Origin of the sequence: Limnobacter alexandrii (assembly GCF_005871185.1) — a bacterium.
GTDB classification, from domain to species: domain Bacteria; phylum Pseudomonadota; class Gammaproteobacteria; order Burkholderiales; family Burkholderiaceae_B; genus Limnobacter; species Limnobacter alexandrii.
The window spans coordinates 230,686-346,028 of record NZ_SWKN01000007.1; the positions used below are offsets into that span (position 1 = coordinate 230,686).

Annotated in this window: 92 protein-coding genes and 5 tRNA genes (1 of these 97 running past the window's edge); 32 read left to right on the top strand and 65 right to left on the bottom strand. The window is 52.6% G+C overall.

The genetic code is table 11. From position 1 onward, the window contains the following. Both glpK and FCS97_RS08460 read right to left on the bottom strand, forming a co-directional pair. A protein-coding gene (glpK, locus tag FCS97_RS08455) for a glycerol kinase GlpK (protein ID WP_138518015.1) crosses the window boundary here: on the bottom strand, positions 1–1,475 show its 5' portion. 16 nt of this gene lie to the left of the window's left edge; the window shows 1,475 of its 1,491 coding nt (coding positions 1–1,475); its start codon is at positions 1,473–1,475; the stop codon falls past the left edge of the window. 22 nt (positions 1,476–1,497) lie between these two features. Beyond that, on the bottom strand, positions 1,498–1,947 hold the full coding sequence (locus tag FCS97_RS08460) for a gamma-glutamylcyclotransferase family protein (protein WP_138518016.1): 450 nt from the start codon (positions 1,945–1,947) through the stop codon (positions 1,498–1,500). 55 nt (positions 1,948–2,002) lie between these two features. Here FCS97_RS08460 and FCS97_RS08465 point away from each other — a divergent pair, with 55 nt between their 5' ends. After that, a complete protein-coding gene (locus FCS97_RS08465) occupies positions 2,003–2,776 on the top strand; it encodes an SDR family oxidoreductase (RefSeq protein ID WP_138518017.1) in 774 nt (257 codons plus the stop codon). A gap of 12 nt (positions 2,777–2,788) precedes the next feature. On the opposite strand, the gene FCS97_RS08470 is transcribed toward FCS97_RS08465, so the two are convergent. Together FCS97_RS08470 and FCS97_RS08475 are read right to left on the bottom strand one after the other, a co-directional pair. Then, positions 2,789–3,613, bottom strand: coding sequence for an SDR family NAD(P)-dependent oxidoreductase (locus FCS97_RS08470; RefSeq protein WP_138518018.1), 825 nt, complete (start codon positions 3,611–3,613; stop codon positions 2,789–2,791). Continuing rightward, positions 3,610–5,136: a flavin-containing monooxygenase gene (locus FCS97_RS08475; RefSeq protein WP_138518019.1), complete on the bottom strand. Its 1,527-nt coding sequence runs from the start codon at positions 5,134–5,136 to the stop codon at positions 3,610–3,612. The genes FCS97_RS08470 and FCS97_RS08475 overlap by 4 nt, the downstream gene beginning before the upstream one ends. Positions 5,137–5,315: 179 nt before the next feature. On the opposite strand from FCS97_RS08475, the gene FCS97_RS08480 reads away from it, so the two are divergent. Both FCS97_RS08480 and FCS97_RS08485 read left to right on the top strand, forming a co-directional pair. Then, positions 5,316–6,626 carry a FecR family protein gene (locus tag FCS97_RS08480; RefSeq protein WP_138518020.1) on the top strand — a complete coding sequence of 437 codons (1,311 nt, stop codon included), beginning with the start codon at positions 5,316–5,318 and terminating at the stop codon, positions 6,624–6,626. 85 nt (positions 6,627–6,711) lie between these two features. Next, positions 6,712–8,601, top strand: a complete 1,890-nt coding sequence (locus FCS97_RS08485) for a choice-of-anchor I family protein (protein ID WP_138518021.1) — start codon at positions 6,712–6,714, stop codon at positions 8,599–8,601. A gap of 86 nt (positions 8,602–8,687) precedes the next feature. Here FCS97_RS08485 and FCS97_RS08490 read toward each other — a convergent pair whose 3' ends face one another. Together FCS97_RS08490 and FCS97_RS08495 are read right to left on the bottom strand one after the other, a co-directional pair. Continuing rightward, the gene (locus FCS97_RS08490) at positions 8,688–10,172 is read right to left on the bottom strand and encodes a hypothetical protein (protein ID WP_138518022.1); all 1,485 of its coding nucleotides are present in this window, start codon (positions 10,170–10,172) and stop codon (positions 8,688–8,690) included. 180 nt (positions 10,173–10,352) lie between these two features. Then, positions 10,353–10,442, bottom strand: a tRNA-Ser gene (locus FCS97_RS08495). A 68-nt stretch (positions 10,443–10,510) separates the two neighbouring features. On the opposite strand from FCS97_RS08495, the gene FCS97_RS08500 reads away from it, so the two are divergent. From FCS97_RS08500 to FCS97_RS08530, 7 genes are all read left to right on the top strand, one after another. Next, the gene (locus tag FCS97_RS08500; protein WP_138518023.1) at positions 10,511–10,924 is read left to right on the top strand and encodes a hypothetical protein; all 414 of its coding nucleotides are present in this window, start codon (positions 10,511–10,513) and stop codon (positions 10,922–10,924) included. 338 nt (positions 10,925–11,262) lie between these two features. Then, positions 11,263–12,582 carry a CmpA/NrtA family ABC transporter substrate-binding protein gene (locus FCS97_RS08505; RefSeq protein WP_138518024.1) on the top strand — a complete coding sequence of 440 codons (1,320 nt, stop codon included), beginning with the start codon at positions 11,263–11,265 and terminating at the stop codon, positions 12,580–12,582. Then, positions 12,579–13,445, top strand: a complete 867-nt coding sequence (gene ntrB, locus FCS97_RS08510; protein WP_138518025.1) for a nitrate ABC transporter permease — start codon at positions 12,579–12,581, stop codon at positions 13,443–13,445. The genes FCS97_RS08505 and ntrB overlap by 4 nt, the downstream gene beginning before the upstream one ends. 23 nt (positions 13,446–13,468) lie before the next feature. After that, positions 13,469–14,320: an ABC transporter ATP-binding protein gene (locus FCS97_RS08515; RefSeq protein WP_138518026.1), complete on the top strand. Its 852-nt coding sequence runs from the start codon at positions 13,469–13,471 to the stop codon at positions 14,318–14,320. Positions 14,321–14,505: 185 nt separating this feature from the next. Beyond that, entirely contained in the window at positions 14,506–15,627 is a 1,122-nt protein-coding gene (locus tag FCS97_RS08520; RefSeq protein WP_138518027.1) for a TRAP transporter substrate-binding protein, read from the top strand. A 75-nt stretch (positions 15,628–15,702) separates the two neighbouring features. Beyond that, positions 15,703–16,272: a TRAP transporter small permease subunit gene (locus FCS97_RS08525; RefSeq protein ID WP_138518028.1), complete on the top strand. Its 570-nt coding sequence runs from the start codon at positions 15,703–15,705 to the stop codon at positions 16,270–16,272. Positions 16,273–16,283: 11 nt separating this feature from the next. Then, positions 16,284–18,155, top strand: coding sequence for a TRAP transporter large permease (locus FCS97_RS08530; RefSeq protein WP_138518029.1), 1,872 nt, complete (start codon positions 16,284–16,286; stop codon positions 18,153–18,155). A 297-nt stretch (positions 18,156–18,452) separates the two neighbouring features. Here the strand turns inward: FCS97_RS08530 and FCS97_RS08535 are convergent. The 6 genes from FCS97_RS08535 to purL form a co-directional block, all read right to left on the bottom strand. Then, positions 18,453–18,542 (bottom strand) — tRNA-Ser (locus FCS97_RS08535). A 69-nt stretch (positions 18,543–18,611) separates the two neighbouring features. Then, positions 18,612–19,958: a DUF3422 family protein gene (locus FCS97_RS08540; RefSeq protein ID WP_138518030.1), complete on the bottom strand. Its 1,347-nt coding sequence runs from the start codon at positions 19,956–19,958 to the stop codon at positions 18,612–18,614. A gap of 21 nt (positions 19,959–19,979) precedes the next feature. After that, on the bottom strand, positions 19,980–20,549 hold the full coding sequence (gene pgsA, locus FCS97_RS08545) for a CDP-diacylglycerol--glycerol-3-phosphate 3-phosphatidyltransferase (protein ID WP_138518031.1): 570 nt from the start codon (positions 20,547–20,549) through the stop codon (positions 19,980–19,982). An 85-nt stretch (positions 20,550–20,634) separates the two neighbouring features. Further along, positions 20,635–22,620: an excinuclease ABC subunit UvrC gene (uvrC, locus tag FCS97_RS08550; RefSeq protein ID WP_138518032.1), complete on the bottom strand. Its 1,986-nt coding sequence runs from the start codon at positions 22,618–22,620 to the stop codon at positions 20,635–20,637. Between the two features lie 10 nt (positions 22,621–22,630). Further along, complete coding sequence (locus FCS97_RS08555) at positions 22,631–23,308, bottom strand: uracil-DNA glycosylase (protein WP_138518033.1); 678 nt, start codon at positions 23,306–23,308, stop codon at positions 22,631–22,633. Further along, entirely contained in the window at positions 23,309–27,364 is a 4,056-nt protein-coding gene (gene purL / locus FCS97_RS08560; protein ID WP_138518034.1) for a phosphoribosylformylglycinamidine synthase, read from the bottom strand. Positions 27,365–27,468: 104 nt separating this feature from the next. Here purL and FCS97_RS08565 point away from each other — a divergent pair, with 104 nt between their 5' ends. Further along, positions 27,469–29,136 carry an NAD(P)H-hydrate dehydratase gene (locus FCS97_RS08565; RefSeq protein WP_138518035.1) on the top strand — a complete coding sequence of 556 codons (1,668 nt, stop codon included), beginning with the start codon at positions 27,469–27,471 and terminating at the stop codon, positions 29,134–29,136. Here FCS97_RS08565 and FCS97_RS08570 read toward each other — a convergent pair. Further along, a complete protein-coding gene (locus FCS97_RS08570) occupies positions 29,095–29,775 on the bottom strand; it encodes an ABC transporter ATP-binding protein (RefSeq protein ID WP_138518036.1) in 681 nt (226 codons plus the stop codon). The genes FCS97_RS08565 and FCS97_RS08570 overlap by 42 nt on opposite strands. Between FCS97_RS08570 and FCS97_RS08575 the strand changes: the two genes are divergently transcribed. Beyond that, positions 29,774–30,427, top strand: coding sequence for an arylesterase (locus FCS97_RS08575; protein ID WP_138518037.1), 654 nt, complete (start codon positions 29,774–29,776; stop codon positions 30,425–30,427). The genes FCS97_RS08570 and FCS97_RS08575 overlap by 2 nt on opposite strands. A gap of 118 nt (positions 30,428–30,545) precedes the next feature. Here FCS97_RS08575 and FCS97_RS08580 read toward each other — a convergent pair whose 3' ends face one another. From FCS97_RS08580 to FCS97_RS08620, 9 genes are all read right to left on the bottom strand, one after another. Further along, positions 30,546–32,450, bottom strand: coding sequence for a SurA N-terminal domain-containing protein (locus FCS97_RS08580; protein WP_138518038.1), 1,905 nt, complete (start codon positions 32,448–32,450; stop codon positions 30,546–30,548). Between the two features lie 144 nt (positions 32,451–32,594). Beyond that, positions 32,595–32,671 (bottom strand) — tRNA-Asp (locus tag FCS97_RS08585). Positions 32,672–32,696: 25 nt separating this feature from the next. After that, positions 32,697–32,772 (bottom strand) — tRNA-Val (locus FCS97_RS08590). Positions 32,773–32,879: 107 nt separating this feature from the next. After that, a complete protein-coding gene (locus FCS97_RS08595; protein WP_105029303.1) occupies positions 32,880–33,152 on the bottom strand; it encodes an HU family DNA-binding protein in 273 nt (90 codons plus the stop codon). A 214-nt stretch (positions 33,153–33,366) separates the two neighbouring features. Further along, a complete protein-coding gene (lon, locus tag FCS97_RS08600) occupies positions 33,367–35,775 on the bottom strand; it encodes an endopeptidase La (protein WP_138518039.1) in 2,409 nt (802 codons plus the stop codon). Positions 35,776–35,937: 162 nt separating this feature from the next. Then, positions 35,938–37,209: an ATP-dependent Clp protease ATP-binding subunit ClpX gene (clpX, locus tag FCS97_RS08605; RefSeq protein ID WP_138518040.1), complete on the bottom strand. Its 1,272-nt coding sequence runs from the start codon at positions 37,207–37,209 to the stop codon at positions 35,938–35,940. A gap of 64 nt (positions 37,210–37,273) precedes the next feature. After that, positions 37,274–37,921: an ATP-dependent Clp endopeptidase proteolytic subunit ClpP gene (clpP, locus tag FCS97_RS08610; protein ID WP_138518041.1), complete on the bottom strand. Its 648-nt coding sequence runs from the start codon at positions 37,919–37,921 to the stop codon at positions 37,274–37,276. Between the two features lie 21 nt (positions 37,922–37,942). Further along, the gene (gene tig / locus FCS97_RS08615; protein ID WP_138518042.1) at positions 37,943–39,247 is read right to left on the bottom strand and encodes a trigger factor; all 1,305 of its coding nucleotides are present in this window, start codon (positions 39,245–39,247) and stop codon (positions 37,943–37,945) included. A 166-nt stretch (positions 39,248–39,413) separates the two neighbouring features. Continuing rightward, a tRNA-Leu gene (locus FCS97_RS08620) sits at positions 39,414–39,498 on the bottom strand. Between the two features lie 87 nt (positions 39,499–39,585). On the opposite strand from FCS97_RS08620, the gene FCS97_RS08625 reads away from it, so the two are divergent. Further along, positions 39,586–40,431, top strand: coding sequence for a squalene/phytoene synthase family protein (locus FCS97_RS08625; RefSeq protein WP_138518043.1), 846 nt, complete (start codon positions 39,586–39,588; stop codon positions 40,429–40,431). Between the two features lie 14 nt (positions 40,432–40,445). On the opposite strand, the gene FCS97_RS08630 is transcribed toward FCS97_RS08625, so the two are convergent. From FCS97_RS08630 to alr, 4 genes are all read right to left on the bottom strand, one after another. Beyond that, complete coding sequence (locus tag FCS97_RS08630) at positions 40,446–43,523, bottom strand: efflux RND transporter permease subunit (protein WP_138518044.1); 3,078 nt, start codon at positions 43,521–43,523, stop codon at positions 40,446–40,448. After that, the gene (locus FCS97_RS08635; protein WP_138518045.1) at positions 43,520–44,620 is read right to left on the bottom strand and encodes an efflux RND transporter periplasmic adaptor subunit; all 1,101 of its coding nucleotides are present in this window, start codon (positions 44,618–44,620) and stop codon (positions 43,520–43,522) included. Before FCS97_RS08635 ends, FCS97_RS08630 begins: the two co-directional genes overlap by 4 nt. Before the next feature lie 74 nt (positions 44,621–44,694). Continuing rightward, a complete protein-coding gene (radA, locus tag FCS97_RS08640; RefSeq protein WP_138518046.1) occupies positions 44,695–46,077 on the bottom strand; it encodes a DNA repair protein RadA in 1,383 nt (460 codons plus the stop codon). 21 nt (positions 46,078–46,098) lie between these two features. After that, positions 46,099–47,196, bottom strand: a complete 1,098-nt coding sequence (gene alr / locus FCS97_RS08645; protein ID WP_138518047.1) for an alanine racemase — start codon at positions 47,194–47,196, stop codon at positions 46,099–46,101. A 159-nt stretch (positions 47,197–47,355) separates the two neighbouring features. On the opposite strand from alr, the gene lplT reads away from it, so the two are divergent. After that, complete coding sequence (gene lplT, locus FCS97_RS08650; protein ID WP_138518048.1) at positions 47,356–48,633, top strand: lysophospholipid transporter LplT; 1,278 nt, start codon at positions 47,356–47,358, stop codon at positions 48,631–48,633. Positions 48,634–48,641: 8 nt separating this feature from the next. Here the strand turns inward: lplT and FCS97_RS08655 are convergent, their stop codons facing one another. The 5 genes from FCS97_RS08655 to ispD are packed head-to-tail and all read right to left on the bottom strand — an operon-like array spanning position 48,642 to position 51,717. Then, the gene (locus FCS97_RS08655) at positions 48,642–49,349 is read right to left on the bottom strand and encodes a uracil-DNA glycosylase (RefSeq protein WP_138518049.1); all 708 of its coding nucleotides are present in this window, start codon (positions 49,347–49,349) and stop codon (positions 48,642–48,644) included. After that, complete coding sequence (gene rimI / locus FCS97_RS08660) at positions 49,349–49,807, bottom strand: ribosomal protein S18-alanine N-acetyltransferase (RefSeq protein ID WP_138518050.1); 459 nt, start codon at positions 49,805–49,807, stop codon at positions 49,349–49,351. The genes FCS97_RS08655 and rimI overlap by 1 nt, the downstream gene beginning before the upstream one ends. Then, a complete protein-coding gene (gene tsaB / locus FCS97_RS08665) occupies positions 49,794–50,495 on the bottom strand; it encodes a tRNA (adenosine(37)-N6)-threonylcarbamoyltransferase complex dimerization subunit type 1 TsaB (protein ID WP_138518051.1) in 702 nt (233 codons plus the stop codon). Before tsaB ends, rimI begins: the two co-directional genes overlap by 14 nt. After that, positions 50,495–50,989 (bottom strand): 2-C-methyl-D-erythritol 2,4-cyclodiphosphate synthase, encoded by a 495-nt coding sequence (gene ispF / locus FCS97_RS08670; protein WP_138518052.1) that lies wholly within the window; start codon positions 50,987–50,989, stop codon positions 50,495–50,497. The genes tsaB and ispF overlap by 1 nt, the downstream gene beginning before the upstream one ends. Beyond that, positions 50,986–51,717: a 2-C-methyl-D-erythritol 4-phosphate cytidylyltransferase gene (gene ispD, locus FCS97_RS08675; protein ID WP_138518053.1), complete on the bottom strand. Its 732-nt coding sequence runs from the start codon at positions 51,715–51,717 to the stop codon at positions 50,986–50,988. The genes ispF and ispD overlap by 4 nt, the downstream gene beginning before the upstream one ends. Positions 51,718–51,842: 125 nt before the next feature. Here ispD and mfd point away from each other — a divergent pair, with 125 nt between their 5' ends. Genes mfd through serB form a run of 3 tightly spaced genes read left to right on the top strand, consistent with a single transcriptional unit; the run spans position 51,843 to position 57,221 of the window. After that, a complete protein-coding gene (gene mfd / locus FCS97_RS08680; RefSeq protein ID WP_138518226.1) occupies positions 51,843–55,307 on the top strand; it encodes a transcription-repair coupling factor in 3,465 nt (1,154 codons plus the stop codon). Between the two features lie 4 nt (positions 55,308–55,311). Beyond that, positions 55,312–56,352 (top strand): tetratricopeptide repeat protein, encoded by a 1,041-nt coding sequence (locus FCS97_RS08685; RefSeq protein ID WP_138518054.1) that lies wholly within the window; start codon positions 55,312–55,314, stop codon positions 56,350–56,352. Continuing rightward, positions 56,349–57,221, top strand: coding sequence for a phosphoserine phosphatase SerB (gene serB, locus FCS97_RS08690; RefSeq protein WP_138518055.1), 873 nt, complete (start codon positions 56,349–56,351; stop codon positions 57,219–57,221). The genes FCS97_RS08685 and serB overlap by 4 nt, the downstream gene beginning before the upstream one ends. 60 nt (positions 57,222–57,281) lie before the next feature. On the opposite strand, the gene bktB is transcribed toward serB, so the two are convergent. The 8 genes from bktB to FCS97_RS08735 form a co-directional block, all read right to left on the bottom strand. Then, the gene (gene bktB, locus FCS97_RS08695; RefSeq protein WP_138518056.1) at positions 57,282–58,463 is read right to left on the bottom strand and encodes a beta-ketothiolase BktB; all 1,182 of its coding nucleotides are present in this window, start codon (positions 58,461–58,463) and stop codon (positions 57,282–57,284) included. Positions 58,464–58,509: 46 nt separating this feature from the next. Beyond that, complete coding sequence (gene rimO / locus FCS97_RS08700) at positions 58,510–59,871, bottom strand: 30S ribosomal protein S12 methylthiotransferase RimO (protein ID WP_138518057.1); 1,362 nt, start codon at positions 59,869–59,871, stop codon at positions 58,510–58,512. A 9-nt stretch (positions 59,872–59,880) separates the two neighbouring features. After that, positions 59,881–60,480, bottom strand: a complete 600-nt coding sequence (phaR, locus tag FCS97_RS08705; RefSeq protein ID WP_171035236.1) for a polyhydroxyalkanoate synthesis repressor PhaR — start codon at positions 60,478–60,480, stop codon at positions 59,881–59,883. A gap of 206 nt (positions 60,481–60,686) precedes the next feature. Further along, positions 60,687–61,430 carry an acetoacetyl-CoA reductase gene (phbB, locus tag FCS97_RS08710; RefSeq protein WP_008248461.1) on the bottom strand — a complete coding sequence of 248 codons (744 nt, stop codon included), beginning with the start codon at positions 61,428–61,430 and terminating at the stop codon, positions 60,687–60,689. A 45-nt stretch (positions 61,431–61,475) separates the two neighbouring features. After that, on the bottom strand, positions 61,476–62,654 hold the full coding sequence (locus tag FCS97_RS08715) for an acetyl-CoA C-acetyltransferase (RefSeq protein WP_138518059.1): 1,179 nt from the start codon (positions 62,652–62,654) through the stop codon (positions 61,476–61,478). 20 nt (positions 62,655–62,674) lie between these two features. After that, a complete protein-coding gene (locus tag FCS97_RS08720; protein WP_246066194.1) occupies positions 62,675–64,513 on the bottom strand; it encodes a PHA/PHB synthase family protein in 1,839 nt (612 codons plus the stop codon). A gap of 328 nt (positions 64,514–64,841) precedes the next feature. After that, complete coding sequence (gene pgeF / locus FCS97_RS08730) at positions 64,842–65,687, bottom strand: peptidoglycan editing factor PgeF (protein ID WP_212746462.1); 846 nt, start codon at positions 65,685–65,687, stop codon at positions 64,842–64,844. Beyond that, positions 65,656–66,822 (bottom strand): RluA family pseudouridine synthase, encoded by a 1,167-nt coding sequence (locus FCS97_RS08735; RefSeq protein WP_138518061.1) that lies wholly within the window; start codon positions 66,820–66,822, stop codon positions 65,656–65,658. The genes pgeF and FCS97_RS08735 overlap by 32 nt, the downstream gene beginning before the upstream one ends. A 115-nt stretch (positions 66,823–66,937) precedes the next feature. On the opposite strand from FCS97_RS08735, the gene FCS97_RS08740 reads away from it, so the two are divergent. Beyond that, positions 66,938–67,786: an outer membrane protein assembly factor BamD gene (locus FCS97_RS08740; RefSeq protein WP_138518062.1), complete on the top strand. Its 849-nt coding sequence runs from the start codon at positions 66,938–66,940 to the stop codon at positions 67,784–67,786. 63 nt (positions 67,787–67,849) lie between these two features. On the opposite strand, the gene yoaA is transcribed toward FCS97_RS08740, so the two are convergent. The 3 genes from yoaA to FCS97_RS08755 all read right to left on the bottom strand — a co-directional run bounded on the left by yoaA (position 67,850) and on the right by FCS97_RS08755 (position 70,558). Further along, on the bottom strand, positions 67,850–69,814 hold the full coding sequence (yoaA, locus tag FCS97_RS08745; protein ID WP_138518063.1) for a DNA repair helicase YoaA: 1,965 nt from the start codon (positions 69,812–69,814) through the stop codon (positions 67,850–67,852). Between the two features lie 30 nt (positions 69,815–69,844). Continuing rightward, positions 69,845–70,060 carry a YdcH family protein gene (locus FCS97_RS08750; RefSeq protein ID WP_008248474.1) on the bottom strand — a complete coding sequence of 72 codons (216 nt, stop codon included), beginning with the start codon at positions 70,058–70,060 and terminating at the stop codon, positions 69,845–69,847. 99 nt (positions 70,061–70,159) lie between these two features. Next, positions 70,160–70,558, bottom strand: coding sequence for a hypothetical protein (locus tag FCS97_RS08755; RefSeq protein ID WP_138518064.1), 399 nt, complete (start codon positions 70,556–70,558; stop codon positions 70,160–70,162). Between the two features lie 12 nt (positions 70,559–70,570). Between FCS97_RS08755 and FCS97_RS08760 the strand changes: the two genes are divergently transcribed. Continuing rightward, positions 70,571–72,934, top strand: a complete 2,364-nt coding sequence (locus tag FCS97_RS08760) for a Tex family protein (RefSeq protein ID WP_138518065.1) — start codon at positions 70,571–70,573, stop codon at positions 72,932–72,934. Positions 72,935–72,940: 6 nt separating this feature from the next. On the opposite strand, the gene zapE is transcribed toward FCS97_RS08760, so the two are convergent. The 11 genes from zapE to FCS97_RS08815 all read right to left on the bottom strand — a co-directional run bounded on the left by zapE (position 72,941) and on the right by FCS97_RS08815 (position 86,006). Continuing rightward, complete coding sequence (gene zapE, locus FCS97_RS08765; protein ID WP_138518066.1) at positions 72,941–74,032, bottom strand: cell division protein ZapE; 1,092 nt, start codon at positions 74,030–74,032, stop codon at positions 72,941–72,943. Between the two features lie 84 nt (positions 74,033–74,116). Beyond that, positions 74,117–75,553 carry a dihydrolipoyl dehydrogenase gene (gene lpdA, locus FCS97_RS08770; protein ID WP_138518067.1) on the bottom strand — a complete coding sequence of 479 codons (1,437 nt, stop codon included), beginning with the start codon at positions 75,551–75,553 and terminating at the stop codon, positions 74,117–74,119. A gap of 11 nt (positions 75,554–75,564) precedes the next feature. Then, positions 75,565–76,851: a 2-oxoglutarate dehydrogenase complex dihydrolipoyllysine-residue succinyltransferase gene (gene odhB / locus FCS97_RS08775; RefSeq protein WP_138518068.1), complete on the bottom strand. Its 1,287-nt coding sequence runs from the start codon at positions 76,849–76,851 to the stop codon at positions 75,565–75,567. A gap of 68 nt (positions 76,852–76,919) precedes the next feature. Then, positions 76,920–79,778, bottom strand: a complete 2,859-nt coding sequence (locus FCS97_RS08780; RefSeq protein WP_138518069.1) for a 2-oxoglutarate dehydrogenase E1 component — start codon at positions 79,776–79,778, stop codon at positions 76,920–76,922. 307 nt (positions 79,779–80,085) lie between these two features. Next, positions 80,086–81,393, bottom strand: coding sequence for a citrate synthase (locus tag FCS97_RS08785; protein WP_138518070.1), 1,308 nt, complete (start codon positions 81,391–81,393; stop codon positions 80,086–80,088). A gap of 26 nt (positions 81,394–81,419) precedes the next feature. Beyond that, entirely contained in the window at positions 81,420–81,692 is a 273-nt protein-coding gene (locus FCS97_RS08790) for an FAD assembly factor SdhE (protein WP_138518071.1), read from the bottom strand. A 72-nt stretch (positions 81,693–81,764) separates the two neighbouring features. After that, positions 81,765–82,481 carry a succinate dehydrogenase iron-sulfur subunit gene (locus tag FCS97_RS08795; RefSeq protein WP_105029332.1) on the bottom strand — a complete coding sequence of 239 codons (717 nt, stop codon included), beginning with the start codon at positions 82,479–82,481 and terminating at the stop codon, positions 81,765–81,767. 22 nt (positions 82,482–82,503) lie between these two features. Further along, positions 82,504–84,285, bottom strand: coding sequence for a succinate dehydrogenase flavoprotein subunit (sdhA, locus tag FCS97_RS08800; protein ID WP_138518072.1), 1,782 nt, complete (start codon positions 84,283–84,285; stop codon positions 82,504–82,506). A 2-nt stretch (positions 84,286–84,287) separates the two neighbouring features. Continuing rightward, on the bottom strand, positions 84,288–84,668 hold the full coding sequence (sdhD, locus tag FCS97_RS08805; protein WP_168427069.1) for a succinate dehydrogenase, hydrophobic membrane anchor protein: 381 nt from the start codon (positions 84,666–84,668) through the stop codon (positions 84,288–84,290). Then, a complete protein-coding gene (gene sdhC / locus FCS97_RS08810) occupies positions 84,668–85,081 on the bottom strand; it encodes a succinate dehydrogenase, cytochrome b556 subunit (RefSeq protein ID WP_138518073.1) in 414 nt (137 codons plus the stop codon). The genes sdhD and sdhC overlap by 1 nt, the downstream gene beginning before the upstream one ends. A gap of 196 nt (positions 85,082–85,277) precedes the next feature. Next, entirely contained in the window at positions 85,278–86,006 is a 729-nt protein-coding gene (locus FCS97_RS08815; RefSeq protein ID WP_246066196.1) for a GntR family transcriptional regulator, read from the bottom strand. Positions 86,007–86,166: 160 nt separating this feature from the next. Here FCS97_RS08815 and FCS97_RS08820 point away from each other — a divergent pair, with 160 nt between their 5' ends. Further along, the gene (locus tag FCS97_RS08820; RefSeq protein ID WP_138518074.1) at positions 86,167–87,153 is read left to right on the top strand and encodes a malate dehydrogenase; all 987 of its coding nucleotides are present in this window, start codon (positions 86,167–86,169) and stop codon (positions 87,151–87,153) included. A 74-nt stretch (positions 87,154–87,227) separates the two neighbouring features. Then, positions 87,228–88,205, top strand: a complete 978-nt coding sequence (locus FCS97_RS08825; RefSeq protein WP_138518075.1) for an HpcH/HpaI aldolase/citrate lyase family protein — start codon at positions 87,228–87,230, stop codon at positions 88,203–88,205. Here FCS97_RS08825 and FCS97_RS08830 read toward each other — a convergent pair. The 3 genes from FCS97_RS08830 to FCS97_RS16540 are packed head-to-tail and all read right to left on the bottom strand — an operon-like array spanning position 88,202 to position 89,211. Continuing rightward, positions 88,202–88,741 carry a DUF924 family protein gene (locus FCS97_RS08830; protein ID WP_171035255.1) on the bottom strand — a complete coding sequence of 180 codons (540 nt, stop codon included), beginning with the start codon at positions 88,739–88,741 and terminating at the stop codon, positions 88,202–88,204. The two genes, FCS97_RS08825 and FCS97_RS08830, sit on opposite strands and share 4 nt — an antisense overlap. Before the next feature lie 14 nt (positions 88,742–88,755). Next, positions 88,756–89,040 (bottom strand): DUF1330 domain-containing protein, encoded by a 285-nt coding sequence (locus FCS97_RS08835; RefSeq protein ID WP_138518077.1) that lies wholly within the window; start codon positions 89,038–89,040, stop codon positions 88,756–88,758. Positions 89,041–89,055: 15 nt separating this feature from the next. Then, the gene (locus FCS97_RS16540; RefSeq protein ID WP_171035237.1) at positions 89,056–89,211 is read right to left on the bottom strand and encodes a hypothetical protein; all 156 of its coding nucleotides are present in this window, start codon (positions 89,209–89,211) and stop codon (positions 89,056–89,058) included. Between the two features lie 159 nt (positions 89,212–89,370). Between FCS97_RS16540 and FCS97_RS08840 the strand changes: the two genes are divergently transcribed. Together FCS97_RS08840 and rlmF are read left to right on the top strand one after the other, a co-directional pair. Further along, entirely contained in the window at positions 89,371–91,383 is a 2,013-nt protein-coding gene (locus FCS97_RS08840) for an AsmA family protein (RefSeq protein ID WP_138518078.1), read from the top strand. Beyond that, a complete protein-coding gene (gene rlmF, locus FCS97_RS08845) occupies positions 91,380–92,288 on the top strand; it encodes a 23S rRNA (adenine(1618)-N(6))-methyltransferase RlmF (RefSeq protein WP_171035238.1) in 909 nt (302 codons plus the stop codon). The genes FCS97_RS08840 and rlmF overlap by 4 nt, the downstream gene beginning before the upstream one ends. Before the next feature lie 3 nt (positions 92,289–92,291). Here rlmF and FCS97_RS08850 read toward each other — a convergent pair whose 3' ends face one another. The 5 genes from FCS97_RS08850 to prpR form a co-directional block, all read right to left on the bottom strand. Next, positions 92,292–92,513, bottom strand: coding sequence for a hypothetical protein (locus tag FCS97_RS08850; protein WP_138518080.1), 222 nt, complete (start codon positions 92,511–92,513; stop codon positions 92,292–92,294). Positions 92,514–92,581: 68 nt separating this feature from the next. Continuing rightward, the gene (locus FCS97_RS08855) at positions 92,582–93,064 is read right to left on the bottom strand and encodes an ABZJ_00895 family protein (protein WP_212746463.1); all 483 of its coding nucleotides are present in this window, start codon (positions 93,062–93,064) and stop codon (positions 92,582–92,584) included. Positions 93,065–93,178: 114 nt separating this feature from the next. Continuing rightward, positions 93,179–93,337: a YqaE/Pmp3 family membrane protein gene (locus tag FCS97_RS08860; protein WP_105029341.1), complete on the bottom strand. Its 159-nt coding sequence runs from the start codon at positions 93,335–93,337 to the stop codon at positions 93,179–93,181. 98 nt (positions 93,338–93,435) lie between these two features. After that, a complete protein-coding gene (gene arfB, locus FCS97_RS08865) occupies positions 93,436–93,843 on the bottom strand; it encodes an alternative ribosome rescue aminoacyl-tRNA hydrolase ArfB (protein WP_138518082.1) in 408 nt (135 codons plus the stop codon). A 4-nt stretch (positions 93,844–93,847) separates the two neighbouring features. Next, positions 93,848–95,443, bottom strand: a complete 1,596-nt coding sequence (prpR, locus tag FCS97_RS08870) for a propionate catabolism operon regulatory protein PrpR (RefSeq protein WP_138518083.1) — start codon at positions 95,441–95,443, stop codon at positions 93,848–93,850. Between the two features lie 195 nt (positions 95,444–95,638). On the opposite strand from prpR, the gene prpB reads away from it, so the two are divergent. Genes prpB through prpF form a run of 4 tightly spaced genes read left to right on the top strand, consistent with a single transcriptional unit; the run spans position 95,639 to position 101,581 of the window. Continuing rightward, positions 95,639–96,520, top strand: coding sequence for a methylisocitrate lyase (gene prpB / locus FCS97_RS08875; RefSeq protein ID WP_138518084.1), 882 nt, complete (start codon positions 95,639–95,641; stop codon positions 96,518–96,520). A gap of 59 nt (positions 96,521–96,579) precedes the next feature. Beyond that, positions 96,580–97,740, top strand: a complete 1,161-nt coding sequence (gene prpC, locus FCS97_RS08880; RefSeq protein ID WP_138518085.1) for a bifunctional 2-methylcitrate synthase/citrate synthase — start codon at positions 96,580–96,582, stop codon at positions 97,738–97,740. 14 nt (positions 97,741–97,754) lie between these two features. Continuing rightward, complete coding sequence (acnD, locus tag FCS97_RS08885; protein ID WP_138518086.1) at positions 97,755–100,373, top strand: Fe/S-dependent 2-methylisocitrate dehydratase AcnD; 2,619 nt, start codon at positions 97,755–97,757, stop codon at positions 100,371–100,373. Then, a complete protein-coding gene (gene prpF / locus FCS97_RS08890; protein ID WP_138518087.1) occupies positions 100,370–101,581 on the top strand; it encodes a 2-methylaconitate cis-trans isomerase PrpF in 1,212 nt (403 codons plus the stop codon). Before acnD ends, prpF begins: the two co-directional genes overlap by 4 nt. Here the strand turns inward: prpF and FCS97_RS08895 are convergent. Then, positions 101,578–103,083, bottom strand: coding sequence for an amidase (locus FCS97_RS08895; protein ID WP_171035239.1), 1,506 nt, complete (start codon positions 103,081–103,083; stop codon positions 101,578–101,580). The genes prpF and FCS97_RS08895 overlap by 4 nt on opposite strands. A 134-nt stretch (positions 103,084–103,217) precedes the next feature. Between FCS97_RS08895 and FCS97_RS08900 the strand changes: the two genes are divergently transcribed. Then, the gene (locus tag FCS97_RS08900) at positions 103,218–103,640 is read left to right on the top strand and encodes a hypothetical protein (RefSeq protein ID WP_138518089.1); all 423 of its coding nucleotides are present in this window, start codon (positions 103,218–103,220) and stop codon (positions 103,638–103,640) included. Positions 103,641–103,686: 46 nt separating this feature from the next. Here FCS97_RS08900 and acnB read toward each other — a convergent pair whose 3' ends face one another. Together acnB and FCS97_RS08910 are read right to left on the bottom strand one after the other, a co-directional pair. Continuing rightward, positions 103,687–106,269 carry a bifunctional aconitate hydratase 2/2-methylisocitrate dehydratase gene (acnB, locus tag FCS97_RS08905; protein WP_138518090.1) on the bottom strand — a complete coding sequence of 861 codons (2,583 nt, stop codon included), beginning with the start codon at positions 106,267–106,269 and terminating at the stop codon, positions 103,687–103,689. 183 nt (positions 106,270–106,452) lie between these two features. Beyond that, positions 106,453–107,457 carry a helix-turn-helix domain-containing protein gene (locus FCS97_RS08910; protein ID WP_138518091.1) on the bottom strand — a complete coding sequence of 335 codons (1,005 nt, stop codon included), beginning with the start codon at positions 107,455–107,457 and terminating at the stop codon, positions 106,453–106,455. Positions 107,458–107,547: 90 nt separating this feature from the next. Between FCS97_RS08910 and FCS97_RS08915 the strand changes: the two genes are divergently transcribed. The 4 genes from FCS97_RS08915 (at position 107,548) to acnA (ending at position 113,594) form a co-directional block, all read left to right on the top strand. After that, on the top strand, positions 107,548–108,519 hold the full coding sequence (locus tag FCS97_RS08915; RefSeq protein ID WP_138518092.1) for an alpha/beta fold hydrolase: 972 nt from the start codon (positions 107,548–107,550) through the stop codon (positions 108,517–108,519). 108 nt (positions 108,520–108,627) lie between these two features. Continuing rightward, a complete protein-coding gene (locus tag FCS97_RS08920; protein ID WP_138518093.1) occupies positions 108,628–109,557 on the top strand; it encodes a sterol desaturase family protein in 930 nt (309 codons plus the stop codon). Between the two features lie 46 nt (positions 109,558–109,603). Next, entirely contained in the window at positions 109,604–110,845 is a 1,242-nt protein-coding gene (locus tag FCS97_RS08925) for a DUF2863 family protein (protein ID WP_171035240.1), read from the top strand. Between the two features lie 25 nt (positions 110,846–110,870). Beyond that, positions 110,871–113,594 (top strand): aconitate hydratase AcnA, encoded by a 2,724-nt coding sequence (gene acnA, locus FCS97_RS08930; protein ID WP_138518095.1) that lies wholly within the window; start codon positions 110,871–110,873, stop codon positions 113,592–113,594. A 13-nt stretch (positions 113,595–113,607) separates the two neighbouring features. Here the strand turns inward: acnA and FCS97_RS08935 are convergent, their stop codons facing one another. Continuing rightward, entirely contained in the window at positions 113,608–115,230 is a 1,623-nt protein-coding gene (locus FCS97_RS08935) for an ABC transporter permease (protein ID WP_138518096.1), read from the bottom strand. Positions 115,231–115,343: the final 113 nt, after the last annotated feature.

Genomic DNA, 115,343 nt, shown 5'->3' on the forward strand with positions numbered 1-115,343 from the left:
CCTTTGGAACGTTCTACTGCGCGGTGCCAGCGATCAAGCAATGCACCGCGTTCATCAATACTCATTTTGGGATCGAACCGCGCATCCACCTGCCAGTTGGCCAGCAGGCTTTCCTCGGTGTCAAACACACCCACTGCCAGGCCTGCAAGGTATGCAGCGCCCAATGCAGTGGTTTCAGTCACGGTAGGGCGCACCACGGGTACACCCAATAAATCAGCCTGAATCTGCATCAACAAATCATTGTTGGATGCGCCGCCATCTACCCTTAATTCACTCAGCGGCTTGGCACCATCCCGCTGCATGGCCTGCACCAAATCGACTGTTTGCAGTGCGATGCTTTCCAACGCTGCACGTGCAATGTGAGCCTTGCTGCTGCCCCGCGTCATGCCCACCAAAGTGCCCCTTGCATAGGGGTCCCAATGTGGTGCACCCAGGCCCGCAAATGCTGGCACCAAACACACACCATCGGTGCTTGGCACGCTGGCCGCCAATGCCTGTACATCGGCAGACTTTTCAATAATGCCCAAACCATCGCGCAACCACTGCACCACTGCCCCGCCCATGAATACACTGCCCTCCAGCATGTAACTGGTTTTGCCCTTGACTTGCCAACCCACGGTGGTCAATAAACGGTTGTGGCTTTCAACCACTTCACGGCCTGTATTCATCAACATGAAGCAACCAGTGCCGTAAGTGTTTTTTGCTTCACCAGGTTTGAACGCAGTTTGCCCAAAGGTTGCTGCCTGCTGATCACCGGCAACACCCGCAATCGGAATGGCTGCGCCCAGCACCGCTGGATCACACTGCGCAATTTCGCCGCTTGATTCGCACACCTGCGGCAACATGCTGGGTGGAACATCAAACAACTGGAGTAATTCGGAATCCCACTTCAGTGATTCGATGTTCAGCAACATGCTGCGCGATGCATTGCTGACATCGCTTGCATGCACTGCACCACCAGTCAGGTTCCAGATCAACCAACTGTCGACTGTGCCAAAAGCAAGTTCACCTGCTTCAGCTTGGGCACGTGCACCTTCCACATTGTTCAAGACCCAGTTCACTTTCGTGGCTGAAAAATAGGAATCCAGTTCAAGCCCCGTGCTGCGGCGAATCAAGGCAGCTTTGCCCTGTTCACGCAACTTGTCGCAATACGCAGCCGTGCGGCGGTCTTGCCAAACTATGGCGTTGTACACGGGTTTTCCGGTTTTTCGATTCCACACCACTGTGGTTTCACGTTGATTCGTTATACCAATACCAGAAATATCTGAAGGCTTTAAGCCCGCTTTTTTAATCGCGCTGCGCGCACAAGTCAGCTGTGTGTTCCAAATATCTTCAGGCCTGTGCTCGACCCAACCCGCCTTAGGAAAAATTTGCTCGAACTCTTGCTGAGAACTGGCAACCACTTGCGCCTGCGCATTGAATACAATGGCGCGCGAGCTGGTGGTGCCTTGGTCCAGTGCCAAGATAAAACCCATGCGGTCGTCTCCTTTCTTGTTGTTACTTTCTTTGCCCAGTGCTGTTCCAGTTGCCCACATGTTTGTTCAAAAAGGCCTGCATTCCTTCGGCCTCAAAACGGCTTACACTCCACAACTCATCGGTCAACACGTCGCTGTTCAACCAAATGTAGGTCTCGGCGTTCAAGGTTTCACCACTGGTATTCAGCAGCACTTCAATTTCACGACGTTCGTATTCAGGCCCCTCGAATGCGTCCAGTTTCTTTACATCGTCCGGCAGCACATTCAGCCACACCAGGCCCTGCACTTGCGCAGTAGGGTTTGCCACCATGGCCGGGTAGGTTTCGCCGGGCACCGCATGGCGTTGATAACCCTTGGCAATTGCATTTAGGCACGGGTAAACACCCTTCACCACCTGCCCCCACACTGGCAAATACATGAGTGATCCGTACACAAAAACATGTTTACCGTCTTGCTCAAATTTCGAGCCCATGCGATGTTACCTTCTCAGATGAAAAACAATTAGAAAATGCCTGCAAGGAGACGATATGAAAACAACAACTGATTTGTTCAATTTACAAGATAAGGTAGCTTTGGTCACGGGTGCAACCCGCGGAATTGGCTTGGCATGCGCGGAATTGCTGGCCAGCAAAGGGGCCACTGTGATTATTTCAAGCAGAAAACAAGAGGCATGTGAGCAAATTGCTGCGCAATTTCAAGCAGATGGCCTTAAAGCAGTGCCCATGGCCTGCCATTTGGGCGAGATGGAACAAATTGAGGCGCTGTACCAACAAATTGAAGCCAAGTTCGGAAAGCTGGATATTCTGGTGAACAACGGCGCAACCAACCCACACTTTGGGCCAATCTACGACACCGATTTGGCTGCCTTTCAAAAAACCTGCGATGTGAACATTCGTGGCTACTTTTACATGAGCAGCCATGGCTGTAAATTGATGGCCAAGAACGGCGGCGGCAGCATTATCAATGTGGCCTCAGTCAATGGCGTGATCCCCGGCTTGTACCAAGGTATTTATTCAATTACCAAGGCCGCTGTTATTTCCATGACCAAAGCCTTTGCCAAAGAATGCGCGCCGATGAAGGTGCGTGTGAATGCACTGCTGCCCGGTGCAACCGACACCAAATTTGCTTCAGCACTGGTGCACAACGATGCGATTCGCAGTGCCTTGCTGCAGCATGTGCCCATGAACCGCGTTGCGCAACCCAGTGAAATGGCGGGCACAGTGCTTTATTTGGCTTCCGAGGCTTCCAGCTACACCACCGGCGCATGCATCAATGTGGATGGTGGCTACCTGGTGGTGTAAATATGACAGGGTTTACTTGATTTGTATGCCCTTGTAATCTTCAGCATTCAGCGTGCGCCCCATTTGTTGCCAAAGAATGTGGCGCATGCGCTTGAATGGCACCAGGCGTGAACCCAACCACACGCGCGCGGCATTGTTGCCGTACACAATGCGTGGTTCGTTTTTCTTGATGCACTTCAACACGTACTCGCAAATTTCGTCGGGCGGCGTGGTCAGGAATTTCTTGGCAAACTTTTCATGCTCAGGCTTGCTGGCAATGTTGGTATTGATACCACCAGGGTGTACCAAATGCACTTGCACTTTGCTGTTGGAAAGCTCCACCATCAGCGACTCAGTAAAGCCGCGCACTGCAAACTTGCTGGCGCAGTAATCTGAATTGCTGGGCGTGCCCACCAAACCAAAAATACTCGACACATTGACCACGGCGCCTTCACCGTTGGCCAGCAGTTGCGGCAAGAATGCACGGGTGCCATGCACCACACCCCAGAAATTAATACCCATGACGCGCTCATAACTGTCATCGCTCAAGGCCCAGACTGGTCGCCCTTCTCCACTGACACCGGCATTGTTAATAATCACATGCGCATTGCCCAAAGCGGCTTTCACTGCCTGGGCAAAAGCGTACACCCCTGCCTTGTCGGACACATCCAGTTTCTCGGCATACACCTGCACACTGGCGGCTTGCATCACCAGTTTCTCGGTTTCTTTCAAACCTTTTTCGTCGTAGTCGCACAAAGCCACTTTGCTGCCAAGTTTGGCAAACATCAGTGCGTAGGAGCGCCCCATGCCTGACCCAGCACCGGTGATCACCACGACTTTGTCTTTGAAATTTTTCATGCGGCTGCCCCTTCTGTGAGCAATTCAGATTCATCGGATTGTGCAGGCTTGTGTTGCGCCAATGGTGCTTGCAACACATGGTCGTTCATCTTGAAATTCCTGGCCATGCGCAGGTAGGTGTAACTAAAGCCAGGAAACATGGCCACCACATGGCCGCTTTTGCTTTTGTACCAGCTGGTGCAACCACCGCGTTTCCACACGGTTTTTTCCATTTCGCTGTGAATGTGGGTGGTGTAGCGTTCTTCGGCTTGGGGCTTCACTTCAATTGCAGCAGCTTTTTTCGCTTTCACTTCAGCAATTGCACGCATGATGTAGTGCATCTGCGCTTCAATCACGAAAATCGCAGAGGTGTGCCCAATACCCGTGTTGGGACCAGTCACGATAAACAGGTTGGGAAACCGGGGCACAGTGGTACCCAGGTAAGCGCGCGGAAATTCATTCCACACATCAGCCAGTTTGGTGCCGTTTGTTCCAACAACGGGATAAGAGATCACACCATCCGTGGCGTCATAGCCTGTGGAATACACAATGCAATCCAGATCAATCTGCTCACCGCTTTGCGTCTTGATGCCTGTTTCATTAATCTCGGCGATGCCGTCGGTTCTGTCGTGCAGGCTCACATTGGGGCGGCAATACGCAGGGTAAAGCGTGTTGCTCAAAATAATACGCTTGCAACCAATCGTGAAATCGGGCGTTACCTTCTTGCGCAGCTCAGGGTCTTTGATCTGCTTTTTGATGTGATGCAAAGCCTCGCGCTGGGCAATGTTCTTCAATGCAAAGTCAGAATACTTGAATGCAATCACCCGGCTTTCCAGTCCCCAATAGATGGCAGCTCGGGCCAGTTTGCGAATGGGCTCCACTTTCAGCAAGGCACGTTGCCAAGGCTTGAACACCCGGTCTGGGCGCGGCAGCACCCAGTGGGGCGAACGCTGAAATACATGCAAATGCCCTACTTCAGGCGCAATGGCGGGGATCACCTGTGCTGCGCTAGCTCCGCTGCCGATAATGGCTACACGCTTGCCTGTGTGGTCGTATTGCTGGTCCCAGGCATTGGTATGAAAGGTTTTTCCCTTGAAGGTGTCGCGTCCTTTGAAGTTTGGAATCACCGGCGTACTCAAAGGGCCAGAGGCATTGATCACAAACTGCGCCTTGATCACATCGCCTGTTTGCAAATGCACATGCCAGCGTTGTTCATTCTCGTGCCATTCGGTGCGCTGCACATTGCTGTTGGTGCGGGTTTTCTCGCGCAGGCCGTGCTTGGTGATCACATGCTCGGTGTACTGCTGAAGCTCGGCACCCTCGGCAAACATTTGACTCCAGTCGTAAGGTTCACTCTCGATGGAATACAACAGCGATTGAACATCCACAGCAGCGCCGGGATAAGAGTTCTGACACCAGGTGCCGCCCATGAAATCGCGGCGCTCCAGCATGATGAAATCTTCAATGCCACGCTTTTTCAAATTGATGGCTGCGCACTGGCCACCAAAGCCACTGCCAATAATTACAACTGTGTATTCACTCATGCCAAAGCCTTTTCGGAAAGTTTTTGCTTCCGTGAATGTATATCTGACAACAATCATTGTCAATTATAAATTCACCAATAGAGGGTAGAACCCTCCCCCTAATTGGAGGATTAAAAAACTGGCGCACTTGCAAAATTGATGGGTATTAAATACCAATCAAACAATTTAGGAGCAAATCCATGGCCGCACCCCAAGCATTAATCAAAGACCTCGAAGGCGAGGTTAACGTGAGCCGCAACGGTGAAGTGGTGGCCGTGAAAGCTGGCGACTTTCTCCTGCCCGGTGACGAGGTAGTGACCGGTGCCAACGGACGCCTGGCACTCGAATTTCCAGGAACTGACGGACAAATTCCGGCAGCGGGCGTGATGACGGCCAACGGCAAACTCACCTTGGGCGAACAACCCGGTGCCAACGGTCAGCAGCAAATTGTGGTACTTGAAGACGGTGAATGTTTTGAGTTCACCACCGAACTTGCCGAGAACTCAGCCGCCGCCGAGGGTGGCGCAGTGGCTGGTTTGTTTGGCGCTGGCCTGCTGGGTGCAGGCAGTGGCGGCCTGGCCGGCGCGGGTGCTGTGGCGGCAGGCGCATTTCTGGCGGGTGGTTCAGGCGACTCGGGCGGCAGCGATACTTCCAGCGGCGGCAGCAACATTAATAATGCCGGTGTGGGTGCTGGCGAATTTTCTTCTCAAGACAGCCCACAAAGCCTTGAAGAATTTGCCTCTGAAAACCTGACACAAGAAAACCTGCAAGACAGTATTCTTCAGCCAATTCAAGATGCTGTACAAAACAGCCAGAACAACCCTGAATCCACACCAGACAACATTGCTGTTGCGGTAGAACAAACTGGCCTAGGCGTGCTCGAGAACGTGCACGACGCTTTGGTAGCCACCACAGGTGAAGGCACACCACAGGCTGACCTCGTACAACAATTGGTCGATGGGGTGAATGAAACACCACTGGGCGAACCACTCAGCCCGATCACCACGCCACTGAGCGAGGCAGTCAACACCGACCTTGGACTGGATACCTTAATTTCTGCCTTGCCCAATGTAGACCCAACAGATGGTGGCTTGGTGACCAGCGTGGTTGATTTGGCTGATGGCATTACCCAACCCATTAGCGAACAGGTGGAACCTTATGACCAACTGCTTCAAGGCTTGCGGGACGTGGCTGTAGAAATTGACAATGTGCTGGATGGAGTATTGAGCCAGGTAACTACCGAGGTTCCAAACCTGGAAGGCTTGGGCGATGGCACACCAGCCCTGCCCGCGGAAGTGGAAGGTGGCCTGGCCGATTTGGTCGACGGTATTCTGGGGGGTGCAGACACCTTGCAGTCTGCGCTTGAAGGCGCGGGTGGCTCTGGTTTACCGGAAATTCCCGAAGGCGATTTACTGGGCACACTCAGCAGTGGCATTTCTTCCGGTGCAGATGCACTGGGTGGCGAACTGGGCGGCTTGCCTGGCTTGCCAACCGATGGCTTGCCCAGCTAATACGCATCACACTTTATATTTGTCATCAAGATTTCATCTTTGAACAATAGGCTCGATCGTTTTACAGCGATACGAGCCTATTTTCATGAACAAGACCAAAATTCAACTGTTCGCACTCAGTGCGATTGCAGCAGCTACATTGGCTGCATGTGGTGGCGACAACAACACAACGCCCGCCGTCAGTGCCAGCGAAACCACCAGCATAGCCAGACTGAGCACCTACAACTCCGGGGTGTATGACGCATCTGCCGCTGAGATTCCCGCCTATGACCCAATCAGCCAACGTTTGTTCGTGGTGAACGCCCAAGCTGGCGCAATCGATGTGCTCGATTTGAGTGACCCGGAAAACCCCGTACTTGAACAAACGCTGACCACAAATGCCTTGCGTGCCGGTTCTGTTGTCAACAGCGTTGCGGTTGCCAATGGCATTCTTGCCGTGGCGGTTGAGGACGCAACAAAAACCAACCCAGGCTTGGCAGCTTTCTACAGCACCGAAACCCTGGCCTTGCTTGGCTCCGTTGCGGTTGGCGCACAGCCAGACATGATTGTGTTTACACCCGATGGCACCAAGGCCTTGACTGCCAATGAAGGCGAACCCAGTGACAACTATCAAATTGACCCCGATGGCAGCGTAAGCATCATCGACTTGAGTACACCATCGATGCCAGTGGCCACAACGGCCAGTTTTGCAGGCTTTGACGCAGCTACATTGCGTGCCGCTGGCGTCAGGATTTACGGCCCGACAAACACTGCTGGCGGCAGTGTTCTCGAGGGAGCAAGTGCAGCCCAAGACATCGAGCCAGAGTACATCACCATTTCTCAGGACAACACCACCGCCTTTGTGACCCTTCAGGAAAACAATGCCATTGCAAAAATTGACATTGCCTCTGCCACGGTTACCGACATTCTGCCCTTGGGCGAAAAAGACCACGGCATCGCAGGCAATGAATTTGATGCCTCGGATGAGGAAGACGGCGCAATCAATATTCGCACCTGGCCCGGCGTGCGTGGCTTGTACCTGCCTGATGCAATCGCCAGTTACACGGTAGGCGGCAATACCTTTTTGGTAACCGCCAATGAAGGCGATGCCCGCGCTTGGGGCGAGGACAATGACGCCTATTTTGCCGGTGATTCAACCCTGGGCTTTGTTGAAGAATTCAGAGTGAAGCACTTGGTCAATGCCAATGGCTGGGCTGGTCGATTGAATGATGATCTGCCACCCCAACTCAATTCACTGGCGCAAGGTGGTTTGCTCAATCCATTGGTGTTTGGCTATTGTGGTGCCACTGCAAGCAGCCCGGGCGCATGCCGCGCTGATGACATGTTGGGCCGATTGAACATCACATGGACCATGGGTTATCAAAAAGACGTCAACGGCAATCCTGTCCTCTACGACGCAGCCACTGGCTTGGTCTCGCCCACAGGCACACGGATCATGTACGACAAGCTGTATTCCTACGGCGGCCGCTCCTTCTCCATTTTTGATTCAAACGGTGCCTTGGTATTCGATTCAGGCTCAGAGTTTGAAAGGTTCTTTGCCAGCGACGATTGCATGGTGGGAAGTGCCCGCAACATTCCATGCAAAGACTTCTTCAATTCCGGCCACGATGAAGGCAACGCCTTGGACAGCCGCAGTGATGCGAAAGGCCCCGAGCCGGAGGGCATTGCAGTAGGCACGGTGGGCACCAAAACCTACGCCTTTATTGGTCTGGAACGTTTTGGTGGTGTGTTGATTTATGACATTACCAACCCCAATTCTCCGTTTCGCGTGGATTATCTGAATACTCGTGAAATTTGGGACATGGAACCCGAAGATGCCACCACGCCAGCCGAACTCGCTGCATTCGGCGATCTGGGCCCGGAAGGCCTGGTGTTTATAGCGGCGACCGATTCCCCAACAGGTGAAGATCTTTTGGTGGTGAGCAGTGAAGTGAGTGGAACAACTACCACCTATTCGCTGAACTTGCCTCGTTAAAACAAATAATCGATTGACCCATGCATAAAAAAATCCCGGTATCGACTACCGGGATTTTTACGTCACACGCAAGAAATTAAAGCGTGTTATTGAGCACTACTTATTTGCTCAGACTGTTCGAAATCACCCACACGTTCGCTCAGCGAAAGCACACGATAAATGTCAACAATCTCACCACCAAGGTCAAGCGTGCGCATTGTGTCGTTTCTCGCGGCCTCTCCAATCTCCAGCTGAGGACCTGTTTCAAACTCGGGTACGTCAGGATTTTTGCTGACACTGTCCAACTGAATTGCATCGAAGGAAAGCGTGGTACCAGAGACGCTGTAGTCCACAACCACGATTCCGTTTTGCTCATCATCATCGCCACTTGCAGCCAGGTCAGTGGTGACAATCATCAAACGGCTATTGCTCAGAAAATAATAAAATATCGAAGCCACATTCTCGCCAAATTGAACGCTGCCGTTGGCTGCCGGTTCTCCCACAGTGGGCTGAACACTGGTGCTGATTCCCGAACCATCATCAGAATCTGGCGGTAAAATTTCATACCAGCTACCAATCAGCGAATCTTTTTGATTATTGAATCGCTGGAAGGTCGCCACAATTTGTGTGCCCTCATCATCAATATTCAGCACCAGTTGGGCACCACTTAATTCAATCGTGGTTCCAAACAATGCACCATCAGGATCGGTAGATGAATCGTTGGGGCCATCACTTCGCAACCTGCGCGGCAAGCTGGTCAGTTCAAACGAATCGGAGTTGGCGTCAAAGTTCAGAGTACCCACACCCACCGTTGAAAAAGAATCACCGAGGTCATATTCAGCAAACACAAAAGAATTGATGGGTCCCGAGCCAGTCGCTGATGAATTGCCAGCATCAAAACTGATTAACACATCAAAACTGCCGGAAGGATTGATCGTGGTACCCTCTTCCTGAACACTCACCAGGCGCCAATTGCCTTGAAGTTCATTGCGATAAAAACGCAATTGCGCTTCTGTTTCATTCACCGGGTCGGGATTGTCCATACCTTCATCTCGCACACCCTCGCTTGAATCCAGCGCGGTTTGGAACTCGGTTTGGAACATGGCAGGCTCGGCGTTCAAATTGGCAGCAAGCGCCTCTACGTTACCCAGGGTTGCGCCTTCCCGAATCTCAATTGCACCGTTCTCAGTATCGCCATCATTGTCGAGTGTTTGAAAAAATGTGGTCAGGTTAAGCAATACGTTTTGGCGCGCTTGTACCGCGTTCATTGCATCAGCAGGAACCAGTGCTTCAGCAATAACCTGCGGTGTAACCCGGGCACCGGCGGGAACATCGATTTCCAGACCTGCAATGTTGAATGTGATGGTGTCGCCCTCTGTAAATTCATACAGACCACCGTTCATAGTGGTGCCCGCAAGCCCGCTTGGGGCCCCGGTATATGAAACACCATCAATGGGAGAGTTGGAAAGTTGCCCCGTTCCTGTCGGTGCAGTGGATGATCCAGCCGGGCTTCCGTCTCCACCGCCACCGCCGCAACCCACAATCAAAGCAGCGCTACATGTAGTTAATAAAAATAACTTTTTAATTCCCATGAATCCTCCTAGATACTCGTAATTATTCAAACTGACTTTTAAGTGCATTATTTTTAATTTAATTATTGAATTAATATACTACGAAAGAATCATTAGCGGAGAGATATATTTGAACGCATCAGGCGCTTCGCAATACCGCAGTGCAAAAACAAAAAGCCCCTTACGGGGCTTTTTGTTTTTTGGCGGAGAAGGAGGGATTCGAACCCTCGAAGAGGTTGCCCCCTTACCTGATTTCGAGTCAGGCCGATTCAGCCGCTCTCGCACTTCTCCATGGGGCGCAAGTATATAGCATTCATGCAGAACACAAAAACACTCAGAACAACAAACGGAGACAACTTTTGAACAGCACAGCAAACAATCGGCTTATTTTCCTGGGCTTTATCGCCGCCGGCTTTACCAACCTTTTCGGCATGCTAGCGGCCAGCGAATTCTTCAGTAACTCGGCTTTTCATGAATTATCGCCCGAAGTCTTTTCTCCCTTTGGCACTTTCATGGTCATGGTTTGGGGCTTGGCTTATCTGGCTGTGGCCAAACAAGCGCATCAACTGCCCGCAATCTGTTTTGTATTCGCCTTTGAAAAAGCAATCTATGTGTATACCTGGGTGATCTGGATCAGCAGTAAATCCGACATGCTGCCCATCATTCAAGAAGAAACTCCCCTGCTCGCCTTGTTTTACTCAAGCTACGGCCTTATCGATTTGGCCTATGCGCTCTTTTTTGCATGGGTAGGAATTCGCGCACTTCAAAAATAAGTCCCAGCAAGGCACATCAAACTGGTGCATGCACCACATCCATCAAAACCGGCGCACTGATTTATTTGGTGCGCCGCACCAAACTCGCTTCATGCACCAAAATTAGCGCGAAATCTCGCACTGATTTCAACCAATTTCACATCTGCGCACTTCTTTTTTGCATGGCACACATTCTGCTAAGTGTGTAGTAAGACCTATGCCAACGAGGGACTGGGTCAGATGATTTTATGCAATGAAGTAAAGAAGTACCGGACAACGGCGTCCATCCCAATCTTGCTGGGCAGGTTTGGTGGTGTGCGCCGTTTTTTCTTGGTTTGATTTTTTCAAGGACGCACATGATGAGCAACAAACCTACTGACAAAAAAACTGAACTGTCGGAAACACGCCGTACTTTTATCAAGCAGTCAGCCGCAGTGTGGGGCTCTACCCTGCTGGCCGGTTTCGGCGCCCCATCCATCGTAATGGCCCAGTCCTCCAAAATTGAAACCACCAAAGCCAAACTGGGTTTCATCGCATTGACTGATGCGGCACCTTTGTTTGTCGGTATTGAAAAGGGCTTCTTCAAAAAGCACGGCATGCCCGATGTCGAAGTGCTCAAACAATCATCCTGGGGCACCACACGAGACAACCTGGTACTCGGCTCTGCAAATGGGGGTATCGACGGAGCGCACATCCTGACCCCCATGCCCTACCTGATCAGCACTGGCGCAATGACTGCCAACAACATTCCCACCCCGATGTACATTCTTGCCCGTTTGAACCTGGGCGGCCAGTGTATTTCCGTCGGCGAGGAATACAAGGCCTTGAAAGTAGGCACTGACACACGGGAGTTCAAGAAAGCCCTGATGGCCAAGAAAGGGGGCGGCAAAGCAGTGAGCGCGGCCATGACCTTCCCTGGTGGAACGCACGACTTGTGGATTCGTTACTGGATGGCAGCGGGCGGTATCGACCCGAACAACGATCTGTCTACCATTGTGGTGCCACCTGCACAAATGGTGGCCAACATGAAAGTGGGCAGCATGGACACCTTCTGCGTGTGTGAGCCCTGGAACAAGCAATTAATCAGCCAGAAGATTGGCTACACCGCGCTGACTACAAGTGAGTTGTGGCAAAACCATCCAGAGAAGGCCTTGGGCATGCGCAAAGACTGGGTGGATGCAAACCCCAACGCAGCCAAAGCCTTGGTGATGGCCGTGATGGAAGCACAAATGTTCTGCGAAGACCCGGCCAATCGCGAAGAAGTGGCACGCATCTGTTCACAGCGCCGCTGGATCAACGCCCCCATGACCGACATTGTGGATCGCATGAAAGGCGACTTCGATTACGGCACAGGCCGCGTCGTCACCAACAGCCCACAGCAAATGCGTTACTGGAAAGACCAGGCATCGTATCCCTTCCAAAGCCACGACCTGTGGTTCCTTACCGAAAACCAGCGTTGGGGCTATCTGCCTACAAAGCTGGACACCAACAGTCTGATCAAGCAGGTGAACCGCGAAGACATTTGGCGCCAGGCCGCAGCCACTTTGAAAATCGACAAGTCTGCCATTCCTGCTGGCACATCGCGTGGTGTAGAGAAAATGTTTGACGGCAAAGTGTTCGATCCAAAGAACCCGAAAGCCTACCTCGACAGCTTGACCATTAAGGCGATGAAATCATGATGACCACTGACTCTCTTGAACGTTTGCAAACCACGCGCAAGGTGAAAAGCAAGCCCTTCATTGAAACAGCCGCTTTCAAACAAATCAAAGAAAGCTTGGGCAAGCTGGTTCCGCCTGTCGTGGTCATAACCATCTTGTTGCTGATTTGGGAAATCCTTTGCAGCACTGAAGGTGCCCGTCTGCCTGCGCCCAGCAAGGTGATCACCGACACGTGGGAATTGATCATCAACCCGTTGTACGACAATGGTGGCAATGATGTGGGCATGGCCTGGCAAATTCTGGCCAGCCTTGAACGTGTGGCCATCGGCTACAGCCTTGCCGTGATTGTGGGTGTTGCGCTGGGTGTGTTGGTGGGCCAATCCACCTGGGCCTTGCGCGGCCTTGATCCACTGTTTCAAGTGTTGCGCACCGTACCGCCGCTGGCTTGGTTGCCTTTGTCACTGGCGGGCTTTCAGGATGGGAATCCATCCGCAATCTTCGTGATTTTCATCACAGCCATCTGGCCCATCATCATCAACACCTCGGTTGGTATCCGCAACATTCCCGAAGACTACCGCAACGTGTCGCGTGTTATTCAACACAACGGCATTGAGTACTTCTGGAAAATCATGTTACCCGCCGCTGCCCCCTACATTTTCTCAGGGCTTCGCATTGGTGTGGGTCTGAGCTGGCTGGCCATTGTTGCGGCGGAAATGTTGATTGGTGGAGTGGGCATCGGCTTCTTTATCTGGGACGCCTGGAACAGCTCGCTCATCAGCGACATTGTTCTTGCGCTGGTCTATGTCGGCATTGTCGGTTTCATTCTTGACCGCTGCGTGGCCTGGGTGGGCAACAAAATTACACGCGGTACTTCCGCAGGCTAATCAGGAACACAAGGAGTAACAAAATGAGCGATCGTTTCTTAAGCATTTCTCAAGTTCAAATGAAGTTTGAACGCAATGGCATCGTGAACCCTGTGTTGAAAGACATCAACCTGGAAGTGAACCGGGGTGAATATATTTCACTGATTGGTCACTCGGGTTGTGGAAAGTCGACAGTGCTGAACATCATTGCTGGTTTGTTGACCGCCAGTGAAGGCGTAGTGATTGTCGACAACAAGGAAGTGAATGCTCCGGGTCCTGACCGCGCGCTGGTGTTTCAAAACCACTCCCTCCTGCCTTGGTTGACTGTTTACCAGAACGTTGAAATTGCCGTTGAAAAAATATTCAAAGGCAAAAAAAGCAAGGCCGAGCAGCGCGAATGGATTTTGCACAACCTCGACATGGTGAACATGAGCCATGCGCTTGATCGCTTGCCCTCGGAAATATCAGGCGGCATGAAACAACGCGTGGGCATTGCCCGTGCACTGGCCATGGAACCCAAGGTGTTGTTGCTCGATGAACCCTTCGGTGCTCTGGATGCACTCACACGTGCCCACCTGCAAGACGAGGTCATGCGTATTCAAACCGAGTTGAAGAATACCGTGGTGATGATCACCCACGATGTAGACGAAGCCGTGTTGTTGTCCGATCGCATCGTCATGATGACCAACGGCCCATCTGCCACCATTGGTCAAATTCTCGACATCGACCTGCCCCGCCCTCGCGACCGTTTGGCCCTGGCTGACGACCCCACTTACAACCACTATCGTCACGAAGTACTCAGTTTCCTGCATGAGAAACAGCGAAAGGTTGAGGCAATCGACAAACATCGGCAGATCAAAACAAAAACTGAATCAAAGGTCAGCGCAAACGCCTGATCTGAAATTCAACCCATCAAAAACCGCCACAAACCATAGTGGCGGTTTTTTTTCGTCCCTAGGGAAAGTACCGATGGGTAAGGGTTTGCTCCTATTTAGTTCGATTTGGTACGCCATCACAATGCAGGTTCGAAAAGTAAAACCAAAAACAACGGTCGAAAGCTAAATCAATTTAAGGAGGCAAAATGACTGACTCAGTGAACAACCAAAAGCGCCGCGATTTTATCAAAGGCACATCAGTGGCTGCAGTAGGTGCAGGCGCCATGGCGTTCCCCATGATCTCCACTGCTCAAACAGTGAACATGCGCTTCCAGAGCACATGGCCCCAGAAAGACATTTTCCACGAGTATGCAGTTGACTTTGCCGACAAGGTCAACAGCATGACTGGTGGTCGCCTGAAAATTGAAGTGCTGCCAGCTGGTTCAGTGGTAAAAGCTTTCGACTTGCTGGATGCTGTAAGCAAGGGCACGTTGGACGGTGGCCACGGCGTTATTGCCTACTGGTACGGTAAAAATGCGGCGGTTGCACTTTGGGGTTCAGGCCCATCTTTCGGCATGGACGCAAACATGCTGCTGGCCTGGCACAAGTACGGTGGCGGCAAGGAATTGCTGGACGAAATTTACGGCGACCTGAAAATGGACGTGGTTTCTTTCATGTCTGGCCCAATGCCAACTCAGCCTTTGGGCTGGTTCAAGAAGCCAGTGACAAAAGCCGAAGACCTGAAAGGCCTGAAGTTCCGTACCGTTGGCTTGTCTGTAGACATGTTCACGAAGATGGGTGTTGCTGTTAACGCGCTGCCCGGTGGCGAAATCGTTCCTGCGATGGACCGTGGCCTGCTGGACGCCGCTGAATTCAACAACGCATCTTCAGACCGCCTGTTGGGCTTCCCAGACGTGTCCAAGGTGTGCATGTTGCAATCGTTCCACCAGTCTTCTGAACAGTTTGAAATCATGTTCAACAAGACCAAGTACAACAAGCTGCCAGCCGAAATCAAAGCCATTATCGCAAACGCTGCCGAGGCTGCATCTGCTGACATGAGCTGGAAAGCAGTGGATCGCTACTCCAAAGACTACATGGAAATGCAGAGCAAAGATGGCGTCAAGTTCTTCAAGACACCAGACAGCATCTTGAAGGCACAGTTGAAAGCATGGGATGAAGTGACCAAAGAAAAGTCTGCTGCAAACCCCATGTTCAAGAAAGTGTTTGAATCGCAGCGTGCATTTGCTGCACGTGCAGCCAAGTGGCAAGCCGACACATCCGTCGACTTCAAAATGGCCCAAGCGTTTTACGCACAACAAAAGAAGTAATTTAGTCCACAGCGAAAAGCCAGCACCTGCACAACGGGTGTTGGCTTTTTTTTAACCGAACCCGAGGTTCACCCCATGTTAGCTTTCCTTCATTTGGTCGACAAAATTTCCACCAAGGTTGGGCATCTCTTTGCCTGGACTATCGTACTGTTGACTGGAATTATCGTGTTCGAAGTATTCACGCGATACGCCCTGAACAGCCCCAATCCTTGGGTGTTCGATGCGTCTTACATTCTTTACGGCATCCTGTTCATGATGGCAGGTGCTTACACGCTGGCCACCAACGGCCATGTACGTGGCGACATTCTCTATGGCTTTCTTGAGCCCAGAACACAAGCCATTCTTGACCTGATTCTGTATTTCGTTTTCTTCTTCCCCGGCATCATCGCATTGACCTACGCAGGGTACACATTCGCTGACGAGGCCTGGGCGATCAAGGAAATGTCGTCCATCACCGCAGATGGTCCCCCAATTTACCCATTCAAGGCATTCATTCCGCTGGCAGCTGTTTTCTTGCTGCTTCAGGGCGTAGTCGAAGTGATTCGCTGCGTCATGTGCATCAAGGATGGAGCATGGCCCAAGCGTGAGGACGATGTGCAAGAAGTCGATGTAGAGAAGCTCAAAGCAACTCTAAGCAAGAAATAACAGGATCAATCATGAAAAAAGAACTATATTTTGGTGTCGCCATTATGGCAATGATCCTGATCGGGGTTGCCATTTCCATGCCCGCGCCATCGGAAATGACCAATGGCCATTTGGGCTTGCTGATGCTGTCCCTTATCGTTGTGGCCATTATGCTCGGCTTCCCAACAGCCTTTACCTTGATGGGCATGGGCGTAATATTCACATATTTTGCCTATGATCAAGACATACAGAAAACGCTCGACTTGATGGTGCAGTCGACCTACAAGGTGATGACCAACGATGTGCTCATCTCAGTTCCCTTGTTTGTGTTCATGGGCTACCTGGTTGAACGTGCAAACCTGATCGAGAAACTTTTTAAATCCCTCCACTTGGCCATGGCTCGCCTTCCCGGCGCCTTGGGCGTTGCAACACTGGTCACTTGCGCAATCTTCGCAACGGCGACAGGTATTGTGGGTGCGGTGGTTACGCTGATGGGCTTGCTGGCCATGCCCAGCATGTTGAAAGCGGGCTACGACACCAAAATGGCCGCCGGTGCCATCACCGCCGGTGGTTGCCTGGGTATTTTGATTCCACCTTCAGTGCTGTTGATCGTCTACGGTGCCACAGCCGGTGTTTCAGTAGTACAGTTGTACGCAGGCGCATTTTTCCCCGGCATTATGTTGGCAAGCTTGTATGTTGCCTACATCATCATTCGTGCAAAACTGAACCCGAAAAGTGCACCTCCCTTGTCTGAAGAAGACCGCAAAGTGCCGCTTAGCCCTGTTCTGGATTCGCTCAAGCGTACCTATGGCAGCAGCCGCGCAGTATCGGCCTTGGTCAACGGTATGAAAGGCCGTCGTGAAGGCAACCTGACCACTGGGCAAGTAGCCAATCAGTTCTTCGTGGCCATGTTGCCCGCAATTTTCGCAGCGTTCATTCTAGGTTTGGTGTATTCCTCCCTGACGGCACCCAAGGAAGCTGCATTTGACACATCTGGCCTGGTCAGTTTTGGGTCTGAGTATCAGGGATCCAGCAGCAGTAATTATGACTTCGGCTTCGATGAACCTGCTGGCGCTGAAACCACGGAAGCAGCCCCCGCGTTGGAAGAACCCACGGAACCCGCCGCCGCTGCAGAAGAACCCGAGTCCACTCCTGCACCCCTGAACTTCTGGATTTCTCTGTTAGTGGTGGTTGGAGTACTTTTGTATTACTACTCCCGCCTCAGCTTCGAACGCCTTGAAGTATTCAAGATGTTGCTGACCTCCTTCTTCCCGCTTGCAATTCTGATTTTGGCGGTGTTGGGCAGTATCGTATTTGGCTTTGCAACGCCGTCCGAGGCCGCCGCTGTTGGTGCATTCGGTGGTTTGTTACTGGCGGCCGGGTATCGTCAACTCAGCTTCCCGGTGTTGCGTGAATCTGCCTTCCTTACCTCCAAAACAACCGCCATGGTGTGTTGGTTGTTTGTGGGCTCATCCATTTTTTCAGCGGCATTTGCGCTGCTGGGTGGTCAGGAATTGGTTGAAAACTGGGTGTTGTCTTTGGGCCTCACGCCAATCCAGTTTTTGCTGTTGTCCCAAGTCATCATTTTCCTGCTGGGCTGGCCTCTGGAATGGACAGAAATCATCGTGATTTTCATGCCGATTTTCATTCCACTGCTGCCCTACTTTGACATTGACCCATTGTTTTTTGGCTTGCTGGTCGCCATGAACCTGCAAACGGCTTTCCTGTCACCCCCGGTGGCCATGGCAGCGTTCTACCTGAAAGGCGTATCGCCACCCGGAGTCACGCTGAACCAGATCTTCTTGGGCATGATTCCCTTCATGTTCATTCAGATCTTCGCGATGTTCGTGCTGTATGTGTTCCCACAAATCGGTATGTGGTTGCCTGGCGTGCTTTACAGATAAGCAATGCGTTGTTGACTCGTCTGAATGCAAAAAACCGCCCACGAGGCGGTTTTTTGTTTTCATCATTCGTTCGTTCGAATCTACTCACAGGTCGCAAAAACAAAAAACCCGCCACAAGGGCGGGTTTTGATGTTTTTGGCGGAAGCTGTGAGATTGTTATCGCACCTTGCGGTGCTCCCTCGTTTCGTTCCCATTCGGGAACTCCACCGAACTATTATTTTTACGATCCGTTCGTTCGAATCTACTCACAGGTCGCAAAAACAAAAAACCCGCCACAAGGGCGGGTTTTGATGTTTTTGGCGGAAGCTGTGAGATTCGAACTCACGGAGGGCTCGCACCCTCGCCGGTTTTCAAGACCGGTGCATTCAACCGCTCTGCCAAGCTTCCGAGCCCACAATTATAACCACAAACCCTTTGGTTTGGAAACCTTTCGGATCAATATTTCCCTAATATTCCTCAGCCTTTCAAGCCCATGCGCTTTTTCATGGCCTGCATGCTGACATAAGCCAGCACCGCAATCGTGGGTATGGCCACAGCAATGGCCAAATCGGGAGAAACTGGCACACCCATGGTCTTTAAACCCTTGGCCAAATAACCCACCAGGCTCGCACCATAGTAGGAAATCGCGACAATCGACAGGCCTTCCACAGTTTCCTGCAAACGCAACTGCACCTTGGCACGCTTGTCCATGCTGGTCAGCAACCGCTGGTTCTGGCTTTCCCGCTCAATCTCCACGCGCGTACGCAGCAGCTGGGTCACACGTGAAATACGGGCCGCCAACTCATCTTGCCTGCGGGCAGTCCAGGTGCAGGTTTTCATGGCAGGGCCCAAACGGCGATCCATGAATTCACCAAAAGTTTGCATGCCCACCATGGGAATTTCTTTCAACTCGGCAATCCGCTTTTTCACCAAATCGGTGTACGCCTCAGCCGCGGTAAACCGCACCCGGTTTTCAGCGCTCAACTGCTCCACACGTGCCGCCAAATCAGTCAACTGGCTCAACAACTTTCTGTCCAGCTCAACATCTTCTGAGGTTACTTCGGCCAGGTCTTCGGTTTTGCTGGTTTCAGCCATTTCCGTGGCCAGCTTCACCAAGCGATCCTCATAGGAGGACAGCTTCGGCAATGTGGCGCGCGCCACTGGAAAACTCAGCAACGCCATCATGCGGTAGGTTTCCATCTCGATGGTGCGCTGAACCACCCTACCCAGCTGTCGTGAGCCCATTTTCAAATTACAAATCAGAATACGGGTAGCACCGCGATCAGCAATTCGAAGGTCGGAAAACACCTGTCCTGCCCCATTCGCAATCATGCCGCCAATCAAGGTGTTCCCATCAAAATAGCCTGCAACACTGCGAGGTTCGCGGGGACTTTCTGTTTTTTGAACGAACAATTCAATGGCCACCAACATGATGCCGGGCAAGGCTGCCATCCAGCTGGGGGGTAATCTGCGGGTCACTGGGCGATCAAACACAATCGCATGGTCAGCCCGCTCAAAGAACGTCAGGGTAATGAATTCATTGTGGCGCTCCAGGCGCAAACGCAAGGCCGATTCGCCACCGCACAGGCTCAGGCTGACCTGGGGTGCGGCCAATTCCTCATCCGAAACTGGTTTGCATCCACAGTAGTCGACCAAGGCCTGCAACTGCCCCACAATCGCGGGCGTCACTTCACCTTGCACCAGCAAAGCAATGTGAAACACCCTTTCCTGCGGCCACAAGGCCTCGGTGGGGCGAGAATGGACTTCATCATTGAGTGCTTGCCGCAATGGATATGGCTGGGGCAGCAGGTTGCTTTTGTTCATGGCGAAAGGTTCTTGAAGCGATCAGCTTCGATTGCGAAGTTCAGGCCAGGCTTTCATCAAGTAATAGCACATGGACCACACAGTCAACACAGCCGCCACATAAATACCCAAAGTGCCCAACAACTGGAAATTGATGCCCATCCAGGTTTCATTGACCAACAACATGGGGATGGCCACCATTTGCGCAATGGTTTTGAATTTGCCAAGCCAGTTCACGGCCACGCTGTTGCGGGCCCCAATACTGGCCATCCATTCCCGCAGGGCGGAAATTGTAATTTCACGTCCGATAATAATCAGTGCGATAAATGGGCCGATGCGCCCAAGGTCGACCAAGACAATCAGGGCTGCCCCCACCATCAGCTTGTCGGCAACCGGATCAAGAAACGCACCAAACGCCGAGGTTTGGTTCCAGCGGCGGGCCAGGTAACCGTCTACAAAATCGGTAATGGCTGCGAATACAAAAACCCAGGCGCCCACCCAGTTTTGCATGGTGATGGACATGACTGTTTCGGGCAGAAAATAAATGCCGACAACCAGTGGAATCAAAATAATCCGGACCCAGGTCAGGATCATGGGCAGGTTCATTGGCATATCTGTTTTTCTTTTGTTAAGGTGAAAATACACTCTCTAGAGGTACAGAATATATCAGCGTGAACGCCCATTGAGGCACACCTGTTCAATGCAAACGCCGATATATTTCTTCAGCCAGTGTTTTCGAGATCCCATCGACGGTTTGTAGATCCTCAACGCTGGCCGCCTTCACACCACGCAAACCGCCAAAACGGGTCAGCAACTTTTGCTTGCGGCGTGCGCCAATGCCTTCAATTTCATCCAGCTCGGAAGCCTGACGCGCCTTGGCCCGCTTGGCCCGCATGCCTGTAATCGCAAACCGGTGGGCTTCGTCTCGAATTTGCGCAATCAGCATGAGCGCAGGGTGACCAGGGCCCAACTCAAGGCTTGGCCTACCGTCGGGAAACACCAAAGTTTCCAGGCCCACTTTGCGGTTCTCGCCCTTTTTCACGCCCACAATCAGGCTGATGTCCAGTCCAAGCTGCTCAAACACTTGCCGGGCCACTTCAATTTGCCCTTTGCCCCCGTCAATCAGCACCACATGCGGCATCACAATTGGGGTCTTGCCCTCGCGCTGATATCGACGTGTTACCGCTTGGCGCATGGCTGCGTAATCATCGCCTGGTGTAATGCCTTCAATGTTGTAGCGACGGTATTCGCGACTTTGCATGTCGTGGTTGTGAAACACCACACACGAGGCCTGCGTGGCCTCTCCTGCGGTGTGCGAAATGTCAAAACACTCCACGCGCAAAGTGGCCAGCAAATCAATGTCCTCGGGTGCTGCGTCCATGGCAGCTTCAGTGCCTGGTGGCAACACGGAATCGCTGGCTGTGTCACCCTGTGGTTTGAGGGTGCCCCCCAACATGCTGCTCGCCTCGCCTGCCTGCAAAGCTTCCTCCAGCCGCGTTTCAAGGCCCAATGTTTCAACCAGTGCACGGGTTCGGAACTGGGCTGACCCCTGCTCTGCAATTCGCCTCGCAATCGCGATTTCTGCATTGTCCACAGCCATGTCCAACCACTTGCGTCGCTCGCTTTGCGGCTGGCGGATCAGGTTAATTTTCTTGCCTGCTTGCTGGCTGAGTGCCATCAGCAATTCGGGGGCATCCAGATCCTGATTCACAATCAACAGGTTTGGAATCGGCCTGTCCACATAGGCTTGGCTCAAAAACGCCTCCAGCACCTCGGGGCCAATGTCCTCGCTGGCCTGTGCCACACTGGGAAACATGGGTTTGTCGCCCAAATGCCGGCCGCCCCGCACCATGGCGAGGTTTACACACACTGCACCGCCTTTGATCACCACAGCAATAATGTCTGCATCGTCATCACCACCCGTGGTGTCTACAGACTGCTTTTGCAACACACGGCTTAGCGCACCCAACTGATTGCGGTACATGGCCGCTTTCTCAAACTCCAGCAAGCCACTGGCTTCCAGCATTTTCTCTTCCAGATTGGCCAACACTGATTTGTGGTCGCCCCGCAAAAAACGCGAGGCTGCTTCCACATCTTTTGCGTAATCCTCAGGGCTGATCCAGTTCACACAAGGTGCACTGCACCGCTGAATCTGGGCCTGTAAACAAGGGCGTGAACGATGGGAAAAAACAGTGTCCTCACAGGTGCGCAACAAGAACACTCGCTGCAAAACCTGAATACTTTCTTTCACGGCCCAAGCATTCGGAAAGGGTCCAAAGAACTGTGATTTTTTATCGACTGCACCCCTGTAATACGCTACCCGTGGGTACTTGTGATTGGTCAAGCGAAGGTAGGGATAGCTTTTGTCATCCCGAAACAGAATGTTGTAACGCGGGCTTAAGCTTTTAATCAGGTTGTTTTCAAGCAGCAGCGCTTCTGCTTCCGTGCGGGTGGGGGTTACATCAACCCTCACAATGCGCTCTACCATGTGGCTGGTACGCGGGCTGGCATGGGTTTTCTGGAAATACGAAGACACCCGCTTTTTCAGGTTCTTGGCCTTGCCCACATACATCACAGTGCCGTTCGCATCAATCATGCGATACACACCGGGGCGTGTGGTCAATTCTTTCAAGAACGCCGGGATATCAAAAGGAGAGTCGGGCGCTTGTTGCTCGTCGGTCATCGCCCTGCCCTTATGCCTTCAGGAAATGGCTGATCGATTGCAGCACAGCCTCGAACATGGGTGCGGTCAGCCTGCCGGTTTGCGTGTTGTAGCGGCTCACATGGTAACTGTCAAACAAACGAAATGCGCCCAGATCATGTTCAGCAGCATGGCCAAACTTGAAAGCACTTTGTTTCTGATCCATCGCCTTCAACACGGCTTGGTGCCCCACCAAGCCCAGTGCCAGCACTGCCTTGGGCGGGTGCACCTTGAACTCATGGGAAATGAACTGGTTGCAGGTTTTAATTTCCGCAGGCGTGGGTTTGTTTTCAGGTGGAACACACTTCACGGCATTGCTTACGCGTGCATTCAACAGCTGCATGCCATCGCCCACCGCTACGGAAACCGGTCTGTTGGCAAAACCGTACTTGTGCAAAGTGCTGTACAACAGGTCACCACAATAATCGCCCGTGAATGGGCGCCCACTGCGGTTGGCACCGTGTAAACCTGGCGCCAAACCAACAATCAACAGCTCGGCGTTGGCGGGGCCAAAAGGCGGCACCGGGCCATTGAAATGGCTTGGAAATTTTTCGCGATTCTGTTCATGAAAAGCATGCAAACGCGGGCAGGCGGTGCAATGCACATCAAACACTTTGGCTGGCCATTGCTGGTCCATGGCCAAGGGTTGCCATGCCAATTCTTTTTCCATTTAACCCAATGCCTTGCGCGCGTTGTAGAACAAACGCATCCACGGTGAATACTCGCCTGCATCTGTCGGTGCCCAGCTCATTTGCACGTTACGGAATACCCGCTCAGGGTGCGGCATCATGATGGTGAAACGACCATCTGGCGTGGTGAAACCGGCCAGTGCCTCGGGGCTGCCATTGGGGTTGAATGGGTACTGCTGTGTGGCCTCGCCCTGTGAATTGACATACTGCACAGCCACCAAGCCCTCAGCAGTCAATTTGCCGTGGTTGCCCTGGCGTGAAAAGTCTGCGCGGCCCTCGCCGTGCGCCACCACCACTGGCACCACCGAACCTTCCATGCCACTGAGCAAAATGGACGGCGTCTTGTTGATTTTTACATTCACCAAGCGGGCTTCATATTGCTCGCTTTCATTGCGCATCAGTTTTGGCCAATGCGTTGCACCAGGAATCAAATCAGCCAAGGTGGCCATCATTTGGCAACCATTGCAAACACCCAAACCGAACACATCACTGCGACCAAAAAACTCCGCAAACTGATCAGCCAGCACGCTGTTGTAGCGAATGGTTTTTGCCCAGCCTTCGCCAGCACCCAACACATCGCCGTAACTGAAGCCACCGCATGCAGCCAAACCTTGAAAATCAGCCAACTTGCGCTTGCCAGTCAGCAAGTCGCTCATGTGCACATCCACAGCCTCAAAGCCCGCAAGCGTGAATGCGCCTGCCATTTCCAACTGACCGTTCACGCCTTGTTCACGCAGCACTGCCACGCGGGGTTTGGCACCGCTTGCAATAAACGGTGCTGCCGGGTTTTCTGCAATATCAAAGCTGGGTTGCCACACCAAAGCATTGGGCAATTCGGCGGCAGCTTTGTGTTCGTTTTCCGCGCACGCCGGGTTGTCACGGCGCTTGGCAATTTGATAGCTGGTGTCATCCCAAATACCTTGCAGCTTGGCGCGGCTTTCGGAGTAAATGCACTTGGCATCGCGGTAAAACTCAATTACATCTCGGTCATTTGGCTTGCCGATGATATTGCTGTGTTTGCTCAGGTTGAAATCGCGAAGCACTTGCATGGCTTCGCTTTTCTGCGCAGCGGGTACCTGCAACACCACACCCAGTTCTTCGTTGAACAAGGCTTTCAGGGTAAGCTCGCCACGCTGCACGCTGACCTGCTCCGGGCGAATTTTAAAGTCGCCCCAATCGGCCGAATACGGGTCTATGGTGATCAAATCCAGGTTGATCGACAAACCACAACGGCTGGCAAAACTCATCTCGGCCAAGGCCGCCAGCAAACCACCATCTGAACGATCGTGGTAGGCATGCACCAAGCCTTTTTCACGCAGGGCATTCAAAGCCTGTGCAAAGTTCTTGATGTCGCTTGCGTCCTCTACATCGGGCACATCTGCACCCAACTGGTTGGTTACTTGTGCAAGCACGCTTGCGCCCATGCGCATTTTGCCGCGCGCCAAATCAACCAAGACCAACACTGTGTCATCCGCTGTGTTCAGCACAGGCGTGAGCGTACCGCGAACATCGTTGATTTTCGAAAACGCGGTCACGATCAAACTGACAGGCGACAAAACTTCCTTCTGAACATCGCCCTCGTTCCAGCGGGTGCGCATGGAAAGAGAGTCTTTACCCACAGGAATACCCAAACCCAATTGCGGACAAAGTTCCATGCCAATCGCTTTCACAGTGTCAAACAATGCGGCATCTTGCCCAGGTGTGCCGCAAGCGGCCATCCAGTTGGCGCTCAGCTTCACATCTTCCAGTTTCTCAACCGGTGAAGCCAGCAGGTTGGTAATACTTTCTGCAATCGCCATACGGCCTGAGGCAGGCGCATTCAACACAGCCAGCGGTGTGCGTTCACCCATGGCCATGGCCTGCCCTGCGTAGCCGGTGTAATCGTCAATCGTCACTGCCACATCAGCCACAGGCACTTGGTAAGGCCCAACCATTTGGTCGCGGGCGGTGAAGCCTCCCACAGTGCGGTCGCCAATCGTAATCAGGAAACGCTTGGAAGCCACAGCCGGGAATTTCAACACCTGTTCAATGGCCTCGCCCAATTCAGTCTGGGTCAAATCCATTTCTGCTTTCACTGGCTCAACGCGCTTGTCGTTGCGCTCCATGCGGGGAGGCTTGCCCAACAGCACTTCCATGGGCATGTCCACTGGGTTGCTGCTGCTTTCCGCATCCAGCACTTTCAGTTGGCGTTCATCGGTAACCACTCCCACCACGCAGAATGGGCAACGCTCACGTTCACACAGTTGCGTGAAAAGCTCCAGCGACTCGGGTGCAATGCCCATCACATAACGTTCTTGCGATTCATTGCACCAAATTTCAGCAGGGCTCAAACCGCTCTCATCCAGATTTACCTTGCGCAAATCGAACTCAGCACCTTTGTTCGATGCATCCGCCAATTCTGGAAATGCATTGGAAATACCACCCGCACCCACATCGTGAATACTCAAGATGGGGTTGGCTTCGCCCAAGGTCCAGCAACGATCAAGCACTTCCTGCGCACGGCGTTCCATTTCAGGATTGGCACGTTGCACTGAATCAAAGTCGAGCGATTCGGTGTTCGAGCCAGAGTTCATGGACGATGCAGCCCCACCACCCATACCAATGCGCATACCGGGGCCACCCAGTTGAATCAACAGGCTGCCCGCTGGCAAGTCGCATTTGTGGGTGTGCACTTCACGAATATTGCCCAAGCCACCCGCAATCATGATGGGCTTGTGGTAACCGTAAACCCTTTCACCTACGCGTTGCTCGAATGTGCGGAAGTAGCCGCCCAGGTTCGGGCGACCGAATTCATTGTTGAACGCAGCCGCACCAATTGGGCCGTCAATCATGATTTGTTCAGGTGTTGCAATACGCGTAGGAATGCCAACAGGCTTCGGCTGCTCGCTACGTTGCTCATTGCGCTGATCAAGCGGCACCAGGGCGTCTTGCCCGCTTTCCCAGATTTCCTTGCCGCCATCAAAACGCAAGTGCGAGGTGGTAAAGCCACACAGGCCTGCCTTGGGTTTGGCGCCACGACCTGTGGCACCTTCATCGCGAATTTCACCGCCCGAACCGGTGGCAGCACCCGCGTAAGGCGAAATGGCTGTGGGGTGGTTGTGGGTTTCAACCTTGATCACAAAATGCGTGTTTTCTTCATGCGGGCGATACACACCGTCTGCATCCGCAAAAAAGCGTTCAGCCTTGCCACCAGCAATCACTGCTGCATTGTCGGAATATGCAACCACCGTGCCTTGGGGCGTGGTTTTGTGGGTGTTGCGGATCATGCCGAACAGGGTTTCGCTTTGAGCCTGTCCGTCGATGGTCCAGGTGGCATTGAAAATTTTGTGGCGGCAGTGCTCGCTGTTGGCCTGCGCAAACATCATCAATTCCACATCAGTGGGTGAACGGCCCATGGCGGTGTAGGCTTCTAGCAGGTAATCAATTTCATCTTCGCTCAAGGCCAAGCCCAATTCGCTGTTGGCCTTCACCAATGAATTGCGGCCCTCGCTCAATTCCACAATTTGCAGGCTTTTGCCTTGCAGGGGCAAAAACAGGCTTTTCACATCAAACCCATCGGGCAACACGGTTTCCGTCATTCGGTCGTACAAGGCTACCTTCAAGGCCTGCAAAGCAGCGCCTTCGGGCAGTTTGCTGCCGCCCAGCAAACCCTTCTTAAAAGTCAGCTGAAACTCAACGCCACGCTCCATGCGCACCACATTGGCCAAGCCAGCATTGTGTGCAATATCGGTGGCCTTGGAAGCCCAAGGGCTTACCGTGCCCAAGCGCGGCACTACCACGCAACTCAGGTCAATGCGGTCCAAAGCCGGCGCGGCGTGGCCGTAATCCAGCAAACCTTCCATCACCTTGCGCTGATGGCCTTCCAATGCACCACGCGTGGCCACGAAGTGAACGAAATGCGCACGCACTGCCGACACATTCGAGTCAATGGCTTGCAGGCGTTTCAACAAGCCTTCTGCACGAAAAGCAGACAGGGCAGACGCGCCGTTGAAGGTAGAAACATCGAATTGATCAGCCGAAGACAGGGCAAGAGACATGACAGCAGTGGGGGTGGTTGAGGTAATCTTGAATTATAAGTGCTACAGCCCCAAAACTGAGCGCAAAGCCCGGATAAACCACCCTGAATTTCCATGGAATACGCATGCCTGAACTGATTGACCTACACCCTGAGAACCTTGGCCATGCCAACTGGCAGCAGGTGGACCAAAAATCAATGCCGGTGCTGTCGGTAAAGCAAATTCGAGCATTAGAGCAGGCTGCTTTCGCGCAAGTCGATTCGTTCTTGCTGATGCAGGCCGCAGGTGTGCGTTCAGCCCTGAAAATTGTGGATCAAATTGTTCACAGCGAGACACATTCAGCGCGCTGCCTGGTGCTGGCCGGGCCGGGCAACAATGGGGGCGACGCCTGCATTGTTGCCGGAGAACTGAAACGCAAAGGCCTGCAGGTGGATTTATATCAGCTTACCGAAGGCAAAACAGGCTCCAAAGACCGCATGCAGGCAGTACTTTGGGCACTGGCCCATGGCATACAGCCCATAGAACTTGAACCCGACATGCCATTGCCAGACATTCAAAATGGCACTGTTGTTGTCGACGGGCTGCTTGGCATTGCCTGTGACCGCCCGCCTCAGGGCTTGATTAAGCAGCTGATTCAACATGTCAATGCCCACCACCACAAGGCACGGGTGTATGCCCTGGACTGCCCAAGCGGGCTGAACAGTGACACGGGCCATGTACCCGGCGTGGCCATTCAGGCCCACACCACCTTCAGCTACCTGGCCTGCAAACATGGACTGTTAAGCCAACAGGGAAAGGGTTTGTGCGGTGAGCTGTGGGTAGACAGCCTGAACTGTGACGCCTTGCTCGAGAACCTGGTAAAAGCTGACAAGCTGGGTTCGGTCATTCGGGTTTTTTCACGCCACGAACAGCTGCAACGTTTACCGATGCGCAGCCATGAGCACCACAAAGGCAGCTTTGGCAGTATCGCCGTTCTGGGCGGCCAACAAGGCATGGTGGGTGCCTGTGTGTTAAGCGCCAGAGCCGCCTTGATGCTCGGCTGCGGTCGCGTGGCCTTGAGCCTGCTTCATGAAGCAGACATGCACTTGCCCGACGTTCAACGTCAAGGCCAAACGCCCTTTCTCGATTTGATGTTTCCCGAGATCATGAACAAGGGTATCGAGGAGAATTTGGCATTTGCAGACACCGCCGTGGTCGGACCCGGCCTTGGGCAAAGTGAAGACGCCTTGCGCATGGTTTGCGCACTGCTTGAACACGACAAAGGCTTGAACATGGTGTGGGACGCTGACGCACTGAACATGCTCGCGGCAAATTCGGACTTGCGGGCACGATTCAAACACTACAGGCAAAAACACCCGGGAAAAGCCATGGTTTTTACACCACATCCTCTTGAAGCGGCACGCCTGTTACAAAGCACCACCGAGATGATTCAGGCCGATCGTGTTCAAGCTGCGAGATCGCTGGCCACTCAATTTGATTGCACCGTGGTGTTGAAAGGAACCGGCAGCTTGATTTGCAACGCCACACAACTGGAAATCAACACCACGGGTGGCCCGGCACTGGCAACCGCAGGAAGCGGTGATGTGTTGGCCGGTGCGGTGGCCGCCATGTTGGGCCAGGGGCTTGATGAGTTCGAAGCCGCTTCGTTTGCTGTTTACCTGCATGGCCTGGCCATTGAGCCGCTTGGCCGCGAACGCGAGGGCTTGTTCATTTCACATGCCAGCGAAATAGCCCAGCGCATGAAGTCGTGTTTAAACCACCTCTTGAGCCAAAGCGCCCGCCGCAATGGTTAACTGCCGCGAACAACGGGCGGCCAGTTTGTCATCGTGGGTGACCAAAATCAAAGTGGTGCCCAACTCTTTCTGCAGGTCAAACATCAAATCGATAATTCGCTGACCGGTTGCAAAATCCAGGCTGCCGGTGGGTTCATCTGCAAACACAATCGTGGGTTTGCGCACAAAAGCCCTGGCCAGTGCCACACGTTGCTGTTCACCGCCTGAGAGGGTCTTGGGCGTGTGGTTCAAACGATCGCCCAAACCCACCCGATCCAGCATTTCCTTGCAGGCCTTTTCGCGATTGGGCATGGGCGTAAGCTCTGTAGCCAGCATCACGTTCTCAAGCGCACTCAAGTGGTCCAACAGTTGAAATGACTGAAACACGAATCCCACATGCTCAGCGCGCAGGCTGGCTCGCCGGTCTTCGTTAAGTTGAGTTAAGTCTTCCCCCAAAAAGCGAACTGCACCGCTGGATGGAATGTCCAACCCTGCAAGCATGCCCAACAAAGTGGATTTGCCTGAACCTGAAGCACCCACGATGGCAACTGCTTCACCTTGATTTATAGTGAAAGAAATGTTTTCGAGAATGGACAAACTGCTTTGCCCGTCTTGAACCAACTGATTTAAACCTTCGACTTCGAGGATTGCACGACTCATGTTTGCCTTTACTGCAAAAAAAATTAGAAACGCCTTGGCATTTGGCCTGATCGCTTTCGGCTTATCCACCAGTGTATCCAGCTTTGCCGCAAATACAGGCCAGGAATGCAAAATTCTGGTGATGGGCGACAGCCTTTCAGCCGCCTATGGCTTGCCCAAAGAACAAGGCTGGGTCGCTTTGATGGAGAGCCGTTTGGCTGAAAAGTTCCCCCACTGCAAGGTGGTGAATGCGTCGGTATCGGGTGAAACCACTGCGGGTGGCAAAACACGCCTGCCTGCGCTGTTGAAACAACACAATCCCAGCCACATGATTCTGGAGCTGGGTGCCAACGACGGATTGCGCGGTTTATCGCTAGACACCATGAAAGACAACCTCACCAACATGCTGGTGGCGGCCCGGCGCAATGGCACGCAGGCTGTATTGATTGGCATGCAAATTCCGTCGAATTACGGGCCAGCGTATGCCCGCCGTTTTGGTGATACTTTCGGAGAAATTGCACGCAAACAAAAGGTGCCCTTGGTGCCATTCATGCTTGAAGGTTTTGCGCTAGACCCTGCATCGTTCCTGGCCGATGGCATTCATCCCAATGCCGGCGCACAAGCAAAGATTCTGGAAAATATTTGGCCGACGTTTTCTGCAACGTTAAAGTGAATGCAAACTTGCCTGTGAGGAAGGGGCCGCTGATGGTGCGGCCCAGATTTGCAGTAGCGTTGCATCGTTCTGCCAATTCAAGATCAAGTCAGAATGAGTAACGCGCTGCAAACCAAGATCAAAACGTCTTCTTGATCTCGACTTCAACACGCTTTTTCATTGCATCGCGAGCAGCCAACAACAAGGCTTCCTGATACACCTGCCCGGCAATGTTTTCGTAGTACTGCACCACTTGCGGGTCGGCCTTTGCTTTCACTTCCGAAGACGGTGCACTGCTTTCAACCCAAGCCACTGCATAGCCGTTGTTGCCCAGTCCAACCACCTTCGCTTTGGGTAGTTCAGACACACCTGTGTTCAACACGGACTGAGCCACCAAACCAGGCAAGCCTTCGGCATTCAACGCCGATACAGTTCTAGAATCTGAGAAATCGTCCAGCAACGCTGAACCAGCCTGTGGCTTTTCACTGTCCAGTTTTGCCGCCAAGGTATCTGCGTCTTTCAAAGCCGCCTTGGCCGCTTCTTCCTGCTTCAGTCGTGCCTGAATAACCGGCTTCATCTCTTCCAACGGCCGTGCGGTTGCAGCGGTGTAATTCACAATGCGTGCAGACACCATGGCTTCACCCACTTGTACAGCCTTGGTGTTGTTTTTGTTTTCAATTGATTCTGATGAAAAAATTTCAGCCATCACCTTCGCATCTTTCAACACTTCAGGTGCATTAACCGCACCTTGTGTCAAACCGTTGTGGGTTTGCGGCTGTACACCAATTTCCTTGACCACATTCTCAAACGACTGCCCGCCTTCGTATACCAACTCGGCGAAACGGCCTTGTGCATCGGCATACTGCGCAGTCATTTTTTGATTTTTAATTTCATCTGCAATTTGGTTTTTCACTTCCTCAAGCGATTGCACTTCACCACCGCGAATGTCGGTAACTTCTACAATGTGATAACCAAACTGGCTTTTCACCAAACCGCTCAACTCACCTTTTTTCTGAGTGAACACGGCTTGCTCAAACTCGGGAACCATCGCGCCTTTTCCAAAAAACCCAAGGTCCCCACCTTGATTCGCTGAGCCCGAATCGGTTGAATACTGCTTCGCAAGTTCAGCAAACTTGGACGGATTCGCTTTCAACTCCGCAAGTACTTTTTCAGCTGCAGCCTTTAGCTCATCAGCAGAAGCTCCTTCTTTCTCGGCATCCAGCAAAATGTGGCGGGCACGACGCTCTTCAGGTGTTGAAAAACGAGCCTTGTTTTGTTCGTAGTAAGCAGCGATGTCTGCATCGCTAACTTGAATTTTTGATTTAATGGTATCTGGCGACAACACCACATACTCAACATCGGCTTTTTGTGGAGCCATGAACTGCGCTTTGTTGGCTTCATAAAATGCGGCTACTTGCTCATCGGTAATGCTGACGTTTGCCAAGTAAGGCGTCAAATCAATGTTCTTGACCCGCACTACACGGCCAGCCAATTGCACATCGTCTAATTGGGTTTTTAATGTGTCGGGAAAAAATGATGCGCGCAACACCGGGTCCAGCACCTGGTTTCTCGCCAATCCAAAACGCACATTCGCTTCGTGTTGAGTCGGCGTCAAACCACGCGCCGCCAATTCACGCTTGTAAGTTTCGAGGTCAAATTTGCCATCCACCTGAAACAAGGGAGTGCGCGCAATGTCTTCGGCCAACGCTTTGTCTGAAGCTGTCAAATATTGCTTCTGCACAGACTGCTGAAGCAAATATTGCAACACCAATGTGTCGAGCAACTGTCGATTGATTTCGGGTGATTCAAACACCTTGGGATCAAAGTTCTCGCCAGACTGTGCTCGTGCTTCTTCAATGCGTTCACGCTTCACCTGATCGAACTCTTCCTGACTGATGGGGTAGTCGCCCACGATCGCCAAGGCATTGGCATCTGCGCTGACAGTGTTGTATCCCTCAAGACCAAACAAGGCGAATGCGGGTGCAATAAACAGCAGCAGCACAAACTGCATGATCTTCTGATTGTTTCGGATGAATTCAAACATGGTTTTTGATGGCGTTAGTGTTGAACAACAAGCGGATACTATACCTGAAGGTACACACCGGGAAACCGTGCGGGGCGCGGCCGGGGTTGGAAATGAATGAGCGCGGAAATGAAAAAAGGGAATCCGAAGATTCCCTTTTTTGTTTGGCGGAGTGGACGGGGCTCGAACCCGCGACCCCCGGCGTGACAGGCCGGTATTCTAACCAACTGAACTACCACTCCAAAGTTGGTTGCTGTTTCGCAATGTTGGTGGGTGCTGAGAGGCTCGAACTCCCGACCTAAGCCTTGTAAGGGCTCCGCTCTACCAACTGAGCTAAGCACCCGACGCTCACTGTTTTACTAGTGTTTGTCTTGCTGCGAATCAGCCAAGACCGCAATTATATACAAATTAACTGGGCCTGCAATACCTTTTGTCAAAAAAATTTTAAATTTAGTTCACTGCGTCTTTCAGGGCTTTGCCAGGACGGAACTTTGGCACTTTGGCTGCCTTGATTTTGATTGTTGCGCCAGTGCGTGGGTTACGGCCGCTACGTGCAGCACGCTTGCCAACAGCAAAGGTTCCAAAACCAACCAAAGTTACTGAACCACCTTTTTTCAAAGTAGTTTTAACAGCAGCAATCATTGCATCCAATGCACGACCAGCGGCCGCTTTGGAAATTTCTGCTGACTCAGCAATTTGATCGATCAGTTCGGTTTTATTCATGTAAAAAGCCCCCTCATGGTGACAAATAAAAAGTGCCCAAAATCAGGCACCACGTTGCTTCCAGTTCTTAATTTAGACATGCCTGAAACCTAGCTGTCAACACATTTTGCGGGCTGATAACCCTTATTTTTAAGGCCTGGTGCGGCTTTCCGCGATGCACAAAAAAAAACCTCCGCATTTTCGTGCGGAGGTCTGTTTAAAATAACGATTGATATCAGTGCTTTACACTGGGGTTTGCAGCAGCCTCATCAGCTTTGCCAGCAATCACCTCTGCTGGCTCGGAGACTGGCTCTGGAAGCGATTCCAAGGCATGTTGCAGCACTTGATCGATCCATTTCACCGGAATAATCTCCAAACTGTTCTTCACGTTGGATGGAATTTCCGCCAAATCCTTCACGTTTTCTTCAGGAATAAGTACGGTTTTAATGCCACCACGGTGTGCAGCCAACAGCTTTTCTTTCAATCCGCCAATGCCCAACACTTCACCACGAAGGGTAATTTCACCAGTCATCGCAACATCAGAACGCACAGGCATATTCGTCAAAGTAGACACCAATGCAGTGGTCATTGCGATACCTGCTGAAGGCCCATCTTTCGGTGTGGCCCCCTCGGGAACATGCACGTGAATGTCGCGCTTTTCAAACGCATCGTTGCGAATGCCCAAGCGGTTAGCGCGTGCGCGAACCACTGAACGGGCAGCCTCCACCGATTCTTTCATCACATCGCCCAAGGAACCCGTGCGAATCACGTTGCCCTTGCCAGGCATGGAGACAGTTTCAATGGTCAGCAATTCACCACCCACTTCTGTCCATGCCAGACCAGTCACCTGACCCACTTGGTTTTCTTTCTCGGCCATGCCGAAATTGAAGCGACGAACACCCAAAAATTTGTCGAGGTTCTTTGGTGTGACCTGCACTTTCTTTTCGTTCTTGCCCAACACCATTTGACGCACAACCTTGCGGCAAATCTTGGACATTTCACGCTCAAGTCCACGCACACCAGCCTCGCGGGTGTAGAAGCGAATGACATCGCGAATCGCTGCTTCGGAAACGCTCAGTTCTTCGTCTTTCACGCCATTGTTTTTCAACTGCTTGGGCAGCAAATACTTTTGCGTGATATTTACTTTCTCGTCTTCGGTGTAACCGCTCAAGCGAATCACTTCCATACGATCAAGCAGCGCATGCGGAATGTTCAGCGAGTTCGCGGTGGCCACAAACATCACGTCGCTCAAGTCGTATTCCACTTCAACATAGTGGTCCACAAAAGTGCTGTTCTGCTCAGGATCGAGTACTTCCAACAAAGCCGATGCAGGGTCGCCACGGAAGTCTTGACCCATCTTGTCAATTTCGTCGAGCAAGAACAGCGGGTTGCGAACACCCACTTTCGTGATGCTGTTCAAGACCTTGCCTGGCATCGAACCAATGTAGGTTTTGCGGTGACCACGAATTTCAGCTTCGTCGCGCACACCACCCAAGGCCATGCGAACAAACTTGCGGTTGGTCGCCTTGGCCACAGATTGACCAAGCGATGTTTTACCAACCCCGGGAGGGCCCACCAGGCACAGAATTGGGGCCTTGAGTTTGTCCACACGCTGTTGTACCGCGAGGTATTCAACAATGCGCTCTTTGACTTTTTCCAAACCATAATGGTCTTCGTCCAGCACCTTCTCGGCATTGGCCAAATCATTGTTGATTTTGGTTTTCTTCTTCCAGGGCAAACCCACCAGCACATCGATGTAATTGCGAATCACCGTGGCTTCAGCCGACATCGGTGACATCAACTTCAGCTTCTTCAATTCGGCTTCAGCTTTCTTCAAGGCTTCCTTGGGCATGCGTGCAGCTTTGATTCGCTTTTCAAGCTCTTCCATGTCCGCGCCGTCTTCGCCTTCGCCCAGTTCTTTCTGGATGGCTTTGACCTGCTCGTTCAGGTAGTACTCGCGCTGGCTTTTTTCCATTTGGCGCTTCACACGACCGCGAATGCGCTTTTCAACCTGAAGAATGTCGATCTCGGTTTCGAGTTGAGAAAGCAAAGCTTCCAAGCGCTGTGCAATGCTGAAGGTTTCCAGAATGGACTGCTTCTGCTCGAGCTTCAATGGCAAGTGGCTGACAATGGTGTCGGCCAAGCGACCGATGTCTTCAATGCTGGCCAGCGATGTCAAAATTTCCGGTGGAATTTTTTTGTTCAATTTCACATAGGAATCGAACTGCGCCATCACGGCACGCTTCATGGCCTCCGTTTCGGGGCTTTGTGAAGGATCGGGCAGCAAAGGCAAGGCTGTGGCCGCAAAGTGTGTACCCTCGTCGCTTACCTTGGTCAGGCGCGCACGCTGCACACCTTCTACCAATACCTTCACAGTGCCGTCGGGCAATTTCAGCATTTGCAGCACATTGGCCACGCAGCCAATGTTGTAAATGTCTTTGTCGCTGGGCTCATCTTTGGTGGCCGATTTTTGTGCCACCAAAAGAATACTTTTGCCAGTTTCCATCGCGATTTCAAGTGCCTTGATGGATTTTGGACGACCCACAAAAAGAGGAATCACCATGTGTGGAAACACGACCACATCCCGCAAGGGAAGCAATGACAATTCGATGGGTTGTTCCGGAAGCACGTTAGTTGCTGACATATGAATCACCTATTAAATGCATAACCCTACAGTGGGGTTAAAACGCGCTTATTCAAGCTTTATTTCACGACAAATAAACAATACCACTGAAAAGAAAAAGCCCAACCGTGGAGTTGGGCTTTTTTTGTCATTTTACAATCTGTTTTGACGTGGTTTTCAGCATCAGGATTTGTCTTTGCTGCTGGCCACTTTGGGCTGGTCTTCGTAGATCAACAAAGGTTGGCCTGTGCCGTTGATTGTATTTTCATCAATTACCACTTTCTTGACATTGGTATCGCCAGGCAGGTCGTACATAATGCCCAGCAAGGCCTGTTCAAGAATGGTTCTCAAACCACGCGCACCGGTTTTGCGCTGAATCGCTTTCTTGGCAATTGCGCTAAGCGCTGAGGGACGAACTTCAAGTTCAGCACCATCCATTTCAAGCAACTTCTCGAACTGCTTGACCATGGCGTTTTTGGGTTTGGTCAAAATCTCGATCAGAGCCGGTTCATCCAGTTCTTCAAGCGTGGCAATCACAGGCAAGCGACCCACCAGTTCAGGAATGATACCGAACTTGATCAGGTCTTCTGGCTCAACTTCGGCCAAAAGGGTTCCCACATTGCCCTCTTCCTTGCTTTTCACCGTGGCACCAAAACCGATGCCCGAACGCTCGGAACGGTTGCGAATTACCTTGTCCAAACCTTCGAACGCACCACCCACGATAAATAGTACGTTGGTGGTATCGATTTGGACGAAATCCTGATTTGGATGCTTGCGCCCGCCCTGTGGAGGAACAGAGGCAACAGTGCCTTCGATCAATTTCAGCAAGGCCTGTTGTACGCCCTCGCCCGATACGTCACGGGTGATAGACGGGTTATCCGACTTGCGGGAAATTTTGTCGATTTCGTCAATGTAGACGATGCCGCGTTGTGCTTTTTCAACTTCGTAGTTGCAGCTTTGCAGCAGCTTCTGAATGATGTTTTCAACGTCTTCACCCACATAACCAGCTTCGGTCAGTGTGGTTGCATCGGCGATGACAAAAGGCACATTCAACAAGCGGGCCAGTGTTTGCGCCAACAAAGTTTTGCCGGAACCCGTGGGACCAACCAGCAAAATATTGCTTTTCGTCAATTCGATGTCGTCTTTCTTGCTCATGTGGCGCAGGCGCTTGTAGTGGTTGTAAACCGCTACAGCCAACACACGCTTGGCTTTGTCCTGACCAATCACATATTGATCAAGAATGGCACGAATTTCTTGGGGGGTAGGCAGCTTGTCGCCACCACCTGTGGCCGTGGCCTCGGCTGCTTCATCACGAATGATGTCGTTGCACAACTCAATGCATTCATCGCAGATGAACACAGAGGGCCCTGCGATCAATTTTTTAACCTCATGCTGGCTTTTGCCGCAGAAGGAGCAATACAGCAGCTTTTCGCTTGAGCCTTTCTTTTCTGACATCTTTTATCCTCTGGAAAGCCCCCTTGGGGGCAATCAAGAAATCCAGGTTTTAATGTTACTGCAGTTACTTCTTGTCGGCTGGAGGCACACGGTGCTTCAACACGTCGTCAATCAAGCCATACTCTTTGGCAGAGTCTGCACCCATAAAGTTATCACGATCTGTGTCACGCGCAATCTCTTCGATTGACTTACCTGTGTTCTCGGCCAGAATTCCGTTCAATTTTTCACGCAAATACAAAATTTCCTTGGCGTGAATTTCAATGTCCGATGCCTGACCTTGCACGCCACCCAAAGGCTGGTGAATCATGATACGGCTGTTGGGCAGGGAAAAACGCTTGCCCTTGGTGCCAGAAGACAGCAAGAACGCGCCCATACTGGCGGCCAGGCCTGTACACAGCGTAGAGACATCAGGCTTGATAAACTGCATGGTGTCATAAATGGCCATGCCAGCAGACACAGATCCACCCGGGCTGTTGATGTACAGCGCGATGTCTTTGTCAGGGTTTTCGCTTTCCAGAAACAACATTTGGGCCACGATGACATTGGCCATTTGGTCGTTGATCGGCCCCACCAGGAAAATGACGCGCTCTTTGAGCAAGCGCGAATAAATGTCATAGGCCCGCTCGCCCCGACCACTTTGCTCAATCACCATGGGAACATACATATTGCCTTGGGTTTCAAGCGCACCAGAATTGTTCATGTTGTTAGTCATAGAGCGAGGGTTCCAGATCATTTATTTATTTCCCATCAGTTCGTCAAAGGACAATTTCTTTTCAACCACTTTGGATTTGCTCAAAGCGAATTCAACCACATTGTCTTCCAGAATAACCGCTTCTACATCCGCCAAACGGGCGCGGTCCTGAAAATACCACTGCATTACTTCTGCGGGGTTTTCGTAGCTTTGCGCCTGCTCTTCGATGAAGGCACGCACTTGTTCTGGCTTGGCTTGCAGGCTGTTTTCTTTCACCAAGTCTGACACGATCAGACCCAAACGAACGCGACGCTCGGCTTGTGCAGCGAAAATGTCTTCGGGCAACTGGATTTCTTCCACGTTTTGCATGCCGCGGGCTTTCAGGTCCTGACGGGCGCGAGAGGCCAGTTCAGTCGTTTCTGATTGAATCAGCGCCTTGGGCACGTCGAATTCCGTCACTTTCAACAAGGCATTCATGACCGCTTCCTTGGTTTGCGCCTTGGTGCGGTTGCTGACTTCGCGGCTCAGGTTCACGCGCACGTCTTCACGCAGCTTTTCCAGCGAACCGTCGGCAATGCCCATGGCCTTGGCGAACTCTTCGTTCAGCTCGGGCAACTGAGGACCTTCCACTTTCTTGATCGTGATTGTGAACTGGGCAGTTTTGCCTGCAACATCCTTGCCGTGGTAATCGGCGGGGAACGCCAGGTCGAAGGTTTTCTCTTCGCCTTTTTTCAGGCCTTTGGCCGCAGCTTCGAATTCAGGCAGCATTTGACCTTTGCCAATCACGAAGGAGAAATCTTCGGCTGTGCCGCCGTCGAAAGGCACATCGTCAATTTTGCCCACGAAGTCGAGGGTAACTTTGTCTTCTTCATCCGATCCGCGATCAACCTCAGCGAAACTGGCACGCTGCTTGCGCAGAATTTCAATGGTTTTGTCCACTTCGGAGTCAGAAACCTCAACCACGGTTTTTTCGATTTCAAGCGTGGCGAAGTCACCAAACTTCACCTCCGGGAACACTTCAAAAATGGCATTGAACTCAAATGAGTCGTCAGCGGCGTCCTTGGCGGCTTCGATGCGGGGCTGACCAGCCACACGCAGATCCTGCTTTTGAACTTCTTCGCTGAAAGTACGGCCAATTTCGTCGTTCAACACTTCGGAATGCACTTGGGGACCATAGTTCTGTACCACCATTTTCATGGGCACTTTACCTGGGCGGAAACCGGGCATGCGAGCTGTGCGAGCCACCTTTTTCAGGCGCTTTTCAACTTCAGCATTGATTTTTTCAACCGACAGCTTCAAGGAAATGGTTTTCTCGAGCGGGCTGGCGGTGGTGGTTGTTTCAGTCATTTGGAACTCTTGAACTAGTTGCCTTGGTGTAGTTGACCAAGGGGGTGGTTAATGGGCGTAAAGGCTCTACAATTGCCGATATCTTACACAAGTATGAAGCTGCTTTGGCGGGGGCTTGGTAAAACTGGACCGCCCCAGAAGCGATATACCCGGGGCACAAGAGGGGTGGTGCGGATGAAAGGACTCGAACCTTCACGTATTGCTACGCCAGAACCTAAATCTGGTGCGTCTACCAATTTCGCCACATCCGCATGCAGGCGCGCATTATAGCCCGATTTTAACTTTGAAGCCCTTACAATGTCACTTATTGACTGCAATACCCCAATTTAGAAGGTGACATGGCTGTATCTCTTGAAAACCCGCTTGCCTACTGTCGCGAAAAAGTAAGCGGGGAAACCGCTTCCCTGCACTATGCAACCCTGTTTCAAACCGAAGAGTTCAAGGCGTTTTGGCTGGGCTGCTTCACGCTGAACCATGAATTGCGTCAGGCTTGCCTGAAACAACTGGAGGCTGGCTTGACACAAGTCAAACTGGGCTGGTGGCAAAATGCCCTGGCTGACGCAGCCAGTAACAGCAACCCTCACCCGGTGATTACGGCCATTTCAAAACCTGTGATTGCAAAAATACCCGCTGAACACTGGGGTGAGTTGATTAATAAAGTTGCCAGCGGATGCGAACCCAAGCGCTACAACAGCATGGCGGATTGGCACAAAGATGTGCTGCTTGAAACCAAACCGTGGGTCAGTTTGATTCAGTCCCGTTTCGCTGATGCAAGCACGGACTGCACGCAACTGCAGGAATTCTGGGCCACGGCCACACGGCTATGTCAGCTTCTCCGGATGGCCAAGTACCTTGATCAGGGGTTTCAACCCTTGCCGGTCGAATTACTGGCCAGGCACGGTGTTACCGCAGAACAACTGAAGCGCAGGGAACACAACGAAGCCACCCATGCGATGTTCAGCGAGACAGGCAATCATTTGCTTGAAAATGCCGAGCTGGCGTGGAAAAGCATGCCTGCCGATCAACGCCTGTTTGCCAGACCACTGCGGGCGTTGTTCCGAATGCGCGTGGCTGAGCTGAAAGTGCACAAGAGTGCCGGGTACCACTTGTTGACTGAGCAGAAAATTATCACCCCGTTCAAAAAATTCACCACGGCCTGGACCACGCAGGTGTTGCGATGGTAGGTGCCTGATTCAGCTTAAGGCCGGGGTTTGCGGATGCGGTAGGCCGCAGCGTACAAGGCGGGCAGGAAAAACAGGGTTAATAGAGTAGCCACAATCAGCCCGCCCATAATGGCCACCGCCATGGGCCCCCAAAACTGGGAACGCATCAAGGGGATCATGGCCAGCACGGCTGCCGCTGCAGTCAACAAAATTGGCCGGGAGCGCCGAATGGTTGAACCAATAATGGCCTCGTAGGGGTCTACGCCCGCAGCCCTGTCCTGCTCAATTTGATCCACCAAAATGACCGAATTCCGAATAATCATGCCAAACAGGGCAATCACACCCAGCTGCGCCACGAAGCCAAACGGGCGCGCTGTGATGATCAGGGCCAAGGCGGCACCAATAATACCCAGTGGCCCGGTGAAGTAAACCAGCAAGGTTCTTCCAAAGCTTTTCAGTTGCAGCATCAGCAAGGTGAGCACAATAAACAGCATCAAGGGCACATTGGCCATGATTGATTCTTGGGCTTTGCCCGAATCTGCTGCGAGGCCATCCAGATTCACACTCACCCCGAGCGGAAGTTCGGCACGCAAGGGATCGAGCGCTTTATTCATGGCCAGGGCCACCGTGGTGCCCTGAATGCCCGAAACCACATCGGCCTTCACGGTAATTCCAAATTCGCCGCCTTCACGCCAAATCACCCCGGGCTCAAAACTCATGGTGACCTTGCCCACTTGGGACAAAGGCACATAGGCGCCACTCGCCGTGGGTACATTGGCATTCATCAATTCAGCCAGGGTGTCGCGCTCGCTTTCGGGATTGCGAAACACGATGTCGATCAAACGGTTGTTTTCCCGGTACTGCCCAATGGTAGCGCCCGACAAAATGACGTGCGAGGACTCTGCAATGCTTTGGCTGCTGACACCCAAAGCACGAGCACGGGCCTGGTCTACCTCCACCTTCATGACTTTGATGTTTTCATTCCAGTTGTCATGCGTGCCACGGGTGTATTCGCTTGAAGCCACCGCCTCCTTCACTTTGTCGGCCACTACACGCACTACGCGAGGGTCTGGGCCTTGCACCACAAACTGCACCGGATAAGTCACAGGCGGACCATTGGGCAACAGGGTAATTCGCGGGCGAATATCCGGAAAACTGCTTTCGAGATGTTCTTTGAGTTTGCCCCGAAGTATTTCCCGATCCTCGAAAGTTTTGGGAATCACAATCAGTTCGGCCAAATTACTTTGAACAAACTTTTGGTCAAGCGACAAATAAAAACGCGGTGCCCCGTCACCCACAAAACTGGCATAGCCCTGCACTTCCGGTTGATCGGCCAGCCATTGCTCTAGCCTGATGGCCTGCTTTTCAGTTTCCTCAAATGCAGTGCCCTCGGGCAACCACAAATTCACCATGATTTCCAGGCGATTGGAATCGGGGAAGAATTGCTGCTCAATGAATTTGAATGAATAGCCGCCACCAATGAAAGCGATCACCGTGACGGCAATCGTGATCCAGCGGTGGTTGACGCACACCTCGATCCAGCGACGGAAACGCTGATAAAACGGTGTATCGAAAACCTCGGCATGCCCTTCACCATCCTTGGGTTTCTTCAACAGCCAATAACCGATGTAAGGCACAAAAATAACCGCCACAAACCACGAGAGCACCAAGGCAATGGCGGTGACCGCAAAAATTGAATAGGTGTACTCGCCAGCCGCTGACTGTGCCAAGGCAATAGGCAGGAAACCTGCTGCGGTAATCAAGGTCCCGGTGAGCATCGGGATCGCGGTGGAATCGTATGCAAAAATTGCGGCATCGAAGCGCGAATAGCCCTCTTCCAGTTTGCGCACCATCATTTCAACCGCAATGATGGCATCGTCCACCAGCAAACCCAGGGCGATAATCAGCGCACCCAGCGAGATTTTGTGCAGGTTAATGTTGAAAAACGACATGGCCAAAAAGGTGAGCGCCAATACCAATGGAATGGTCAACGCGACCACCAGACCGGGCCGCGTGTCAATTCGAAACGGCTTGCTGTGAAGGCCCAAACTTAAAAAACTGACCGCCAGCACAATCACAATCGCCTCGATCAACACTTTGACAAACTCGTTGACTGAAGTGCTGACTGATTTCGGCTGATCCGCCACGCGCTGAAGCTCGATTCCCACGGGAAGTTCCGCCAGTATGCGGCGCTCTACTTTCTCCAGTTCCTGACCCAAGCGAATAATGTCGCCACCATTGACCATGGAAATACCCAGGCCGATGACCTCTTTGCCGTTGAAGCGCATTTTGGACACAGGCGGGTCCAGGTAGCCGCGATGAACGTGTGCGATGTCTTTGAGCAAGAGTGTGTTTCTGCCTGCCCGAATCGGCATATTGGCAAGGTCATCAATTGACTCGAACTGACCCTGTACCCTTGACCACACCTTTTGATCCTCAAGGCTTAAAACACCCTGAGAAGTCACTGCGTTCTGGCTGTTGATTTGATTGAAAATGTCTTGCGCGGAAATGCCCAATTGGGCAATTTTGTAGTGCGAGACATCGATAAACACCTTTTCAGGCTGAACACCGAACAATTGCACCTTGGCCACATCGGGCACTTTGAGCATTTCCTGGCGTACTTGCGTCACGAAGTCTTTCAACTCCGCGTACTCGAAACCATCTGCGGAGAATGCCAGCAACACCCCGAAAGTATCGCCAAATTCGTCGTTGAAAAATGGCCCCACCACTCCACGCGGCAGTGTCCCTGCCATGTCGCTGACCCGTTTTCGGGTGGTGTACCAAATATCGGCCACTTGTTTGGGTGGTGCGCTGTCATCCAGCTGAAGAAAAATGACGGTTTCGCCAGGTTTGGAGTACGAGCGGATTTTGTAGGCGTAAGGAATTTCCTGAATGACCTTTTCAATCGGGTCAGCCACCTGTTGCCCCATTTGCATGGCTGTTGCGCCCGGCCAATAGGCCCGCACCACCATGCCGCGAAACACAAAGGGAGGATCCTCCTCTTGCCCCAAAGAAAAGAATGCAGCCACCCCGGCAAAGATGAACACAGCCAAGAGGTAGCGAACCAAGGGCTGGTTTTCAAGCGCCCAACGCGACAGATTGATTTTTCTCATTTGGAGAGGTCGCTGGTTTCGATGAAGCGACGAACCTTTTGTCCTTCATTCAGAACATGGGTACCTGCGGTCACGATCAACTCGCCATTGTTTAGGCCGTCTTTCACCAGAAAGTCACTTTCAGAAACGTCATAAGGCTGAACAACGCGTTTGTTGACCACACCTTGCTTTTCGTCAAACACCCACACAAAAGCGCCAGTGTGTTCAGCCACCAAAGCGGAAATGGGCAATTTGAAGGCGGTGGACTCGGCAGCTTTGGAAAATTCCACCGTCGCGCTCATGCCGAAACGGGAAATTCTGGAAGGGTCGGCTACATCAAGCAACACCGCAAAAGTACGGGTGACTGGATCGGCCACAGGGGAAACTTCCCTTACCTTTGCATTCAAGGTCTGTTTGCCAGACCACAATTGCACCCGTGCCTCCTGCCCTGGCTTGATCTCGCTGACACGGTTCTCAGGGACAGCCATGCTGACTTGAACATCATTCTCATCGGCCCATTGCACGACAGCCTGCCCGGGGGCCAGGACCTGCCCTGCTTCGGCATACACGGCGGAGATTACCCCCTGGCCTGGCGCCCGCAGGTCGCCATATTGGCGCTGATTCGCCTGTGTGCTTAATTGCGCACGTGCCTGGCTCAAACGGCTGCTGGCAGCGTCAAATGCCAATTGCCGACGATCCAGTTCGGCCTGACTGATGAAGTTTTGCTGCTTCAGGGTTTTGGCACGTTCCAAATCCGTTTTCAACTGGGCATGCTCGGTGCTTGCTGCATCAAACTGCGCCTGGGCAGCCTGCAAGGCAAGGCTCAAATCCTGAGGATCAATTTTGGCCAACACCTGCCCTTTTGTAACCTGGTCACCCACATCAACCAAGCGCGTGGTCAATTTGCCACCCACCTGAAAACTGAGGCGTGCCTGATAACGGGGTTCAATTTGACCCGGAAAACTTTCTTCAAAGGTACTTGCACCAGCCTGAAGCTCCATCACCCGCACAGGGCGAATCACTTCTGTGGTGTCAATTTCGGGGCGGGAACAAGCAGCGAGCAGGAGCGAGCCCACGGCGGCCCAAACAACAGGCGAGAACAAACAGCTTTTAAACATGGATCGCTCGATAGAGTGAATTTATTGTTATCTGCGCAATTGTCGTTGTAATCAAACGCCAAGTCAAAATTCGGTTAAAAACAATCCAGCTTGTCGCGCAGAGCAGCCAGCGCCTTCTCAACGCGGTCAACACCAATCACTTCAATGCCATCAATGGGCTGCTTGGGTGCGTTGCTGGCTGGCACGATGGCATGGGTGAATCCAAGCTTGGCGGCCTCTCGCAAACGCTCTTGCCCACGCGGCGCTGGGCGCAATTCACCCGACAATCCAATTTCACCAAACACCACCAATTCTTTCGGCAGGCGTTTGTTTCGCAGAGAGGACACCATGGCCAACACAATGGCCAAATCGGCGGCAGGTTCTGAAATTCGCACACCGCCCACGGCATTGATGAAAATGTCCTGATCAAAAAACTGCAAACCTGCGTGGCGATGCATCACCGCCAACAACATGGCAAGGCGGTTTTGCTCAAGCCCCACCGACAACCTGCGCGGTGAAGGTGAATGCGATGAATCGACCAAGGCCTGTATTTCCACCAACAGTGGCCGGGCACCTTCTTGCGTGCACATGACGCAAGAACCTGCTACCCATTCGGCCGTTTGCGACAAAAACAAGGCTGAGGGGTTGTTGACACCTTTCAGTCCGCGATCGGTCATGGCGAACACGCCCAGCTCATTAACTGCACCAAACCGGTTTTTAAAGGCGCGCACCAGGCGGAACGAGGACTGCGAGTCGCCTTCAAAATACAGCACCGTATCCACAATATGCTCCAGCACGCGAGGACCGGCCAAGGTGCCTTCTTTGGTGACGTGGCCCACCAAAATGGTGGTAATGCCCATGGCTTTTGCCAGCCGGGTAAGCTGGCTTGCGCATTCACGCACCTGGCTGACCGATCCTGGCGCGGCACTCAGTTCGCTGGTATACAGGGTTTGAATGGAGTCGATGACCAGCACTTGAGGTTTGTGTGTTTCAAGCTGGGCCACAATTTGCTCCAGCTGAATTTCAGTCAACACATTCAAATTGGTGTGTTCCAGCCCCAGGCGTTGGGCACGCAAGGCAATTTGTCCAGCCGATTCCTCGCCGCTGACATACAGGGCAGAAGTATTTTTGGCCAGAGTAACCATGGACTGCAAAAGCAAGGTAGATTTGCCAATACCCGGGTCACCGCCCAGCAATACCACCATGCCCGGCACCATGCCGCCGCCCAGCACACGGTCAAACTCGGGTACACCACTGCTGAAACGTGGATGGTCTTGTGCTTGAATCTCGGAAAGCTTGATGACACTGCTGCTTTGCGCGGCCAAGGCAGCAAACCGGCTGTGTTTAGGCGGCGCGGCAGCGCTGACTGCCGATTCAACCAGTGTGTTCCAACTGTTGCAATCGGTACATTGGCCCTGCCATTTCGCGAACACGGCACCACATTCAGTGCATTGGTATTGAGTTTTACTTTTGGCCAAAACGGCAGGTCCCTTTTACGACTAGGCTTCTAAAAATGGCACACGGGGCGCAATCGCGCACAGCAGTTCATAACCAATGGTGCCACAACGGTCAGCCACCACATCGACCGGAATGTGCTCGCCCCACAATTCAACTGCACTTCCAACATCGGCATTCGGAATGTGGCTGATATCAATCGTCATCATGTCCATCGACACGCGACCTGCCACAGGCGCAACCTGACCTTCCACATAGGTGGGCGTTCCGTCGGGTGCGTGGCGTGGGTAGCCATCGGCATATCCGCAGGCCACCACAGCGATACGCCCGCTGGCGCTGGCTTCCCACCGTGAGCCATAGCCAACCCGGTCGCCCTTCTTCACGGTCTGAACCGAAATAATCTCGCTGCTAAAAATCATCGCTGGCTTCAAGCCATAGTTGGCTGCCGCATTGGGGCCCGGGGTAGCGCCATAAATGGCAATTCCAGGGCGCGCAATATCACCCGCCAGGTCGGGAAAATTGAGGCTGCCTGCTGAATTGGCAAGACTGCTTTGCCAGTGGGCGGGCTTCAGTTCCGTCAGGGTTTGATATTGATTCTGTGCAAAAGGGGCACGAGCCCGAGGCTCAGCTTCGTCTGCATTCGCAAAATGCGTCATTAACACCGGTGTGGGCCACTGATGCTTCAGGGTGAACGCGTCCAGCCACTGAATAGCAAGCCTGGCTTGAAGCGGCTGAAACCCCAGGCGATTCATGCCGGAATTCAACTTCAAAAAAATTCGTGGCTTGTGGGCAGGTGCCAGCTGCGTAAAAGTTTCAAGATCGTTCAACTGGTTTTGATTGTGAACCACCCAGTCGCAACGCAATTCTGCGGCCTTGAGCAAGTCTGCCCGATCAAAACAACCTTCGAGCAGCACAATGGGTTTATTCCAGCCCAGGCGACGCAAACTGGCTGCGCCGTCTATCTCCAAAATGGCCAGGGCATCTGACTCTTGCAACCCCGCCATAATTCGTTCCAAACCATGCCCATAGGCGTTGGCCTTCACCACTGGCATCACCGCGACATTGCCCAGCAAGGCCCTGATTCTATTGATGTTGGCTGAAATGGCGGCAGGTTTGACCACTGCACGTATAGGTCGCGGCATGGGCTGGCAATTGATGGTTTAAGGGTTGGCTCGAACTTCGTAAAAAAGGCATTGCTTAATACGTGAAGCGTCTGGATATGATATAACGCCTCAACACCGTTGAACGAGCAGCGAAACGGCGAAATCGCACTAAATGGATTTCGCTCAATTCACAGTTGAATGAAACCCGGCTTTTACACCATCATGGCGGCGCAGTTTTTCTCGTCGCTCGCAGACAACGCACTTTTGATTGCGGCAATCGCATTGCTGTTTCAAATCCAGTCGCCTGACTGGATGACGCCATTGTTGAAGCTGTTCTTCGTGGTGTCGTATGTGCTTTTGGCACCCTTTGTTGGCGGCTTTGCAGACACCCTGCCCAAAGGCAAGGTGATGCTGATTACAAACTCCATCAAAATTGTGGGCTGCCTGATGATGTTTTTCGGCGTGCACCCACTGCTTTCCTACGCAGTGGTTGGGCTGGGTGCAGCGGCCTACTCACCCGCCAAATACGGCATCCTGACCGAATTACTACCGCACGACAGGCTTGTAGAGGCCAATGGCTGGATCGAGGGGCTCACTGTGTTGTCAATCATTTTGGGCACTGTGTTAGGCGGTGTCCTGATTGCACCGGGCACCAGCCAGTACCTTATGCAGCTGCACATTCCGGGCGTCACCGACAACATGGACACACCCGCCGAGGCCGCAATTTTTGTCATCACTTCAGGTTATTTGATTGCCGCGATTTTCAACTTCAAGATTCCCGACACAGGCGCACGTTACGAGCCCCAGCTAAACCATCCAATCATCATGACCCGCAAGTTTTTCGGCTGTGTAAAACAGTTGTGGAACGACAAGCTGGGTCAAATTTCATTGGCAGTCACCACGCTTTTTTGGGGTGCCGGCGCCACCCTTCAATTCATTGTGCTGAAATGGGCTGAAAGTGCCTTGGGCTTGCCCCTGGACAAAGGCGCGATCCTTCAAGGCGTTTGCGCATTTGGTGTGGCTGCCGGTGCAGTGGCTGCGGCCAAAATGATTCCCTTGAAAAAATCAATGCTGGTACTGCCCATGGGTATTTTGATGGGTATTGTGTGCATGACGATGGTGCTGGTCAACGACCAAGGCATGGCCTACCTGCTAATCACGGTAATTGGTGCCCTGAGCGGATTTTTCGTAGTGCCCATGAATGCCTTGCTTCAACACCGAGGCCATGTGCTGATGAGCGCTGGACGATCCATCGCCATTCAAAATTTCAATGAAAACATTTCAGTGCTGACCATGCTTGGCATTTACGCCATTTTGATCAGTTTTGATGTGCACGTGAACAACGTGATTTTGATGTTTGGCGGTTTTGTGATGGCCACCATGTTGATGGTGATTCTTTGGCATCGCCGAAACCAGCGCCTGTACAACGTAGAAGCAAGAATTGGTGAAGACCGCCCTGTGGGCGTGCCACTGTAACAAGCAAGTTACACAATACCTTGCTGTTTCAACAACAACAAATCGTCCCACACTTTTGATTTTTCCTCTGGCCTGCGCAACAGGTAGGCCGGGTGGTAAGTGACCACTGCAGGAATATCAAGGCCATCCAGAGGAACCTGGTGAACCACGCCCCGCAATTCTCCCACTGGCTTTTTGGTGTTCAACAGGGTTTGAATTGCAAAACGCCCCACCAACAACAACACTTTGGGTTGATTGGCTTTTATCTGCTGAAGCAGGTACGGCGAACACTGCTCAATTTCCGCTTGTTCGGGATTGCGATTGCCCGGTGGGTGGCACTTCACCACATTGGCTATGTAAGTGTTGCTTGTGCGGCTTGCCCCAATTGCCTTCAACATGCGGTCCAGCAACTGACCTGATTTACCCACAAATGGCAGGCCTGAAGCATCCTCCTCTACGCCCGGACCTTCACCCACCACCATCAGGGGCGCATGGGGTATGCCATCGGCAAACACGGTTTGCTTGCGTGTTTCGCACAGGCCACATTTTCTGCAAGCGGCAACCATCTCTCGCAGCGACTCCAGCGAGAGTGCGTCGGGCAAATTGGCTTCTGACGCCTCGCGATCCTCTGTTGCCACCGAGCCAGACTTTGAAAGGCTATCTTGCTCCCTCAATTCCCAAACGGGACCGATGCCCATGGCATTGAACAGATCGGCTTTGCTTCGAGTGCTTGTCATTAAAGTGAGCCTGTAAATCGTTTAAACATCACCAAGGCATCTTCGCGACCCAGTTGAGACGGGTAGTAATTCTTGCGCGCACCGATCAACTTGAACCCCTCTTTTTCGTACAAATTCTTGGCGGTTACATTACTCGGCCTGACTTCCAGCAGCATGCCGGTTGCATTGGCCAGTTTGGCCTGACCCATGCCCCACTGCAACAGGTGTTTGCCGTGCCCCAACCCTTGCAAGTCAGCACGAATGGAAATATTCAGCAGGTGGTACTCGTCCACTACATGCATCATGACAATGTAGCCGGCCAACTCCTCGTTCAGCCACATGCAATGCATGTGGTAACCCGCCCGCAAGGAATCGAGAAAATTGCGATCCGTCCAGGGAAACTCGTAAATCTGGTTCTCAACCAGAATTACGGCGGGCACATCAGCCTCTGTCATGGGTCGAATACTAAACAGCGCCATGTTTCAAAGCCAATCGTTCAGTGGTGGTTTGCGCAACCTTGTCACGCACATACAAAGGTTGGCAGTCAAACGGCGCAGCCACTCGTCCTGCCGAAAACTCTTGCCATGCCAACTGCGCCAGCCGAATTGCAGACACCTCGCCCTGTTGTACCTCAGTGCGTGAACCTTGCAGTTGGGCATACAAATGCGCATCGCACACAGCAGGTCCCTGAATATTTTGCAATTCCACCATGGCCAGCAAGTGTGGTGGCTTGATCCATTCAGTGCCCAGCCCGGTTCGCTGAATACAAGCTGCGTAAATTTCGCTCAAGCGTGCGTCCATTAAAACAGTGACCGGCTGGTCTTGCGGCTGGGCCGGCAACATGCATTCAAAACTGGTCAACGGCACAGTGGGCACCTTCCACGCCACAGCCAAGCCCTGCGCAATTCCACATGCGGTGCGCAGGCTGGTGAAGCCACCTGGCCCAATGTCAACCGCAACAGCCGCACACTGGGTTTGGCTTAAACCCGCCTGTTTAAAATGTTGCTGAATCAAGGGCAGCAGTTGCGCCGACTGGCTTTTGTAATCGGCAATGTCAAAGCTGAACAAGCAAGTAGCGAGGGAATTTGAAGCACCTGGTTCGGCTGCTGCAGCCACTTTGGCCACGCCAGAACTTGTACTGATTGCCAAAATAAACCGGGAAACCATCACTCGCCTTTCACCATCAGCACCACAGCTTGCGCCTCAATGGCTTCCTTGCGCCCCAGGTATCCCAGCTTCTCATTGGTTTTGGCTTTGATGTTCACCGCATCCAAGGGCAAGCCGCAAAGGCCGCTCAAACTGGCGTGCATGGCAACCATGTGAGGTGCAAGTTTTGGGCTTTGGCAAACCAGGGTGGAATCTACATTGATCAAAGTAAATCCTTTTTGCTTCGCTTTCTCGATGACATTTTTTAACAGCACACCGCTGTCAGCGCCCTCAAATTGTGGGTCTGTATCTGAAAAATGGGTCCCAATGTCGCCCATGGCGCAGGCCCCCAAAATTGCATCGGTAATTGCATGCAACAAAGCATCTGCATCGGAATGGCCCAGCAAGCCCAGTTCAGAAGGAATATGAAGCCCGCCCAAAACCAGCTTGCGCCCCTCAACCAGGCGATGCACATCGTAACCTTGCCCCACTCGCAGGCGGCTAATTTCAGTCATTCAGTGCACTCCTGATGTAAATCCAGCAATTTGGCCACTATTCGTAAATCTTCAGCCTGGGTAATCTTCATGTTCTCTACATGCCCCGGCACAATCAAGGGCCCAATGCCCATGGTTTCAATGGCACTTGCATCGTCGGTCAACTGGGCGCCTTTGTACAGGCACTCGGAAATCGCCATGCTCAATGCCTGCGCCCGAAACATTTGTGGGGTTTGCGCAGCCCACAATTGATCTCGGGGTATGGTGTGCAGAGCAATTACTTCGCCCTCCTCGGCCACACTGGTTTTCTTCAAGGTATCAGCCACAGGCAAGGCCAGCAACGCCCCTGCAACATGTTCACTGCCTTGGTCGATCAAGCTTTTCAACGCAGCGGCACTCAAGCCGGGGCGGGCGGCGTCGTGCACCAGTACCCAATCGGTTTCGCTGACCAAAAAATTTTGCAGCAAATGATTCAGCCCATTCAACACGCTGTTCACACGTTCCTGGCCACCCACCGGTAGGCACTGCACCTTTGGATTGCCCTGGAACAGCGCCGTGGCTGTAGTGTCGTCCCGCGCCACCACCACAAACACTTGTTCAACACGTGGATCGGCCAAAAGCGCGTGTACACTAAGTTCCAGCACTGTTTTTGTGCCCAGCATGGCGTATTGCTTGGGAGTATTTCCTCCAAAGCGACGCCCCGCACCACCCGCGGGCACCAATCCAAAATATCTGGCAGTTCTTGCCATGAAAGCCTGTTCCTATGCGGGCACTTGCCGCCGTATAATACGGGCCTTGATTCATCGACCCAAAACCCGAACTTGAAGCCCACTGGAAAACCAGCATGGTTGCAGTATCCAAGCGGGCAAACTTTATGCTGTCACATTTTACTTCTTCTTTTCAGCTAACCGGTGGCCACAGGCTCAGCTTGGCGCACCCGCCCGGCAGTGCTGACGCATTTTTGCTGGGGCAACTGTGCACACAGGCCCAACAGCAAAACAAACTTTGCCTGATCACCTGCGCCAACCCGCACGACGCGACCCGACTGCAAGAGGAAATCTCCCTGTTTGCCCCCAGCCTGAAGGTGCATTACCTGCCCGATTGGGAAACATTGCCCTATGACAGCTTGTCCGCTCACCAAGACTTGGTGTCTGAACGCCTGGCCACGCTGTATCAAACCCAACGTGGCGATCTCGATGTGCTGATCACCGCAGCCAGCACAGCCATTCAAAAACTGGCGCCACCGTCTTTTTTGGCAGGCAGCACCTTCTACTTCAAAACTGGCGACAAACTGAATGAGAAAAAGCTGCGTGAGCAATTGACCATTGCAGGCTACAGCCATGTGTCGCAAGTGATGACCCCCGGTGAATACTGCATTCGGGGCGGCATTATCGACTTGTTTGCGACTGGCACTGCTTTGCCTTTTCGCATCGATTTGTTTGATGATGAAATTGAATCCATCAAAACATTTGATGTGGACACACAACGCAGCCTTTACCCTGTACGCGAAATGCGCTTGCTGCCCGGTCGCGAATATCCAATGGATGAACAAAGCCGTGCGCAGTTTCGCAGCAAGTGGCGCGAACGCTTCGAAGGCGACCCCTCGAAAGTTGGCATTTACCGCGACATGGGCACGGGCGTGGCCAGTGCAGGTATTGAGTACTACCTGCCCCTGTTTTTCGAGAACACCGCCAGTCTGGTTGATTACCTGCCGAACAAAGAATTGGTGTTCATTCAACATGGCGATGTAGACCAAGCCTTGCAAACGTTCTGGGCAGACACACAAAGCCGGTTTGACTTTCTGTCAAAAGACATTCAACGCCCTATTCTTCGGCCTTCCGAAATTTACCTGAATGCCAATGAATTCTTCAGCAGTTTCGAGAATGCTGCGCGCGTGAATTTGTCGGCATCCAAAAACGCTTTGGTGCCTGAATACAGTGGCGCACTGCTGCCCGACTTGGCAGCAGATCGCAAAGCAGACGACCCGATTTTCAAGTTTCGAGGTCTGGTGGAACGAACAGGTGCAGGCAGCTACAAGCAAGTGATCATGGTGGCGCCCAGCGATGGCCGCCGGGAAACACTGAACCAGTATTTTCTGGAACACAAACTAAAACCACACCAAACCGAAACACTGCAAAGTGCGCTGGAAAGTGACGAGCGTTTTGTGTTGTGTACCGCCGTGCTGGATCAGGGTTTTGGTGTTCACCGCGGGTTGGAAGCACAAGTTGCATTCGTAACCGAAGCGGAATTATTCTCGCTCTCGCCACGCCGTCGCGGTGCGCGCAGGCAGCAGGAAAGGCAAAGCAACGTTGAATCCATGATTCGCGATTTGTCTGAACTGAAAATTGGCGACCCTGTGGTACACCAGCAGCATGGCATTGGGCGATACAAAGGACTGATCAGCATGGACCTTGGCGAAGGTGCCTCGGAATTTCTGCACCTTGAATATGCAAACGGTTCGAACCTGTTTGTGCCGGTTGCCCAGCTGCATGTGATTGCCCGCTACAGCGGCGCAGACCCCGAAAATGCACCCGTGCATGCTTTGGGTTCAGGCCAATGGGAAAAGGCGAAAAAGAAAGCGGCAAAAATGGTGCGCGACACCGCGGCTGAATTGCTGAATCTTTATGCCCGTCGAGCCTTGCGCAAAGGTCATGAATTCAAGCTGAGCATTGGCGACTACGAAGCCTTTGTTGAAAAATTCGGCTTCGAAGAAACCGCCGACCAAGCCGCTGCAATTCGCGCAGTAATCGCCGACATGACCTCGCCCCGCCCCATGGACCGTTTGGTGTGTGGCGACGTGGGCTTTGGCAAAACCGAAGTGGCATTGCGCGCTGCATTTGTCAGCGTAATGGATGGCAAGCAAGTGGTGCTGCTGGCCCCCACCACTTTGTTGGCCGAACAACACTTTCAAACCTTCTCTGATCGGTTTTCTGATTGGCCAGTCAAGGTGGTGGAGCTGTCACGTTTCAAGTCGCCTAAGGAAATTCGCGATGCTGTTGAATTAATCAACAGTGGTCGCGCAGACATTATTATTGGCACCCACAAAGTACTCAGCTCTGAAGTTGAGTTCTCACGCCTTGGTTTGGTGATCATTGATGAAGAACATCGATTCGGTGTACGCCAAAAAGAAGCCTTGAAAAATCTGCGCGCTGAAGTAGATGTGCTTACGCTGACAGCAACACCCATTCCACGCACACTGGCCATGAGCATGGAAGGCATTCGCGACTTCTCCGTAATCGCCACTGCTCCGCAGCGCCGCCTGTCGATTAAAACATTCGTACGCCGAGAAACTGACAGCGTCATTCGTGAAGCTGTACTTCGTGAATTGAAACGTGGCGGACAGGTCTACTACCTTCACAACGAGGTGGACACCATCGAGAATCGACGTGAAGCGCTTGAGAAAATTTTGCCTGAAGCACGCATTGGTATTGCGCATGGGCAAATGAATGAACGCGACCTTGAACGCGTGATGCGCGACTTTTATCAGCAACGTTTCAATGTGTTGTTGTGCACTACCATCATTGAAACCGGCATTGATGTACCCACAGCCAACACGATTGTCATTCACCGTGCCGACAAATTTGGTTTGGCACAATTACACCAACTGCGAGGCCGGGTTGGCAGAAGTCACCACCAGGCGTACGCCTACATGATGGTGAACAATGAAGAAGGTTTGAGTAAAAACGCCGAACGCAGGCTTGAAGCCATCACCATGATGGAAGACCTTGGCAGCGGCTTTTATTTGGCCATGCACGACCTTGAAATTCGCGGCGCCGGTGAAGTGCTGGGTGCCAACCAAAGCGGCAATGTGCACGAAGTGGGCTTCCAAATGTACACCGACATGCTGAACCATGCAGTGCGCAGTTTGCGTGCAGGCAAGGAACCCGATTTAACTGCACCACTCAACGCAACGGTAGAAATCAACCTGCACACACCCGCGCTATTGCCTGAAGATTACTGCCCAGATGTGCATGAACGCCTCACCTTATACAAGCGCCTGGCCAGCACGGAAGAAATGGACTTTATTTCAGAGGTTCAGGAAGAACTGATTGACCGCTTCGGCAAATTACCCGAGGCTGCAACAGCACTTCTGGAAACACACCGGCTACGCATTTTGGCCAAACCCCTGGGAATCGCAAAAATTGACAGCTCCACCGATGCAACTGTGGTTCAGTTTGATGCTCAACCCAACGTGGATGCCGGCAAAATCATCCTGATGATTCAGAAAGAAAAAGACATGAAACTGGCCGGTGCAGAACGTTTGCGCATCACGCGGAGTTTCCCGAAAGTCAGTGACCGTGTACAGTTTCTCAAAGGCTTGATCAAACAACTGGCTTGAATCCATGAACCACACTACTCGCAAATTCTTCACATGGTTGCACTTTCTGGGCGCGGCAATTCTTTGCGGGTTTGTTTTGAATGCAGGGGCAGCTCAAGCTGAGCCTAAACCGCAGGGCGAAGCGGGTCTTGCAGTTTACAAAGCCCTCCTGCCCAAAGCTGAGGCAGGCGATGCAGAGGTACAAACCACACTGGGCCTCATGCGCCTGCGCGGTGACGTGGTCGAGCGCGATCTGAAAGTTGCGCGCGTGTGGCTGGGCAAAGCAGCACTGCAAAACCACACACCTGCCCAATACTATCTGGGCCAGTTGTTGCTGCTTGATGTGTTTGATGCAAACCCAAGTGATTTGAACAAACAGTTGACTGAAGGCATGGGTTGGCTACGCCGCGCATCGCGAGACCAACACAACCCCTCGCAGTTGCTGTATTCGCAAACCGTGCTGGAAAGCCAACTGGAAAGCCCCTTCGGCCACAGCAAAGTTGAAGCCCAGCAACACCTGGATTCTTGTGCTGAAGTGTACTTGCCGTGCACCCAATATGCGCTGCAACGACTCGATAAGGGCGAGGAAGAAGTTTACTGCCCCAAAAGCGAACTCTGCGAACAAAAAAAACGCCTGCTTTATACCTTGGCCAATGCCAACGATGCCAATGCGCGTTATCGCTTAAGCAAATTTGAAGGCGAAGACCGCATGTTTTGGGTACGGCGGGCCGCACGCCTGAGCCACCCGAAAGCCAGCCATGAACTGGCCGAGCTTGTACTGAAAAATGAAGTACCCCTGCAGCCTGAAGACCCTGCCGTGCTAGCCTTGCTCAATACAGCAGCGCAACAAGGCTTGCCTGAATCCATGCACTTGCTTGGCAACCTGCTTTACGAAGGAACCCGATTTCCTGTCAACAGGCCCTTGGGGTTACAATGGTTAAACCTTGCGGCGCAACAGGGTCACGAACCCTCGATTGAACTCTTGGCACAAATTCAAGAGCCCGCCGGCAACATTCCCGCTAACGACAAGGTAGAATCCGCGCAACCCACGGAGAGCACACCATGAGCCGACTATTCTTTTCCTCCCAATCACTGACCACCGCGCAAGTGCACACCGCACTGGACGCACTGAGCCTCCCCACACTGGGCGTCGAAGTACTTGAGCAACAGGTTTGCATCGAAATTCCGGAAGCCTACACACTGCCCAAGGCAGCCATTTCCGAAACCCTGCACCCCCTAAGCCGCACACACCGGTTCGACTTCGCAATTCTGGAGGCTGAATTCCAAGCCAGCGAGTACAAGCTATTGGCCATGGACATGGACAGCACCTTAATTACCATTGAATGTATCGATGAAATCGCCGACTTTGCCGGCAAGAAAAAGGAAGTGTCTGAAATTACCGAAGCCGCCATGCGGGGTGAAATCAAAGACTTTTCCGAGAGCCTGAACCGCAGGGTGGCTTTGCTCAAAGGCGTGCCGGAAAGCTGCCTGCAATCGGTATTTGAAGAACGCCTGCGTTTGTCTCCTGGCGCACAAGAACTGATTGCCTATGCCAAAGCCAATAAATGGAAAACTTTGCTGGTCAGCGGTGGCTTTACTTTTTTCACCGACAAAATGAAGGAAGTATTGGGCCTGGATTACACCCGATCAAACACACTTGAAATTGTGGAAGGCCATTTGACCGGCCGCGTGTTAGGCACCATTGTCGACGCCGAGGTAAAGCGCGAGACCGTGCTTGAAACCTGTGCACTACTGGGTTGCGAACCTTCTCGCGCCATTGTGGTGGGCGACGGATCGAACGATTTGAAAATGATGGAGATTGCTGGGGCAAGCGTGGCGTTTCATGCCAAACCCGTGGTGCAGGAAAAAACTGACTTTCGTATCAACCACGGTGGGCTGGACACGATTTGTAAGTGGTTTGAAGCGAATATCTGACCAGCGAACCGAGGTTTGGGTAGAACACCCAAACCTCATCAATCTGAACTATTTGACCAATTACATCCGCTCAAAAATCGCAGCAATACCCTGACCACCACCAATACACATGGTCACCAGTGCGTAACGACCTTGAATGCGCTGCAATTCATACAAAGCCTTCACGGTAATGATTGCGCCGGTTGCGCCAATGGGGTGACCAATTGAAATGCCTGAACCATTGGGGTTCACCTTGGCTGGGTCCATGCCCAATTCTTTGGTGACGGCACAAGCCTGTGCTGCAAACGCCTCGTTGGCTTCAACCACATCCATGTCTTCAATTTTCAAGCCTGCTTTTGCCAAGGCTTTTTTGGTTGCGGACACAGGGCCAATGCCCATGATGGTTGGCTCAACACCCGTGTTGGCATACGCCACCAAACGGGCCATGGGCTTCTTGCCAGCTTTCTCGGCTGCACCACGTTCCATCAACAGCACAGCACCAGCGCCATCGTTCAAACCCGAAGCATTGCCTGCGGTCACTGTGCCGTCTTTCTGAAACACGGTTTTCAGTTTGGCCATTCCTTCTACAGTGGCGTCACCGCGCACGTGTTCGTCGGTGTCAAACATCACCGGACCTTTGCGGGTTTTCACTTCAATCGGCAAAATTTGCTCTTTGAAATACCCGTTGGCAATCGCATTGGCCGCACGCTTGTGGCTTTCAACTGCCAAAGCGTCTTGGTCTTCGCGGCTTACGTTGAATTCTTTGGCCACGTTCTCAGCGGTTACGCCCATGTGAATCACATGGAAGGGGTCGTGCAAAGCACCCACCATCATGTCGATGCCCTTCATGTCGCCCATGCGTGCGCCCCAGCGGGCGGCGGGCAAAATGTAGGGGGCTTTGCTCATGCTTTCAGCACCGCCACCAATGGCCACATCCGCGTCGCCCAACATAATGCTTTGCGCCGCAGTGACAATGGCTTGCAGGCCAGAACCGCACAGGCGGTTCAAAGTAAGCGCAGGCGTTGTTTTGTCCAAACCGCCTTCAATCGCTGCCACGCGAGACAAGTACATGTCGCGCGGCTCAGAATTCACCACATGGCCAAACACAACATGACCCACTTGGTCGGCGCTTACACCCGCGCGTGCAACCACTTCTTTCACAACCATGGCGCCCAACTGCGTTGGGGAAAAATCTTTCAAACTTCCACCAAAGTCGCCCACTGCGGTGCGTACACCGGCTACCACTACCACTTCACGTGTCATTTTCCATCTCCTATTTTTTATTAAACGATTCAGCTAAATGATTCTGTTATGCAATTCGACCCCAAAGGTCGTGTTCATCACAGTCATCGATCAGCACATTGATAAAGTCGCCCGGCTTGGGCTGCTGGGTCGGGTTCTCAGGCATGGGTACAAACACATTGCCATCAATTTCAGGGGCATCGGCTTTGCTGCGCGCCACAATGCCCTCTTCGTCGGTTTCGTCGACCAACACTTGCATCACTTTGCCCAACTTGGCTTCGTTCCGGCTCAGTGAAATCTTTTCCTGCACTTCCATCAAACGTGCCCGGCGCTCTTCTTTCACCTCTTCCGGCACTGGATTGTCCAAGGCATTCGCCACAGCACCCTCCACAGGTGAATAGGCAAATACACCCACGCGGTCCAGTTGCGCTTCCTCAATAAAATCAAGCAGGTGCTTGAACTCATCTTCAGTTTCACCCGGAAAACCAGTAATGAAGGTACTGCGCAAGGTAATGTCTGGGCAGGTGTCACGCCAGGCACGAATACGTTCAATGTTTCGTTCCCCGCTGGCTGGGCGCTTCATGCGCTTTAATACATCGGGGTGTGAATGCTGAAATGGAATATCCAGATACGGCAAAATTTTGCCTTCAGCCATGAGTGGCACCACGCGGTCCACATGGGGGTACGGATACACGTAATGCATGCGCACCCAAATGCCCAGTTCGCCGAGTTCTTCGGCCAACTGCTGAAACTGTGTTTTCACAGGGCGACCATTCACAAAGTCGGTGCGGTATTTCAAATCCACGCCGTAAGCGGAGGTGTCCTGGCTCACCACCAGCAATTCCTTCACGCCCGATTTTTTCAGGCTCTCGGCTTCACGAATTACCTCGCCGATTGGACGAGAAACCAGATCGCCTCGCATGCTTGGAATAATGCAGAAGGTACAACGGTGATTGCACCCTTCCGAGATTTTCAAATAGGCGTAGTGCTTGGGGGTTAACTTCACGCCGTGGTCAGGCACCAAATCAATAAAGGGATCGTGCGGTTTTGGCAGGTGTATGTGTACCGCCTGCATCACCTCTTCAGTCGCATGCGGACCGGTAACAGCCAACACCTTGGGGTGCAGCTTGGTAATCATTTCCTTGCCTTCATTGCCATTCTTGGCACCCAGGCAACCGGTCACAATCACCTTGCCGTTGGCATGCATGGCCTCGCCAATGGCATCCAGGCTTTCCTGCACAGCGCTGTCAATAAAACCGCAGGTGTTCACAACGATCAGGTCTGCGCCCTCATAGGACGCAGATACCTTGTACCCCTCTACTTTCAGTTGGGTCAGAATTCGCTCGGAATCCACGAGGGCCTTTGGGCAACCCAAAGAAACAAAGCCCACACTCGGTGGGCGCTTGGCAGAAAAGGTGTCGTCTTGCATATTCAGGTTTTATTTTTTCGTAGGATCCGGCTTGGGTTTCGCAGCACCTGGCATTCCAGGCATGCCGGGAAACTCGCCCGGGTTTGGAAATCCAAAATTTGTGAACATGCTGCGGGTCTGGTTTTGAAACTGATCCTGCATTTGCACAAACATGTTTTTGCTTTGTTCAATGTAGTTGCTCATCATGCTTTGAATAACCGGCGTTTGAACACTCATGAACTGAGACCACAATTCGGGGTTGGCAAACTGGCTACCATCGGCCACATTCTTGCCCTGATCCTGAAAGCTGTTCTGAATGTCCATGAACGCTTGCAGGTTCTTCTCAAGGAATGTGCCCATAATGCCCTGCATCGCATTGCCGTAAAACCGAATGATTTGCGACAGCATGGGAGAAGTGAAAATTGGCACACCCGCTGTTTCTTCTTCCAGAATGATCTGGAGCAAAATGCTACGGGTTAAATCTTCGCCGCTTTTCGCATCCACGACTTGAAAGCCTTCGTTTTCCAGCACCAATAGCTTTACATCGCCCAAGGTGATGTAACTGCTGGTTTGAGTGTCGTACAAGCGTCGGTTCGGATACTTCTTGATCAGTCGTGTTGCTTCAGCCATGCCTCTCATCTCTTTCTTGTGGTGTTATACGCCGCCGCACCTGCGTGGGTGAACGGTCTGAATGCCAGTGCCACAGTGTTACAGGTTGCCAAACAACCCAGCACAAACAAGCACTTACAAAAAACAAAGCACTGCACGCTTTTTCAACGTGCAGTGCAACATCATACCGCCTTTTTGGCACTTGGTTGCCGAAAATGCACCAAGGATTAACCCATGTGCAAGCCACCATTCAGCGAAAAGTCGGCGCCTGTTGAAAAACCGGAGTCCTCGGAGGCCAACCACGCACAAATGGATGCGATTTCCTCAGGCGTACCCAAACGCTTCACCGGAATGGTGTTCACAATCTTTTCCAACACATCGGGGCGAATGGCGCGAACCATGTCTGTACCAATGTAGCCCGGGGAAACAGTGTTCACGGTCACGCCCTTGGAGGCCACTTCTTGTGCCAGCGCCATGGTAAAGCCACGCAAACCAGCCTTGGCTGTGGAATAGTTGGTTTGACCGAACTGTCCCTTCTGGCCATTCACCGACGAAATATTGATGATGCGGCCAAAACCCTGCTCAACCATGCCACCGATTACCTGCTTGGTCACATTGAACAGCGAGTTCAAGTTGGTGTCGATCACGGCAGACCAATCATCGCGGCTCATTTTTACGAAAGTACCATCGCGGGTAATGCCGGCGTTGTTCACCAAAATGGAAACCGTGCCGTGCTCGGCGCGCACCTTCTCGAAAGCAGTCACGGTGCTGTCCCAATCAGCCACATTGCCTTCACTGGCATACACCTCGTAACCCGCGCTGCGCATTTCGCCCAACCATTTTTCCTTGCGCGGTGAATTGGGGCCACAACCCGCGATCACGCGGTAGCCCTGTTCGCACAACTTTTTGCAAATGGCCGTTCCAATGCCGCCCATACCACCTGTCACATACGCTACTTTTGGTTCACTCATGATTCACATCCTTTTCTGTTTTATTGATTTAAATTTAGTCGACTACTATCGGGAAACGGCCAAAGCCACACCCATGCCACCGCCGATACACAAAGAGGCCAAACCTTTCTTGGCATCGCGCTTGTTCATTTCATGAATCAAGCTAACCAGGACCCTGCAACCTGACGCACCAATGGGGTGGCCCAGGGCAATCGCACCGCCGTTCACGTTGATCTTCGATGTATCCCAGCCCATTTCCTTGTTCACTGCACAGGCCTGTGCAGCAAACGCCTCATTGATCTCCATCAGGTCAAGTTCGGCAGCAGTCCAGCCTGCTTTTTCCAGACATTTTTTGGAAGCAGGAACAGGCCCCATACCCATGATTGTGGGGTCCAGGCCAGCACTGGCATAAGCCTGAATTTTTGCCAACACCGGCAAACCAAGTTCTTTTGCTTTTGCTGCGCTCATCAACATCACGGCGGCGGCGCCGTCGTTCAAACCCGAGGCATTCGCGGCAGTCACGCTGCCCTCTTTCTTGAATGCGGGTTTCAAGGCAGTCATGTTGTCCAGTGTTGCGCCCAAGCGAGGAAACTCATCGGTATCGAACACCAAGGGGTCGCCTTTGCGCTGCGGAATGCTCAGCGGGAAAATTTCGTCCTTGAACTTGCCAGCCTTAATCGCAGCCTCTGCTTTGTTCTGGCTTTTCACTGCAAATTCATCCTGCTCTGCGCGGTTGATGCCGTACTTCTCAGCCACGTTCTCGGCGGTAATACCCATGTGGTACTGGTTGTACACATCCCATAAGCCATCCACAATCATGCTATCGACCAGCTTGGCATCACCCATGCGGAAGCCATCGCGGCTGCCCATCATCACATGGGGCGCTGCACTCATGTTTTCCTGGCCACCAGCAATCACAATTTCCGCATCGCCACAGGCGATTGCTTGTGCACCCAGCATCACCGCTTTCAAACCTGAACCACACACCTTGTTGATGGTCAGGGCAGGTACACCCACTGGCAAACCAGCCTTGATCACTGCCTGACGCGCCGGGTTCTGGCCCGAACCTGCTGTCAGCACCTGGCCCAAAATCACTTCAGAAATTTGCTCACCTTTCACGCCGGTTTTTTCAAGCAAACCTTTAATTACATGTGCACCCAATTCCGGTGCAGAAATTTTGGCAAGTGATCCACCAAACTTGCCCAGTGCGGTTCGGCCCGCGGCCACAATTACCACTTCAGTCATGTCAACTCTCCTTACAGGTTTTATACGGCTCGCTGTTTGACGTATCGTCCAGGTGCGGGCTCGATCGGTTTGTATTTGGTATTGCCTGGCTTGGCAGGCGCTTTCACTTCGCCGCCTTTCATGGGTTCAAGCCACTGTGCCCAATCATTCCACCAGCTACCCTGTACTTCCTTGGCTTGTCCGAACCACTGTTCGGGTGTTTCTGGAATATCGCCTTCACACACCCAGTAATTGCGCTTGTTTTTATTGGCTGGGTTAATAACACCTGCAATGTGCCCACTTGCACCCAACACGAAACGGGAATCACCACTGACCAAATGACTAGTTTGAAACGCACTGGTCCACGGCACAATGTGGTCTTCACGAGTTGCCAAAATATAAACAGGACAATCAATCAAGCCCAAATCTACCGGCATGCCACACACCACAGCTTTTCCGGGTTGGCACACCTTGTTTTCCAGGTAGGTGTTGCGCAGGTACCAGGCAAACATGGGGCCAGGCAAATTGGTGCTGTCACTGTTCCAGTACAACAAATCGAACACAGGCGGCTTTTCACCTTTCAGGTAGTTGTTCACCACGTAGTTCCAGATCAAGTCATTGGGGCGCAAAGAGGAAAACGCGCTCGACAAATCTTTGCCCGGCATCACGCCACCCTTGCCAATACTTTCTTCACGGGCTTTCACCTGCTCTTCATCCACGAACACACCCAGCGCACCTGTGTCAGTGAAATCGAGCAAAGTGGTCAGAAACGTGACACTGTTCACACTGTCATCGCCACGATTGGCCAAGGTTGACAGTGCTGTTGCCAGAAGCGTGCCACCCACACAGAACCCGAGCACGTTCAGCTTGGGCTGCTTGGAAATGGTCTTGACCACCTCGATTGCTTTGATTACTCCATCCTCAACATAGCCATCCCAAGTGAAATGACCATCGGCTTCAGTGGGGTTTTTCCAGGACACCAAAAACAGCGTGTGCCCCTGCTCCACCACAAAATTCACCAGTGAATTGCTGGGCTGCAAATCAAGAATGTAGTACTTGTTGATACACGGTGGCACAAACAGCATGGGCTGCTTGCCCACTTTTTCAGTGCTTGGCTTGTACTGCAGCAGCTGGAAGTATTCACATTCGAACACCACATCGCCCGGCGTGGTGGCCACATTGACACCCACCTCGAAAGCACTTTCATCGGTTTGGGAGATTCGACCTTTCTGCATGTCTGCCATCAGGTTCTGAATGGCCTGGGTCAGGCTTTCGCCTTTGGTTTCCAGCAGTTTTTTCTGTGCTTCAGGATTGGTTACAAAAAAATTGGATGGGCTAAGCGCATCCACAAACTGCTCAACTGCGTACTCGACCTTGCGCTTTTCTGGGCTGCTGTCGGGCACCAACTCGACAATGCGTTTGGTGAAGCGTGCATTCAGCGAATACATTGCCGCTGTGAACTCATATACACCATGATCATGCCAATCGGGCGAAGCGAAGCGCTTGTCACCCTGAATCCAGGTGTCCAGCGACACCGGTTGTGTCGGTTTGGACTCGGGATTGGGCAAATTGGAAAAGGCCGAAGCCAGCAAGGCTGACAACTCCGCAGCGTACTCGGTCTGAATTTGCCCCAGGGAATGAACCGGGATTTGGGTTAGTGCTGCCTGGCATGCACCCATGATCGAGTTCATGAAAGGCTGAATGGCGCCCATGGTGGCATTTTGAAGAGGCGCTGCCGCCTGCAATCCGGGCAATGAGCCGAACTGCCCGAAGGCCCCCATGGCCTGTTGAAATTGGGCCTGCATTTGCTGCTGCATTTGTTCTGCGACAGGCAATAGCTGACCAAAGACCTCATTGAAGTCTGGTATTTGTTTGTTCACCTTCCTCTCCTTTGTGGGGCAATGTGCTCCCTTAGGCTCGACGGCCTTTTATATATTGTGCACCGCAACATTTTGACTTGTCAAATAATTGTATGCCTCTGACCCTTACTGTTTGCTGATCCGGCAGATTTCATGCACCATCTCCAGTGTATTCGCATCACCCTTGAGTTCACAAAGATGTACATCGTAATAATTGGCTGGATGTATGTGGTCACCTTGATGGCAGCCACAGAAACAAACCTTGTGGCTGGAATTGTCACATTTCTGTTTTATGGGGCGCTGCCCTGTGCCGTGCTGGCGTATCTGATGGGAACCAAGTCGAGACGACTCAAGCGTCGTGCTCAGGAAGAAGCCGAATTAGCGTCGCAAAACGCCCAGATGGAGACCCCTGCTGCTGCCCCCGCCGATGAGAAAACCAACGCGAATCCGTAAGCGTATCCTGCCCGCCCCCTTCTATATTGCCGTCACCTAATTCGCTCAATGCAAGGCGGGCCAGGGCGTATATGTCGGCCAGGTATTTGCTTTGCCCATCGTGCAATGAATTGACAAGCTTGAAACATATCGCTGCTGACGCATTTTGCTGAACGAAGGCCTGAAATACCTCTGCCCCAACCTCAAACGACTCAGGGCCGATGGCAGGTCCCATCCAGGCTTTGATTTGGGTTGACGGCACCATGCAAGCCTGGCTGAGGGACTTCACACTCGCTTGCAACACGCCAGCATGCAAGCCACGCCAGCCCGCGTGGGCTGCGGCAACACCCAATGGTTTGCCGTCACGGCTCAACGCCACGAAAACAACGGGCAAACAATCTGCTGTCATAACGGCCAGCGCTACATCGCTGCTGACGCTGATCGAAGCGTCAGCCTGCGGTGGTGCAGTCTTGGATGAATCTGCATCACTTGCATGCTTCGCATCAAACACATGACAACCGTGCACCTGATTCAACCAAACAACCGGGGCACCCATTTCATGTTGAACAACGCCGCGCCTGTTAACAACATCGTCTGGCCGGTCACCGACATGCGTACCCAAATTGAAACCATAAGGACCCGTGTCAAAGGCAGGGTCATCGAATCCAGTTCGCGTTACACACACCTTCACCCCCGGCCAATTCGGACTGATGTCAGCCAGTGGCAGGTATTTATTCGATTTCTTCGAGATCATCATCGTCATCAAAACGCACCAGCACCGAAGCTTTGTGTTGGTGAGCTTCCTCCAACACAGCCTCTTCAACCTCGTCACTGTGAAAGTCTATGCCTGCCATTTCACCCAGCAAGCGCAAATCTTCTGGTGCTTTGGCCACATACTCGGGCCACTCATGATTGCCCAGGCTTTCGTCCCAATCCTCGGCAGCCTCATCAGCGCCCTGCACGTGAAAATAGGCAGGATCGGGAAAGCTAAGGTGTGTCGCATGCAAGGCCTGCCGCTCGAATTTTTCGCCATTGGGCAGTTCAATCGAGGAAAGCCGCAAGGCGGAATGACTGCCAGCGCCTTTAATTTTATAAACCGGGTCGGCCACCAAGGCAAAGCCGGCATGTTGGGCATGCACTCGAATTTGATGGGTACGCCCAGTTTCAAGGCGGCACACCATCAACGTGACTGGCACCTCCAGCAATTCGCCAAAAGCCACCGGCGTGAAATGGGTTACAGCGGGCTTGCCATGGTCAACAACCGCCATACGCAAGCGATTGCGTGGGTCGCGGCCCAAGGGGTTATTCACAGTCAAGGGGTTGGCAATTCGGCCCCACACCATGGCCAAATAAACCCGTTTTACGATGCGAGCCTGTAACATTTGAACCAGCTTCACCTGGGTTTCCTGCGTTCGGGCTACTACCATCAAACCGGTGGTGTCAGCATCCAAGCGGTGAACAATACCGGCGCGAGGCACATGAATCAGGTCTGGGTCCAAGTGGTACAGGCCATTCATCAAAGTGCCTGTCCAGTGCCCAGGTGCCGGGTGAACCACCAGGCCTGCCTGCTTGTTGACCACGGTGTATTCCTTGGTGCGGGCCACAATGTCCAAATTCATGTCCTCGGGTATCAAGGCCTGCATGTGGGCCAACACCCCAGGGCTTAGCTCTATGCGGTCCATGCCCTGCACTTTCTGGTTGCCTTTGGCCGCAGCCACACCATTGACCAGCACCCGCTCCTCTTTCAACCAGCCCTGCAAGCGAGAACGGGAATACTGCGGGAACAACTCGGCAATCACTTTGTCCAAGCGGGAACCTCCCAATGCCATGGGTACCCTGGCTTGCAAAGGTTGATCAGGTTGTGCGTTTTCCGCGTCGGCTTGAATTTGGGACGTCATAAATTAAAATCGAATCTTTCAATTGAGTATGCCGCCGGTGGGCGGCACGGGCTTTGCCCGATATAATGGAAAACCATTGATGATCAAACAGGGACACTTCGGGTTTCGAAATCACATGAACAAAACCACACTGGCCCCGCGCACCTCTTGGCTGCGCACATTATCGCAGTTATTCCTGATCCCCGCGTTGATTTTCGCGCTGGCCGCCTGCGGCTCGGCAAAACAATTCGATGAAACCGAGGGCTGGAGCCCTGCCCGCCTTTACGAAGAAGCCAAAGCAGAAATTGATGTGGGCAACTACGAACGCGGTATCGAACTGCTGGAAAAGCTTGAAGCACGCTACCCTTACGGTCGTTTTGCCCAACAGGCGCAAATTGATACGGCATTTGCTTATTACAAAGCTGGAGACAATGCGCAGGCATTGGCTGCCACTGACCGTTTCATCAAGCTATACCCCAACCACCAGAATCTAGATTACGTGTATTACCTGCGCGGCTTGATCAGCTTCAACGAGGACAAAGGCATTTTTGCGCTGCTGTCGGGTGAAGATCAAAGTGCCCGCGACCCCAAGGGGACACGTGCTGCGTTTGATGCATTCAAGGAAGTGGTTAGCCGTTTTCCTGACAGCAAGTACTACGACGACAGTAAATCGCGCCTTCAATATCTGGTGAATGCACTTGCGCAAAACGAGCTACATGTGGCCCGCTACTACTACAAACGTGGCGCCTACCTGGCCGCCGTTAACCGCGCGCAAGAAGTGGTGCGTCGATTTGAACAAACGCCTTCTATTGAAGAAGCGCTGTTCATCAGCCTGCGCTGCTACCAGAAACTGAACATGACTTCCCTGGCTGCGGACACCGAACGCGTGATCAACCTCAACTTTAAAGACAGCCCTTATTGGAATATGGATCTTCCCGAAAAGGAAAAAGTTGAAGCCAAGTGGTGGCAGGTTTGGAAAGACTGATGCCTGATACGTCAAGCGGCACAACAAAAAAGGATCCTTCACGGATCCTTTTTTATTTCATACTTATTTCGTACGCTTGTCTCGCATAAACTCAATCGCCACCCTCAACTCTCGCGTGCGCCTGAACGGCGGCAAACTTCGCCACAGCAATTTGCCATAGCCTTTTTCAACCAAGCGGCGATCACCAATCAGCAACACACCCCAATCCGATTCGTCGCGAATCAGGCGGCCAGCACCCTGTTTCAAGGCAATGGCTGCGTCGGGCAAGGACAAGTCCTGGAACGCATTGCCACCGCGGTTTTTAATCAATTCACTTTTGGCTTGAAACACCGGATCATCGGGTGGAGCAAACGGCAACTTGTCAATAATGACCAAGCGCAGCCCTTCGCCTCGAATATCCACACCTTCCCAGAAACTGGCTGCACCCACCAAAACCGGGTTATTCAACACCCTGAACTGATCAAGCAACTCGGCCCTGGAGGCTTCACCTTGAACCAACAGGCTCCAATCCAGTTCGTCTTTCTCAATTCGTTCACGCAGGTACTCTCCAACCTGCTTCACGGCGCGATGGCTGGTGCACAGAAAAAATACACCGCCCTCACTGGCCTGTAACAGCGGCCACACCGCATCACACAATTTTTTACTGAATTGGGGCTCGTTGGGAAAGGGCAAATTGTCGGGCACGCACAGCAGCGCTTGCGATTCATAATCGAAGGGGCTGGGCAACAGCAACTGCTGGCAATCATCCAGCCCCACTTGCAAAGTGAAATGCTGCAAGCTTTCTTTAATACTTAAGGTGGCGCTGGTGAACACCCAAGTCTTGGCTTGTTCTGCATACAGCTTGGCAAATGCATTCGACACATCCAGCGGCGAATCACAAAACTGCACGACATTGGTTGACACACTGACCCAGCGCACCGACTGCTCATCGGATTGCGCTGTTGCTGGCGAAAACCAGTCTTGCCAGCGCAGGCACAGTTCACTGGCACGGCTCATCAGCTTCACCCAAGACTCATTGCGCACCGACAGGGGGCTGATCATTTCAATCAATCCCTCCAAGCGACTTTCAAAGTCGGTGCACACAGCCGCAACACCGTTCAAAGCCAAAAACTGGGCATGCGTGAAGCGCGCTGAATCAATTTCGGTGCCAACAATGCGCCGAATTTCCTTCAACGCCAGTTCCATGGGGCGAAGCACAGCATCCCAATCACCAGCATCTGCACTGGAAGTGCGCCCTTCAATGAGCACGTCCCGCAAAAACTCCTGACATTGGGCGGTGGATATGGCTTGCCCAAGCAGGCTTGTTGCGATGTCTGGCAACTGATGCGCTTCATCAAACACAATCACATCGCAGGCCGGAAGCAGCTCTGCAATTCCCTCTTCCTTCAGCGCCAGGTCTGCCAAAAACAAATGGTGATTCACAACCACCACTTCCGCATCCAGCGCATCGCGGCGCGCTTTGTTCACAAAGCATTCAGAGGCATTGGGGCACTCGCCGCCCAAGCAATTGTCTTTGTTGGAGGTTACCCAGCTCCAAACGGCTGAGTCCTCGGGTACACCTGCACAATCGGCCCGGTCACCGGTGTGGGTGCGGCCAGCAAATAGTTTTACCTTTTGTAAATGATCCACTTCGCGGGGCGATGGCAACCGTGCTTCTTTCAAAGCCCGCTCAAGGTGGAAATGACATACGTAATTCTGGCGGCCCTTCAACAATGCGACATTGACCGGTACACCCAAGGCTTCGCGCACCAACGGCAGGTCTTTGTTGAACAGTTGGTCCTGCAAAGTTTTGGTGGCGGTGGACAACAACACCCGTCGCCCGGACAACAAGGCTGGCACCACATAAGCGAAGGTTTTGCCGGTGCCTGTACCCGCCTCCACAACCAACGCACCTTGGGTTTCAATGGCTTGCCCCACAGCCTGTGCCATTTCAATTTGCGATTCACGTGCGCTGAACCCGGGCAGTCGGCGGGCCAAAGCACCACCAGGGGCAAAAGCCTCGTTCAAGGGTTCAGAGAAATCAAACATGCAGGATATGGGCGCGTATGGACGTGATGGTTAGGCGGGAATATCGGGTTCAAGCTGAATTTGCAACAGCGTAATTGAGTCTTTGATTTGCAATTTGCGCTTTTTCAGCCTTCGAACCTGCAACTGATCAAAACCCGCCTGTGCCGTCAGCATGGCGATAATTTGATCAAGATCCCGGTGCTCGACTTGCAGTTCTACAATTCGTCGCTTGATCGATTCGATGTCTTCAGTGTGGACCATGGGCATTCAGGTTGAACCGGCTCGGTGGTAACACCATTGTAGCCGCAAGTGAACAAAGGCTGGTATCAATCTACCCGAAGTGGATCACCCATTCTGCGGCCAATTTTAGTTCGGCGTTCTGGAACGACGATTTGCATATTCATCCAGGCGAATCATGTCCTCAGCCTTGCCTTGAACTTCAAGGTGCGCCCGGCGAATTTGTGCGCCTTGCAGACGCACATCATCCAAACAGCTGGAAACAAAAAACTTGTTGTAACAGGCGCGTGATTGCTCATTCAACTCGTACTCAAGGTACTCAAGTTGTTTTTCTCGCTCGGCCACATAGGCACGTGCTTGCTCAAGCGTGTTGGGTGCCTGTGGTTTGCTGGCCTGCAACTGAACCGTACTACAGGCAGCCAGTACCAGGGCCGAGGCAGGCAAAATGCGGGTGAGCAGGCCTTGCATCCTGACACCGGAGGACTTCACAAGCTGTGGCACAATGCCCTGCTTACTTTGAAAACTCATAGATCAGAATCCATGTCGCTTGTTCAAAATCGAATTATCGCCCAGTTGGCTCAAGAATTGGGTGCCGCACAATCACAAATCAAGGCAGCAGTCGATTTGTTGGACGAAGGTGCAACTGTGCCTTTCATCGCCCGTTACCGAAAAGAGGCCACGGGTGGGCTAGACGATGCAGTGCTTCGTGATCTTCAAGAACGGTTGGTGTATCTGCGTGAACTGGAAGATCGACGCAGCAGTATTCTGGAATCCATTGAAAGCCAGGGCAAATTAACGCCCGAACTGAAAGCAGCCATCGAAAAGGCCGAAAACAAGCAGACGCTGGAAGACCTGTATCTGCCCTACAAGCCCAAGCGCCGCACACGCGCCCAAATTGCCCGTGAAGCTGGCCTGCAGCCACTGGCCGATGCGATTCTTGAAAACAGGCAGGCCGTACCCGAAGAATTGGCAACGGTCTATTTGAATGCAGAACATCAGATCAATGACACCAAAGCTGCACTGGACGGTGCCCGCGATATTTTGGCGGAACAATTTTCAGAGAACGCAGCCTTATTGGCACTTTTAAGAAACCGCTTAAAAGCCGAGGGCGCGATTCGCGCTGCCGTGGTGCCTGAAAAAGCCAGCGAGGCAATCAAGTTTCAAGATTATTTTGAGCATCAGGAACCCTTGAGCAGCACGGCTTCGCACCGCATGCTTGCCATGCTGCGCGGCCGTGAACAGGGATTTTTGACACTGAAAGTGGACCTGCCCGAAGTGTGGGAAGCCGAAAGCCCACGCGCGCCCCACCCTTTTGAATCTGAAATTGCACGCCTGCACGGCATTGAGCGAGACGACAGCCCACGCGGCAAGTTCTTGAGCGAAACATGCCGCTGGACCTGGAAGATCAAACTGGCCAGCACCCTTGAAAGTGAAGTGATCGGCACGCTACGTGACGCAGCGCAAGCCGAAGCCATTACCGTGTTTGGTAAAAACCTGAAAGACCTGTTGTTGTCAGCACCAGCCGGTGGTAAGGCCACCATGGGCCTGGACCCGGGTATTCGCACGGGTGTGAAGGTGGCAGTGATTGACAGTACAGGCCAGGTGGTTGAACACGCCACAATCTACCCGCATGAACCCCGCCGACAATGGAATGAATCCATCGCCCTGCTGGCTGCGCTGTGCCAAAAACACAATGTTGAATTGATTGCCATTGGCAACGGCACCGCCAGCCGGGAAACCGATCAGCTCGCTGCCGACTTGCTCGCGCAACACAAAGACCTGAAAGCCACTCGCGTGATGGTGAGTGAAGCCGGCGCCTCGGTTTACTCTGCCTCGGCCTTGGCATCGGCTGAACTGCCTGATCTGGATGTCAGCATTCGCGGCGCGGTGTCGATTGCGCGTCGCTTGCAAGACCCCCTGGCTGAATTGGTCAAAATCGATCCTAAATCAATCGGTGTAGGCCAATACCAGCACGATGTGGATCAGCGCCAGCTGAGCGGTCGTCTTGATGCAGTGGTTGAAGATTGCGTCAACGCTGTGGGTGTAGAAGTGAACACTGCTTCTGAGCAATTGCTGTCGCGCGTGTCGGGTTTGAATGCATCGGTGGCGAAGGCGCTGGTTTCATTCCGAAATACAAATGGCAAATTCAAAAGCCGCGAAGACCTTCGTAAAGTACCGCGCTTGGGTGACAAAACATTTGAGCAGGCAGCGGGCTTTCTGCGCATTCATGGTGCGGAAAATCCGCTGGATGCATCCTCTGTACACCCCGAGGCTTATATTGTTGTCGAGAAAATGGCAGCCAAGGTTAAAAAGCCTGTGGGTAGCCTGGTGGGCAGTCGTGAAGTGCTCAAGGAATTAAAACCTTCGGAGTTTGTGGATGAGCGATTTGGCCTGCCCACTGTTCAAGACATCTTGGTAGAACTTGAAAAACCAGGCCGTGACCCACGCCCCAGCTTCAAGACTGCGAAATTTGATGACAAAGTGCACACCATGGCTGATTTGAAGCCTGGCATGACGCTGGAGGGTGTCGTCACCAATGTGGCCAATTTCGGCGCATTTGTTGACATTGGCGTGCATCAAGATGGCCTGGTGCATGTTTCTGCTTTATCCAACACCTTTGTGAAAGACCCGCACACCGTGGTGAAAACAGGGCAGATTGTGAAAGTGAAAGTGCTAGAAGTGGACATTCCCCGCAAGCGCATTTCATTGACCATGAAGATGGGCGATGAAGTGCCGAAAGCAATGCCCGGGCAAACTGCCGGGCGGCAGATTCAAGCCAACCGCGCAGGCGATTCAAGAGGAGATCGACGCGGAGGTGGCACTGCTTCCAGTTCGCAACAGGGTGCGGGGTTTGCCAACAATGCATTTGCTGCCGCCTTTGCAAAAGCGAAAGGAAACAAATAAGAAAAATTAAAGTCGCACCGCGTTTCGCTTCGGCGAATCCAAATACTCTTTGGATTGCATTTCGACAATGCGGCTCACCGTGCGGAAGAACTCATGCGCCATTGCACCTTCGGTGTACAGTTCTTCCGGTTCCACAGCAGCCGACATAATCAGCTTCACTTTGTGGTCGTACAACACATCGATCAACCAAGTGAAGCGACGCGCCTCGGAGGCCATGCCCGCACCCATTTTGGGCACACCACTGAGAATCACGGTTTGAAACTGGCTGGCAATTTCCAGGTAATCGTTTTGCGAGCGCGGGCCACCGCACAGGGTGGGAAAATCAAACCACACCACTGAACCCGCACGTCGTACCGCCTTGATGACGCGTGATTCAATTTGTAGCTCTGCTGGCTCATCGGCTACTTCGGCCAAGCGCTTGAAGTCTTCGGTCAACTGCCTGTCTGCGACGTCATCAAGCGGCATCAGGTAGGTATTCAATTGCGCCAACGTGCGGCGGCGGTAATCCACGCCCACATCGACATTAATCACGTCAAGTTGCTTATTGAGCAAAGCAATGGCGGGCAGCAAACGATCGCGGTGTAAGCCGTCTGGGTATAGGTCATCGGGCTTGTAGTTGGACGTCATCAGGAAAGTCACGCCGTTGGCGAACAAGCCATCCAGCAGGCGATACAGAATCATGGCATCGGCAATGTCCGATACGTGAAACTCGTCAAAACAAATCAAACGGTAACGCTTGGCAATGCGAGCAGCCACCTCGTCCAGCGGGTCCTGAACCCCTTTCAGATCATCGAGTTCGGCATGCACACCGCGCATGAACTCATGAAAATGCAAACGCACCTTTCGCTGTACGGTAACAGAGTTGTAAAAGCAATCCATCAAAAAACTTTTACCGCGGCCTACCCCACCCCACAGGTACAAGCCCTTGGGAACAGCTGGGCGATTCAAGAATTTTTTAATAACACTGCTGCGGGCTTTTTTGTATTCAACAAACTCATCGTAAAAAAGCTGCATGCGGTCTACCGCCTTTTGCTGTGCAGCATCCGACTGGTAACCACGTTCGGCCAAAGTTTGTTTGTAGTATTCCTGAACGTTCACGATGATGAATTTGAATCAATAGAATTAAAAAAACGGCCGATGAAGCAATTCACCAGCCGTTTCGGATCGACACTGAGCTAAATATTAACCGTTCAGTTGACGCTTGTCGCAAGCCAAAGCCGCTTCCTTGACCACTTCAGACAAACTGGGGTGCGCATGGCAAATGCGACCGATGTCTTCAGAAGAAGCCTTGAACTCCATGGCCATGACCGCTTCCGCAATCAAGTCAGAGGCATGGCTATTGATGATATGCACACCAAGAACTTCATCGGTGGTGGCATCGGCCAACACTTTCACAAAGCCTTGAGAATCACCCTGCCCCAGCGCACGGCCATTGGCCATGAACGGGAACTGACCTGCCTTGTACTTGCGGCCTTCCTGTTTCAACTGTTGCTCGGTTTTACCCACCCAAGCCACTTCAGGTGAGGTGTAAATAACCCATGGAATGGTGTCGTAGTTGCAATGGCCAGCCTGCCCAGCCATGATTTCTGCAACCATCACGCCTTCTTCTTCAGCCTTGTGCGCCAACATGGCACCCCGAATCACATCGCCAATCGCGTAAATACCAGCCACCAAGGTTTGGCAGTGGGCATCCACATCAATCTGGCCACGGTCATTGGTTTTCAGGCCAACGGCTTCCAGGTTCAAGCCATCGGTGTTGGGTACGCGGCCCACAGACACGATCAGTTTGTCGCAATCCAGCTTTTGGGCTGCCCCATCGGCATCGGTGTAAGCCACTGAAACGCCTTTCTTGCTGGCCTTCACTTCACCAATTTTCACGCCCATGTTCATCTTCAAACCTTGCTTGGTGAAGATCTTCTGCATTTCCTTGGCCACACCTTCATCGGCTGCAGCCAGGAAATTGGGCATGGCTTCGAGCACGGTTACTTCCGCACCCAAACGGCGCCACACAGAGCCCAGCTCAAGACCAATCACGCCCGCACCAATCACGCCCAACTTCTTGGGCACAGCGCCAAATTTCAGGGCACCCTCGTTGTCGCAAACGATTTCATTGTCTACAGCAATCCCGGGCAAATGGCGGGCCTTGGAACCTGTCGCGACGATGACCTGTTTGGCAGTCACTTTTTCTTCACCGGCCGCACTTTTCACGGTCAACTCGAAACCACCATCGACCTTGCCGGAAAAACTGGCCCAGCCCTTGATGGGCGTGACCTTGTTTTTCTTGAACAGGTATTGAATACCGCCGGTCATTTTCGCAACGATCTCATCTTTGCGCTTGACCATTTTGGCCACGTCCATTTTCGCACCAGTCACCGTGATTCCGTGATCTTCAGCATGATGCTGGATCTTCTCGAATTCCTCGGAAGAGGCCAACAAAGCCTTCGATGGAATGCAACCCACATTCAGGCAAGTTCCGCCCAAGCGTGGTTCACCCTTGGGATCATCGTATGCATTGCCTTCAATACAGGCCACTTTCATACCCAGCTGACCCGCGCGGATCGCGGCGATGTAACCGCCGGGGCCCGCACCAATCACTACTACGTCGTATTGTGTACTCATGAGAATTCCCCTTACAGTTCCAGCAGCAAGCGTGCTGGGTCTTCCAGGGCTTCCTTCATTGCGACCAAACCAAGCACCGCTTCACGACCATCAATAATTCGGTGGTCATAGCTCATGGCCAGGTAGTTCATTGGGCGAATCACGATTTCACCGTTCTCGACCACTGCACGCTCTTTCGTGGCGTGAATACCCAAAATTGCCGACTGGGGTGGATTGATAATCGGGGTGGACAGCATGGAACCAAACACACCACCGTTGGAAATCGAGAATGTACCGCCTGTGAGGTCGTCCAGGCTTAGTTTGCCGTCTTTGGCTTTCTGGCCGAATTCGGCAATCTTCATCTCAATGTCGGCAATGCTCATTTGATCGGCGTTGCGAATAATCGGCACCACCAAACCACGTGGGGAACCCACGGCAATACCGATGTCGAAGTAGCCGTGGTACACAATGTCGTTGCCATCGACAGAGGCATTGAGCACTGGGTACTTTTTCAATGCAGCCACTGCTGCTTTCACGAAGAAGCCCATGAAGCCCAGCTTGGCACCATGTTCTTTTTCGAACTTGTCCTTGTACTTGTTGCGCAAGTCCATCACCGGCTTCATGTTCACTTCGTTGAACGTGGTCAGAATGGCGTTGGTTTGCTGAGACTGTACCAGGCGCTCTGCAACGCGTGCGCGCAAACGGCTCATGGGCACGCGCTGCTCTGGGCGGCCTTCAATCAAGGTTGAAGGATCAAGCGGCGCTTTAACTTCGGGCAACAGGCTGACTGGTTTGGCAGCAGCCGGTGCAGCTGCTGGTTTGGCGGCGGGAGCAGGCGCTGCTGCAGGTGCATTCAAGGTGCCAATTACATCGCCCTTGGTGATGCGACCATCTTTTCCGGAGCCTGCAACTTGGTCTGCACTCAGCTTGTTCTCCGCCATCATTTTGGCGGCTGCTGGCATGGCGACAGACCCATCAACGCTGGCCGAAGGAGCTGGAGCGGATGCTGGGGCTGCTGGTGCTGAAGCCGCCGCGGGTGCAGGCGTTGCGGCAGCAGGTGCGCTTGCTGAAGCACTTGCTTCCGTGTCAATTTTCGCCAAAACCTGGCCTGCGACAACGGTTGCACCGTCTTCGCAGAGAATTTCAACAATAACACCGCCAGAAGGCGCAGGCACTTCAAGCACAACCTTGTCGGTTTCAACATCGATCAGGTTTTCGTCACGCTTAACCGCGTCACCAGGTTTTTTGTACCAATTCAACAGCGTTGCTTCGGCGACAGATTCGGACAGTTGTGGTACGACCACTTCTACGATTGCCATGGAATATTTTCCTTTTGAATTCTTTGTTCAAGTGCGGGCGACCACCATGGCCAGCCCGCGTCCTGTAGTTACTTGGTGATCACGAAACCCTTGAGCTTGCCAAAAGCAGCATCGATCAGCGCTTTCTGCTGTTCGTTGTGCTTGGCGTAATAGCCCACGGCTGGAGAAGCTGACGCCGGACGGCCCGCATAACCCAGACGCTGTCCTTCCGACAGGTTTTCAAGCACGTTGTGCTGGATCTGGAACCAGGGTCCCTGGTTTTGCGGTTCATCCTGACACCACACCACATCGGTCACATTGGGGTATTTGCGCAGTTCTGCGCTCAATGACTTGTGCGGGAATGGGTACAGCTGCTCGATACGTGCAATCGCAACATCTTTGATGTTGCGCTCACGACGAGCCGCGATAAGGTCGTAATACACGCGACCGGAACAAAGGACCACTCGCTTGACCTTGCTGGCTTCCAGTTCGCCCTGGTCACCAATCACTGTCTGGAAGTGGCCTTTTGACAGGTCTTGCAGGGAAGATGTGGCTTCCTTGTGACGCAACAAAGACTTCGGCGTCATGATGATCAATGGCTTGCGGAACAAGCGGATCATCTGGCGACGCAACAGGTGGAAAATTTGCGCTGGCGTGGTCGGCTGACACACCTGCATGTTGTTCTCGGCACAGAGCTGCAAATAACGCTCAATTCGTGCAGAGGAGTGCTCAGGGCCCTGACCTTCATAACCGTGAGGCAACATCATGACCAGGCCAGAGGCACGACCCCACTTGACTTCACCTGAAGAAATAAACTGGTCGATCACCACCTGGGCACCGTTGGCGAAGTCGCCAAACTGGGCTTCCCAAATAACCAAAGTGTTGGGTTCGGCAGTGGAGTAGCCGTATTCAAAACCAAGCACAGCTTCTTCTGACAATACAGAGTCGATCACCGTGAAGGGTGCCTGGCTTTCTGAAATATTTTCCAGAGGCACATAGGTACCCTCGCTCCACTTTTCACGACCCTGATGATGCAAAACGGCGTGGCGGTGAGTGAAGGTGCCGCGACCACAATCCTGACCAGTCATGCGAACAGCATAACCAGAGGAAACCAGAGAAGCGTAAGCCAGGTGCTCACCCATGCCCCAATCCAGCAAGGTTTCACCTTGACCCATGGCAGCACGATCAGCGATCACTTTTTGCACCAAGGGGTGAACCTTGAAGTTTTCAGGCACTGTTGTAATACGTTCGGACAGACGCTTGATTTCAGAGATAGGCACCGATGTGTCAGCCGCATCGGTCCACTTCTTGTTCAAGTAAGGTGACCAATCCACCGCAAACTTGCTCTTGTAGTTGGTCAGCACGGGATCGGCGCGGTTGTGCTTGCCCTCGTCCATCGCAGCGCGGAAGTCAGCAACAAGTTTTTCTGCGCCATCTGCACTAAGAATACCCTGCATTACCAAGCGCTCAGCGTACAGTGCACGCGTGCCGGGATGCTGGCCAATTTTCTTGTACATCAAAGGCTGAGTAACGGCCGGGGTGTCTTGTTCGTTGTGGCCCAGCTTGCGGAAACAGACAATGTCGATCACCACGTCTTGCTGGAATTCCATGCGGAAATCGAGCGCCAACTGGGTTACGAAAATCACTGCTTCGGGATCGTCGCCATTGACGTGGAATACCGGCGCCTCAATCATTTTGACCACGTCTGAACAGTACAGCGTGGAACGACTGTCGCGAGGATCGGAGGTGGTGAAACCGATTTGGTTGTTGATCACGATGTGAACCGTACCGCCTGTGCCGTAGCCACGCGTGTGCACCAGGTTCAGTGTTTCCATGACAACACCCTGACCGGCAAAAGCTGCATCACCGTGCACCAGCACTGGCAACACCTGCTTGCCTTCCTTGTCACCACGACGTTCTTGACGAGCCTTCACCGACCCTTCAACCACGGGGTTGACGATTTCAAGGTGAGACGGGTTAAACGCCAAAGACAAGTGCATGGGGCCACCGGGGGTGGTGACATCGGATGAAAAGCCTTGGTGATACTTCACATCACCCGCGGGCAAATCATCGGCATGCTTGCCTTCAAATTCTTCAAACAACTGGCTTGGGCTTTTGCCCAAAATGTTGACCAATACGTTCAAACGGCCACGGTGAGCCATGCCAATAATGGTTTCTTGCACACCGTTGGCACCACCACGCTGAATCACCTGGTCAAGCGAAGCAATGAAAGACTCACCGCCTTCAAGTGAAAAACGCTTCTGACCCACATACCGTGTATGCAAATAGCGCTCGAGGCCTTCAGCAGCGGTCAGGCGCTCGAGAATGTGTAACTTTTCCTCAGTCGACAGTTGAGCGGTACCCAGGCTGGTTTCCATGCGTTCTTGCAACCAGCGCTTTTGGGCGGGGTCGCTGATGTGCATGTATTCAATACCGATGGAACGGCAGTAGGTGTCGCGCAAAGCCTTCACGATGTCGCGAAGGGTCATTTGATCTTGACCAAAGTAGGTGTTGGTCGCGGAGAACGTGATGTCCATGTCCGCTTCGGTCAAACCGTAGAAGGCTGGATCAAGCTCCGGAATGTTCGGGCGTTCCTGGCGCTTTAGCGGATCCAGGTCTGCAAATCGTGAACCCAGGAAGCGATAAGCCGCCACAATGGACTGCACGTGCACCTGTTTCTTGGCCACTTCCAGGTCGGCAGAATGTATCTGCGGCTGCAGGAAGCCTTTTTTGGCACGTTGGGCAAAAGATTGAACCACCGGCGCATGGGCCACGTCTTTCTCGTTCACGTCACCGTGAGCGGAAGGCACCATTTGCATTTGGTCAAAGTAGGCGCGCCATTTGTCTGGCACAGATCCTGGGTTGTCCAGGTAGGCCTCGTACATTTCTTCGACATAGGGCGCATTGCCCCCGAACAAATACGAGTTTTGTTGTAATGATCGCATCATTTGCGCTTCACCTTTTTCCGAGTTTCTCGTTTCAAAGATGTGGGGTTCGGACTCGACCTTGGCTATTGCCATCGGACCGAATCCCTACACACGTGGGTTAAACCGCACTCCCCGTCTGGTTTGTGGAGCCCCTGCCCCTAACCAGATAGCAAAAAACAGCCAAATAGACTGTTTTAAGAGTTAAGCCCAAAGGATAGCAGATTAGAGAAAGCGCACTAAAGCGTTGCCTGAGATGAATGTGAAAAATGTGGTGAAAATGAAAAAAGCCACCCGAGGGTGGCTTTTTGTTGTCCAGTCGAATCGAGATTTAGCGCTGATCGATGGGTTTCACGTTGCGGTGTGCTGCACCGTTGAACAGTTGACGTGGACGACCGATTTTGTACTCGGGGTCTGCAATCATTTCGTTCAACTGAGCAATCCAACCCACGGTGCGGGCCAGCGCGAAAATGGCCGTAAACAGTGGTACAGGAATACCGATCGCCTTTTGAACGATGCCTGAGTAGAAGTCCACGTTCGGGTACAACTTGCGCTTCACGAAGTATTCGTCTTCCAGCGCAATCTTTTCCAAGGCCATCGCAATCTTGAACAATGGGTCGTCGTGCAAGCCCAATTCATTCAATACTTCGTGGCAGGTTTCGCGCATCAGTTTCGCGCGGGGATCGTAGTTCTTGTACACGCGGTGACCAAAGCCCATCAGGCGAACGCCAGAGTCTTTGTCTTTCACCTTGGCAATGAAGTCGCCGATTTTCTCGACGCCACCGTTGGCTTGAATTTCTGTCAACATGTTCAGGCAGGCCTCGTTGGCGCCGCCATGAGACGGGCCCCACAGACATGCAACGCCAGCAGCAATCGCCGCGAAGGGGTTGGTGCCGGAAGAAGCACACAAACGAACTGTTGAAGTTGATGCGTTTTGCTCGTGATCCGCGTGCAAGATGAAAATGCGGTCCATGGCGCGCACCAGCACGTCGTTGACCTTGTATTCTTCGCAGGGGTTACCGAACATCATGCGCATGAAGTTGGCGGTGTAACCAAGTTCGTTCTTGGGATAAATGTTGGGTGCCCCGATGCCGTATTTGTAGGCCATGGCAACCAGGGTTGGCATTTTTGCAATCAAGCGGATTGCAGAAATATCGCGCTGGTTTTTATCCAACAGGTTCATCGAGTCTGGGTAAAAGGCAGACATACCGCCTACCAAACCAGTCATCACAGCCATGGGGTGTGCATCACGACGGAAACCGCGCAGGAAAAAGTTCATCTGGTCATTGACCATGGTGTGCTTGGTGACCAGGTCGTCAAATGTTGCTTTTTCGGCCACATTCGGCAATTCACCGTTCAGCAACAGGTAACACACATCCATGAAGTCACATTGCTGTGCCAGTTGCTCAATGGGGTAACCGCGATACAGCAACTCGCCTTTGTCACCGTCAATGTAGGTGATGGAGGAATTGCAAGACGCAGTGGACAGGAAGCCTGGATCGTAGGTGAATTTGCCGGTGGATCCGTACAGCTTGCGGATGTCGATCACATCGGGACCAATGGTGCCTTTGTGAATGGGAAATTCTACCGAAGGGGTGCCGTCAGTAAACGACAGCGTGGCCTTGTGTTCTGTGCTCATCGGATTTCCTTCTAATGGGATTGAAATTAAAGTTCTCGCATCATCTGGATTACCTTGCGCACCTCAGGTTTATCCAGATCCCCTTCCGGCTCTTTTCGGCCTAGGAACAGGTCAAGCAGGACGTTGTCGACTTCTTCGAACAGCACAGTCAATGCCTGCACGTCGTCGTTGGTCAATTCCATTTCATGCTTGTCGAAAAATCGTTCGATAATCAGGTCGTTTTCCAATAGGCCTCGCCTGGCGCGCCAGCGTAAACGGGCACGTTGAGTTGGATCCGCCTGATGACTCTGATTAGACATAAACTACAACAAAAAAAACGGGGTTTTGCAGTGCACAACCCCGATTTGAATAAAAAAATCCGAACAAGGGTTCTAGACGGCGCGACGCACCATCAATTCCTTGATCTTGCCAATTGCCTTTGTAGGATTCAAGCCTTTTGGACACACGTCCACACAGTTCATGATGGTGTGGCAGCGGAACAAACGGTATGGATCTTCCAAGTTGTCCAGACGCTCACCGGTGGTTTGATCGCGACTGTCAGCGATGAAACGATAGGCTTGCAACAAACCGGCAGGGCCGACGAACTTGTCAGGGTTCCACCAGAATGATGGGCAGCTGGTAGAACAGCATGCGCACAGGATACATTCGTACAGGCCATCCAGTTCTTCACGTTCTTCGGGCGACTGCAAGCGCTCCTTTTCAGGGGGAGGCGTGTCATTCACCAAATAGGGCTTGATTGAATGGTACTGCTTGAAAAACTGGGTCATGTCGACGATGAGGTCGCGAACAACAGGTAGGCCAGGCAGCGGCTTCAGCACGATAGGCTGTTTCAAGTCGCGCAAGTTGGTAATGCAAGCCAAACCATTTTTGCCGTTGATGTTCATGGCGTCCGAGCCACACACACCTTCACGGCATGAACGGCGATAGGCCAGTGACTCATCCACATCGCTCTTGATGCGCATCAACGCATCCAGCAACATTTTGTCGGTGGGCTCCAGCTCCACTTCCAGCTTTTGCATTTTCGGTGCTTCGCCGGTGTCGGGGTCGTAGCGATAAATCTCAAAACGTACGATTCTCTTTTCACTCATTTTCTGTACCTCGTAACCTTGATTAGAACGTCCGCTTTTTGGGCTGGAAGGTTTCAACTGTCATTGGCTTCAGGTTCACTGGCTTGTAGTCCAGGCGGTTGCCTTCGGAGTACCACAGGCTGTGACGCATCCACTTGTCATCATCACGCTCTGGGAAGTCACGGTGGGCGTGTGCACCACGGCTTTCTTCACGGGCAGCGGCAGACACCATGGTGGCCTTGGCAGTTTCCTGCAGGTTGGCCAGTTCCAGGGCTTCAACCAAGGCGGTGTTGAACACTTTGGATTTGTCTTTCAAGTGAATGTGCTCAGCTTGCGCGGCCAAGTCGTTGATCTTGGTCACGCCTGCTTCCATCAATTCAGTGGTACGGAACACGCCACAGTGGTACTGCATGCCCTTGCGAATGGCATCGGCCACCACACGGGTATTTTCACCACTGGTAGACGTCATCAACTTGTCAACACGCGCCATGGTGAGGTCAGTGCCATCAGCTGGCAATTCCTTGTGGCTACGGGCCTTCAAGTTGCTGTTCACAATGTGATTACCTGCCGCACGACCAAATACGATCAAGTCGAGCAAGGAGTTGGTACCCAAGCGGTTCGCGCCGTGTACGGACACGCAAGCACACTCGCCGATGGCGTACATGCCATTGATGATCTCGCTGGGGCCGCCCGGTACTTTGGGGGCTACAACCTGCCCATACACATTGGTGGGGATACCGCCCATTTGATAATGGATGGTTGGAACCACTGGAATCGGCTCTTTGATTGGGTCTACGTTGGCAAACTTGATCGCAATTTCGCGAATCGAGGGCAGACGCTTCATGATGGTGTCGGCGCCCAGGTGGTCTAGCTTCAACAACACATAATCTTTATTAGGACCACAACCACGGCCTTCCTTGATTTCCTGGTCCATTGAACGTGACACAAAGTCGCGTGGAGCCAAGTCTTTCAAGGTGGGTGCATAACGTTCCATGAAACGCTCGCCTTCGCTGTTCAGCAAGATGCCGCCTTCACCGCGAACGCCCTCGGTAACCAGCACACCGGCACCAGCTACACCTGTGGGGTGGAACTGCCAGAATTCCATGTCTTCCAGAGGAATGCCAGCGCGTGCTGCCATACCCATACCGTCACCTGTATTGATGAAGGCGTTGGTGGATGCGTCCCAAATGCGACCAGCACCACCAGTGGCAAATACGGTGGTTTTGGCTTCCAACACCATCATTTCGCCGGTTTCCATTTCAAGCGCTGTTACGCCCACCACGTCGCCGTCGGCGTCGCGGATGATGTCAAGCGCCATCCATTCAACAAAGAACTGAGTGCGGGCACGAACGTTGCGCTGATAAAGCGTGTGCAACAAGGCGTGGCCTGTGCGGTCGGCGGCCGCGCAAGCGCGCTGAACCGGCTTTTCACCGAAGTTGGCTGTGTGGCCACCAAATGGACGCTGGTAAATGGTGCCGTCGGGGTTGCGGTCAAACGGCATGCCAAAGTGCTCAAGTTCGTAAACCACTTTGGGGGCCTCACGACACATGAATTCGATTGCGTCCTGGTCACCCAGATAATCGGAACCTTTCACGGTGTCGAACATGTGCCAGTACCAGCTGTCGTCAGACATATTGCCCAGCGATGCACCAATACCACCCTGCGCAGCCACTGTGTGTGAGCGTGTGGGGAATACTTTGGACAGCACGGCTACATTCAGACCAGCCTCTGCCAACTGGAGCGAACAACGCATACCCGCGCCACCCGCACCTACAATTACCGCGTCGAATTTGCGACGTGGAAGGGAAGTTTTAACTGCAGTCACTTTTAGACCCTCCAGAGAATGTCAGCAGCGTAGCCGGCAGCACCGAGCAGCCACAACGCCGTAAAAACTTGCAATGTCAGACGAATGCCGGTGGGCTTGACGTAGTCCATCCAGATGTCGCGAATACCGATGTAGGCGTGATAGCACAGTGACAAAATGGCCAGCAGTGCAAGAATTTTGCCCAGGGGGAAAGACAATACGGTGAAATTGAAGAAACCAACCCACTTCACGTAATCGAGATCGGGTGTGAACAACACAGCCAGAAACAGGCCGATTGTGTAAACCGCCATGATGACCGCTGTAATGCGCTGCGCCACCCATTCTTTCAGGCCGTAATGTGCACCAACCACCAGGCGCTTGGAACCAATATTGTTACCCATGATTAAAACACTCCGAACAGTTTCAGACCGAACAAGGCGGTCAGGCTCAAACTGACAGCGAACACAATGCCCGCACTTTTGCTGGCGGCGTACTTTTCAGTGCCCATGTGCACATCTAGCGCCAGATAGCGGATACCGGCTGCAAAGTGATGCAGGTAAGACCAGATGAGGCCCAGCAACACGATTTTGACCAGCGGGCTGCTGACCAGTGATTGCATTTCGAGGAAAGTGAGTTCGGAAGTGATGCTTTTGTCAAAAAGCGGCAGGAGAATGACGGGAAGTGCCAAAAACAGCACGGCGCCACTGACGCGGTGCAAGATGGACAGTTTCCCGGCCAATGGCAGCCGGTACTTCAGAATTTGTGTGACATGTATGTTCCGGTACTCCGGACGTTTCTTCGCAACAGTGTTTGACATGCTCGAGTTCTTATAAAAGTGATTGGGAAACGGGCCGAAACCCTAAGCCTTTCGGCTTGAATCCTTTAAAAAAAACCAATATCGGACAACGATATATTTTGAACCAAATCGACCAAGGCTTAAAGCGGGAAGTTTTTGATTTTGAGCACCAAATGAAGCAAATGCATTCTTTTGCCCGCAAAAGACTTGTATCAATTCAATACAATTCATTCCTGTATGAAAACTTGTCGGTCAAGTACCATCCACGACGAAGCTCTACTGGTTTGTCAGCATACGTCATTGAAAGCCGCTCGACCAGCAACAAAGGTGTGCCTTCCTCAACCTGCAAAATGGCTGCGTGCTCGGCCTGGGCGCTGACCGCCTTGATGTGCTCGTTGGCCCGCAACATGCGCACATTGAAGCTGCTTTCAAGAAAGCCATACAGGGTGGAATTCCACTGCTGAAGCCGCTCGAGCGTAAGCCCCTTGTATTGGGAAGCAGGCAGCCAGATTTCGTCAAAAATGCGCGGCACGCCATCAAAACGCATGACACGCTTGACCACAAACACGGAGTCGCTGGGTTTGATATCAAGCAATTTGGCAATCTGGGAACTGGCGCGAACCCGCTCCACAGACAAATAGGTGGATTTGGGCTTCACGCCCGGCTCTTCATCGGCTGCGAGGCGCAAAAACCGGTACTCTGATTTGGCCTCGTTGTGCGTAGCAACAAAGGTGCCCCGCCCCTGCTTGCGATCCACCAGGTTTTCGGCGGCAAGTTCGTCAATGGCTTTGCGCACAGTGCCTTGGCTTACGCCATAGCGGACAGCAAGTTCGGTTTCAGACGGAATGAGTTCACCCGGCTTCCATTCGCCGTCTTGCAGGCTTTTCAGCAGCAAACCTTTGATTTGCTGATAAAGCGGGCTGAACGTTGGATTGACAGGTTGCAAATTGTGTCTCGATCTTGTCTTTTCGGATTATTGTGTATCTTATATCTTATAGAGGACTTTTAGAAGTTAATCCCCTCTAAACCACCAAGTTAGTCAACAAGGTGTCAGTGTTTGGCGCTAAACTATGGCCTTCGATTTTTAATCCTTTGGAGTGTTTGACATGACCAAACCCGCAATGCGAGTTGCCGTTACAGGCGCTGCCGGCCAAATCGGCTACAGCTTGTTGTTCCGTATCGCCAATGGCGACATGCTGGGCAAAGACCAGCCCGTGATTTTGCAGTTGCTGGACATTACCCCTGCCCTGCCCGCAGTGAAGGGTGTGGTCATGGAACTGGAAGATTGCGCATTCCCGTTGCTGCAAGGCGTGGTGATTACAGACGACCCAGCAACTGCCTTCAAAGACGTAGACGTTGCATTGTTGGTTGGCGCACGCCCACGCAGCAAAGGCATGGAACGCAAGGATTTGCTCGAAGCCAACGGCGCAATTTTCACAGTCCAGGGCAAAGCACTGAACGACAACGCCAAACGCAGCGTGAAAGTATTGGTTGTGGGCAACCCTGCCAACACCAACGCTTACATTGCTCAGCAGTCCGCACCCGATCTGGACCCGAACTGCTTTACTTCCATGCTGCGCCTGGACCACAACCGCGCATTGAGCCAAGTTGCTGCCAAAACCGGCAAGCCAGTTGCTTCAATCGAGAAGCTGGCAGTTTGGGGCAACCACTCACCCACCATGTACGCCGATTACCGCTTTGCAACAATCGACGGCGCATCAGTAAAAGACATGATCAATGACCAGGAATGGAACGCGAACACTTTCTTGCCAACTGTGGGCAAGCGTGGCGCTGCCATTATCGAAGCGCGTGGCTTGTCTTCTGCAGCCTCTGCTGCCAATGCTGCGATCGACCACGTTCGCGACTGGGTATTGGGCACCAACGGCAAGTGGGTCACCATGGGTATTCCTTCAGACGGTTCTTACGGCATTCCGGAAGGCACACAATTCGGCTTCCCAGTAACTTGCGCCAATGGCAAGTTTGAAATTGTGAAGGGTCTGGAGATTGATGCGTTCAGCCAAGAGCGCATCAACATTACCCTGAACGAACTGATGGAAGAACGCGAAGGCGTGAAGCACTTGCTGGGCAAGTAATTCGCAGGCAATTCGTGATAAAAAGAGCCAGCAGAGATGCTGGCTTTTTTTATTTGTACTGAGGGAAATACCGCGTGAAGAAGCACAACCTGGATTTGGCGACCATTTCCACCATTTTGTACAGCGAAGACCATGCGCAGGTGAACCTGCCGGTGTGTGACCACTACACAGGTCGCCCGAAATACTTTGAGAAAGCTTTGCAGATTCGTGCGGAGATTGGGGCCTGTTTCGACATCACGCTGGACTTGGAAGATGGTGCCGTGGTGGGCCAAGTGACAGAAATTGCCACATGGGCCGCTCAAAGCCTGGTTGATTTTTCTGCCCGATATGGTGGAGAAACGCGCAGACCAGGCGTACGACTTCACCCGGTGCAAGACCCAGCGTTTGAACAAGAACTACCTATTGTGCTGCGCGAAGGTGTGCCCTTGCCCGCCTACCTGATGCTGCCGAAGCCTGAGAACTTTGACGATGTGAAACTGGCGATTGGACGCATTCGAGAACAGTGTGCAAAGGCGGGTGTTGAACCCCCGCCTTTGCATGTGCTGATCGAAACCCATGGCGCATTGGCTGCGGTGCACAGCATCGCCGGACTGGAGGAAGTCGAGTCGCTTTCATTTGGCATTATGGATTTCATTTCCAGCCACCGCAGCGCCATTCCAAAAACAGCGCTGAACTCGCCAGGCCAATTCGAAAACCCCTTGGTGCGCCGGGCAAAATTAGAGATCTCTGCAGCCTGCCACCGATTTGGCAAGGTGCCCTCACACAACGTAACCCGTAACATTCGCCAACCGGAAATGGCAGCTGAAGATGCAGCGCGCGCGAAACGAGACTTTGGCTTCACACGCATGTGGAGCATTCACCCGGATCAAATTGTGCACATTGTGTCGGCCATGCTGCCCACCGACTCCGAGGTGGATGAGGCCGTACAGGTTTTGACTGAAGCGCAGAAAGCCGATTGGGGACCAATTCAAATCAAGGGTGAACTGCACGACCGGGCCAGCTACAGGTACTTTTTTGAGGTGCTGAATGCGAGATCGAATCGCGGCGCTTAAAAGGAAGACCCTGGCTGCGTGAGAAACTCCAGTTCTTCAGGGGTGGATTGACGATTCAGAATTTTGTTTCGGTGTGGGTAACGCCCGAAACGATCAATGATTTCCTTGTGCCTCAGTTCGAAGTTGTAGTTGTTTTCAGGCGCCCACTCCCGATACAAATGCTCCGCCTGAACATGAATGACTTTTGATTCGCTGTGCATGTAAGGCAACAACAAGAATGCGCACTCATCGGGGTTCAGATCATTCAATACGCCCTTGGCAACCGCTTCTTGTGCCAAAGCCAAGGCCATCGGGTCTTGGGCAAAGGCCGAAGGGGTGTTGCGGTACACATTTCGAGAAAACTGATCCAGAACAATGATTTCTGCAAGCCGACCTTTCGCGGAAGTGCGCCAGGAATAGAATTCACCCTGCGCGGCTTGCCGGAGTTGTTCGCCATAACGCAGACGAATTTGCTCATCAAACAAAGGGTCGGCAGACCACCAGGATTTCGGCTCGATGTCTTCGAACCAGAATTTCAATACGTCGGTGAATCGCAACTCAATCAATCGGGTCAGGCCTCATAAGAAGTCAACATGACATTGGCAGCAGCTTCACGCAGGGGAATCAAGGCTTGGTAGGCATCCGATTGGAACCAGCCGTGCGCTGCCTCAAGACTTGGAAAGCGAATAACAACAATGTCGTTGTATGCATTTTGAAGCGCCAAATTTTCGGCTTTCACGCCCCGGAAAACCAATTCAGCATTCCATGGAACAAGTGTACCGGGCACTTTGTCCCGGTACTGCTGCCATTTGAGCGGATCGATGATGCTGATTTGACCGACTACATATGCACCCACTGTGACAACCCTTACTTAACAATTGCCTTTCTTGGCTTGACCGGGAGGGCAATGACCACCGCCGTGGCCACCGTGACCACCTGGATCAACTACCACTGAGCCCGCTGGGGTGTACACTGCACAACTACTCAAGGCGAACATCAAGGCCATCATGGAAAACAATGTTTTCATGTTTCATACTTCCTGAATTAAAGAAATCAATCGAATTTTGATATTCCGTATAACGGGTACAACCCACTTAAGTTGACTGCCTCTCGCTAGTATGCGTTAACCACACGGGGAAGTGCGAAACCAGCACGACATTCTTGCACCAGAGAATCAGGACAACACTTGAAAAAAACACCAATTACCCAACAGCTTGATCAGCGAAAGCCTTTTCGAATGCTGGCATGGGCTTTACTTGCCTCGCTTGTTTTGGCTGTGGGCATATTTGAACTGATGGGATGGCCTTTTTTGGCCAAACCAGCCGAACAATGGTTAAGCAGAACACTTGAAAGAAACATTGAACTGACACAACAGGATGAAAACAACCCTGAATTTAAACTCAGGCTGATTGGTGGTGTAAGGCTGAAGATGGGGAATTTCGAAGTGGCCTCTCCCACCTGGAGCGAATCACCTTTCATGATTCGTGCAGAAAATGTATCCCTCGGCCTGCGTTATCGGGACCTCATCAAGTGGATCAACGCGCCTGAATCTGCAATCCGAATCAAGTCGCTCTCGGCCCAATCGCTGGATGGCCATTTCGAGCGCCTGAAAGACGGGCGCGCTTCCTGGCAGTTTGCCAAAAACGAACCAGACTCAACACCCGCCCTCGCCCCTGAGTTTGGTTTGCTGGCAATCGAGCAAGGCCTCGTGAAATATCGAGATGAACTTCTTGATCTTGATCTGAATGCGACCGTGAATTTGCAGGAAGGCGATGTTCAAGCCGATGCCCTGACAGCAACGGCGCGGGGTTTGTATCAAGGCAAGAAGCTGGACATCAAACTGAAATCAACAGGCGTGTTGCCTTGGGTGGCCAAACAAGCAGCGCCTATACCCGTTGAATTGAATGTGTCTTTGGGTAGGGCCCGATTGCACTTCAAGGGAAAAGCTGCTGACGCCTTGGGCATGCAGCAGCTTTCTGGGCAATTTGCCGTGAGCGGCTCTTCATTGGCTGCCGCAGGCGAGGCACTTGGAGTGACGTTGCCAAACACGCCGGCCTTTCGCACAGAAGGCAGCCTGGTTCGCGATGCCAGCAATTGGCAGGTCAACATAAACAACGCAATGATTGGCAACAGCCGCCTGAATGGAAATTTTGTGTATGACGGCGGGAAGAAACAACCATTGCTGACCGGGGAACTGAAAGGACCTTCTCTGGTGCTGGCTGACTTGGGGCCAACTGTGGGCGCACCGGCTGAAAAACAAGTTGCAACAGCCTCGGCCAAAGGCAGAGTGCTGCCGGACAAACCGTTCGACCTGCCTTCCCTGAGAGCAATGGATGCCGATGTAAAAATTGACATCGACAACCTGGATTTGGGCAGCGAAATATTGAAGCCACTTCGACCCTTGCGGGCACATCTGGCAGTGACTGAGGGCGTGCTGACTATTTCAAACATTGAAGCAAAAACTGCGAAGGGCCAGCTTGCAGGCGTTGTGCAATTGGATGGTCGAGAAGACCTTGCTGTGTGGGATGTGGACCTGAATTGGGCCAATGTACAGCTTGAACAATGGTTGAACATGCCCAGAGCGGGCAATGAACCACCCTATGTGACTGGCACCATGAACGGTGCAGCCAAACTGAAGGGACAAGGCCGCTCGACGGCTGAAATACTGGGGAGCCTGGCCGGCAACGTGCGAACACAAGTGCGCAACGGCACCATGTCGCATTTGATTGTTGAAGCGGCTGGCCTGGATGCTGCCGAAGCGCTTGGGGTCTGGTTTCGGGGCGATGACGTGTTGCAAATGACCTGTGCGTTTGCCGACCTGGATGCAAACAATGGCGTACTGCAGCCCAAGGTATTTGTGATTGACACACAAGACTCGGCAATGTGGGTGAATGGCAGCATTTCAATGAAAACAGAAGCCTTGAATTTGAGGGTGGTTGTAACACCCAAAGACTTTAGCCCGGTTAGCTTGCGCACGCCCTTGCTGATTACTGGCACCATGGGCTCGCCCGATGTGTCTCTTGAAAAAGGTCCGTTGGCTGGGAAAGTAGCGGGTGCCGTGTTGCTTTCGCTATTGAACCCATTTGCTGCCTTGATCCCGTTTGTGGACACTGGCACCCCGGATACGCTTGAAAATTCCAACAAAACAGGCTGCTACGATTTGGCAGCACGCAGCAAAGCACAGCGAGAAAAAAATTGACCAAGACACTTCACCCTAGAAACGCACATGGGGACGGCTATGATTTCGAGGCTTTGGTGTTGACCTACCCTGCCCTGAAAAAATATGTCAAGCCCAACAATCATGGTCGAGACTCCATTGATTTCGCCTTGCCTGCTGCCGTGAAGGCTTTGAATTGCGCGCTGCTGAAACACCATTACGGAATAGCTGGGTGGAACGTGCCGGAAGGGTATTTGTGCCCGCCCATTCCAGGCCGGGTGGATTACATTCACTACGCGGCGGATTTGCTTTCGAGCTGTGGAATCAAGGCAAGCGATTCAAGGCAGGTGAAGATGCTGGATATTGGCACCGGCGCCAATGGAATTTATTCATTGCTGGCAGCCAAGGTATATGGCTGGCACTGCACAGGCAGCGAGATTGATACTGTGAGTTTAAAGAACCTTGCTTCGGTGCTGGACAACAATGAAGAACTGAAACGTTTGATTGATTTGCGCCTGCAACGCGACAAGCGGAAAATATTTGAGGGCGTGATCAAGCCAGGGGAACGATTCGACCTGAGCGTGTGCAACCCGCCGTTTCACGCTTCGCAAAAAGAGGCCATGAAGAGCAATCAACGAAAGGTAAACAGTTTGGCCTTCAACCGTGGGGAAAAACCAGGTGCGAAAGCGCCCGCAGGTTTGAACTTTGGTGGACAAAAAAACGAATTGTGGTGCGAAGGCGGGGAAATTGGTTTTCTGCAAACCATGATCAATGAGAGTGCGCAATTTGGCAAACAGTGCAGGTGGTTTACCACGCTGGTGTCAAAGGCAGACAATGTGCCTCAAGCGAAATGGCACATGCGCAACGTGGGTGCGCGAGATATTCTTGAAGTTGAAATGGAACAAGGCAACAAGACCACGCGCATTGTAGCGTGGTCTTTTGCATAGCTGTTAGCGGCGTCGACCACCCACCAGCAGCAGGAAGGCCCCGGCAACAATTGCACCCACGCCAGCCCACATCGGCACATTGACCTCTTTTTCCTGATCCACTGTAATTTCCAGTGAACCGATTTTTGCTGCGGTGGATTCTTCGGTGTAGCTAAAGCCGCCGTAGGCCAAGCCCAAAGTGCCTGCAACAATCAATAGAATTCCAATCAGTTTCGTGGCTTGCATTTTTTGTTTTCCTGTGAGGTTTAGGTATTCAGTGTGTTAACGGCAGTCAAGGCCAAACGACATACACCCTAAAAATCTTGTGAGTGAGGTAATGAATTTGCTTTGGCCCTCAATGCAAGATGTACCTTGCAAGCGCACCAGCCAAATACAATGTTCAGTGCAATGTATGACACCACCATACCGCCAATTAATAAGGGCAACCAAAGAAGCAGTGGAAAGATTAACTGATCCGAATATACATCGCTTACATCCCTGCTTTCAATCAACAGCGGCACGATGACAAACACCACGAGAAGATACCAACCTGTAGACACCAGCATACAAGCAAGGCTTAGTCTGCGCTTTTCTTGAATAGAAGGTACTCGATCATTTTCTTTGACAAACTTGCTGACCACACCCATTGATGCCGATATCAGCATAATCATCTCGAGCGAAAAACCGAACTTAACGTCGCTCAAGAGTAGGACTAACGCAACGCAAAGAGTAGCGAAAAAGTAATAGGTGGCGAACAGACAGACATATCTTAAGACTCGGGGCTGCGCTAAATTCATAAACAGATTGCTCTAAACGTAGAAATATCGAGCAGTGAGTCTCAGACAAATAAAACCTCTTGGCAAATGAGTTAAATGATCACCCTCATTGCGGGTGATCCGATTCAAAAAAACCTACCGTTTAGCAATGATGTACACAGCGTGAACGATGCCTGGAATGTAGCCCAGCAAGGTCAGAATGATGTTGATCCAGAAATGCTTGCCCAGCCCTTCTTGCAAAAATACACCCAATGGTGGCAACAAAATTGCGATAAGAATTCGGATGAGATCCATTTAAACTCCTGAAAAAATAAAAAGTTAAGTAAGTACTACTCAGGCTAAGCGATGCTTCAAAGAGTAACGCAAAATTAAATCAATCGTGGACATGGCATTTATTCTTTTATTTTTCCCCTCAACGCCTTGACCTGCCCACGAATGCTTTTGCCTTCCAGTCTGCGACGTTTCGAACCCAAAGTTGGGCGAGTTTCGCGACGAACCTTGACTGGCTTGGCCACCTCGGCGATTAGTTCGTTTAGACGTGCAAGCGCTTCCACCCGGTTTTGTTCCTGGCTACGTGTGGTTTGAGCCTTGATGACGATTACACCTTCCTTGGTCAAACGCTGGTCTTGGAGGGCGAGTAATTTTTCCTGGATGTATTCAGGCAAGGACGATGAACGAATGTCAAAACGCAAATGAATGGCACTGGACACCTTGTTGACGTTCTGGCCGCCTGTGCCCTGGGCGCGAATGGCGGTAAATTCGACATCAGATTCGGTGAGCATGGGAGGTTTGTAGGTCATTGCGCTACACCCCTTTACCCAAGCGCCACACGGTTGACCTGCTGATGCCCAATCCCTCAGCCACTTTATTCACCTCACCGTTGGCCATATCCATGGCTTTGCGAACAATTGCGGCACGGTCACCTTTGGAACCCCTGCTGTAAGCCAAGGCGAGTTCGTTCATGGTATTCCCGCTTGGGCTTGCCTTTTGTTCCGACTGTGAGGCTGGCAGGTTCTGTTCAGCTGATTCAATCAAATCCGGAAACCAGCGGTGCCAGGATGAAAGATCATTTTCCTGCAACATCAATACCGCCGCCCTGCGGCACACATTTTTTAGCTGGCGAATATTACCGGGCCATGGCAGGGACTGAAGAACCGGCAAAGCCAGTTGAAGAAACGCATCAAACCGTGATTTGCTGACACGCACAGGTGTTGTGCGCAAAAAGTAACCTGCCAATTCACCGATGTCTTCGATACGCTCCCGCAATGGCGGAATCTGAATCAGCATTTCATTCAAACGGAAATACAAGTCTTCACGAAAGCGCCCTGCTTCAACCGCGCGCTGTAAGTTCACATTGCTGGCAGCAAGCAAACGAAAATCAACTTTGCGAGATGAGGCGGACCCGATGCGACGAACGGTGTTGTCCTCCAGAATTCTTAACAGCCGGGTTTGAAAGGCCAAGGGCATGTCACCAATTTCATCAAGAAACACGGTGCCGCCTTGCGCGCTTTCAAACATGCCGGCACGCCCACCTTTCACGGCCCCGGAAAACGCGCCCTCTTCATAACCAAACAACTCGCTTTCCAGCAGGCTTTCCGTGAGCGATGCGCAGTTTATGGCTACGAATGGTTTGCCTGCCCGGGGGCTGGCCGTATGAATGGATTGGGCGACCAATTCTTTGCCCACACCGGTTTCGCCTTGAATAAGCACAGAGAAATCAATGCTGCCGCACAAGCGAATGGTGTTGCGCAGTTTTTCGACAGCAAGGCTATTGCCGATGAGGTCTTGCTCGGTGTGATAAGTGTAGGCCTGACTGTTTCGGCGCACTCCGCCCGAGGCTTTGGCACCGGCAAGCCGAATGGCCTCCTCAAAGGCCTTCACCACACCCTGGCGGGAATAAATCAAAATGGCGTCCAATCCCATTTCCTGCGCAATCTCGGTCACCAGGCCCGACCCCACCACCACCTTGACACCCAACTGTGCCAACTCTCGTACTGCGCGGCGTGCATCTTCAGGTGTGCGGTAAGTGCGGGTATTCAAGGGCACATCAAAGGCGCGCGCGAACTGCACCAGCTCATCAAATGAATGTTCGTAACTGACCAAGCCCACCGCTGATGACGCTTTTCTGGCGGAGGCCAAGGCTTGCATCACATCAAAACCATCGGTGCGAATAATGACGAGCGGTGCTTCAAGCTGGTTTTGCAAGAATGCGCCATTCGACCCGGCTGCAACAAATACATCTGCCGTGTCGGTGTAATAGCGGTTGCGGGCATAAGCCAATGCGTCCTCATAGGCCTTGGGCACAAGCTCGATATTGGCTGAAGCAGCATAGTCTCGGGCAATTTCCCGCAGGGTACCCGCCAGCGCACTGATGCTGAACACGACAATTCTTGGTTTCATTTAAAACATACCCAATCAATTTTGAAACATAAAGAGGTTTCATTTTAAACAAAAAGGTTTCAAATGAACAGGATTATTTTCTATAAAATACTTTATATAATTCTTTCAAATTATTGTTTTATCGCATTTATTTTAATAACTCCCGGAACTGGCACGAACCCTGCACTACACAAGAAATACAACAAGGAGAACACCATGACCCAAAATTCTGCAGGCGCCCGTTTTCGCCAGGCTGTAAAAGAAGAACAACCCTTGCAAGTGATCGGTGCCATCAACGCCAACCACGCCCTGCTGGCCAAGCGCGCTGGGTTTAAGGCCATTTACTTGAGCGGTGGCGGCGTGGCCGCTGGTTCACTGGGCCTGCCCGACTTGGGCATTTCAGGCCTGGACGATGTACTGACAGACGTACGCCGCATCACTGATGTATGCGACACCCCCCTACTGGTTGACGTTGACACAGGTTTTGGATCATCAGCCTTCAACATTGCCCGCACCACCAAGGCCATGATGAAAGCTGGTGCAGCAGCCATGCACATTGAAGACCAAGTGGGCGCCAAGCGCTGTGGCCACCGCCCAGGCAAAGCGATTGTGACGCAGGCTGAAATGGTCGATCGCATCAAAGCTGCCGTAGATGCGCGCGGCTCAGACGACTTCGTAATCATGGCCCGCACAGATGCATTGGCAGTAGAGGGTTTGCAATCAGCGATTGACCGTGCCTGCGCTTGCGTAGAAGCCGGTGCCGACATGATCTTCCCTGAAGCCATGACTGAACTAAGCATGTACCAACAGTTTGTTGATGCGGTGAAAGTGCCTGTGCTGGCCAACATCACTGAGTTTGGCTCTACTCCGCTGTTCACAACCGAAGAACTGAAAGGTGTGGGTGTGGGCCTGGTGTTGTACCCATTGAGTGCTTTCCGCGCGATGAACAAAGCCGCACAGAATGTGTATGAGGCTGTACGCCGCGACGGTACCCAAAAGAATGTGTTGGACACCATGCAAACTCGCATGGAGCTGTATGACAGCATTGGCTACCATGATTTTGAACAGAAACTGGACGCCTTGTTTCAGCAGAAATAACTTGAAGAAAACACAATAAACAATTGTTATAAATAATTTATTTTAGACAGGAGACAGCAATGTCTGAGCAACAAACAACAACCCCCGGCTTCAAGCCCAAAAAATCTGTAGCCCTTTCAGGTACCGCCGCTGGCAACACTGCCCTGTGTACAGTGGGCCGTACCGGCAACGATTTGGCTTACCGTGGTTACGATATTCTGGATTTGGCAACCACCACCGAATTTGAAGAAATTGCTTACTTGCTGGTGCATGGCAAACTGCCAACCGTGGCCGAGCTGGCTGGCTACAAACTGAAACTGAAAGCCTTGCGTGGTATTCCTGCAGGCGTGAAGCAGGCTTTGGAAGCCCTACCCCCTTCAGCACACCCCATGGACGTGATGCGCACGGGTGTTTCCGTGCTGGGCTGCCTGCAACCCGAGAAAGACGACCACAACCACCCCGGCGCGCGTGACATTGCCGACAAGCTGATGGCATCACTGGGTTCCATGCTGCTGTACTGGTACCACTACAGCCACAACGGCAAGCGCATTGAAGTAGAAACCGACGATGATTCTATCGGCGGCCACTTCCTGCACCTGCTGCATGGTGAAAAGCCACGCGACAGCTGGGTTAGCGCCATGCACACCTCGCTGATTTTGTACGCAGAGCACGAATTCAACGCCTCTACGTTCACCAGCCGCGTGGTGGCAGGTACAGGATCGGACATGTATTCCGCGATTTGTGGCGGCATCGGCGCACTGCGTGGCCCCAAACACGGTGGCGCCAACGAGGTGGCCTTCGAAATTCAGAAGCGTTACGACAACCCTGATGAAGCCGAGGCTGACATTCGCGCCCGTGTTGAACGCAAAGAAGTGGTGATCGGTTTTGGACACCCTGTTTACACGGTCAGCGACCCCCGCAACGTGGTGATCAAGAAAGTGGCCGAGGATTTGTCCAAAGAACAGAACAATATGAAGATGTACAACATCGCTGAGCGCCTAGAAAGCGTGATGTGGGAAATCAAGAAGATGTTCCCGAACCTGGATTGGTTCAGCGCTGTGAGCTACCACATGATGGGTGTGCCCACTGCCATGTTCACACCCCTGTTCGTGATTGCCCGCACTTCCGGCTGGAGCGCTCACGTGATTGAGCAGCGCATTGACGGCAAGATTATTCGCCCAAGCGCCAACTACACCGGCCCTGAAGACCAGAAATTTGTACCCATCAAGGACCGCAAGTAACAAGGGCAATGAGCATGAACACACAATTCCGTAAAAACCTGCCCGGCACGGCACTTGATTTTTTCGACGCCCAAGAGGCTGTGGATGCGATCGAGCCCGGCGCCTGGGACAAGCTGCCCTACACCAGCAAGGTGTTGGCCGAGCAACTGGTTCGCCGTTGCGAACCCAGCGCACTGACCGACAGCCTGAAACAGCTGGTATACCGTAAGCGCGACCTGGACTTTCCCTGGTACCCCGCGCGCGTGGTGTGCCATGACATTCTGGGCCAGACCGCTTTGGTGGATTTGGCTGGCCTTCGCAATGCGATTGCAGACCAGGGTGGTGACCCTTCCTTGGTGAACCCAGTGGTTCCCACGCAATTGATCGTGGACCATTCACTGGCGGTGGAATGTGGTGGCTTTGACCCCGATGCATTCCAGAAAAACCGTGACATTGAAGAGCGCCGCAACGAAGACCGTTTCCACTTCATTAACTGGACAAAAACTGCATTCAAGAACGTGGACGTGATTCCAGCAGGCAACGGCATCATGCACCAGATCAACTTGGAGAAAATGTCGCCGGTGGTGCAAGTGCGCGAAGGCGTTGCTTTCCCCGACACCTGTGTGGGCACGGACAGCCACACACCCCACGTGGACGCACTGGGCGTGATTTCCATTGGTGTGGGTGGTCTTGAAGCTGAAACCGTGATGCTGGGCCGTGCGTCGATGATGCGCCTGCCCGACATAGTGGGTGTGGAACTGACCGGCAAGCGCCAGCCCGGCATTACCGCCACCGACATTGTGCTGGAACTGACTGCATTCTTGCGCAAAGAACGTGTTGTGGGTGCCTACATCGAGTTTTTCGGTGAAGGTGCAAACAGCCTGAGTATTGGCGACCGTGCGACCATCTCCAACATGACACCGGAATATGGCGCAACCGCTGCGATGTTCTACATCGACGAGCAAACCATTGACTACCTGAAACTGACTGGTCGTGAAGACGAGCAGGTGAAACTGGTGGAGCAATACGCCAAGCACACCGGCCTGTGGGCCAGCAAGATGGTGGGTGCGGAATATGAACGTGTGCTGACATTTGACTTGAGCAAGGTGGTGCGCAGCATGGCGGGCCCATCGAACCCGCATGCGCGCGTGGCCACCAGTGATTTGGCGGCCAGAGGCATTGCGGTGAATCTGGACAAGGCCCGCGAAGAGGAAGCAAAAGGCCTGATGCCTGATGGCGCGGTGATTATCGCCGCCATCACCAGCTGCACCAACACCAGCAACCCACGTAACGTGGTGGCAGCCGCTTTGTTGGCTCGCAAAGCCAATGAAATGGGCCTTGTGCGCAAGCCCTGGGTTAAATCTTCATTCGCACCTGGCTCGAAAGTAGCCGAGTTGTATTTGAAAGAATCTGGGCTTCTAAGCGATCTTGAAAAGTTAGGCTTCGGCATTGTGGCGTTTGCCTGCACCACCTGCAACGGCATGAGCGGCGCGCTTGATCCTGTTATCCAACAGGAAATCATCGACCGCGACCTGTACGCCACAGCAGTGCTTTCAGGCAACCGCAACTTCGATGGCCGCATTCACCCGTATGCGAAGCAGGCATTTTTGGCTTCGCCCCCTTTGGTGGTGGCTTACGCCATTGCAGGCACCATTCGCTTTGACATTGAGCAAGATGTACTGGGTGTGGTCGATGGCAAGGAAATTCGCCTCAAAGACCTGTGGCCTTCAGACGAAGAAATCGATGCGATTGTGAAGGAATTCGTGAAGCCCTCGCAGTTCCGCGAAATCTACATTCCCATGTTTGACCTGGGTGCGATTGAAGAAGCGAAAAGCCCCTTGTATGACTGGAGGCCTCAGAGCACCTACATTCGCCGCCCACCCTACTGGGACACCGAAGGCCAAGGCGCTTTGGCTGCGCGACCACGCACGCTTAAAAACATGCGCCCACTGGCCGTGCTGGGTGACAACATCACGACTGACCACCTCAGCCCATCGAACGCCATTTTGATGAAGAGCGCTGCTGGTGAATACCTGCACAAAATGGGTTTGCCTGAAGAGGACTTCAACAGCTACGCCACACACCGTGGCGATCACCTGACCGCGCAACGTGCCACATTTGCCAACCCCACGCTGCTTAACGAAATGGTACGTGATGAAAACGGCAATGTGAAAAAAGGCTCACTGGCCCGCATTGAACCTGAAGGCAAGGTGACGCGCATGTGGGAAGCGATTGAAACCTATATGGACCGTGGTCAACCGCTGATTATCATTGCAGGCGCTGACTATGGTCAGGGTTCTTCACGCGACTGGGCGGCCAAAGGCGTTCGCTTGGCCGGCGTAGAAGCAATTATTGCCGAAGGGTTCGAGCGCATTCACCGCACCAACCTGATTGGTATGGGCACCCTGCCCCTGGAATTCAAGGCTGGCGATACTCGCCACACCTACAACATTGACGGCACGGAAGTGTTTGAAGTGTTGGGTGAGCGCAGCCCGCGTGCAACCCTGACTGTGGTAATGACCCGCAAGAATGGTGAGCGCGTTGAATTCCCCGTGACCTGCCGTTTGGACACAGCCGAGGAAGTGTCCATTTACGAAGCTGGCGGTGTGTTGCAACGTTTCGCGCAAGACTTTCTGGAAGGTAAGGCAGCATGACGAACAAGCCAAGCCAACAACTGAAAGTACCCGCCACCTACATGCGTGGCGGCACCAGCAAGGGTGTTTTTTTCAGGCTGCAGGATTTACCCGCCGCCTGCCAACAGCCCGGTGAAGCACGCGACAAGCTGTTGTTGCGCGTCATTGGCAGCCCAGACCCTTATGGCAAACAAATCGACGGCATGGGCGGTGCCACATCCAGCACCAGTAAAACCGTCATTTTGAGCAAAAGCAGCAAGGCTGACCATGACGTGGACTACCTGTTTGGTCAGGTTTCCATCGACAAGGCGTTTGTGGACTGGAGCGGCAACTGCGGCAACCTGTCCTCGGCAGTGGGTTCATTCGCGGTGGCCAGCGGTTTGGTGGACCCGACACGCGTGCCACAAAACGGCACTTGTGTGGTGCGCATTTGGCAAGCCAACATTGGCAAAACCATCATCGCGCACGTGCCCATCACCGATGGTCTGGTTCAGGAAACTGGCGACTTTGAACTCGATGGCGTCACCTTCCCGGCCGCTGAAGTTCAGCTAGAATTTCTAGACCCGGCTGATGAGGGCGAGGATGCCAATGCTACCAATAGAGGCGGCAGCATGTTCCCCACCGGCAACCTGATCGACGATCTGGACGTACCCGGTGTGGGCACGCTGAAGGCCACGCTAATCAATGCAGGCATCCCGACCATTTTTGTGAATGCGGAAAGCATTGGTTACACAGGTTGCGAATTGCAAGACGACATCAACAGCGACCCGAAAGCCTTGGCCATGTTCGAAACCATTCGTGCCCATGGTGCGGTAAAAATGGGATTGATCAAACACGTGGACGAGGCCGCCAAACGGCAACATACGCCCAAGGTGGCTTTCGTGGCCCCGCCTAAAACCTACACCAGTTCAAGCGGCAAAGTGGTTGAGGCCGCGGGCATCGACCTGTTGGTGCGCGCCATGAGCATGGGCAAACTGCACCATGCCATGATGGGCACAGCTGCGGTGGCCATTGGTACGGCAGCTGCTGTACCGGGTACCCTGGTAAACATCGCGGCAGGTGGCACTGAACGGGAAGCCGTTCGCTTTGGCCACCCCAGTGGTACTTTGCGTGTGGGTGCCCAAGCTGTGCAGGAAAACGGTCAGTGGGCCGTGAAAAAAGCCATCATGAGCCGCAGCGCACGCGTGCTCATGGAAGGCTTTGTTCGTGTACCCAGCGACACCTTTTAAGCACTGACTCCCGAGTACAAGGGCGGACGCTTGTCCGCCCACGGCTTGGCCTGCTCCAACTGAGCAGCCAGGTTCAGCAACACATGTTCCTCACCAAATCGACCCGTGAACATCATGCCCACCGGAATATTTTGTGAATTCCAGTGCAATGGCACGCTCATGGATGGTTGACCAGTTACGTTGGCCGGCATGGTTTGCGAGCAATACTGATACACCCGTCGCCCAGCCTTCAGCACGAAATCTTTTTGCTTGGCGATGAAACCAATCGGCAAATAACTGAGCGCTTTCAACTCAACCATTTCCTGAGCGGTCGGGCGCAGCCCGCCCACCGAGATTGGCAATTCGCCCAGTGTGCTGGTCAGCAAGGCGTCGTAAGGCTCAAAAAAGGTCATCCACTGCCTTGAAAACTGGGCCATGGTCCACACTGCATTGGCCACATCGCCACCGTTAAAACTTCGACCCAATTTCATTAGTGCCCAGGTACGTGCCTCGAAATCAGCAGCTTTGCCTTTACGCCCCAATATGCGCTCACCTTCCTTCAAAGTGGCTGCCATTTCAGAACACACCAACACGGTGTAGGCGTAAATGAATTCTTCTTTGTTAATCGGCAGGCGCACCTCTTCACATTTGTGGCCAAGGCTTTCAAGCAGCTTGACGGTGTCCAGCACACCCTGCTGGCAATCACTGTGCAGGGTTTCGCCCAGTGCTGGGTCAAGGGAATAGGCAATTTTCAGCTTCTTGGGCTTTGCTTCAATGGCCGCCGCGTAAGTTTTTGCGGGTGGCGCAATTCGCAACAATTGGCCAGGGTAATTGCCGTGAAGGCAATCAAGCATGTGTGCTGAATCCCGTACCGTGCGCGACACCACGTGCTCGGCAATGAAGCCAAACCAGCCATCGGCTTGATCAGGGCCAGAGGGTACCCTGCCACGCGTAGGCTTCAAACCAAACAAACCGGTACACGATGCAGGCACGCGGATTGACCCCCCGCCGTCACTTGCACTGGCCATTGGCACGATTCCCGCCGCCACTGCGGCAGATGAGCCACCGCTGGAACCGCCAGGGCTACGAAGTGGGTCCCAGGGGTTGCGACACGCACCCGTCAGTTCAGGCTCGGTTGACGGCGTGATCCCAAATTCCGGGGTGGCAGTTTTTCCAAAAATATTCAGGCCAGCCTGCTTGAAGCGCTTTACGTACTCTGAATCTTCAGAAGGCACAAAGCCTTTGTAGAAACGACTGCCGCAGCTCATTTCAACACCTGCATAGCTGGCAATCAGGTCTTTCAACAAAAATGGAACACCCGCAAAAGGTCCTTCCACGGTTTCTTTGGCACGTGCGCGTGCGATGTCGTACATGGGTCGAATCACCGCGTTGATGCGTGGGTTGACTTTCTCGGTGCGCGCAATGCTCTCCTCAAGCAATTCACCAGCACTTACCTCGCCTTTTTTAACCAACTCGGCCAGGCCAAGGGCGTCGAACTGATCATATTCTTTAAAACCTGCCATTTTTATTGTGTCTCCCAAAAACCTGAACATCTATGAATGTAAGTGAATATCTTACCCCACTCAGGTAATACCCACCCAAACCGCAAACAGGAACAATAAGGCATCTCGAATTTTAATCATCGCGAACACTCATCATGAATCCGCCCACGCTCGCGTGTGTTGTATTTAGCGACTATCCAATCAAGACAATGGCTTACCAGCGCTTTTTGAGCGGACTGGGAGAGGAAAGGGTTCACTTGTTGCGCAACCTCAATTCCGACATCAGCGAGATTTCAAACGCGAAACTTGTAATTTGCGACATGAATATCATGGAGGAGTTTGAGGAGCGAGCACTCGCCACACTCGAACAAAATTTTCCAAAAGCCAATATTCTGTTTCTTGAAGAAGACCACAGCGACATGCGCGTGAAATTCTCAAACCACAGGGACATTTGCCGGCTTGGAAAACTTGCGGAAATCAATGTGATTCATTCAACCCTGAAAGAATTACTTTTGCAGGTCAGCCGGAAATCAAAAAAATCACAGCGATTCCGAAAAGAACGAGTGGAGCAAACGTAAAAAAGCCACCCGAAGGTGGCTTTTTTATGCACTACAACAAGCAGCATTACGCAGCCAATTGCGCCTTGTTCGCAATTTCCACGAACTCGGGAATCTGATCGAAGTTCATGTAACGGTAAACTTCACCAGACACATTGCCCAGCATTTTCACCTGCTCCATGTACTCTTCCACAGTGGGGATCTTGCCCATCAGCGCGCAAACGGCCGAAAGTTCAGCCGAGGCCAGATAAACCCGAGTATCAATACCCAAGCGGTTCGGGAAGTTACGTGTCGAAGTAGACACGCCTGTTGAACCCTTGCGGATTTGAGCCTGGTTACCCATGCACAGTGAACAGCCCGGCAATTCCATGCGCGCACCCGTGCGGCCCAAAATACCGTAGTAGCCTTCTTCGGTCAGGATGTGCTGGTCCATCTTCGTGGGTGGTGCAATCCACAAACGGGTTGGAATGTCGCTCTTGCCTTCAAGCACCTTGCCAGCTGCACGGAAATGGCCAATGTTGGTCATGCAAGAACCGATAAACACTTCATCAATCTTGTCGCCAGCCACTTCACTCAGAAACTTTGCATCATCAGGATCATTCGGGCAGCAAAGAATTGGTTCTTTGATGTCAGCCAAATCAATTTCGATCACTGCAGCGTATTCAGCATCTGGATCTGCTTTCAACAATTCAGGATTGGCAATCCACTCTTCCATCGCCTTGATACGGCGAGTCAGTGTGCGAGCATCTTGGTAGCCCTGAGCAATCATCCACTTCATCAAAGTGATGTTCGATGTCATGTATTCGATGATGGGCTCTTTGTCCAAGTGAATGGTACAACCAGCGGCTGAACGCTCAGCAGAAGCATCCGACAACTCAAACGCCTGTTCCACCTTCAACTGGGGCAGACCTTCGATTTCCAGAATGCGGCCTGAGAAAATATTCTTCTTGCCTTTCTTTTCAACAGTCAGCAAACCAGCTTTGATGGCATACAAAGGAATGGCATGAACCAAGTCGCGCAAAGTCACGCCAGGCTGCATTTCACCTTTAAAGCGCACCAACACAGACTCGGGCATGTCCAAAGGCATCACACCTGTGGCTGCGGCAAACGCAACCAAGCCTGACCCAGCGGGGAAAGAAATACCAATCGGGAAACGGGTGTGTGAATCGCCACCAGTGCCAACCGTGTCGGGCATCAACAAGCGGTTGAGCCAGCTGTGGATAATACCGTCACCTGGGCGCAGGGCCACGCCACCGCGGTTTTCGATGAAGTCGGGCAGTTCGTGGTGCATTTTCACATCCACGGGCTTGGGGTAAGCCGCAGTGTGGCAGAACGACTGCATCACCAAGTCGGCAGAGAAGCCCAAGCAAGCCAGGTCTTTCAATTCGTCGCGAGTCATTGGACCCGTGGTGTCCTGAGAACCCACGGTGGTCATCTTGGGTTCGCAGTAAGTACCGGGGCGAACACCTTCCACGCCACAAGCCTTGCCAACCATTTTCTGGGCCAAGCTGTAACCTTTGCTGGAAGCAGCCTGTGAAGAGGGACGACGGAACACGGGGCTTGGGCCGTCACCCAATGCAGCGCGCGCGCGGTCTGTCAGGCCACGACCGATAATCAGGGGAATACGGCCACCAGCGCGTACCTCATCAAACAGCACATCGGTTTTCATGCTGAATTCAGCAATCACTGCACCGTTTTTCAGGGCCTTGCCTTCGAATGGGCGCAATTCAATTTCGTCACCCATCTCCATCTGGCTTACGTCAAGCTCGATTGGCAACGCGCCGGCGTCTTCCATGGTGTTGAAGAAAATTGGGGCAATTTTGTTACCCAGACAGTAGCCGCCAAAACGCTTGTTCGGGATGAAAGGAATGTCATCGCCAGTGAACCACAATACGCTGTTGGTGGCTGACTTGCGTGAAGAACCAGTACCCACCACGTCGCCCACGTAGGCGATTGGGTTGCCCTTGGCGATCAAGGCTTGCAGCTGCTTGATCGGGCCAACCTTGCCTGGTTCATCGGCTTCAATGCCGGGGCGTGGGTTTTTCAGCATGGCCAAGGCGTGCAGTGGAATGTCGGGGCGGCTCCACGCATCGGGCGCAGGCGACAAATCGTCGGTGTTGGTTTCGCCAGTGACTTTGAACACGGTCAGCTTGATGCTCTGTGGCACTTCCGGGCGGCTGGTGAACCACTCGGCGTCGGCCCAGCTTTGAATCACTTTCTTGGCATTTGCACTGCCCTTGTCGGCCAGATCCTTCACATCGTGGAAGTAATCGAACATCAACAGTGTTTTTGACAAGGCTTCAGCAGCAATCTCGCCCACTTCGGCGTCATTCAGGGCATCAATCAATGGCTTGATGTTAAAACCGCCCAGCATGGTGCCCAGCAAGAAAGTGGCCTTCTTGCGGTCGATCAGCTTGCAGGAGTCAGAGCCAGCCACGATAGCGGCCAAGAATGCAGACTTCACTTTGGCTGCATCGTCCACACCAGCGGGAACACGGTTGGTAATCAGGTCGAGCAGAAATTCTTCTTCGCCTGCGGGTGGGTTCTTCAGCAGCTGAACCAGATCAGCGGTTTGCTGAGCAGACAAAGGCAATGGAGGAATGCCCAACGTTGCGCGTTCGGCAACGTGTTGGCGATAGGACTCAAGCATGAGATCTCCCTAGATTGGGTGGGGGTCAATAGAAACTGTGTAATTTTGAGGCAGTTCGCACGCGCACACAAGTGTTGCGATGCAAAAGTGGCGGGGTTTCGAAGCCTCTCAAGTCTTATATATGATATAGGACTTTCCCTTATATTTGAAGGGGCTTGGACCGATTCGCCCTGCTTTTAGAGCCTATTGTCGCTTTGCACGCTGATATTTCGCAGGGCTTAAGCCAGTTACACGCTTAAAGGCATGGGTAAAGGCACTTTGATCGTTATACGCTAAAAAGTTGGCAATGTCGGCCAGGCTTAATTCGCCCGCCTCAAGGCAGTTTTTGGCCATTTCAACCCGCACCCGCTCAAGTTCATCCCGAAAACTGCTGCCCTGCTCCTGCAAGCGCCTTTGTAACGTGCGCGTGCTCATGAACAAGCGGCGTGCAACCTCGTCCAGTGAAGGCGAGCCAGCGCTGACCGATTCCTGTATGGTCTTTTGCAGACCTGCAATGGATTCATCACCTGCCTTCACCTGTTTCAACAACAATTGCGCCTGCTGGTCCAGCATGCTTCGCATAACATGGTCCGGCGATTTCAATGACGTTTCAAGCAAACTGGCGGGCCACACCACCTCGGTGTAATTGCCTGCAAAGCCAACTTCACATTGGAAAAACGCATTGAAATCAGCTGGATTGACGGGCTCCGGATTAATAAACCGCACACGGCGTGGGTACACCGGTGTAGCAATCAAATGCTGGGTGAATGCAACCAGCACCCCAATGGCCACCGAGTCCACCCAATGGCCCGGGCGTCCGCGTTCAGCCCCCCAACGCAAAATAATTTCATCGCCCTGAAAAGCAACATTCAGCGCATTTACGCTGTACACCAAATTTTCAAACTGCTGCAAACGGGCAAACGCTTCGCCCAAATTGGTGCAGCAACTGGCCACATAGCCCAACAGCCCCATGTTGGCCGGGCGTACATGGGCTGCTATTTTAAGTGGCATTGCAGGGTCTTGAACTTGTTCATGGGTCCATTGCAACATGGCTTGCCATTGCGGCACCTCGATTCGATTCAACTCGCCAGCCACGGGCCTTGCAAAAGGTATGCGAGCAGCCACTTCGGGGTGAGCGCTGGCCAGCCAATCAAAAAGCAGGTTCACGTAGCTGGCAGAAATATGTCCGAGATTAGAGTGCTGATCCATTATTTGACAATAAGTATTGTCAGAAGAGTTTTACCTGTTCTATGCTAGCGCGTATTCAACACAACAACCTCAATAATCAAACACCACGCCATGAAAAAACACGCCACTGCAATCAAGCGACTCACAACCCTTTTCGCAAGCACCGCACTTCTTGGATTGAGTGCCTGTAGCGTCCAGGCGCCTGAAGGTGAAATTCAGGGTGCGGCTGGCCTGGCCATTGCCGCAGAACGTGCCATTTCTGGGCTGGAACGCAAAGTACTTCAAATCGACGGCTTTGTGGTGCCTTACTTGCAAGGCGGCCAGGGCGAGCCCCTGGTTTTGATTCACGGTTTTGGCGGCTCGAAAGACAACTTCAATCGCGTGGCCTACTACCTGACGAATCACTACACCGTGTATTCCATTGATGTACCCGGTTTTGGCGCGTCCACCCGCGACATGAATGCCGACTACGTGATCAACACCCAAATTGACCGCGTGCATGAAATCATCGAAAAGCTGGGCCTTGAACAAGCACACATTGGCGGCAACTCCATGGGCGGCTGGATCACCGGTGCCTATGCGGCCAAATATCCCGAAAACGTGGCTTCGGTGTGGTTTTTGGCACCAGCGGGGTTACTGGAATCCAGAAAATCTGAAGTGATTCAGAAGTTCGAGACAACGGGTGAAATTGTTTTAACAGCAAGTAATCGCGAAGAGTTTGAAAAAATTGTGGACGTCGTGATGTACGAGCGCCCTGCTTTCGCACCGGGCTTTGTGGTGGATGCCATGGCCGCCCGCGCTGCAGCAGACCAGCCATTGCATCAACGCATTTACAAAGATTTCAAATCAGTACCCTCTGACTTGGCGACGGTCTTGTCTTCATCCGATTACAAAGGCCCCGGCCTGATTGTGTGGGGCAAGGAAGACCGTGTTTTGCATGTGGATGGTGCAGCTGAACTAAAAACGGCAATGCCCGGCTTCGATGTGATTTTGATGGACAAGGTTGGCCATGTGCCGATGATGGAACAGCCTGAGCAAGTGGCAGCAGATTATGTGAAATGGCGGGAGGCGATTGCGCAATAAACAACCTGGCGCAATTTCACAAAAAAAAAGGCTTGATCTCACAATATTCCTTGCCAAAACCCGCGCACAATTCAAAGCATTAAAAAACCAAAACGCGGAGACACACGCATGGAACAGTTGATCAACCAGGCAATGCCCACTTTCAACTTGCTATTCGGACCCAACCCGGATTGGAAGCAGGTGTTTTTAACACTGCTGACACCACTTTTTTTGGGCGCCACCTTGGTGGAATACCTGTATCTGAAAAAAGTGGGTAAGTCCTTTTTCTTCAAGAAAAATGAAGTGATCACCAACATGCTGTTAGGTGGCAGCTACCAAGCCATGGAACTGGTTTGGTTCGCACTGTTTGTGTCCGCTTTCATGGAATGGATTTACACCTTTCGAATTGCCACCATTGAAGTCACTCCACTCAGCTTTGCTGCCCTGCTCTTCGGAATCGAGTTTTGTTATTACTGGTTCCACCGCGGCAGCCATCGTGTGCGCTGGTTCTGGTGCGCCCACGTGGTGCATCACAGTGGTGAAAACATGACCACCACCACAGCCATGCGTCAAAGCCTGTTCTATGCAGTGAACCTGCATCAAATTTTCTGGGCACCCATGCTGATTATTGGTTTCCCGGTATGGGCCGTGCTGCTGGCTTACGGCGTCAACCTGGGCTATCAATATTTTGTTCACACCCAGGCAGTGAACAAGTTTCCAAAATGGTTTGAATACATTTTCAACACACCCAGCCACCACCGCGTTCACCATGGCCGTAACGATGAATACATCGACAAAAACTACGGCGGCGTGTTGATCATCTGGGATCGCATTTTTGGTACTTTCGAACCCGAGGTTGCATCAGTGGACTACGGCATTGTTCGTCAACCCAAAACAAACAACATCTGGACCTTGAACACGCATGAATGGCGCGACATGTTTTCAGATGCACTCAAGCCCGGCCCACTGTGGCAACGTATCAAACACATTTGGGCGCCGCCCGAGTGGGTACGCCCAGGCCTGAGCGATCAGTCCAACCTGCGCGACAAAACAATTTAAGCAATCTTCTCGTACTACAATGGGTGGAACCTTAGAAGGACCACCCATGCGCAGAAAGCCACTTAACACAGCCTCCCGATCCAAACTGTCCAAGTACGCCAAGCCTTTGGCAAACCTGGCCATTCTGCTTGCCGACGCTGGCAGCCGGCTTGAACGCCGTTTCTGGAAAAAGAAGTTGTTTGCTGCGCTGGCCCCCATGCTTGAGGGCCGCAGCGACACCACGCTGATGCAAACCCTTGATCACCTGTACAGCACGAACTACCGCGCTTACGACGAGCTGGCCTTCGCCATTGAGAACACCGTGGAAAGTCCTGAACTGGGTCAGGAAGAGGATATTTTGTTGTTGGCTGCGCCAGTGCTGGCTTGGTCTACCTACAACATTCCATCAGGCAAAATTGAAGAGGCCACTGTGGCTGAATTCACCGCCCTGCTTCAAAAAAATGTGCTGTCTGATCATGCCCACCTGGTGCTCACCAACATGCTGTTCAGCCCAGACCAGCTGCCTGAAAGCTACACCGCAGCAGCGGAACTGGCGCGCCAATTGGGACAAGCTGCAATCGACCGTGTCAAGGTTCGCATCGACACTGAAAACCTGCCGGCCACACAAAGCTTTCTAAGTGATGTGCGTTATCTGATCGGCGCCATTTCAGTACCTGCCGGTCAACCTGCGTTCAAGTGGCAGGTCGAGGCACACAGCAATGGCACCCTTCTGAGCAAAGAAGAAGTGCTGACGAACTGGCGCTTGACTGGTGGCCAGGCCTTACAAAAAATCATGCCCGGTTGCCTGCTTGAACTGATGCTGCCCAACGGCCTGTACAACGCCTGCCGCGAAGCTGAAAAAGAAGCGCGTGCCTATTCCGTGCGCGCATCAGCTGCCTTTCTTGAAAGTGCGCTGGATGTTCCCACCCAGAAAATTCATGCCAGCGTGGGCGCATTTGTCGACCGCGGCGAAATTGAAGAATACCGAATCGGTTTTTCCGTGGAAGGCAATAGCGACATTGTGCACGGTGTGGTGTGGCCATTGATTGGTGAAGAATATGGCAACGAACCAGACCCGGTTTACGAAAAAGACATTGAAAGCGAACCCGACAACCCGGTGATTCGCTCCAAGATTGAAGCCTTGCTCAAAGAAGTCGGCATTCGCCAAATCAAGGTGCTGGAAGAACGCTTCCCGCTGGAGTACTGTGAAGATTGCGGATCGCCTTTGTACCCCAATCCGGAAGGCGAGTTGCTGCATGCAGAACTGCCTGAAGACTCGGAGTTGCCCAACAGCATGCACCTGCACTAATTTTTTTAAAAAGGGAGAAACAGGTATGTCAACCCTGAAGCATTCAACACTCAGCACCTTCACCTCTAAAACAGGCCAGAAAGGCCAGTTTTATAGCCTGCCCAAACTGGCTGAACAGGGCTATCCCAACCTGCACCGCTTGCCAGTATCGATTCGCATTGTGCTTGAGTCGGTGCTACGCAACTGCGATGGAAAGAAGGTGTCGGAAGAACACATTCAGCAGTTGGCCAACTGGCAACCGCAAGCCAAACGCACCGATGAAATTCCGTTCATCGTGGCCCGCGTGGTACTGCAAGACTTTACTGGCGTGCCTTTGCTCGCAGATCTTGCAGCCATGCGCAATGTGGCCAGCGACATGGGCCAGAACCCGAAAAAAATTGAGCCATTGGTACCCGTGGATTTGGTGGTCGACCACTCTGTGATGATTGATCATTTTGGCACTGCTGATTCATTGCGCCAAAACATGGAAATTGAATTCGAGCGCAACAGCGAACGCTACCAGTTCATGAAATGGGGCATGCAGGCTTTTGATACCTTCAAGGTAGTGCCACCGGGCATTGGCATTGTTCACCAGGTAAACCTGGAATACCTGTTCCGAGGTGTTCGCAGTGCAGTGAAAGCGGGCGATGAAAACGAGAACACCGTGTACTATCCCGACACACTGGTGGGCACAGACAGCCACACCACCATGATCAACGGTGTGGGCGTTGTGGGCTGGGGCGTGGGCGGCATTGAAGCGGAGGCCGGCATGCTTGGCCAACCGGTTTACTTTTTGACACCCGATGTGGTGGGTGTTGAATTGACCAATTCGCTGCGCGAAGGCATTACTGCCACTGATTTGGTATTGGCCATTACCGAGCTGCTGCGCAAGAAAAAAGTCGTGGGCAAATTTGTTGAATTCTACGGCCCCGGTGCGGCCAGTTTGTCGGTCACCGACCGCGCAACACTGGCCAATATGGCACCTGAATATGGCGCCACCATGGGCTTTTTTCCGCCAGATTCAAAAACCGTCGAATTCATGCGCAAAACAGGCCGCACCGCGGCTGAAGCTGATCGATTCGAGGCTTACTTTGAGGCGCAAGGCCTGCTGGGAATGCCTGCACCCGGCGCGATCGATTATTCAGAAGTGGTCACGCTCGACCTCGACACTGTGGAGCCTTCACTGGCCGGGCCCAAGCGCCCCCAAGACCGTGTGTTGCTCAAAAACATGAAACAGCAGTTCAACACGCTGTTTTCTGAACCCATGACCGCAAATGGGTTCGGTAAAGACGCCAACACTTTGAACACCCGCTACCCCACCGGACTGAACAAGCTGGAGATTGGACACGGCGATGTACTGCTTGCCGCCATTACCAGTTGCACCAACACCTCCAACCCGGGCGTGATGCTGGCTGCTGGCTTGCTGGCGAAAAAGGCAGTTGAGAAGGGTTTGAAAGTTCAACCACACATTAAAACATCGCTGGGCCCAGGTTCACGCGTGGTGAGCGATTACCTCGAGAAAACAGGTTTGCAACCTTACCTCGACAAACTGGGTTTCAACGTGGCTGCATACGGCTGCACAACCTGTATTGGCAATGCAGGCGACTTGCTGCCAGAAATCAACGACACCATTTTGAAGAACGATGTGATCGGCTGTGCCGTGCTATCAGGCAACCGCAACTTCGAAGCGCGTATTCACCCCAATTTGAAGGCCAACTTTCTGGCCTCGCCACCGCTGGTTGTTGCCTACGCACTCAGCGGCAAAGCCAATATGGACATGACAACCGAGCCAATTGGCACCGGAAGCGACGGCCAGGCTGTTTACCTGCGAGACATTTGGCCCAGCAATGCAGAGGTCAATGAATTGCTGCCCACTGCACTGGATGCGCCCACATTCGTGCGCCTGTACAGCAACTTCACAGAAGGCCACGACTTGTGGAACAACGTGCCCGCCCCTGAAGGGCAGGTGTACCCATGGCCGCAATCCACCTACATTGCCAAGCCGCCTTTCTTTGACGAGTTTGCAATGCAACCCACCACAGTGGAAACGATTCGCGGCGCAAAACCTTTGCTGATTCTGGGTGACTCAGTCACCACCGACCACATCTCACCGGCGGGTTCGTTTAAGCCCACAACGCCTGCAGGGCAATATTTGCAGCAACACGGTGTGGCGCAAAAAGACTTCAACAGCTATGGTTCGCGACGCGGTAATCACGACGTCATGATTCGCGGCACCTTCGCCAATGTGCGTGTTAAAAACCTGATGATTCCGCCCGATGCAAACGGCAACCGGATCGAAGGTGGCTTCACCATCAAAGACGGCAAACAAACCACGGTGTATGACGCTGCCATGGAATACATTGCGCAAGGCACACCCACCATTGTGCTGGCTGGCGAGGAATACGGCACCGGGTCATCTCGCGACTGGGCCGCCAAAGGCACTCAGTTGTTGGGCGTGAAAGTGGTTGTGGCACGCAGTTATGAACGCATTCACCGCAGCAACCTGGTGGGCATGGGTGTATTGCCACTGCAATTTTTGGGCACCGATTCCATTCAAAGCCTGAAGCTGGACGGCAGCGAAACCTACGATGTCATTGGCTTGGCTGAAGACACCGCCCCGCAAGCCGAGTTGGAGCTGCGAATTACCCGCGCCAACGGTGAGGTTCAGGATGTGAAAGTGCTAAGCCGGATTGATACGCCAATCGAGGTGGAATATTACAAGCACCGCGGCATTTTGCCGTTTGTGTTGCGAGAGTTGCTGGGGGCCTAAGCCCAGGGCGGGCTTAGCCCTTGCTGCTTCTCGCCTGCTTCGCACCCTGACGGATCAACAGCAGAATTGGTATCAGCGCGATGAGCACAATCATCAGCGCTGGTACCGCCGCCTCAGTCAATCGTTCATCAGAGGCAAACTGATACGACCGCACCGCCAGTGTGTCGAAATCAAAGGGGCGCAACACCAGTGTTGCAGGTAGTTCTTTGATCACATCCACGATGACCAGCAACATACCGGTGGCCACAGAACCCTTCAGCACCGGCAAATGCACATGCCACAACACCTGCCGTGGCGTACGCCCCAGAATACGGGCGGATTCGTCAATGTGCCGGGTAATTTGCTGCAAGCCAGAGTCCACTGACTGCAATGCTGCGGAAGTAAAGCGAACGTTGTAGGCGTACACCAAAGCCAGCACACTGCCTGTCAAGGCTGGAACCTGCCAGCCCATGTCATAAGTGAAACGATCAACTGTGGCCAGCGGCAACAGTATTGCGATTGCCAAAATTGCCCCGGGTACGCCATATCCCAGGGAAATCAAACGGTAAATGGCGGTAACCCACCACACATGCGCCTGACGCTTCACATAGGCCAAAAACACCGCAAGAACCACTGCCACGGTGGCTGCCATGCCACCCAACAATGCAGAATGGTAGGCCCATTTCAGACTGCTGGCCCAATCAATCGAGGTGTCAACATCCACCACCAAGGCCAGAAGTATCAATACTGGCAACACAAAACCCAACACAAATGGCATCACTGACAGAAGCACAACCCACCCGGCCTGCATGCCCTTTAAACGTTTGCGTTCAACCACACTGCCCTTGCCCGACTGCGTGTAAAACTGTGCCCTGCCACGCGCCTTGGATTCAAAAACAATCAAGGCGAGCATCACAGCCAGTAACATCACCGCCAACAATGCGGCACTTTCCCGATCACCCAAATTCAGCCAAGTGTTGAATATGGCAGTGGTGAATGTGCGCACACCAAAGTAAGACAGGGCACCGTACTCTGCCAGGGTTTCCATGAGGACCAAGGTAAGCCCAACCACCCAGGCTGGGCGGGCCACAGGCAAACCCACCTTGAGAAAAGCGCTGGTGGCGCTGTGCCCCAGGGAACGGGCGGCATCGAGCATGGAAGGACTGCGCCCCAAAAATGCTGTGCGCGCCATGATGTACACATAGGGATAAAGCACAAAGCTGAGCACCAGAATTGCACCTGTTGTAGACCGGATCTCGGGGATTCGGAAATCACTACCCAACACACCACGCAAATTGGACGCCAACCAACCCGAGTACTGCAAGGCGTCTGTGTAAGCATATGCAATCACATACGACGGCATGGCCATGGGCAACAACAACAACCACTCCAGCCACTTGCGACCGGGAAACTCATGTGCAGAAACCCACCACGCGGGCAACACGCCCATGGTGCTGGTCAGCACCACCACGCCAAAACACAGGTAAACCGTTTGCCAAATGAGGTCGGGAAGAATGGTACTGGCCAAATGGGTCAGCACTTGTGGCGCTTGCAACAGGCTAAAACCCGCCAAGCCGAACAGGTAGACGAACGGCAGCAACAGCAGCAAAGCCAGCAGTGCAACAGAAATGCGACTTCTTAACCCCAGAGTAAACAAACAAACCGCCCAGACATGGCAAAATAGAAGTGAGAACGATTTTACTTTAAGTTCATGCAGCACACCTGCCGCAAAGGTGAACTGCGTAGTAAACAGACCACGGTGCACCCGAA

Bases quoted from the DNA above. Each gene is read 5' to 3' on its own strand.
- FCS97_RS08460 (WP_138518016.1), bottom strand. From the start codon at position 1,947: ATGGGCTCGAAATTTGAGCAAGACGGTAAACATGTTTTTGTGTACGGA.
- FCS97_RS08465 (WP_138518017.1), top strand. From the start codon at position 2,003: ATGAAAACAACAACTGATTTGTTCAATTTACAAGATAAGGTAGCTTTG.
- FCS97_RS08470 (WP_138518018.1), bottom strand. From the start codon at position 3,613: ATGAAAAATTTCAAAGACAAAGTCGTGGTGATCACCGGTGCTGGGTCA.
- FCS97_RS08475 (WP_138518019.1), bottom strand. From the start codon at position 5,136: ATGAGTGAATACACAGTTGTAATTATTGGCAGTGGCTTTGGTGGCCAG.
- FCS97_RS08480 (WP_138518020.1), top strand. From the start codon at position 5,316: ATGGCCGCACCCCAAGCATTAATCAAAGACCTCGAAGGCGAGGTTAAC.
- FCS97_RS08485 (WP_138518021.1), top strand. From the start codon at position 6,712: ATGAACAAGACCAAAATTCAACTGTTCGCACTCAGTGCGATTGCAGCA.
- FCS97_RS08490 (WP_138518022.1), bottom strand. From the start codon at position 10,172: ATGGGAATTAAAAAGTTATTTTTATTAACTACATGTAGCGCTGCTTTG.
- FCS97_RS08505 (WP_138518024.1), top strand. From the start codon at position 11,263: ATGAGCAACAAACCTACTGACAAAAAAACTGAACTGTCGGAAACACGC.
- ntrB (WP_138518025.1), top strand. From the start codon at position 12,579: ATGATGACCACTGACTCTCTTGAACGTTTGCAAACCACGCGCAAGGTG.
- FCS97_RS08515 (WP_138518026.1), top strand. From the start codon at position 13,469: ATGAGCGATCGTTTCTTAAGCATTTCTCAAGTTCAAATGAAGTTTGAA.
- FCS97_RS08520 (WP_138518027.1), top strand. From the start codon at position 14,506: ATGACTGACTCAGTGAACAACCAAAAGCGCCGCGATTTTATCAAAGGC.
- FCS97_RS08525 (WP_138518028.1), top strand. From the start codon at position 15,703: ATGTTAGCTTTCCTTCATTTGGTCGACAAAATTTCCACCAAGGTTGGG.
- FCS97_RS08530 (WP_138518029.1), top strand. From the start codon at position 16,284: ATGAAAAAAGAACTATATTTTGGTGTCGCCATTATGGCAATGATCCTG.
- FCS97_RS08540 (WP_138518030.1), bottom strand. From the start codon at position 19,958: ATGAACAAAAGCAACCTGCTGCCCCAGCCATATCCATTGCGGCAAGCA.
- pgsA (WP_138518031.1), bottom strand. From the start codon at position 20,549: ATGCCAATGAACCTGCCCATGATCCTGACCTGGGTCCGGATTATTTTG.
- uvrC (WP_138518032.1), bottom strand. From the start codon at position 22,620: ATGACCGACGAGCAACAAGCGCCCGACTCTCCTTTTGATATCCCGGCG.
- FCS97_RS08555 (WP_138518033.1), bottom strand. From the start codon at position 23,308: ATGGAAAAAGAATTGGCATGGCAACCCTTGGCCATGGACCAGCAATGG.
- purL (WP_138518034.1), bottom strand. From the start codon at position 27,364: ATGTCTCTTGCCCTGTCTTCGGCTGATCAATTCGATGTTTCTACCTTC.
- FCS97_RS08565 (WP_138518035.1), top strand. From the start codon at position 27,469: ATGCCTGAACTGATTGACCTACACCCTGAGAACCTTGGCCATGCCAAC.
- FCS97_RS08575 (WP_138518037.1), top strand. From the start codon at position 29,774: ATGTTTGCCTTTACTGCAAAAAAAATTAGAAACGCCTTGGCATTTGGC.
- FCS97_RS08570 (WP_138518036.1), bottom strand. From the start codon at position 29,775: ATGAGTCGTGCAATCCTCGAAGTCGAAGGTTTAAATCAGTTGGTTCAA.
- FCS97_RS08580 (WP_138518038.1), bottom strand. From the start codon at position 32,450: ATGTTTGAATTCATCCGAAACAATCAGAAGATCATGCAGTTTGTGCTG.
- FCS97_RS08595 (WP_105029303.1), bottom strand. From the start codon at position 33,152: ATGAATAAAACCGAACTGATCGATCAAATTGCTGAGTCAGCAGAAATT.
- lon (WP_138518039.1), bottom strand. From the start codon at position 35,775: ATGTCAGCAACTAACGTGCTTCCGGAACAACCCATCGAATTGTCATTG.
- clpX (WP_138518040.1), bottom strand. From the start codon at position 37,209: ATGTCAGAAAAGAAAGGCTCAAGCGAAAAGCTGCTGTATTGCTCCTTC.
- clpP (WP_138518041.1), bottom strand. From the start codon at position 37,921: ATGACTAACAACATGAACAATTCTGGTGCGCTTGAAACCCAAGGCAAT.
- tig (WP_138518042.1), bottom strand. From the start codon at position 39,247: ATGACTGAAACAACCACCACCGCCAGCCCGCTCGAGAAAACCATTTCC.
- FCS97_RS08625 (WP_138518043.1), top strand. From the start codon at position 39,586: ATGGCTGTATCTCTTGAAAACCCGCTTGCCTACTGTCGCGAAAAAGTA.
- FCS97_RS08630 (WP_138518044.1), bottom strand. From the start codon at position 43,523: ATGAGAAAAATCAATCTGTCGCGTTGGGCGCTTGAAAACCAGCCCTTG.
- FCS97_RS08635 (WP_138518045.1), bottom strand. From the start codon at position 44,620: ATGTTTAAAAGCTGTTTGTTCTCGCCTGTTGTTTGGGCCGCCGTGGGC.
- alr (WP_138518047.1), bottom strand. From the start codon at position 47,196: ATGCCGCGACCTATACGTGCAGTGGTCAAACCTGCCGCCATTTCAGCC.
- lplT (WP_138518048.1), top strand. From the start codon at position 47,356: ATGAAACCCGGCTTTTACACCATCATGGCGGCGCAGTTTTTCTCGTCG.
- FCS97_RS08655 (WP_138518049.1), bottom strand. From the start codon at position 49,349: ATGACAAGCACTCGAAGCAAAGCCGATCTGTTCAATGCCATGGGCATC.
- rimI (WP_138518050.1), bottom strand. From the start codon at position 49,807: ATGGCGCTGTTTAGTATTCGACCCATGACAGAGGCTGATGTGCCCGCC.
- tsaB (WP_138518051.1), bottom strand. From the start codon at position 50,495: ATGGTTTCCCGGTTTATTTTGGCAATCAGTACAAGTTCTGGCGTGGCC.
- ispF (WP_138518052.1), bottom strand. From the start codon at position 50,989: ATGACTGAAATTAGCCGCCTGCGAGTGGGGCAAGGTTACGATGTGCAT.
- ispD (WP_138518053.1), bottom strand. From the start codon at position 51,717: ATGGCAAGAACTGCCAGATATTTTGGATTGGTGCCCGCGGGTGGTGCG.
- mfd (WP_138518226.1), top strand. From the start codon at position 51,843: ATGCTGTCACATTTTACTTCTTCTTTTCAGCTAACCGGTGGCCACAGG.
- FCS97_RS08685 (WP_138518054.1), top strand. From the start codon at position 55,312: ATGAACCACACTACTCGCAAATTCTTCACATGGTTGCACTTTCTGGGC.
- serB (WP_138518055.1), top strand. From the start codon at position 56,349: ATGAGCCGACTATTCTTTTCCTCCCAATCACTGACCACCGCGCAAGTG.
- bktB (WP_138518056.1), bottom strand. From the start codon at position 58,463: ATGACACGTGAAGTGGTAGTGGTAGCCGGTGTACGCACCGCAGTGGGC.
- rimO (WP_138518057.1), bottom strand. From the start codon at position 59,871: ATGCAAGACGACACCTTTTCTGCCAAGCGCCCACCGAGTGTGGGCTTT.
- phaR (WP_171035236.1), bottom strand. From the start codon at position 60,480: ATGGCTGAAGCAACACGACTGATCAAGAAGTATCCGAACCGACGCTTG.
- phbB (WP_008248461.1), bottom strand. From the start codon at position 61,430: ATGAGTGAACCAAAAGTAGCGTATGTGACAGGTGGTATGGGCGGCATT.
- FCS97_RS08715 (WP_138518059.1), bottom strand. From the start codon at position 62,654: ATGACTGAAGTGGTAATTGTGGCCGCGGGCCGAACCGCACTGGGCAAG.
- pgeF (WP_212746462.1), bottom strand. From the start codon at position 65,687: ATGACGATGATGATCTCGAAGAAATCGAATAAATACCTGCCACTGGCT.
- FCS97_RS08735 (WP_138518061.1), bottom strand. From the start codon at position 66,822: ATGACGTCCCAAATTCAAGCCGACGCGGAAAACGCACAACCTGATCAA.
- FCS97_RS08740 (WP_138518062.1), top strand. From the start codon at position 66,938: ATGAACAAAACCACACTGGCCCCGCGCACCTCTTGGCTGCGCACATTA.
- yoaA (WP_138518063.1), bottom strand. From the start codon at position 69,814: ATGTTTGATTTCTCTGAACCCTTGAACGAGGCTTTTGCCCCTGGTGGT.
- FCS97_RS08750 (WP_008248474.1), bottom strand. From the start codon at position 70,060: ATGCCCATGGTCCACACTGAAGACATCGAATCGATCAAGCGACGAATT.
- FCS97_RS08755 (WP_138518064.1), bottom strand. From the start codon at position 70,558: ATGAGTTTTCAAAGTAAGCAGGGCATTGTGCCACAGCTTGTGAAGTCC.
- FCS97_RS08760 (WP_138518065.1), top strand. From the start codon at position 70,571: ATGTCGCTTGTTCAAAATCGAATTATCGCCCAGTTGGCTCAAGAATTG.
- lpdA (WP_138518067.1), bottom strand. From the start codon at position 75,553: ATGAGTACACAATACGACGTAGTAGTGATTGGTGCGGGCCCCGGCGGT.
- odhB (WP_138518068.1), bottom strand. From the start codon at position 76,851: ATGGCAATCGTAGAAGTGGTCGTACCACAACTGTCCGAATCTGTCGCC.
- FCS97_RS08780 (WP_138518069.1), bottom strand. From the start codon at position 79,778: ATGATGCGATCATTACAACAAAACTCGTATTTGTTCGGGGGCAATGCG.
- FCS97_RS08785 (WP_138518070.1), bottom strand. From the start codon at position 81,393: ATGAGCACAGAACACAAGGCCACGCTGTCGTTTACTGACGGCACCCCT.
- FCS97_RS08790 (WP_138518071.1), bottom strand. From the start codon at position 81,692: ATGTCTAATCAGAGTCATCAGGCGGATCCAACTCAACGTGCCCGTTTA.
- FCS97_RS08795 (WP_105029332.1), bottom strand. From the start codon at position 82,481: ATGAGTGAAAAGAGAATCGTACGTTTTGAGATTTATCGCTACGACCCC.
- sdhC (WP_138518073.1), bottom strand. From the start codon at position 85,081: ATGTCAAACACTGTTGCGAAGAAACGTCCGGAGTACCGGAACATACAT.
- FCS97_RS08820 (WP_138518074.1), top strand. From the start codon at position 86,167: ATGACCAAACCCGCAATGCGAGTTGCCGTTACAGGCGCTGCCGGCCAA.
- FCS97_RS16540 (WP_171035237.1), bottom strand. From the start codon at position 89,211: ATGAAAACATTGTTTTCCATGATGGCCTTGATGTTCGCCTTGAGTAGT.
- FCS97_RS08850 (WP_138518080.1), bottom strand. From the start codon at position 92,513: ATGCAAGCCACGAAACTGATTGGAATTCTATTGATTGTTGCAGGCACT.
- FCS97_RS08855 (WP_212746463.1), bottom strand. From the start codon at position 93,064: ATGAATTTAGCGCAGCCCCGAGTCTTAAGATATGTCTGTCTGTTCGCC.
- FCS97_RS08860 (WP_105029341.1), bottom strand. From the start codon at position 93,337: ATGGATCTCATCCGAATTCTTATCGCAATTTTGTTGCCACCATTGGGT.
- arfB (WP_138518082.1), bottom strand. From the start codon at position 93,843: ATGACCTACAAACCTCCCATGCTCACCGAATCTGATGTCGAATTTACC.
- prpR (WP_138518083.1), bottom strand. From the start codon at position 95,443: ATGAAACCAAGAATTGTCGTGTTCAGCATCAGTGCGCTGGCGGGTACC.
- prpB (WP_138518084.1), top strand. From the start codon at position 95,639: ATGACCCAAAATTCTGCAGGCGCCCGTTTTCGCCAGGCTGTAAAAGAA.
- prpC (WP_138518085.1), top strand. From the start codon at position 96,580: ATGTCTGAGCAACAAACAACAACCCCCGGCTTCAAGCCCAAAAAATCT.
- acnD (WP_138518086.1), top strand. From the start codon at position 97,755: ATGAACACACAATTCCGTAAAAACCTGCCCGGCACGGCACTTGATTTT.
- prpF (WP_138518087.1), top strand. From the start codon at position 100,370: ATGACGAACAAGCCAAGCCAACAACTGAAAGTACCCGCCACCTACATG.
- FCS97_RS08895 (WP_171035239.1), bottom strand. From the start codon at position 103,083: ATGGCAGGTTTTAAAGAATATGATCAGTTCGACGCCCTTGGCCTGGCC.
- FCS97_RS08900 (WP_138518089.1), top strand. From the start codon at position 103,218: ATGAATCCGCCCACGCTCGCGTGTGTTGTATTTAGCGACTATCCAATC.
- acnB (WP_138518090.1), bottom strand. From the start codon at position 106,269: ATGCTTGAGTCCTATCGCCAACACGTTGCCGAACGCGCAACGTTGGGC.
- FCS97_RS08910 (WP_138518091.1), bottom strand. From the start codon at position 107,457: ATGGATCAGCACTCTAATCTCGGACATATTTCTGCCAGCTACGTGAAC.
- FCS97_RS08915 (WP_138518092.1), top strand. From the start codon at position 107,548: ATGAAAAAACACGCCACTGCAATCAAGCGACTCACAACCCTTTTCGCA.
- FCS97_RS08920 (WP_138518093.1), top strand. From the start codon at position 108,628: ATGGAACAGTTGATCAACCAGGCAATGCCCACTTTCAACTTGCTATTC.
- FCS97_RS08925 (WP_171035240.1), top strand. From the start codon at position 109,604: ATGCGCAGAAAGCCACTTAACACAGCCTCCCGATCCAAACTGTCCAAG.
- acnA (WP_138518095.1), top strand. From the start codon at position 110,871: ATGTCAACCCTGAAGCATTCAACACTCAGCACCTTCACCTCTAAAACA.